Source organism: Rhodococcus cercidiphylli, from assembly GCF_033042225.1.
Classification (GTDB): domain Bacteria; phylum Actinomycetota; class Actinomycetes; order Mycobacteriales; family Mycobacteriaceae; genus Rhodococcoides.
The window spans coordinates 422,249-536,573 of the sequence record NZ_JAWLKE010000003.1; the positions used below are offsets into that span (position 1 = coordinate 422,249).

The 114,325-nt window shown below is 65.0% G+C and carries 107 protein-coding genes and 1 riboswitch (1 of these 108 only partly in view); of the genes, 58 read left to right on the forward strand and 49 right to left on the reverse strand.

The genetic code is table 11. The features are described 5' to 3' along the window. Positions 1-41 precede the first annotated feature (41 nt). Complete coding sequence (locus R3P95_RS09105) at positions 42-839, forward strand: DNA-formamidopyrimidine glycosylase family protein (protein WP_317548126.1); 798 nt, start codon at positions 42-44, stop codon at positions 837-839. Positions 840-956: 117 nt separating this feature from the next. Here R3P95_RS09105 and R3P95_RS09110 read toward each other — a convergent pair whose 3' ends face one another. Beyond that, positions 957-1,676: a GAF and ANTAR domain-containing protein gene (locus R3P95_RS09110; protein WP_149404926.1), complete on the reverse strand. Its 720-nt coding sequence runs from the start codon at positions 1,674-1,676 to the stop codon at positions 957-959. 194 nt (positions 1,677-1,870) lie between these two features. Next, positions 1,871-2,041 (reverse strand): CsbD family protein, encoded by a 171-nt coding sequence (locus tag R3P95_RS09115; RefSeq protein WP_027495724.1) that lies wholly within the window; start codon positions 2,039-2,041, stop codon positions 1,871-1,873. Between the two features lie 140 nt (positions 2,042-2,181). Here R3P95_RS09115 and R3P95_RS09120 point away from each other — a divergent pair, with 140 nt between their 5' ends. The 12 genes from R3P95_RS09120 to R3P95_RS09175 all read left to right on the forward strand — a co-directional run bounded on the left by R3P95_RS09120 (position 2,182) and on the right by R3P95_RS09175 (position 13,371). After that, positions 2,182-3,171 carry a YihY/virulence factor BrkB family protein gene (locus R3P95_RS09120; protein ID WP_394855398.1) on the forward strand — a complete coding sequence of 330 codons (990 nt, stop codon included), beginning with the start codon at positions 2,182-2,184 and terminating at the stop codon, positions 3,169-3,171. A gap of 702 nt (positions 3,172-3,873) precedes the next feature. Beyond that, the gene (locus R3P95_RS09125) at positions 3,874-4,872 is read left to right on the forward strand and encodes a substrate-binding domain-containing protein (protein WP_149404927.1); all 999 of its coding nucleotides are present in this window, start codon (positions 3,874-3,876) and stop codon (positions 4,870-4,872) included. Positions 4,873-4,914: 42 nt separating this feature from the next. Further along, a complete protein-coding gene (locus R3P95_RS09130; RefSeq protein WP_317548127.1) occupies positions 4,915-5,904 on the forward strand; it encodes an ABC transporter permease in 990 nt (329 codons plus the stop codon). Continuing rightward, complete coding sequence (locus R3P95_RS09135; protein WP_269595712.1) at positions 5,901-6,683, forward strand: ATP-binding cassette domain-containing protein; 783 nt, start codon at positions 5,901-5,903, stop codon at positions 6,681-6,683. Before R3P95_RS09130 ends, R3P95_RS09135 begins: the two co-directional genes overlap by 4 nt. Beyond that, positions 6,664-7,596, forward strand: a complete 933-nt coding sequence (locus R3P95_RS09140; protein WP_317548128.1) for a PfkB family carbohydrate kinase — start codon at positions 6,664-6,666, stop codon at positions 7,594-7,596. The genes R3P95_RS09135 and R3P95_RS09140 overlap by 20 nt, the downstream gene beginning before the upstream one ends. Then, entirely contained in the window at positions 7,593-8,243 is a 651-nt protein-coding gene (locus R3P95_RS09145) for a nucleoside/nucleotide kinase family protein (RefSeq protein ID WP_317548129.1), read from the forward strand. Before R3P95_RS09140 ends, R3P95_RS09145 begins: the two co-directional genes overlap by 4 nt. Before the next feature lie 54 nt (positions 8,244-8,297). Further along, positions 8,298-9,287, forward strand: a complete 990-nt coding sequence (locus tag R3P95_RS09150; RefSeq protein ID WP_256980733.1) for a LacI family DNA-binding transcriptional regulator — start codon at positions 8,298-8,300, stop codon at positions 9,285-9,287. Positions 9,288-9,319: 32 nt separating this feature from the next. Further along, complete coding sequence (gene fbaA / locus R3P95_RS09155) at positions 9,320-10,342, forward strand: class II fructose-bisphosphate aldolase (RefSeq protein ID WP_317548130.1); 1,023 nt, start codon at positions 9,320-9,322, stop codon at positions 10,340-10,342. 95 nt (positions 10,343-10,437) lie between these two features. Further along, complete coding sequence (locus tag R3P95_RS09160) at positions 10,438-10,845, forward strand: YciI family protein (protein WP_317548131.1); 408 nt, start codon at positions 10,438-10,440, stop codon at positions 10,843-10,845. Positions 10,846-10,853: 8 nt separating this feature from the next. Further along, the gene (locus R3P95_RS09165; RefSeq protein WP_317548132.1) at positions 10,854-11,990 is read left to right on the forward strand and encodes an RNA polymerase sigma factor; all 1,137 of its coding nucleotides are present in this window, start codon (positions 10,854-10,856) and stop codon (positions 11,988-11,990) included. 144 nt (positions 11,991-12,134) lie between these two features. Beyond that, positions 12,135-13,097 carry an alpha/beta hydrolase gene (locus tag R3P95_RS09170; protein ID WP_317548133.1) on the forward strand — a complete coding sequence of 321 codons (963 nt, stop codon included), beginning with the start codon at positions 12,135-12,137 and terminating at the stop codon, positions 13,095-13,097. A gap of 58 nt (positions 13,098-13,155) precedes the next feature. Then, a complete protein-coding gene (locus R3P95_RS09175; protein WP_068055681.1) occupies positions 13,156-13,371 on the forward strand; it encodes a hypervirulence associated TUDOR domain-containing protein in 216 nt (71 codons plus the stop codon). A gap of 56 nt (positions 13,372-13,427) precedes the next feature. Here the strand turns inward: R3P95_RS09175 and R3P95_RS09180 are convergent, their stop codons facing one another. Further along, complete coding sequence (locus R3P95_RS09180; protein WP_317548296.1) at positions 13,428-15,434, reverse strand: hypothetical protein; 2,007 nt, start codon at positions 15,432-15,434, stop codon at positions 13,428-13,430. Between the two features lie 41 nt (positions 15,435-15,475). Continuing rightward, entirely contained in the window at positions 15,476-16,717 is a 1,242-nt protein-coding gene (locus R3P95_RS09185) for an ATP-grasp domain-containing protein (protein WP_149404935.1), read from the reverse strand. A 182-nt stretch (positions 16,718-16,899) separates the two neighbouring features. Between R3P95_RS09185 and R3P95_RS09190 the strand changes: the two genes are divergently transcribed. From R3P95_RS09190 to R3P95_RS09200, 3 genes are all read left to right on the forward strand, one after another. Beyond that, the gene (locus tag R3P95_RS09190) at positions 16,900-17,241 is read left to right on the forward strand and encodes a GNAT family N-acetyltransferase (RefSeq protein ID WP_149404936.1); all 342 of its coding nucleotides are present in this window, start codon (positions 16,900-16,902) and stop codon (positions 17,239-17,241) included. An 81-nt stretch (positions 17,242-17,322) separates the two neighbouring features. Then, positions 17,323-18,258 (forward strand): pirin family protein, encoded by a 936-nt coding sequence (locus R3P95_RS09195; RefSeq protein ID WP_317548135.1) that lies wholly within the window; start codon positions 17,323-17,325, stop codon positions 18,256-18,258. A 28-nt stretch (positions 18,259-18,286) separates the two neighbouring features. Continuing rightward, entirely contained in the window at positions 18,287-18,862 is a 576-nt protein-coding gene (locus R3P95_RS09200; RefSeq protein ID WP_317548136.1) for a hypothetical protein, read from the forward strand. Here the strand turns inward: R3P95_RS09200 and R3P95_RS09205 are convergent. Next, positions 18,859-19,791, reverse strand: a complete 933-nt coding sequence (locus R3P95_RS09205; protein WP_317548137.1) for a DAPG hydrolase family protein — start codon at positions 19,789-19,791, stop codon at positions 18,859-18,861. The genes R3P95_RS09200 and R3P95_RS09205 overlap by 4 nt on opposite strands. Positions 19,792-19,871: 80 nt before the next feature. Between R3P95_RS09205 and R3P95_RS09210 the strand changes: the two genes are divergently transcribed. Then, positions 19,872-20,486 (forward strand): TetR/AcrR family transcriptional regulator, encoded by a 615-nt coding sequence (locus R3P95_RS09210; RefSeq protein ID WP_317548138.1) that lies wholly within the window; start codon positions 19,872-19,874, stop codon positions 20,484-20,486. A gap of 15 nt (positions 20,487-20,501) precedes the next feature. Here R3P95_RS09210 and R3P95_RS09215 read toward each other — a convergent pair whose 3' ends face one another. From R3P95_RS09215 to R3P95_RS09250, 8 genes are all read right to left on the reverse strand, one after another. Beyond that, positions 20,502-21,227, reverse strand: coding sequence for a YoaK family protein (locus R3P95_RS09215; protein ID WP_317548139.1), 726 nt, complete (start codon positions 21,225-21,227; stop codon positions 20,502-20,504). 50 nt (positions 21,228-21,277) lie between these two features. Next, complete coding sequence (locus R3P95_RS09220) at positions 21,278-22,030, reverse strand: TauD/TfdA dioxygenase family protein (RefSeq protein WP_317548140.1); 753 nt, start codon at positions 22,028-22,030, stop codon at positions 21,278-21,280. After that, a complete protein-coding gene (locus R3P95_RS09225) occupies positions 22,027-23,049 on the reverse strand; it encodes a D-alanine--D-alanine ligase family protein (protein WP_317548141.1) in 1,023 nt (340 codons plus the stop codon). The genes R3P95_RS09220 and R3P95_RS09225 overlap by 4 nt, the downstream gene beginning before the upstream one ends. Further along, entirely contained in the window at positions 23,049-24,335 is a 1,287-nt protein-coding gene (locus R3P95_RS09230; protein WP_317548142.1) for an ATP-grasp domain-containing protein, read from the reverse strand. Before R3P95_RS09230 ends, R3P95_RS09225 begins: the two co-directional genes overlap by 1 nt. Continuing rightward, complete coding sequence (locus tag R3P95_RS09235) at positions 24,332-25,132, reverse strand: O-methyltransferase (protein ID WP_317548143.1); 801 nt, start codon at positions 25,130-25,132, stop codon at positions 24,332-24,334. Before R3P95_RS09235 ends, R3P95_RS09230 begins: the two co-directional genes overlap by 4 nt. Next, on the reverse strand, positions 25,129-26,340 hold the full coding sequence (locus R3P95_RS09240) for a sedoheptulose 7-phosphate cyclase (RefSeq protein WP_094639246.1): 1,212 nt from the start codon (positions 26,338-26,340) through the stop codon (positions 25,129-25,131). Before R3P95_RS09240 ends, R3P95_RS09235 begins: the two co-directional genes overlap by 4 nt. A 25-nt stretch (positions 26,341-26,365) precedes the next feature. Further along, positions 26,366-27,031 (reverse strand): HAD-IA family hydrolase, encoded by a 666-nt coding sequence (locus tag R3P95_RS09245; RefSeq protein ID WP_317548145.1) that lies wholly within the window; start codon positions 27,029-27,031, stop codon positions 26,366-26,368. A 134-nt stretch (positions 27,032-27,165) separates the two neighbouring features. Further along, on the reverse strand, positions 27,166-28,671 hold the full coding sequence (locus R3P95_RS09250; protein ID WP_317548146.1) for an adenylate/guanylate cyclase domain-containing protein: 1,506 nt from the start codon (positions 28,669-28,671) through the stop codon (positions 27,166-27,168). 153 nt (positions 28,672-28,824) lie between these two features. Between R3P95_RS09250 and R3P95_RS09255 the strand changes: the two genes are divergently transcribed. The 4 genes from R3P95_RS09255 (at position 28,825) to R3P95_RS09270 (ending at position 33,929) form a co-directional block, all read left to right on the forward strand. Further along, positions 28,825-29,730 (forward strand): AurF N-oxygenase family protein, encoded by a 906-nt coding sequence (locus tag R3P95_RS09255; RefSeq protein ID WP_082898813.1) that lies wholly within the window; start codon positions 28,825-28,827, stop codon positions 29,728-29,730. Positions 29,731-29,768: 38 nt separating this feature from the next. Further along, entirely contained in the window at positions 29,769-31,265 is a 1,497-nt protein-coding gene (locus R3P95_RS09260) for an FAD-dependent oxidoreductase (RefSeq protein WP_317548147.1), read from the forward strand. Positions 31,266-31,364: 99 nt separating this feature from the next. Further along, complete coding sequence (locus tag R3P95_RS09265; RefSeq protein ID WP_317548148.1) at positions 31,365-32,462, forward strand: ferredoxin reductase; 1,098 nt, start codon at positions 31,365-31,367, stop codon at positions 32,460-32,462. A gap of 24 nt (positions 32,463-32,486) precedes the next feature. Continuing rightward, entirely contained in the window at positions 32,487-33,929 is a 1,443-nt protein-coding gene (locus tag R3P95_RS09270; protein ID WP_317548150.1) for a fatty acid desaturase family protein, read from the forward strand. A 74-nt stretch (positions 33,930-34,003) separates the two neighbouring features. On the opposite strand, the gene R3P95_RS09275 is transcribed toward R3P95_RS09270, so the two are convergent. Continuing rightward, positions 34,004-35,356 (reverse strand): MFS transporter, encoded by a 1,353-nt coding sequence (locus R3P95_RS09275; protein ID WP_317548151.1) that lies wholly within the window; start codon positions 35,354-35,356, stop codon positions 34,004-34,006. 203 nt (positions 35,357-35,559) lie between these two features. Between R3P95_RS09275 and R3P95_RS09280 the strand changes: the two genes are divergently transcribed. Further along, entirely contained in the window at positions 35,560-36,381 is an 822-nt protein-coding gene (locus R3P95_RS09280) for a class I SAM-dependent methyltransferase (RefSeq protein WP_317548152.1), read from the forward strand. Between the two features lie 4 nt (positions 36,382-36,385). Here R3P95_RS09280 and R3P95_RS09285 read toward each other — a convergent pair whose 3' ends face one another. Next, complete coding sequence (locus R3P95_RS09285) at positions 36,386-36,826, reverse strand: SRPBCC family protein (RefSeq protein WP_317548153.1); 441 nt, start codon at positions 36,824-36,826, stop codon at positions 36,386-36,388. Positions 36,827-36,851: 25 nt separating this feature from the next. Beyond that, positions 36,852-37,319, reverse strand: coding sequence for an SRPBCC family protein (locus R3P95_RS09290; protein WP_317548154.1), 468 nt, complete (start codon positions 37,317-37,319; stop codon positions 36,852-36,854). A gap of 190 nt (positions 37,320-37,509) precedes the next feature. Between R3P95_RS09290 and R3P95_RS09295 the strand changes: the two genes are divergently transcribed. Both R3P95_RS09295 and R3P95_RS09300 read left to right on the forward strand, forming a co-directional pair. Further along, on the forward strand, positions 37,510-39,690 hold the full coding sequence (locus R3P95_RS09295; RefSeq protein WP_317548155.1) for a glutamine synthetase III family protein: 2,181 nt from the start codon (positions 37,510-37,512) through the stop codon (positions 39,688-39,690). 198 nt (positions 39,691-39,888) lie between these two features. Next, positions 39,889-40,962, forward strand: a complete 1,074-nt coding sequence (locus R3P95_RS09300; RefSeq protein WP_317548156.1) for an alkene reductase — start codon at positions 39,889-39,891, stop codon at positions 40,960-40,962. Between the two features lie 104 nt (positions 40,963-41,066). Here R3P95_RS09300 and R3P95_RS09305 read toward each other — a convergent pair whose 3' ends face one another. Genes R3P95_RS09305 through R3P95_RS09315 form a run of 3 tightly spaced genes read right to left on the reverse strand, consistent with a single transcriptional unit; the run spans position 41,067 to position 44,111 of the window. Then, positions 41,067-42,572 carry a tripartite tricarboxylate transporter permease gene (locus R3P95_RS09305; RefSeq protein ID WP_068055749.1) on the reverse strand — a complete coding sequence of 502 codons (1,506 nt, stop codon included), beginning with the start codon at positions 42,570-42,572 and terminating at the stop codon, positions 41,067-41,069. A 16-nt stretch (positions 42,573-42,588) separates the two neighbouring features. After that, the gene (locus R3P95_RS09310; RefSeq protein ID WP_094639255.1) at positions 42,589-43,125 is read right to left on the reverse strand and encodes a tripartite tricarboxylate transporter TctB family protein; all 537 of its coding nucleotides are present in this window, start codon (positions 43,123-43,125) and stop codon (positions 42,589-42,591) included. Continuing rightward, positions 43,122-44,111 (reverse strand): Bug family tripartite tricarboxylate transporter substrate binding protein, encoded by a 990-nt coding sequence (locus tag R3P95_RS09315; RefSeq protein ID WP_317548157.1) that lies wholly within the window; start codon positions 44,109-44,111, stop codon positions 43,122-43,124. The genes R3P95_RS09310 and R3P95_RS09315 overlap by 4 nt, the downstream gene beginning before the upstream one ends. Positions 44,112-44,233: 122 nt before the next feature. On the opposite strand from R3P95_RS09315, the gene R3P95_RS09320 reads away from it, so the two are divergent. The 3 genes from R3P95_RS09320 (at position 44,234) to R3P95_RS09330 (ending at position 47,182) form a co-directional block, all read left to right on the forward strand. Then, a complete protein-coding gene (locus tag R3P95_RS09320) occupies positions 44,234-44,626 on the forward strand; it encodes a universal stress protein (RefSeq protein WP_317548158.1) in 393 nt (130 codons plus the stop codon). A gap of 136 nt (positions 44,627-44,762) precedes the next feature. After that, positions 44,763-46,166 (forward strand): hemolysin family protein, encoded by a 1,404-nt coding sequence (locus R3P95_RS09325; RefSeq protein ID WP_317548159.1) that lies wholly within the window; start codon positions 44,763-44,765, stop codon positions 46,164-46,166. Next, a complete protein-coding gene (locus R3P95_RS09330; protein ID WP_068055764.1) occupies positions 46,163-47,182 on the forward strand; it encodes a hemolysin family protein in 1,020 nt (339 codons plus the stop codon). The genes R3P95_RS09325 and R3P95_RS09330 overlap by 4 nt, the downstream gene beginning before the upstream one ends. 324 nt (positions 47,183-47,506) lie before the next feature. On the opposite strand, the gene R3P95_RS09335 is transcribed toward R3P95_RS09330, so the two are convergent. Beyond that, positions 47,507-47,986, reverse strand: coding sequence for a DUF6764 family protein (locus tag R3P95_RS09335; RefSeq protein ID WP_068055767.1), 480 nt, complete (start codon positions 47,984-47,986; stop codon positions 47,507-47,509). A 208-nt stretch (positions 47,987-48,194) separates the two neighbouring features. On the opposite strand from R3P95_RS09335, the gene R3P95_RS09340 reads away from it, so the two are divergent. Further along, positions 48,195-48,545 (forward strand): VOC family protein, encoded by a 351-nt coding sequence (locus R3P95_RS09340; protein ID WP_317548160.1) that lies wholly within the window; start codon positions 48,195-48,197, stop codon positions 48,543-48,545. A gap of 10 nt (positions 48,546-48,555) precedes the next feature. Here the strand turns inward: R3P95_RS09340 and R3P95_RS09345 are convergent, their stop codons facing one another. Further along, positions 48,556-48,930, reverse strand: coding sequence for a winged helix-turn-helix transcriptional regulator (locus R3P95_RS09345; protein WP_317548161.1), 375 nt, complete (start codon positions 48,928-48,930; stop codon positions 48,556-48,558). A gap of 113 nt (positions 48,931-49,043) precedes the next feature. Here R3P95_RS09345 and R3P95_RS09350 point away from each other — a divergent pair, with 113 nt between their 5' ends. Both R3P95_RS09350 and R3P95_RS09355 read left to right on the forward strand, forming a co-directional pair. Then, positions 49,044-49,898: an SDR family oxidoreductase gene (locus tag R3P95_RS09350; protein WP_317548162.1), complete on the forward strand. Its 855-nt coding sequence runs from the start codon at positions 49,044-49,046 to the stop codon at positions 49,896-49,898. A 59-nt stretch (positions 49,899-49,957) separates the two neighbouring features. Continuing rightward, the gene (locus R3P95_RS09355; RefSeq protein WP_317548297.1) at positions 49,958-50,542 is read left to right on the forward strand and encodes an FKBP-type peptidyl-prolyl cis-trans isomerase; all 585 of its coding nucleotides are present in this window, start codon (positions 49,958-49,960) and stop codon (positions 50,540-50,542) included. Positions 50,543-50,609: 67 nt separating this feature from the next. On the opposite strand, the gene R3P95_RS09360 is transcribed toward R3P95_RS09355, so the two are convergent. Both R3P95_RS09360 and R3P95_RS09365 read right to left on the reverse strand, forming a co-directional pair. Then, on the reverse strand, positions 50,610-51,239 hold the full coding sequence (locus R3P95_RS09360) for a lipocalin family protein (RefSeq protein WP_149404955.1): 630 nt from the start codon (positions 51,237-51,239) through the stop codon (positions 50,610-50,612). After that, positions 51,236-53,269: an MMPL family transporter gene (locus R3P95_RS09365; RefSeq protein ID WP_317548298.1), complete on the reverse strand. Its 2,034-nt coding sequence runs from the start codon at positions 53,267-53,269 to the stop codon at positions 51,236-51,238. The genes R3P95_RS09360 and R3P95_RS09365 overlap by 4 nt, the downstream gene beginning before the upstream one ends. Positions 53,270-53,476: 207 nt before the next feature. Here R3P95_RS09365 and R3P95_RS09370 point away from each other — a divergent pair, with 207 nt between their 5' ends. Beyond that, a complete protein-coding gene (locus R3P95_RS09370) occupies positions 53,477-53,956 on the forward strand; it encodes a MarR family winged helix-turn-helix transcriptional regulator (protein ID WP_317548163.1) in 480 nt (159 codons plus the stop codon). Between the two features lie 279 nt (positions 53,957-54,235). Continuing rightward, complete coding sequence (locus R3P95_RS09375; protein ID WP_231893846.1) at positions 54,236-54,574, forward strand: STAS domain-containing protein; 339 nt, start codon at positions 54,236-54,238, stop codon at positions 54,572-54,574. Between the two features lie 176 nt (positions 54,575-54,750). Here the strand turns inward: R3P95_RS09375 and R3P95_RS09380 are convergent, their stop codons facing one another. The 3 genes from R3P95_RS09380 to pruA form a co-directional block, all read right to left on the reverse strand. Further along, complete coding sequence (locus tag R3P95_RS09380; protein WP_094639319.1) at positions 54,751-54,939, reverse strand: hypothetical protein; 189 nt, start codon at positions 54,937-54,939, stop codon at positions 54,751-54,753. Positions 54,940-55,143: 204 nt separating this feature from the next. Beyond that, a complete protein-coding gene (locus R3P95_RS09385) occupies positions 55,144-56,088 on the reverse strand; it encodes a proline dehydrogenase family protein (RefSeq protein ID WP_317548164.1) in 945 nt (314 codons plus the stop codon). After that, positions 56,085-57,734 carry an L-glutamate gamma-semialdehyde dehydrogenase gene (gene pruA, locus R3P95_RS09390; protein ID WP_317548165.1) on the reverse strand — a complete coding sequence of 550 codons (1,650 nt, stop codon included), beginning with the start codon at positions 57,732-57,734 and terminating at the stop codon, positions 56,085-56,087. Before pruA ends, R3P95_RS09385 begins: the two co-directional genes overlap by 4 nt. A 99-nt stretch (positions 57,735-57,833) precedes the next feature. Between pruA and R3P95_RS09395 the strand changes: the two genes are divergently transcribed. Next, positions 57,834-59,405, forward strand: a complete 1,572-nt coding sequence (locus tag R3P95_RS09395; RefSeq protein WP_317548166.1) for a PucR family transcriptional regulator — start codon at positions 57,834-57,836, stop codon at positions 59,403-59,405. A gap of 113 nt (positions 59,406-59,518) precedes the next feature. Here R3P95_RS09395 and R3P95_RS09400 read toward each other — a convergent pair whose 3' ends face one another. From R3P95_RS09400 to R3P95_RS09435, 8 genes are all read right to left on the reverse strand, one after another. After that, the gene (locus R3P95_RS09400) at positions 59,519-60,529 is read right to left on the reverse strand and encodes a LacI family DNA-binding transcriptional regulator (protein WP_317548167.1); all 1,011 of its coding nucleotides are present in this window, start codon (positions 60,527-60,529) and stop codon (positions 59,519-59,521) included. A 72-nt stretch (positions 60,530-60,601) separates the two neighbouring features. Next, the gene (gene mmsB / locus R3P95_RS09405; RefSeq protein WP_068055806.1) at positions 60,602-61,933 is read right to left on the reverse strand and encodes a multiple monosaccharide ABC transporter permease; all 1,332 of its coding nucleotides are present in this window, start codon (positions 61,931-61,933) and stop codon (positions 60,602-60,604) included. Beyond that, entirely contained in the window at positions 61,930-63,468 is a 1,539-nt protein-coding gene (gene mmsA, locus R3P95_RS09410) for a multiple monosaccharide ABC transporter ATP-binding protein (RefSeq protein WP_149404961.1), read from the reverse strand. Before mmsA ends, mmsB begins: the two co-directional genes overlap by 4 nt. 8 nt (positions 63,469-63,476) lie before the next feature. Then, on the reverse strand, positions 63,477-64,613 hold the full coding sequence (chvE, locus tag R3P95_RS09415; RefSeq protein WP_317548168.1) for a multiple monosaccharide ABC transporter substrate-binding protein: 1,137 nt from the start codon (positions 64,611-64,613) through the stop codon (positions 63,477-63,479). A gap of 209 nt (positions 64,614-64,822) precedes the next feature. Next, positions 64,823-65,626, reverse strand: a complete 804-nt coding sequence (locus R3P95_RS09420) for a hypothetical protein (RefSeq protein ID WP_037194493.1) — start codon at positions 65,624-65,626, stop codon at positions 64,823-64,825. Positions 65,627-65,658: 32 nt separating this feature from the next. Then, positions 65,659-65,973, reverse strand: coding sequence for a DMT family transporter (locus R3P95_RS09425; protein WP_068055819.1), 315 nt, complete (start codon positions 65,971-65,973; stop codon positions 65,659-65,661). Between the two features lie 11 nt (positions 65,974-65,984). Next, positions 65,985-66,047, reverse strand: a riboswitch (guanidine-III (ykkC-III) riboswitch). 45 nt (positions 66,048-66,092) lie between these two features. Next, positions 66,093-66,830 (reverse strand): TIGR03943 family putative permease subunit, encoded by a 738-nt coding sequence (locus R3P95_RS09430; RefSeq protein ID WP_317548169.1) that lies wholly within the window; start codon positions 66,828-66,830, stop codon positions 66,093-66,095. Beyond that, positions 66,827-67,777 carry a permease gene (locus R3P95_RS09435; RefSeq protein WP_317548170.1) on the reverse strand — a complete coding sequence of 317 codons (951 nt, stop codon included), beginning with the start codon at positions 67,775-67,777 and terminating at the stop codon, positions 66,827-66,829. Before R3P95_RS09435 ends, R3P95_RS09430 begins: the two co-directional genes overlap by 4 nt. A gap of 151 nt (positions 67,778-67,928) precedes the next feature. On the opposite strand from R3P95_RS09435, the gene R3P95_RS09440 reads away from it, so the two are divergent. Then, positions 67,929-68,636 (forward strand): response regulator transcription factor, encoded by a 708-nt coding sequence (locus R3P95_RS09440; protein WP_068055814.1) that lies wholly within the window; start codon positions 67,929-67,931, stop codon positions 68,634-68,636. 26 nt (positions 68,637-68,662) lie between these two features. Continuing rightward, a complete protein-coding gene (locus tag R3P95_RS09445; protein ID WP_317548299.1) occupies positions 68,663-70,048 on the forward strand; it encodes a sensor histidine kinase in 1,386 nt (461 codons plus the stop codon). On the opposite strand, the gene R3P95_RS09450 is transcribed toward R3P95_RS09445, so the two are convergent. From R3P95_RS09450 to R3P95_RS09460, 3 genes are read right to left on the reverse strand one after another with little or no spacing between them, the layout of a single operon-like run. Continuing rightward, positions 70,028-71,131, reverse strand: coding sequence for an AbrB family transcriptional regulator (locus R3P95_RS09450; RefSeq protein WP_317548300.1), 1,104 nt, complete (start codon positions 71,129-71,131; stop codon positions 70,028-70,030). The two genes, R3P95_RS09445 and R3P95_RS09450, sit on opposite strands and share 21 nt — an antisense overlap. 14 nt (positions 71,132-71,145) lie before the next feature. Beyond that, positions 71,146-71,556 (reverse strand): universal stress protein, encoded by a 411-nt coding sequence (locus tag R3P95_RS09455; RefSeq protein ID WP_068055827.1) that lies wholly within the window; start codon positions 71,554-71,556, stop codon positions 71,146-71,148. 33 nt (positions 71,557-71,589) lie between these two features. Further along, positions 71,590-72,975, reverse strand: a complete 1,386-nt coding sequence (locus tag R3P95_RS09460) for a CitMHS family transporter (RefSeq protein WP_317548171.1) — start codon at positions 72,973-72,975, stop codon at positions 71,590-71,592. A 170-nt stretch (positions 72,976-73,145) separates the two neighbouring features. On the opposite strand from R3P95_RS09460, the gene R3P95_RS09465 reads away from it, so the two are divergent. Continuing rightward, entirely contained in the window at positions 73,146-74,810 is a 1,665-nt protein-coding gene (locus tag R3P95_RS09465) for a sensor histidine kinase (protein WP_149404966.1), read from the forward strand. Then, on the forward strand, positions 74,807-75,463 hold the full coding sequence (locus tag R3P95_RS09470; RefSeq protein WP_149404967.1) for a response regulator: 657 nt from the start codon (positions 74,807-74,809) through the stop codon (positions 75,461-75,463). Before R3P95_RS09465 ends, R3P95_RS09470 begins: the two co-directional genes overlap by 4 nt. On the opposite strand, the gene R3P95_RS09475 is transcribed toward R3P95_RS09470, so the two are convergent. Continuing rightward, positions 75,446-76,861 (reverse strand): MFS transporter, encoded by a 1,416-nt coding sequence (locus tag R3P95_RS09475; RefSeq protein WP_317548174.1) that lies wholly within the window; start codon positions 76,859-76,861, stop codon positions 75,446-75,448. The two genes, R3P95_RS09470 and R3P95_RS09475, sit on opposite strands and share 18 nt — an antisense overlap. A gap of 74 nt (positions 76,862-76,935) precedes the next feature. Here R3P95_RS09475 and R3P95_RS09480 point away from each other — a divergent pair, with 74 nt between their 5' ends. Next, entirely contained in the window at positions 76,936-77,460 is a 525-nt protein-coding gene (locus tag R3P95_RS09480) for a winged helix-turn-helix transcriptional regulator (protein ID WP_317548175.1), read from the forward strand. A 10-nt stretch (positions 77,461-77,470) separates the two neighbouring features. Here R3P95_RS09480 and R3P95_RS09485 read toward each other — a convergent pair whose 3' ends face one another. Beyond that, positions 77,471-77,896: an HIT family protein gene (locus R3P95_RS09485; RefSeq protein ID WP_149404970.1), complete on the reverse strand. Its 426-nt coding sequence runs from the start codon at positions 77,894-77,896 to the stop codon at positions 77,471-77,473. A 114-nt stretch (positions 77,897-78,010) separates the two neighbouring features. Here R3P95_RS09485 and R3P95_RS09490 point away from each other — a divergent pair, with 114 nt between their 5' ends. The 4 genes from R3P95_RS09490 to R3P95_RS09505 all read left to right on the forward strand — a co-directional run bounded on the left by R3P95_RS09490 (position 78,011) and on the right by R3P95_RS09505 (position 83,946). Then, positions 78,011-79,267, forward strand: coding sequence for a bifunctional glycosyltransferase family 2/GtrA family protein (locus R3P95_RS09490; RefSeq protein WP_317532510.1), 1,257 nt, complete (start codon positions 78,011-78,013; stop codon positions 79,265-79,267). Next, the gene (locus R3P95_RS09495; protein WP_317548176.1) at positions 79,264-81,294 is read left to right on the forward strand and encodes an ArnT family glycosyltransferase; all 2,031 of its coding nucleotides are present in this window, start codon (positions 79,264-79,266) and stop codon (positions 81,292-81,294) included. Before R3P95_RS09490 ends, R3P95_RS09495 begins: the two co-directional genes overlap by 4 nt. Before the next feature lie 78 nt (positions 81,295-81,372). Then, the gene (purD, locus tag R3P95_RS09500) at positions 81,373-82,623 is read left to right on the forward strand and encodes a phosphoribosylamine--glycine ligase (protein ID WP_317548177.1); all 1,251 of its coding nucleotides are present in this window, start codon (positions 81,373-81,375) and stop codon (positions 82,621-82,623) included. A 174-nt stretch (positions 82,624-82,797) separates the two neighbouring features. Beyond that, on the forward strand, positions 82,798-83,946 hold the full coding sequence (locus tag R3P95_RS09505; protein ID WP_317548178.1) for a pyridoxal phosphate-dependent aminotransferase: 1,149 nt from the start codon (positions 82,798-82,800) through the stop codon (positions 83,944-83,946). 32 nt (positions 83,947-83,978) lie between these two features. Here R3P95_RS09505 and R3P95_RS09510 read toward each other — a convergent pair whose 3' ends face one another. Further along, the gene (locus tag R3P95_RS09510; protein WP_449619234.1) at positions 83,979-84,992 is read right to left on the reverse strand and encodes a threonine aldolase family protein; all 1,014 of its coding nucleotides are present in this window, start codon (positions 84,990-84,992) and stop codon (positions 83,979-83,981) included. A 67-nt stretch (positions 84,993-85,059) separates the two neighbouring features. Here R3P95_RS09510 and R3P95_RS09515 point away from each other — a divergent pair, with 67 nt between their 5' ends. Next, positions 85,060-85,698 carry a TetR/AcrR family transcriptional regulator gene (locus R3P95_RS09515; protein ID WP_045196709.1) on the forward strand — a complete coding sequence of 213 codons (639 nt, stop codon included), beginning with the start codon at positions 85,060-85,062 and terminating at the stop codon, positions 85,696-85,698. 107 nt (positions 85,699-85,805) lie between these two features. Here the strand turns inward: R3P95_RS09515 and R3P95_RS09520 are convergent, their stop codons facing one another. Further along, a complete protein-coding gene (locus R3P95_RS09520) occupies positions 85,806-86,456 on the reverse strand; it encodes a DsbA family oxidoreductase (protein WP_317548181.1) in 651 nt (216 codons plus the stop codon). Positions 86,457-86,625: 169 nt separating this feature from the next. Here R3P95_RS09520 and purB point away from each other — a divergent pair, with 169 nt between their 5' ends. Further along, positions 86,626-88,044, forward strand: a complete 1,419-nt coding sequence (purB, locus tag R3P95_RS09525; protein ID WP_317548182.1) for an adenylosuccinate lyase — start codon at positions 86,626-86,628, stop codon at positions 88,042-88,044. On the opposite strand, the gene R3P95_RS09530 is transcribed toward purB, so the two are convergent. Next, positions 88,045-88,836: an HAD-IIA family hydrolase gene (locus R3P95_RS09530; protein ID WP_094639272.1), complete on the reverse strand. Its 792-nt coding sequence runs from the start codon at positions 88,834-88,836 to the stop codon at positions 88,045-88,047. Positions 88,837-88,904: 68 nt separating this feature from the next. On the opposite strand from R3P95_RS09530, the gene R3P95_RS09535 reads away from it, so the two are divergent. Continuing rightward, a complete protein-coding gene (locus R3P95_RS09535) occupies positions 88,905-89,321 on the forward strand; it encodes an HIT family protein (protein WP_094668663.1) in 417 nt (138 codons plus the stop codon). 72 nt (positions 89,322-89,393) lie between these two features. Here the strand turns inward: R3P95_RS09535 and R3P95_RS09540 are convergent, their stop codons facing one another. Beyond that, positions 89,394-90,500, reverse strand: coding sequence for an ABC transporter substrate-binding protein (locus R3P95_RS09540; protein ID WP_317548184.1), 1,107 nt, complete (start codon positions 90,498-90,500; stop codon positions 89,394-89,396). Between the two features lie 348 nt (positions 90,501-90,848). Between R3P95_RS09540 and R3P95_RS09545 the strand changes: the two genes are divergently transcribed. The 5 genes from R3P95_RS09545 (at position 90,849) to R3P95_RS09565 (ending at position 96,048) form a co-directional block, all read left to right on the forward strand. Further along, positions 90,849-92,135, forward strand: a complete 1,287-nt coding sequence (locus R3P95_RS09545) for a lysine N(6)-hydroxylase/L-ornithine N(5)-oxygenase family protein (protein ID WP_317548186.1) — start codon at positions 90,849-90,851, stop codon at positions 92,133-92,135. A gap of 17 nt (positions 92,136-92,152) precedes the next feature. Next, positions 92,153-93,205 carry a FecCD family ABC transporter permease gene (locus R3P95_RS09550; RefSeq protein ID WP_317548187.1) on the forward strand — a complete coding sequence of 351 codons (1,053 nt, stop codon included), beginning with the start codon at positions 92,153-92,155 and terminating at the stop codon, positions 93,203-93,205. Beyond that, on the forward strand, positions 93,202-94,269 hold the full coding sequence (locus R3P95_RS09555; protein WP_317548189.1) for a FecCD family ABC transporter permease: 1,068 nt from the start codon (positions 93,202-93,204) through the stop codon (positions 94,267-94,269). The genes R3P95_RS09550 and R3P95_RS09555 overlap by 4 nt, the downstream gene beginning before the upstream one ends. Then, positions 94,266-95,072 (forward strand): ABC transporter ATP-binding protein, encoded by an 807-nt coding sequence (locus tag R3P95_RS09560; protein ID WP_317548190.1) that lies wholly within the window; start codon positions 94,266-94,268, stop codon positions 95,070-95,072. Before R3P95_RS09555 ends, R3P95_RS09560 begins: the two co-directional genes overlap by 4 nt. An 82-nt stretch (positions 95,073-95,154) precedes the next feature. Then, positions 95,155-96,048, forward strand: a complete 894-nt coding sequence (locus R3P95_RS09565; protein WP_317548191.1) for a siderophore-interacting protein — start codon at positions 95,155-95,157, stop codon at positions 96,046-96,048. On the opposite strand, the gene R3P95_RS09570 is transcribed toward R3P95_RS09565, so the two are convergent. Further along, on the reverse strand, positions 96,045-97,238 hold the full coding sequence (locus tag R3P95_RS09570) for an FAD-dependent monooxygenase (RefSeq protein ID WP_317548192.1): 1,194 nt from the start codon (positions 97,236-97,238) through the stop codon (positions 96,045-96,047). The two genes, R3P95_RS09565 and R3P95_RS09570, sit on opposite strands and share 4 nt — an antisense overlap. Positions 97,239-97,355: 117 nt before the next feature. Here R3P95_RS09570 and R3P95_RS09575 point away from each other — a divergent pair, with 117 nt between their 5' ends. Genes R3P95_RS09575 through R3P95_RS09585 form a run of 3 tightly spaced genes read left to right on the forward strand, consistent with a single transcriptional unit; the run spans position 97,356 to position 101,024 of the window. Beyond that, positions 97,356-98,399 carry an iron ABC transporter substrate-binding protein gene (locus tag R3P95_RS09575; protein ID WP_094686803.1) on the forward strand — a complete coding sequence of 348 codons (1,044 nt, stop codon included), beginning with the start codon at positions 97,356-97,358 and terminating at the stop codon, positions 98,397-98,399. A gap of 4 nt (positions 98,400-98,403) precedes the next feature. Next, positions 98,404-99,972: an ABC transporter permease gene (locus tag R3P95_RS09580; RefSeq protein WP_317548193.1), complete on the forward strand. Its 1,569-nt coding sequence runs from the start codon at positions 98,404-98,406 to the stop codon at positions 99,970-99,972. Then, the gene (locus tag R3P95_RS09585) at positions 99,969-101,024 is read left to right on the forward strand and encodes an ABC transporter ATP-binding protein (protein WP_317548194.1); all 1,056 of its coding nucleotides are present in this window, start codon (positions 99,969-99,971) and stop codon (positions 101,022-101,024) included. Before R3P95_RS09580 ends, R3P95_RS09585 begins: the two co-directional genes overlap by 4 nt. 3 nt (positions 101,025-101,027) lie before the next feature. Here the strand turns inward: R3P95_RS09585 and R3P95_RS09590 are convergent, their stop codons facing one another. Then, complete coding sequence (locus R3P95_RS09590) at positions 101,028-102,440, reverse strand: MDR family MFS transporter (protein WP_149404986.1); 1,413 nt, start codon at positions 102,438-102,440, stop codon at positions 101,028-101,030. A 62-nt stretch (positions 102,441-102,502) separates the two neighbouring features. Between R3P95_RS09590 and R3P95_RS09595 the strand changes: the two genes are divergently transcribed. Both R3P95_RS09595 and R3P95_RS09600 read left to right on the forward strand, forming a co-directional pair. Continuing rightward, positions 102,503-103,387 carry a phosphoribosylaminoimidazolesuccinocarboxamide synthase gene (locus R3P95_RS09595; RefSeq protein ID WP_317548195.1) on the forward strand — a complete coding sequence of 295 codons (885 nt, stop codon included), beginning with the start codon at positions 102,503-102,505 and terminating at the stop codon, positions 103,385-103,387. After that, positions 103,384-105,510, forward strand: a complete 2,127-nt coding sequence (locus R3P95_RS09600; RefSeq protein WP_317548196.1) for a S9 family peptidase — start codon at positions 103,384-103,386, stop codon at positions 105,508-105,510. Before R3P95_RS09595 ends, R3P95_RS09600 begins: the two co-directional genes overlap by 4 nt. Before the next feature lie 49 nt (positions 105,511-105,559). On the opposite strand, the gene R3P95_RS09605 is transcribed toward R3P95_RS09600, so the two are convergent. Together R3P95_RS09605 and R3P95_RS09610 are read right to left on the reverse strand one after the other, a co-directional pair. Further along, entirely contained in the window at positions 105,560-106,234 is a 675-nt protein-coding gene (locus R3P95_RS09605) for a response regulator (RefSeq protein ID WP_068049855.1), read from the reverse strand. Beyond that, on the reverse strand, positions 106,231-107,784 hold the full coding sequence (locus R3P95_RS09610) for a sensor histidine kinase (protein WP_317548197.1): 1,554 nt from the start codon (positions 107,782-107,784) through the stop codon (positions 106,231-106,233). The genes R3P95_RS09605 and R3P95_RS09610 overlap by 4 nt, the downstream gene beginning before the upstream one ends. 174 nt (positions 107,785-107,958) lie before the next feature. Between R3P95_RS09610 and R3P95_RS09615 the strand changes: the two genes are divergently transcribed. From R3P95_RS09615 to R3P95_RS09625, 3 genes are all read left to right on the forward strand, one after another. Then, positions 107,959-109,356 (forward strand): cation:dicarboxylate symporter family transporter, encoded by a 1,398-nt coding sequence (locus tag R3P95_RS09615; RefSeq protein ID WP_317548198.1) that lies wholly within the window; start codon positions 107,959-107,961, stop codon positions 109,354-109,356. Positions 109,357-109,486: 130 nt separating this feature from the next. Then, positions 109,487-109,996, forward strand: a complete 510-nt coding sequence (locus tag R3P95_RS09620; protein ID WP_317548199.1) for a glutathione peroxidase — start codon at positions 109,487-109,489, stop codon at positions 109,994-109,996. 55 nt (positions 109,997-110,051) lie between these two features. Then, positions 110,052-110,753, forward strand: a complete 702-nt coding sequence (locus R3P95_RS09625; protein ID WP_317548200.1) for a DUF2334 domain-containing protein — start codon at positions 110,052-110,054, stop codon at positions 110,751-110,753. Positions 110,754-110,955: 202 nt separating this feature from the next. On the opposite strand, the gene R3P95_RS09630 is transcribed toward R3P95_RS09625, so the two are convergent. Beyond that, positions 110,956-112,638 (reverse strand): glycerol-3-phosphate dehydrogenase/oxidase, encoded by a 1,683-nt coding sequence (locus tag R3P95_RS09630; RefSeq protein ID WP_317548202.1) that lies wholly within the window; start codon positions 112,636-112,638, stop codon positions 110,956-110,958. A 50-nt stretch (positions 112,639-112,688) separates the two neighbouring features. Beyond that, positions 112,689-114,325, reverse strand: the 3' portion of a protein-coding gene (locus R3P95_RS09635) for a thiamine pyrophosphate-binding protein (RefSeq protein WP_094686797.1). Its footprint extends 124 nt past the window's final position; only the last 1,637 of its 1,761 coding nucleotides appear in the window; its start codon lies off the right edge, out of view — the gene reads right to left on this strand; the stop codon is at positions 112,689-112,691.

Sequence of the window (114,325 nt, forward strand, 5' to 3'; positions counted from 1 at the left end):
GCGGGCGATTACGGTTCTGCCGAGCGGGATACCCCAGAAGCATGCCCGAAGGCGACACCGTATTTGCACTGGCCGCGAGGTTGCGTCGAGCATTGGACGGCGCGACGCTGCGGGCCGGAAGGCTGCAGGTGCCCGCGCACGCAGTGGAGAATCTGGCCGGCCGAACCGTCGTCGGGCATCGGACACACGGCAAGCATCTGTTCACCGATTTCGAGAACGGCACGACGCTGCACACGCATCTGCGGATGAGCGGATCGTGGACGGTCGTGCGGGCCGGTCGCTCGATTCCGCAGCGCGTCCGACCCGACGTGCGCGTCCGGCTTGCCGTGGTCGACGGGCCCACCGCGTACGGAATTCTGCTGCCGGTCGTGGACTACGGATACACGAGGGACATGAACGCGCTGATCGCACATCTCGGGCCGGACCCGCTGCACCCGACGTTCGACGCCGAGCGCGGAGTTGCCAACATCACGGCTCAGGGGAGTCGGCCGATCGTTGCGACGTTGCTGGATCAGCGGGTGATCGCCGGTCCCGGAAATCTGTGGGCCAACGAGCTGTGTTTTCTGCGCGGCCTGTGGCCGTGGACGCCGTCGAGTGATGTCGACGCGCAGAGATTGGTCGCGTTGCTCGAGCGGGCGATGCGTCATTCGGCGACGGTTCCGGGTGCGATGCAGGTGACCACCGGGGACACTCGCCGGGGTCGATCGCACTGGGTTGCAGGGCGGGCAGGAAAGCCGTGTCTGCGGTGTGGGACGTCGATTCGGGTGGTCGCGGAGACACCAGGAGATCCGGACAAGCGTCGAACATGGTGGTGTCCGACCTGCCAACCGGAGCCCTAGCGACGAGCGGTCGATCGCTGTTGGCTCAACGACATAACCGCCCGCGGGTATCGCGTGTTGCCTGCCGATACCAACGACTGCTTTCCTCGTGACCGAAAGATCGAAACCTGGGGGTCGTCAGAAGGTCGAATTGGTCGGGTGATCGGTATCGACCAAGTCGTGAGCCACCTTGTGCAGAGGCTGATTCTGCTGCTGCGACAGCTTCGCCAGCAGCTCGAACGCCTGCACCGCGTCGAGATCGTAGCGTTCCATGATCATTCCCTTGGCTTGGCCGATGATGTCGCGACTGGCCAGGCCCGTGCGGAACTGCTCGTTGTCGCGGGCGCTGAGCAAGGCAATGGCGGCATGCGCTGCGAGGGCTTCCCCGATCTCGACCGCGTCGACGTCGAAGGCACGCGGCTCGTCACTGTAGAAGATCAAGGCACCGAGGTCGTCGGCGTTGCTGTAGAGCTGAAACGCCGCCAAGGATTTGAATCCCTCGTTCACGGCCAGAACCGCGAACTCCGGCCATCGTGGCTCCGACGTGAGGTCGTCCGAGACGACGACATCGAAGTGGCGAACCTCGGTGGGAATCGGGCCCTCGTCGAGCTCGTACTGCAGTCGACACAGCTTTTCGGCCAAAGGGTCGGTGGATGCCACCACGGTGCGGACGCCTTTGCTGACCGTGGTGACGCAGCCGACGGTTGCACCCGGTATGAGCCGGATGGAGGTGCGCAAGATCTCTGCCATCGTCTCGGGCATCGAACGGCGGGTATCACGCAACGACCGCGCGAATTCGGCGAGTGACGATGCAGGGGACGATCCGGGAAGCTGCACATCGGGCGATGATTGCGACATTCACACGGTCCTCTCGCATAGGACCCCTGCCGCGCTTCGCCGGAGAGATCCACGATCTTGCGCCTTCTGCTGGACGCCCGTGCCGGCTCGAGAGCCAGCGCTGTGCACTTTATACGCTTCCGCCGAAACGGTTGTTCGTCGAACAGAGCGAGGGCCGCCGATCACCTGATCGACGGCCCTCACCGAAGTACGACTTACTTGAAGGTGTCCTTGATGTTCTCGCCGACCTTCTTCACGCCTGCCGAACCCTGATCCTTCTTGCCCTCGGCCTCGAGGTCCTTGTTGTTCGTGGCGTCGCCGACAACTTCCTTCGCCTTGCCGATGGCGTCTTCTGCTGCGTTCTTGGCCTTGTCGATGAAGCTCATGTGAGTTCCTTTCCTCGTGCCGGGTTGGTACTGAAGACTTAGTCGGAGCCCGTCGACGAAAGCGCACGTTCGCGCGCTGAGATCTGGGTCACACGCGCCGTCGACGTTTCCGTGGTGCCTGCGGTGGTTACATTCGTCCGATGATGGTCGCCAAGGTGGACAGTTATCAGCGCAGGCATCCGTCGGCGGGTTTTCCGCTGGCAGTGCTGTACAAATTTCTCGACGACCGTGGCGGTTACCTCGCGGCCCTCATCGCGTACTACTCGTTCCTGTCGTTGTTCCCGTTGCTGCTGCTCTTCACCACCGTGCTGGGAATCGTGCTGGCCGGGGACCCGGAACTGCAGACCCGCATCATCGATTCGGCAATGAGCCAGATCCCGGTCATCGGTGATCAACTCGGACAGCCGGATCGGCTCAGCGGCGGAACGACCGCCATCGTCATCGGCGTGGTGGGGTCGCTGTACGGCGGACTGGGAGTGTCACTGGCCGCTCAGTACGCAATGAACACCGCGTGGTCGGTCCCGCGAAACGAACAACCGGATCCGATCAAGGGTCGGCTGCGCGGGCTGCTGCTGCTCAGTACCGTCGGCACCGCCATCATCGGCCTGACCGTTCTCAACGGCGTCGCGTCCTCGGGCGTGTTCGGATTCGCAGGCGGCGCACTGGCACTCGTCGGAGCGGTCGTGGTCAACGCCGTGGTCTTCACTGCCGCGTTCCGAATCGGGACCGCCCGCGCCCTGAGTGTGCGCGAAGTTCTGCCCGGTGCCGCGATCGCCGCGGTGATCTGGCAGGCACTGCAATCGTTCGGCGGCATCTACATTCGCTATGTCGTCGGCAACGCCAGCGCCAGCAACGGGATCTTCGCGATCGTCCTCGGCCTGCTCGGCTTTCTCTACGTCTCGTCGGTGCTGATCGTGCTGTGCATCGAAATCAACGCCGTTCGCGTCGACCACCTGCATCCCCGAGCGTTGTTGACGCCGTTCACCGATAACGTCGAGCTCACCGAGGGTGACAAGAACTCCTACACCGGCCAAGCAGAAGCGCAGCGCAACAAGGGATTTCAGGACATCACAGTTACTTACGACGAGCCGGAAGCAGTGACCGAGGAGGATTCGCAGCCGGACAAGTAATGGGTGGTGGTGCGTGGCATTTGCTGGGTGATCTGGGTGGGGCAAATGCGCGCGCATTCGCCAGGTGCTCACGGAATAGCGAGGTGATCGGGCGCGAAATCGCGCGCGGATGGCAAACGCGCGCGCATTTGCGGGGACTGGGGCGGCGGGAACTGGGGAGGCGGGTACCCGGGCGTCGGAGGCTGATCGCCGGAGGGGGCTGATCGGCGGCGATCGCAAATGCGCGCGCATTCGCCAGGTGCTCACGGAATAGCGAGGTGATCGGGCGCGAGTTCGCGCGCGGATGGCAAACGCGCGCGCATTTGCGGGGACCGGGGCGGCGGGGAGAACTGGGGGCGGCGAGAACTGGGGGAGGCGGGTACCCGGGCGTCGGAGGCTGATCGCCGGAGGGGGCTGATCGGCGGCGATCACAAATGCGCGCGCATCCGCCAGGTGCTCACTGAATAGCCGGGTGATCGGGCACGAATTCGCGCGCGGATGGCAAACGCGCGCGCATTTGCGGGAACTGGGGTGGCGCGAACCGGGGGCGACGCGAACCGGGCCGACTCAGACTACGTGACCCCCGTCACGAACCGTCTGCCCGGTCGGTGAAAAAGAATCCAGGTTTGTTTCGGCGAAAGCGCATGCGCAAGCGCTTGTATGCGTTCTACGCTCCTGCAATCGAGCGACGCGACCGCGTGGCTAGGGGACAAGGGAGTCCACATGTTCAATCACCGTCGGAAGTCCGCGCTGACGATCGGCACCGCGCTCATGGCCGGTTCGCTGGTGTTCGGTCTGACTGCGTGCAGCAGTTCGGATTCGGACAGCGTCAAGGTCGGGCTCATCACCAAGACGGACTCCAATCCGTACTTCGTGAAGCTGCGCGAGGCAGCGCAGGCGCAGGCGGATTCCAGCGGAGCCGAGCTGGTGGCTCTGGCCGGCGCTTTCGACGGTGACAACGAGGGACAGGTCGCGGCCATCGAGAACCTGGTCGGGCAGGGTGTGAAGGGGATTCTGATCACCCCGAACTCGTCCACCGGAGTCCTGGACGCGATCAAGAAAGCACGTGACGCCGGCGTCGTCGTCATCGCCCTCGACACCGCAACCGACCCCGAGGACGCGGTCGACGCCACGTTCGCCACCGACAACAAGGCCGCAGGCGTCAGCCAGGGCGAATGGGTCAAGGGCACTCTCGGAACCACTGCGCCCCAGGTCATCATGCTCGACGGCACCGCGGGCGGCACGGTCGACACGTTCCGCCACGACGGCTTCCTCGAGGGCATGGGTCTGACCGACAGCTCGCCGGAGATCGTCGGCCAGGAGAACACCAACGGCGATCAGACCAAGGCGCAGACCGCCATGGAGAACCTGCTGCAGCGCGCACCGGGCGTCAATGCGCTGTACACGATCAACGAGCCTGCAGCAGCGGGCGCGTACCAGGCGATTCAGTCTGCCGGCCGCGCCGATCAGATCACCATCGGCTCGATCGACGGCAGCTGCACCGGCATCGAGAACGTCAAGGCCGGCATCATCGGCGCGACGGTGTTGCAGTTCCCGGCGAAGATGGCAGAGCAGGGCGTCGACGCTGTGGTGAAGTTCGCCGAGGACGGCACCAAGCCCAGCGGCTTCAACGACACCGGCTCGCAGTTGGTCACCGATCAGCCCGTCGACGGAATCGATTCGCAGGACACCGCGTGGGGCGAAGAGAATTGCTGGGGCTGATCGCGGATTCCCGGACCACCGCCCCAACACGAGGACTGATCCGTGAGTACTGACACTGCCGCCGAGCCCAAGGCTCCGAGCCGGTTCAACGTGGGGACCATCCTGCGTGAACCGCTGCTCGGGCCGATGGCCGCGCTTCTCATCGCCGTCATCGTCTTCAGTTCGATCTCGAGCTCGTTTCTCAACCCGCAGAACGTTTCTCTGATCCTGCAGCAGTCGGTGGTCGTCGGCATTCTCGCTGTCGGCCAGACGCTGATCATCCTCACCTCCGGTATCGATCTGTCGATCGGTGCGGTGGCGGTGATGGGCACCATCGTGATGGCGCAGTCGGCAGGCGCGAACGGTCCGGTGGTCGCACTGGGTTCCACGCTTGCCGTCTGCCTGGCGTTCGGTGCGATCGACGGCGGATTGGTGACGATGCTGCGACTGCCACCGTTCATCGTCACGCTCGGCACGTTCACCGCGATTCAGGCAGCCACCAGGTTGCTGGCCGGCTCCGAGACCTACCAGGTACCGAGCGGACCGCTGACGCTGCTCGGTACCTCGTTCAAGATCGGCAGTTTCTCCACGACGTACGGCGTGGTGGTGATGCTGCTGGTCTACGCCGTGATGTGGTACGCGTTGTCCCAAACATCCTGGGGCCGGCACATTTACGCGGTCGGCGGTAGCCCGCAGGCCTCGGATCGCTCGGGCATCAAGTCCGGTCGCGTGCTGTTCTCGGTGTACATCGTCACGGGAGTCATCGCGGCGATCGCGGCGTGGGCAGCGCTCGGAAGGATCCCCAACGCGGATCCGAACGCCTATCAGAACGCCAACCTGGAAACGATCACCGCGGTCGTCATCGGTGGAACCAGCCTGTTCGGTGGCCGCGGCACCGTCATCGGGACTCTCATCGGAACCCTGATCGTCGGTGTGCTGCGCAACGGTCTCACTCAGGCAGGCGTCGACAGCCTGTACCAGAACGTCGCGACCGGCATTCTCGTCATCGTCGCGGTGGCCGTTGATCAATTCGCACGTAGGAGGTCACAGTGAATGCCCCCCTCGCTCTGGAAGCGCGCGGCCTGGTCAAGACCTACGGCAGTGTGACGGCCATCAACGGTGCCGATTTCGAGTTGCGGCCCGGTGAGGTGCTGGCGGTGATCGGCGACAACGGTGCCGGAAAGTCCAGTCTCATCAAGGCTTTGGCGGGTGCTGTCATTCCCGACTCGGGCGAGATCCTGATGAACGGCTCGCCGGTGTCGTTCAAGAACACGCGCGACGCACGAGCAGCTGGCATCGAGACGGTCTATCAGGACCTGGCTGTCATTCCCGCGCTCGACATCGCGTCGAACGTCTATCTGGGACGCGAGATCAAGCGGAAAGGCATCAGCGGCAGTCTGTTTCGTCGCCTCGACATGCCACGGATGCGCGAGGAATCGTCGAAGCACCTGCAGGACCTGAAGATCGGCATCAAGTCGGTCAATCAGGCGGTCGAGACGCTCTCCGGCGGTCAGCGTCAGGGCGTGGCAGTGGCGCGGGCGGCAGCGTTCGGACGCGGAGTGATCATCATGGACGAGCCGACGGCCGCACTCGGCGTGCGGGAGTCGGGCATGGTGATCGACCTGATTCGCACGATCCGCGACCGAGGCATACCGGTGGTGCTCATCAGCCACGACATGCCGCACGTGTTCGAGGTCGCCGATCGCATTCACATCCACCGCCTCGGTAAGCGTGCAGGCGTCGTGAATCCGAAGAACCGCACCATGTCCGAGGTCGTCGCGCTCATGACCGGCGCGGAGGAGCCGACCGACGATGAACGCGCAGGCCGCTGAATCGACCGGTCCGGTCGGTGTTTTCGTCGGGCTGGCGACACTCGACGTCGTTCATCGAGTGTCGGCAGCGCCGGCACCCAACCAGAAGATCACCTCGAGCGCACAGTTCGTCGCGGCGGGAGGACCTGCTGCCAACGCGGCGGTGACCTTCGCCGCGCTGGGCGGGACGGCGGTGCTCGTCACCGCGCTCGGAGACGACCCGGTGGCAGCCCTGATCAAGGCCGAACTGGCGGCTTTCGGAGTGCGGGTGATCGACGCCGCCGAGGGCTCCACCAGGGCTGTGCCCGTCTCTGCTGTGACGGTGATCGAGTCGACCGGTGATCGGTCGGTCGTCTCGGCCGACGCCGTGAACTCCGACGCCTCGCCGCCGGAGGATCTAGAGGCCGTCGTGGCCGGTGCCGACGTCGTTCTCGTCGACGGGCACCACCCCCTGATCGCCTGCGCCGCCGCGGAACATGCGGCGGCGCGGGTTACCACGTTGGTCGTGGACGCCGGGCGCTGGAAACCGGTGATGAGCGAGCTGATTCCGCACGCCACGGATATGGTGTGCTCGGCGGACTTTCGCGCCCCCGGCACCTCGGACACCGCTTCCACCGCGGCGGCGCTCGTCGGATCCGGCGTGCACACCGTCGTCACGACCCACGGCGGAGATCCCGTCGAATGGTGGTCCGAGGGATCATCGGGATCGGTCGATGTGGAGCCGGTCGCAGTGGTCGATACTCTGGGTGCCGGGGATGCGTTCCACGGCGCGTATGCCTATTACTCCACGCAGCCAGGCTCTCTTTCCGAGCGCATCGACAGGTCGGCTCACGTTGCCGCATTGCGCTGCTCGGTGATCGGCCCCAGAGCGTGGTTACACGAACTATCCGCCGACACACTTCACTACCCACGGACTCGAAAGCGACAACGGTGAGCACTGACCAGGACGTACAGGAAGCCACCCTCGAACAACTCGTGGAGCTGGCGCGAAAGTCGGCTGTATCCGGTCAGCGACGCATACTCGGCCTGACCGGTGCGCCGGGTGCCGGAAAGTCCACTGTGGCTCAGCAACTCGTCGACGCGCTCGGGCCGGAACTCGCGGTACTGGTTCCGATGGACGGATTCCACCTCGCCAACGAGGTGTTGATCGAGCTGGGCCGGCTCGATCGCAAGGGTGCCCACGACACGTTCGACGACGGCGGCTATGCGCGGCTGATCGCGGCGATTCACGACCAGCAGCCCGGCGACCCCATCGTGTACGCGCCGAGATTTCGGCGCGAGATCGAGGAGTCGATCGGGTCCTCGATTCCGGTCCCGTCGACTGTCCCGCTCGTCGTCACCGAGGGGAATTACCTGCTGATGGAGTCCGACGCGTGGCCTGCCGCGCGTGCGATGATCGACGAAGTCTGGTTTCTGGCCCCGCACACCGAGGTTCGGCACCAGCGGCTGGTGGCCAGGCACGAGGCCTACGGAAAGTCGCACGAGGACGCGAAGTTCTGGGCACTGGGCTCGGACGAGCGCAACGCGGAATTGATCGGGTCCACCGCACTCCGCGCCGATCGAATCCTGCGACTGGCATGACTGTTCCACCGAGCCACGAGAACCGACAGCGGCGGGCCGTCTGACATGCCCACGATGGACGACGTTGCTCGCCTTGCCGGGGTATCGGTATCGACTGTCTCCCATGTGCTCAACGGAACCCGCAACGTCAATCCCGCTACCCGGGAGCGCGTCGACGCAGCGATCGTCGAGATCGGCTATCGGCGCAACGTCGTCGCTCGATCGCTCGCGGCGGGTCGGACGCACACCGTGGGACTGTCCATCGCCGCATTGACCAACCCGTACTTCGGCAGCCTGGTCCATGCCGTCGAGGAGCGGTTGTCCGAGGCCGGTTACGTGTTGATCCTCGGTGACTCGCACGACGAGCCACGCTCCGAGCGCAGGGTGACGGACTCGTTGCTCGACCGTCAGGTCGACGGCATGATTCTCGCGCCCGCAGCCGGCTCGGAGTTCTCCACGATTCCCGAGATCGTCCGTAGCGGAACCCCTCTGGTGTTGATCGACCGGATGCTCGATGTCTCGTGTGACCAGGTGGGCCCGGAGAACGACGCGTCGGCGTACGAGCTGACGACCCACCTCCTCGACGCCGGACATCGACGCATCGCGATCGTCCGCGGCATCGAAGGAATCTCCTCCACGACAGAGCGATTCGACGGCTACTCCCGCGCACTGGCGGATCGAGGAATCGAACTCGATCCTCGACTCGTTCTCGACGGCCGGTCGAGTGTGGAGGTGGCCGAGTCCCGGGTGCGTGAGTTGATGTCGGGTCCGGATCGGCCGTCTGCTCTGGTGTCGATGAACAACTCGATGACCATCGGATCGCTGAAAGCGGTTCGCGGCCTGGGCTTGTCGATCCCCGCCGACCTCGCCTTCGTGTGCTACGACGACTTCGAGTGGTCGGATCTGTTCGAACCCCGGCTCACCGCGGCGGCTCAGGACGTGCAGACGATCGGCCGAACCGCAGCCGACCTGTTGCTGAATCGAATCGAGGGCAGCGAAGAGACACCTCGGTCCATTCGAGTGCCCACCACCTTCACCCATCGCAATTCCTGCGGCTGCACGTAGACCGCAGCCACACCCGAAAGATAGGACCCACCATGCCGATTGCCAGTCCGGAGCAGTATGCCGCCATGCTGGATCGCGCCAAGGAGGGTGGGTTCGCCTACCCGTCGATCAACGTCACCGGTTCGCAGACTCTCAACGCAGCTCTGCAGGGATTTGCCGAAGCCGAGAGTGACGGCATCATTCAGGTATCGGTCGGCACCGCGCTCTATCTGTCCGGCAACGCCGTGCAGAACCGCTTCGCCGGGTCCAAGGCGCTCGCGCAGTACGCCCACGAAGTGGCGCAGCACTATTCGATCTCGGTGGCGCTGCACACCGATCACTGCCCCGCCGAGAATCTGGACGACTGGGTCCGCCCCCTGCTGGCCGACGCGATCGAACGACGCGGCCGCGGACTATCGCCGCTGTACCAATCGCACATGTGGGACGGATCGGCCGTGCCGTTGGACGAGAATTTGCGGATTGCGCGCGAGTTGCTCGACCTGTCGGTGGAGGCCGACACCATTCTGGAGATCGAAGTGGGAGTGATCGGCGGGGAGGAGGACGGGGTGTCACACGAGATCAACGAACAGCTGTATTCGACGGTCGACGATGCGCGCGCCACGATCGCTGCGCTCGGTGCGGGGGAGCGCGGTCGTTATATGACGGCTCTGACCTTCGGCAACGTCCACGGCGTCTACAACCCCGACTCGGTACATCTACGACCCGAGATCCTCGACGAGATCCAGTCCGTCGTCGGAGCCGAGACGGGTAAGGACAAGCCCTTCGATCTGGTGTTCCACGGCGGATCGGGTTCCAGCGCAGAGGACATCGCCTCGGCCGTGGCCAGCGGGGTGATCAAGATGAACATCGACACCGATACCCAGTACGCGTTCACCAGATCCATCGCCGGTCACATGCTGAGCAAGTACGACCAGGTTCTCAAGGTCGACGGCGAGTACGGAAACAAGAAGGCCTACGACCCCCGATCCTGGGGCAAGCCGGCCGAGACGGCGATGGCGGCTCGCGTGGTCGAGGCGACACAGATGCTGGGTTCGGCAGGGCGCACTATGCGCTGAGAATCCTTTCCGTCGAGTGTGTCGAAATCTGCGGACCGGTTCCGTCCCAGGGTCGAATGCGGCAAGAATGGCCGCATCGAACGTCAGGAGACACCATGGCCAAGTACCTCATGCTCAAGCATTACCGCGGCGCTCCGGAGCCGATCAACAGCGTCCCGATGGACCGGTGGACGCCTGCGGAAGTGCACGCGCACATCCAGTTCATGCAGGATTTCGCCGCCGAACTCGAAGCCACCGGCGAGTTCGTCGATGCTCAGGCCCTGGCTCCCGAGGGGACCTGGGTCAGCTCCGGCGGTGAGGGCAAGCCGCCGGTCACCGACGGTCCGTTCGCCGAGACCAAGGATCTCATCGCAGGCTGGATGATCATCGACGTGGAGACCTACGAGCGGGCGCTCGAACTCGCCGGGCAGTTGTCGGCCGCGCCGGGAGCAGGCGGCGAACCGATTCACGAATGGCTCGAACTGCGTCCGTTCATGGAGGCTCCCCCCATCATCGCCGACTGACGACCGCCATGGACCCCCAGGTGCTGCGGGCACTGACACCCGCGGTGATCGGCGTCCTCGTCCACCGCGGAGCCGACTTCGCGTCGGCCGAGGACGCCGCGGCGGAGGCGATGCTCGAGGCGACCTCCAGGTGGGTCGCCGACGCGCCTGCCGATCCGAAGGGTTGGCTGGTGACCGTCGCGTGGCGCAAGTTTCTCGACGCAGAACGATCCGAGAAGGCGCGACGAGCACGAGAGGATCGAGTCGCGGCACAACCGGATCCTGGCACCGTGAGCGGCGTCGACGACACGCTGCAGTTGTTCTTTCTGTGCGCGCATCCCTCGCTCGGTCCGGCGGCAGCGGTGGCACTGACGCTGCGTGCCGTCGGGGGATTGACGACGCGGCAGATCGCGCAGGCGTACCTGGTGCCGGAGAAGACCATGGCGCAACGCATCAGTCGCGCCAAACGCACGGTGCGCGACGTGCGTTTCGACGCGCCCGGTGATGTGGGGACGGTGCGACGAGTGCTGTACCTCGTCTTCAACGAGGGGTACACCGGGGACGTCGATCTGGCGGCCGAGGCGATTCGGTTGACCCGGCAGTTGGCCGGGTTGTCCGAAGACGAGGAAACGGCCGGACTGTTGGCGCTGATGCTGTTGCACCACGCACGGCGTTCGGCCAGGACCGGGCCCGACGGTCACGTCATCGATCTCGCTGAGCAGGACCGATCTCGTTGGGACACAACGCTGATCGCAGAGGGAGTGCGAATCCTGCAGGCAGCGCTCGCCCGCGATCGGTTGGGTGAGTTCCAGGCGCAGGCGGCCATCGCCGCCCTGCACGCCGACGCCCGATGTGTGGATGAGACCGATTGGCCGCAGATCGTCGAGTGGTACGACGAGTTGCTCGCTCTCACGGACAGTTCCGTCGTACGACTCAATAGAGCGGTGGCGATCGGGGAGGCCGACGGTCCGGCGGCCGGGCTCAAGGCGCTGCGCGAGGTCGATCCCGCCGTCCCGCGGCGCACAGCGGCGGCCGCGTACCTGTACGAGAAGACCGGTGATCTGCTGCGTGCAGCCGAGTTGTACGCGGAGGCGGCGGAGAAGGCGTCGTCGATTCCCGAGCGGCACCATCTGACGCTGCAGGCCGCGCGGATCAGAGCCGGTTGAGCCCCGCGGGCGGCAAGCGAACGGACCGATCGGTTTCGTAATCTGATCGTTAGCGGTAGAAAGCGGAATCCGTGCGACCCTCGTATGGTGCTGAAGTTGCCAATGGGACAGAAGAGAAGGAAACTAACTCGATCCGCTGCGGTCGTGACGGCTGCGGCAGCGGCGTCGATGCTGATGACCGGGACACCGGCGCAGGCGTTGCCGGGTAACTCCGGATCGGCCGACGCGGCTGCGGGAGCCGTCGGCATCCATCAGGTGTCGGCAACCCGCGCGGTGCTGAACGTCTTCTCCCCGTCCATGAATCGGGTCATTTCCAACGAGGTGTTGCATTCGCCGGAGGGTGGCCCTGCGCCCACTCTCGTGCTGCTCAACGGCGCACTCGGCAACGAGGACGGAGTCGGGTGGCTCAACAACTCGGGCGTCGAGCAGTTCTTTCTCGACAAGAACGTCACCGTCGTCGCACCGATCGGCGGTCGATTCAGTTTCTACACCGATTGGCAGACAACCGATCCCGTGCTCGGCAGCAACAAGTGGCAGACCTACCTGAGCCGCGAATTGCCTGCCGCCGTCGACGCGGCCTACGGATCGACCGGCAGACGCGGTGTGGCAGGGCTGTCGATGAGTGGTGGTCCCGCACTGGATCTGGCGATCCAGGCTCCGGATGTGTTCGACGCGGCCGCGTCGTTCAGTGGATGCCCGGCACCCTCCAACCCGCTTGCCACTGCCGGTATTTCGGCGATGATCGCCGGCGGACTCAACAACCCCTTCAACATGTGGGGGCTGCCGGGAAGTCAGGGATGGCGCGACCACGACCCGTCACTGAACGTCGAGCGGCTGCGCGGAACCGCGGTCTACGTCAGCTCCTCCCGCGGACTACCAGGGCCGGTGGATCGCATTCCCGAGGGCGCGATCCCACCGTTCGGCGGAATGGCGGTGGAGGCCATGGTCAACCACTGCACATCGATCTTCGTCGACGCCCTGCGCCGAGCCGACGTGCCGGCAACGGTGTCCATGCGCGAGGAGGGCGCGCATACCTGGCCGCTGTTCGAGGATCAGCTGCGTGAGGCCTGGTTCACCACGCTGGCACCGGCTCTGGGAACCAGCTGATTGCATCGAGAGTCCGGCGGGTAAGCGTGGTTCACACCGGCGAAAGGACAACGCGAACATGTCGAAGGACGAATTGCACAAGGGCGACAAGGTCGAATGGCAGACCCACGGAAACACGACCGAGGGAACGGTGGTGGAGAAGATCACCTCCGAGACCGAAGCCGCAGGCCGCACCGTGAAGGCATCGAAAGACGAGCCGCAGTACCGGGTCGAGAGCGACAAATCCGGTAAGGACGCGGTGCACAAGCCGGAAGCGTTGGACAAGAAGGACTGACGCCACAAGATCACCTGTGCGCCCCGAGTTGTCGACTCGGGGCGCACAAGTGGATCTCAGGCCTCGGGCACCGATCGTTCTGCGCCCCAACTCCGTTCGATGTAGCCGCGGATGCGCTCGATGTCCTCGGCGGGGATTCTCTCCGGCTCGCCGTGCTCGAGGGGATCGGTGTGGAAGATGTAGAGCCGTGAGGCGAACTGGTCGAACGGCAGAGAACCCTCGCCTGCGCGTTCGCCGTTGCCCGCCGTGCCCACCACGACGCCGTCGCCCCAGTCCTGACCGCTGTCGTTGTTCGGGTTGAAGAAGTACACCCGCATGACGCCGTCGGGATCGGTGTTCACGCGCAGGATCGTGATGGCGTGCCATCCCACATACCGTGCGGCGCTGTCGGTTACGGCCACACCTGCCGGCTGTGGATGGATCAAGGGTTGGTGCCCGTTGTACTCCGGGTGGTACGCGGCGTAGAACTGCCGCAGAAAGGCGTCCAGGTCGACGAGATTGCCGGTCGCAACGTCGACGTCGATGTGGAATTCGCGTGCCGACCACCATCCGTGGAACTCGGGATTGACCCAGCGGTGCGGATCGCCTGGACGATCGGCGCAACGCCGGACCATCTCGGCATAGATGCGATCGAGGTGCGGAACCAGCAGCAGCGACGCGGGATCGAGGTCCACCGGATCGGTGGTGGCGACGCCGCTGACACTCTCGGTCGACGAGATCGACTGTCCCTCGAAGTGCATGACGATCTCCTCGTCACGCGCCGCCCACACCACCATCTGCAGCAGGTAGTCGGGATCGTTGTAGGCCCACATCGACAAGGCCCGCGCCGACTGACACGTCGGGTTGTCGCCCTGGCCCACACCGAGGGGCTGCCCCAGCATCGAGAGCAAACCGCCGAGCAAGCGTGACTCCGGCGCGGGGACCGGCCCGAACGTGGTGATCAGTCGTTCCCGCACCGCGGGAGCAAGTTTCAGCGAGATCTGCCGCCACAGGGACGGCACGATCGGCGGCTGATGCAGAATCCCGCGATCGAGAAGCAGTGCCAATCCGTACAGGCACTGTGCGGTCTCGGGATACACCGTCTCCTCGATGAGGCGATGCACCAGTTCCGGATACCGCGTCAGGCAGGTCCGGCCGGTATCGGACAGACCGAGGGCCTCGGGCAGCACGTACGAGTAGTGGTCGACGAGATACTGCGTCAGCGTCGCGTGATACGGGGAGACGAGTCCGGTGTCGTGCATGGCTCGCGCGAATCCGCGGGCCTCGAACTGCAACGCCTCGACGTCCATCGCCTCGAGTCGCGAGCGGTACACCTCGACGCCCGGATCCTCGCGGCAGGCATCGGTTGTGCCGAACAGTGCCGTGATCAACCGATCCAGGCCTTGACCGGACGTGCCGAGATCGACGGTGGGATCGTCACGATAGATCGCGATGCGGGTGACCATGTCCTTGATGGTGTCCACCTGAATCGGACGCTGCCGCAGAATCCGCCAGATTTCCTCGACCAACTCGTCGAGCACACTGTCGTAGCCGATCTGCCCGGCCACGTACCCGAACAGATCACGGATCAGATGAGCGGTGCGGCCCAGGCGAACTCGCTCCGACTCGGACGGTGGTGTGAACAGGACGTCGAGATTCACCGCGAGAACCTGAGAGAGGAACCGGCGGGCATCCTCGGCGGTCACCGCAGCATGCTCGTACTCGCCCGCAACGATCGCGACCATCCGCAGTTCGCTGGTCGCCTCGAGTACGAAGGTGTCGTCGTTGCCGCTGCGCAAGCTGGGCCCTACGAACCCTGGAACGAGAATGTCCGGCTGTGCCCAATCGGTGCCCGCGAACAGCCCCGCAGTCTCGAGCACCTCGGCGCGTTCGCGAATTGCACCGCAACCGCCGGGCTGCAACAGGACTCGATGCACACCATCCAGAACACGTCGCACCTTGGTGTTCTTGCTGAACTCAGGTGCATCGGCCAAGGCATGCACGGCATGGTCCAGTTGCGCCAACCGTGATGCCAATGCTTTGTCCACGGCGGTGGTCGCGTTCGTCGGTGCCGGCTCGTCCATGGTCTGTGACGATGGGTTGCGGTCGTCTCCGAGTTGCTGCTTCACACGTAGAAGTCCAGTTCTTCCTGATGCTTCAACAAGTCACGCATGACGTAGGTGTCATCACCGAAGAAGTACAGCAGGCCCCAGTGGGTGCCGAATGCCGTTCTCTTGGTGACGGTTTCCTCCACCGGTGCCGACAGATCGTTGGTCTCGTAGTAGTCGTGCCCGCTGGTCTCCTCGGGAATCTGCAGTTGACTGACGACGCGGCGTCGCGGGTACACCCCGAAACATCCGGCGACACCGGTGGCGTCGACGACCTCCTTCGGGAAGAAGGCGTCGATCTCCTCCTCGGTGGTTTTCGGATCGAACGCCAACGCCAGGCCCTGGTAGGCGTTGAAGCCGTAGGCCCGCTCGAGCAGCTCGAACACCTTGAAACCCGGTGGGCGGTAAGCAACTTCGCCGAAGTACATCTCGCCGTCACTGGTGACGAAGTACTCGGGATGGATGAAGCCGAACTCGATATCGAAGGTCTTGATCAACTTCTCGATCTGCACCGTGATCTGCTCACGATACTTCTCCAGTTCCGGTGTGGCCGGAACGAACACCGAATAGCCGAGCGTGACGTATTCGGAGATGTTGAGGAACTTGATCTTGCCGTTGTGGATCCACGCTTCGACGGCGAACTCCCAACCGTCGAGATGCGATTCCATCAGCGCCGGAAATTCCTCGTCGGGAATGGAGTCGACCTCGTCGGGGGTGCGAATGACGCGGTGTCCCAGGCAGCCTGCCTTGTCGAAAGCCTTGACATGGATGGGATCGTTCGGATCGCCGTCGAGCTTGAGCAAGGTCTGGTTGACTCGCTTGAGGAATCGGATGACGTCCTCGCGGTCGTGGGCCTCTTCGAAGATGCCGACGCGGATTCCACCGAGTTGGGCGCGACGCTTCATCAAGGACTTGTCGCGCAGCAGCATCGCCTGACCGAACAGTCGCGGGTTGCCCAGCAGTACCGAGTTGATGGCACCGGCCCACTCGACCGTCTCCTCGTAGAGCGGGATCGCGACGTCGACGCCCTTGTCCTGCAGGGTCTCGGCGATTTCCAGTGAGCGGTCATTGAGTCGCTCGAAGTTCCACGGGAGGTACGGAATGTCGTGCTCGGTGCAGTACGCCTCGGCCCACTCGGGGGCGACGACGACGTAGCGCCGATCGAACTTGTCCAGTGCTTCCACCGCGGCCAAACTCCACCCCAGCAGGGCCACGAAACCCTTGTTCGGGTCTTTCTCCAGCCTGTCTGGCTGAGCCATGAAGTTCCTTCCCCTAGATGATTCATCGGTCGAGGTCCTTCGCTCCACCGTACAGAGGCAGTATCGGTCACCGGGCACCCCTGTATGCGACTGTGGATCGGAAACGCGCCGGATCCAGGTGTTCGGTAGCGTTCACGATCGACGAGGTGCGGTGCGCGCCTTCCTGGAACGAGGAGTGCGACATGACGGTCGACAAAACGGGTGCGCAGGTCGAAATCACCCAGCAAGCAGATCGTTTCACGGTTTCGGCCGACGGCTCGCAGGTCGGGTTCACCGAGTTCGCCGACGACGAACACGGCAGACGTATCTTCTTCCACACCGAGGTCGACGCAGCGTACGGCGGACGTGGTCTTGCAACGATTCTCGTGCAGCAGGCGCTCGACGCCACCCGCAACGATGCCAAGCGGATCGTGCCGATCTGCGAGTTGGTAGCGGCCTTCGTCGGCAAGCACTCGGAATTCGACGACATCGTGGAGCAGCCGACCGACGAGATCCGGCAATGGCTGGCCGACCGGCAGGCCTGACCGCGGGAATACCGTCGGGCTTCGGCGGGTTGAGGCGATCAGAGTAGTTGCAGAGTCAACTACATTGCCGAAAGGGACGCCATGCCTGCAGTGACGGTCGACAACATCCTCGCCTTGCCCCGAATCCCCATGCCCGACGCCACCGCCGTCCCCCGGCCGGTCCGGTCCGTCACGACGGCACCGACGGGTTACGAGGGCGAGGGCTTTCCGGTTCGTCGCGCATTCGCGGGACTGGACATGGCGTCACTCGACCCGTTCATCCACATGGATCAGATGGGCGAGGTCGACTACGCGCCCGGCGAGCCGAAGGGGACGCCGTGGCATCCGCATCGCGGGTTCGAGACGGTCACCTACATGATCGACGGCATCATGGAGCACAAGGACTCTCACGGCGGCGGCGGAGTCATCAGCGGTGGCGACACCCAATGGATGACTGCGGGCGGGGGCATTCTGCACATCGAGGCCCCGCCGGAGCATCTGGTGCTCTCGGGTGGGCTGTTCCACGGTGTGCAGCTGTGGGTCAATCTGCCGCGTGAGAACAAGATGGCGCATCCGCGGTACCAGGACATCACCGGGAGCAAAGTTGCGTTGGCGTCGAGTCCCGACGGCGGTGCGTTGGTCCGCGTCATTGCCGGCGAGATCGCAGGCATGCAGGGGCCGGGATCGACCTACACTCCGATTGCGCTCTCGCACAGCACCATCGCGCCGGGTGCGGCATTGACGCTGCCGTGGAACAGGGAGTTCAACGCACTGGTCTACGTTCTAGCGGGCGAGGGCACCGTGGGCGCGGAGAAGCGTCCGATCAGGATGGGGCAGACGGCGCTGTTCGGCCGCGGTGACACCATCGAGATGTCCGCGTCTGCGGCGGGGGAGTCGTTGGAGGTGTTCGTTCTGGGCGGCAAGCCGATCAGGGAACCCGTCGCGATGGCAGGCCCGTTCGTCATGAACACCAAGTCCGAAGTGCTGCAGGCGTTCGAGGACTACCAGGCCGGTCGGCTCGGCGTTCCCGTCGAATGATCGTCTCGGCCGTGCAACGATCTCCTGCATGAGCGACGCCGAACGCCGTATTCGCAGAACCCGGCTGTATCGCCGTTTGGTCACCCGCGCGGACGGCCCGCTCGAGCCCGCGCGGGCGGCCAAGAGGCTGTCGGCCTACGTCTACGGAAACATCCTGGTTCTGGCGGCGGTCGCAGCATCGACGCCGAGCTCGATCGAGAACGGAACTGCTGCTGTTCTGGTTCTGGCCACTGCGGTGACGACGTTTCTGGCGCACGTGTTCGCCGATTTCGTCGCCAGCAGTCAGATTCCCGAAGCGCACGGCGACGCAACCGACGAGCAACGCACGTTCGAGGCCGTCGAGGAATTCCGTGACGCCGTGCCGATCCTGAGCTCCGGCACGGTCCCTGCGGTGATGCTGGCCCTCGGCTGGTTGTCGGTGCTCCCGGGGCAGTGGTCGGAACTGCTGGCCGGCGGCGTCATCGTCATACGCATCGCGACGATTCAGATGGTCACGGAACGAATTCGCGGCAACCCGTTGACCTTCCGCGCATTTCTGGGTGGTCTGGCCACCGCTGCGGTCGCCGCACTCATCGTCTTGGCCAAGGTGTTTCTGGGCCACTAGCTCCCGAACTCGGCGTACAACTCCGGCAGGAAGCCGGCCAGGTGGTTCATCTCCTGTCCGCAGTGCAGCAGTAGATCTCGGGCGAGATCGACCCCGAGATCCAAGTCCGTCGGATCGACCGACGCCCCGCGGCGGACGGCGCACACGGCCTGCCTGACGTCCGGTACGTACAGCCCGCGCAGGTTCAGGAAGAAGCGGCTCCGCATCTCGGCACCGCCGTCGACGGGACGCACCTGGTGGGCCAGCCAGCCCAGGTCCACCGGCGCTATGGAGCTGCCCACTCGGCCGAAGACGATCGTCTGATCCGCGGGAACGTCGAAGCCGTGCGCAAGAGGATCGCGAAAAGCGATACCCAGCTGTTGCAGCTTCGGTCCGACGTACTCGTCCACGAAAGTCGTGTTGCCGACGTACTTGGCCTTGTCGGGAATGTCGAGTGCCGTTCGATCCTCGGCGAGGGCTGCGTAGAGGTGGGCGTCGGGATGCCACAGCTTGTAGCGTGCGGCCTCGGTGGAATGCCAGCCGAACCACCAGTCCCACATCGCTGCCGTCACGCGCGGCATCACCGTGCGGACCGCCACGAACGTCACTCCATCGGCGCGTCGACCGTATCCGGTCTCGATCGTGGAGTAGCCGGTGGGCGCGAGATCGGTTGTGATGGAATCGAATCCAGGAATCGAATCGGGCGCGAGGGCCGGGCCCGCAGAGGCGTCCGCGACGGCGGTCGGTGCGGGCGTCGTTCGCTGTGCCATGTATCGGGCGTACGGCAGATCTCGATCGGCGTCGCGGTAGCCCTGGTAGCGCTCGCCGCACTCGTCGGCCGAACCGGTTGCCGGGGCCGCTACCGCCTTGGCTACCGGGCCGACGACGGCGACGGTGGCCGCAGCGGCCGCTCCGATCATGATCTGGCGTCGTGTCGGCCCCCGGCTCATGCGACCACCCCTCTCAACATTCGTTGAGGCTAGGTTGCGGAATCGACGTATGTCAACGGCCTGGCACTACACTGCGCGGTATGAGTCCGGCACACCCCAGGGACGATGAGTCGAGAGTGCGTCGGCGCGACGAGATCGCCACGGCAGCGATCCAGGTGCTCGCCACCCGAGGTCTTCGCGGTTTGACGCACCGGGCGGTGGACGCCGCGGCGGGACTGGGACCCGGGTCGGTGAACTACCACGCGCCCACCCGGAGTCGGCTGCTTCACCTGGCTCTCGGTCAACTGTTCGTCCGCGACTTCGAGGTGGCCGGAGCGACCTTCGGCAGTCTCGTCGACGTCAAGCCGCTCACCGCCGATATCGTGGTGTCCCGCATCATCGACTTCATCGACGCCATGACGACCGGGGATGCCGTCCAACGGGTCATCGCTCGCCACATCATGCTCGGCGAGGCGCAGCACGACGACGAAATTCGCGAGTTGTTCGACAGTCAACGAGCAGCATTCGTCACCTACACCCAGTGGATCGTCGCCTCGTTGGACTCCGAGGATCCGCCGTCCGACGCCGAGACCCTCGTGGTGATGATCGAGGGGCTGGTGCAGCGGCAAGTGCTGATCGGGTCACGCCTGTCCCCGGGCTTCATCGAGGAGATGTTGCGCAAGATCGTGGTGGCCTCGCCGCTCGTCGAGAACTGACCGGGGCCGGCGACCTCACCCGAGCAGCGTACGACGCTCGGTGTGGGTGAACGTGAAGATCGTCGCGCCGAAGCTGATCAGTGCGGTGAGAAGCAGTACCTGCGGGCCGGTGATGACGACGCCGATGAAGGCTCCGATCGCGCCTCCCAAGGCGAACGATCCGAGAAGGGCTGTGTAGCAGAGCCAGTCGTAGCGCGTCCCGCCGCCGAACATGTGCCGCTCGATACCCTGGCCGAGTTTGACCATGGTGCCGGTGACGTAACTCAGGGGGATGTAGGTCTCTTCCTTCTTCGTGAACGCGGTGTTGAGGGCACCTAGTGCAAAGGCCACCAACAGAATCGGGTAGAAGTTCACGTTGGCCGACGACCATCCGGAGATGGCGATGTCGATCGCGCCTGCTCCTGCGAGTGCGATCGTGGTCAGCACCGTTGCTCCGTGCGGGTGATTCGACCAGTAGCGACGACGGCAGATCGACGAGATCACGACGCCTGCCAGGAAAGAGCCCATGAGCGCCAGTGCCGCGATCGGTGAAGCCCCCGGGGTGACCTCCTTGCCCTCGGGATGCCCGAAGTGTCCGACGACTGCTCGCTCGGTGTTGCCGGTCATGAAGGTCACGAAGTAGCCGGCGGAATGGAGGAAGGCAACTGCACCCACCATCCCTGCCAGTCCCGACAATATCCAGGACAGACGAGCTTCGGCACCGACGGCTGTTTCGCGGCTGATCGTCAATGGGGAAGTCATGACTCGATTGTCCGGACTACGGGCGAACCGGCAAATCTTTGAGTTGTCGGTCACATAACCGACGGCGATTCACCATTGGCAACCATTCCCCGGTGCATGACCCTGTTTCCCACGACCCCGCTGTGATCGGCTTTGTGCATCACACATCGGTTGTCCCACATGACGACGTCCTCCGGTGCCCACGCGTGTCGCAGCACATTGGTCTCGCGAGTCGAATGCTCGAACAGGTATCGCACGGTCTCCTGTGCCTCCTCGGTGGACATGCCGCTGATCGCGACACACCGTGCGGGTGCCGACAACGCCAGAGCGGTACGCCCGGTCACGGGATGCACTGCGAACAAAGGATGTTCGGCGCAGGAATCGGTGTCCGACGCCACCCCGGTCACTCGGTGCGTCACCGTTCTTCCGGCCAGGTCCGCTTTGCGGTCGGCCGGCAAGGTGTCGTAGGCCGCGTACTGGTCGCTGAACAGCGTGCTGCCCCCGGACTCCGGTACCTCGACCGCACGTAATGCGGTGTAGGCAGGCGGATTCGGTACGTACGTGGTGTCCACGTGGAACGTCGATTTCGGCGGTGTGGTGCGGCCGACGTTGCTGATGACGTTCAGATCGGGAAAGCCCGGCACCGGCGTCTCGCCCTCGGTGAACATCATCTCGCCGAACCGCCGGAGAAATGCCAGGAAACCCGCGTCGTCCAAGGGCTGTCTGCGCAGAATCAGCACGCCGTGTTCGGCCAACAGCGTTCGCAGTTCTTCGGTCTCGGTGGAGCTCAGGTCCAGCTCGTCGATCTCGATTCCCAACGTCACGAGGACAACTCCTTCACCGACAGTTCGTCGAGCGTTCGTGCGAACAGTTCGTCGACGGCGATACCTGCCGCCGAGGCCATCACGGCGAGCACGCTCGACGGCGAGTATGAGCAGTACAGACCGGCTTCGAGAAACCACGGTTGGCCGTCGGGGTCGATCCGGAAGTCGAACAGACCGTAGTGCCGGCAGCCGAGAGATCGATAGCACGATCGTGCTGCCGCCCAGACCTTCTCGGTGATCGGATCGGAGACGTCCACCATCCACGCTCTGGTCTGTTCCTTCGCGACCAGGTACAGATCCCCGTCCGAGGTGCGATTCAACTTGTCGGCGCTGGTACGAATCGACTCGACGGCATACTCCTCGAGTGGAAGGCAGATCAGCTCGTCGCCCCGTGCGATGATGCCGCAACGGACCTCGCGGCCGAGGGGGATGTACGACTCCACCAGTGCCGCAGTCGAATACGTCAGAGCCTCGCTCACTGCGGTTGCCAACCGGTCGGATTCGCGAACCAGTGTGACGCCCATCGAGTTGTCCGAGTCCACGGGCTTGACGACCACCGGCAGTTCGACGTCGATGTCGTCGCCGCACCGCACCACGACACCGGTCGGAACGGCGACCCCGGCCGCCGCGACCACGGCTCGGGCGCGAGCCTTGTCGGCCGTCATCGCCATCACGTCCGGACCGTTGCCCACGTACGGCACGCCCAACAGATCGAACAGGCTGCGGTATGTCGTCATTCCGGGCAGGCAGAACATCTGCGGCACCATCACGTCGAAGTGCCACGACGAGATGACGTCCACCGCCTGCGCCAACGACATCTGGTGTGCCGACGCCACACTGGCGGCGTCGATGCCACCGGGGAAGCTCCAGAGCCCGCCGGGGGAGACGAACGCCACCTCGAACCGATAGTCGGGATTTCCACCGAGTGCGTCGAGGAATCCGCCCGCGTACACCCGAGACAGATCGCAGTGGAATTCGTCCACCGACGATCCGACCAGTACCAGGACCGACAGGGTCATCAGTCGCCTCCGTTCTCCACGAGCTTGCCGATGTTGAAGTCGATGCGTGACCATCCGCGTCGGGCCAGCAGATTTCGCACCAGCAGGGACGGAATCTGAAGGTGGTGCACCAGCAGATAGGGAAGTGGATCCCAGCCGGTGAGGATGGCGTCCTTTCCCTCGAAGATGCTGCGCAAGCGGGCCTTACGGTTGCCCTCGGTGAGCAGACGCCACACCTCGTGGTAGATCCAGTACGTCGGGCGAGCCGTCGTACGCGGCACGATCACGGGATGGCCGTCGTCGAGGTACGCGGCAGCCAGGTCGGGATGGTCGTAGAACATCGTGATGGCCGAATGGGTGCGAGGGTTGCACTCGATGGCGTAGATGCGGCCGTCGTCGGCGGACTCGATGAAGTCGAACGACAGCTGGCCGGTGACGTCCAGCGAAGAGACGAACGTTTCCACCCAGCGCAGGATGTCGGGCTTGTCGACCATCTCGTAGTTGACCTGGAACGCCGACGATTCGCAGCAGCCGTACACCTGCAACCGTCCACCGCGGACGGTGCCGTGGGTGCAGTACTCCTGCCCGGCGACGAACTGCTGCAGGATCCACGGATCGTCTTCGGAGATGCCGAGACTGCGTGCGAATCGCAGGTTCTCGGCAGGTGTGTCGCGGGTCAATCGCGTCAGATCCATGCGGCCGACCGGGTTGTACGAGATGCGTTTGAGGATGTACTCACGGCCCGGTGGGAAGTCGAACTCCGCGATCTGCTCGACGTCGGTGATGCGTCGCCAATCGGGAACGCGCAAGCCGAGCGCCGCAGCGTGTTCGGAGAACCTGGACTTGTCGTCGAGCATGCGAACAGTCGCGCCGTCGCCGTGCAGGACCTCGCAGTGCGAATCGAGCAGTGCCCGTGCGTCGGCATCATGGATGCTCGCAGCCGGACTCGCGACGGGGACGAAGACGTCGACGCCTTCGCGGAGCACCACATCCAGAAGTGCTCGGGCGTAGCCGGATTCAGTCGGGTCGGGTACACAGTGAAAGCGGTCGACCGCCCGCGAGAACCGATGGCCGGTGAAGCGATACTTGGCCGATTCCACCAGGACGACCCGGTGCCCGGCGAGATGGAAGGACCGCGCGAGCTGCAGGGCCTTGGTCATCTTCCCGCCGCTGATCATGACCGTCTTGGGGGAGTCGGTTGGGCGCGTGGCGGGCCGGCCGCCGCGGACGGCAGCCACCCCCGCCGCCACGAGGTCGGCGGGGAGGGTGGCAGTGAGTCCGACAAGCGCTGCGACAGTGCGGATCATGTGCGCCGGATCAAGGTGACGCCGTCGCGCAACGGCACCAGCACCTGCTCCACGCGGGGGTCGTTCGCCACGTACTCGTTGAATTCGGCGACGGCCCGGCCGTTCTCGGTGGGGCGTTCGCTGTACGGCTGACCCTGCAGGAGGGTGTTGTCGACGGCGATCACGGCGTTGTCGGCCAGCAGCTCGCTACCGAGCAGGTGCTCCACGTACGCGCGGTATCCGGTCTTGTCGGCGTCGACGAAGACCAGATCGAACGTGCCGTCCAACCGGCGGAGGGTGTCCAGTGCAGGCCCCACCTCCACCGTGATGGACGAGCCCGCAGGCGAATCCGCGAAACAGGACCGCGCGAACTCGGCCACGTACGGATCCACCTCGCAGGCGACCACCTCGCCGCCCGCGGGCAGAGCCTCGGCCATCGCCAGTGCCGAGTAGCCGGTGAACATACCGATCTCGAGCACCCGCTTCGCCCCGGTCATGTGCACGAGAAACGCAAGAAAGCGTCCCTCCACGTGGCCGGAGAGCATTTCCATCTCCAGTGGCCCCGAGCCGGAGACGACGTCACGTGATCTCCAGTCCTCGGTGCGGGTCCGCGATGCCAGTGTCGCCAGCGCTGCGGATTGGGGGGTGGTGCAGGTGTCGAGATACGGGTCGAGTCCCGCCGCGAGATCGCGGGCTCGATGAACACGAGTGATCAGCTCGTCGGTCGCCCCGTTACCGGCGTCGAGCAGATCGGCTATCTCGCTCAGCTCGCGCGCCAGAATGGTGGTCGGGGTGACCGGTCGCGGGGTCTGGGTCACGGCGTCGGTGCAGTGAACATGTCGAGACCCTCGCCTGCGCGCGGGAAGTCGAGGCAGATCTTCTTGTGCAGAGTCAGCACATCGGCCAACTCGGCTGCGTCGAGATCGTTGAGGAAGCGGCACGTGCCGATCGGGTCCGGCACCGCTGCGCGCAGAATGCCGTCGCGGGTCTTGAGGATCGATGCCGTTGCCTCCGAGAGCAACTCGGGTGTCAGGTACGGGCTGTCCAGGGCCAGCCCGATGCTGGACATGACACCGAGCACTCGATCGCGATCGGCGGTGGACAGGTGTCCACGCTGTTCGGCGACGGTCGTCGACAGCGCCATGTCGATGTTGATCGCGTGGCCGTGGAAGAACGGGGCAGGCGGAGTCAGCTCGAGCGTCGGGCTCCAGGTGTGGCCGAAGGCGATGACGCGATCGAGATCGATCTCGTGCAGATTGGGTGCCTCGAGTTCGAGCATCGTCGCGATCGCCGAGTAGGTCAGTCGATCTGCAACCGAACGCAATTCCGCTGTTCCGTCGAGATGACCGAATCGGGTTCGGAGCAGTTCGGGACCGTACTGTTCGAGCATCTCGAAGATCTCCAGATTGCCGACGACGGAGATCTTGATCAGCTCGGCCATGCCGTTGCGCACCTGATCCTCGGGCAATGTGCCGAGGAACGAGAAGTCCAGCAGCACCTTCTGCGACGCGTGGTACGCACCGAGGCGGTTCTTGTGCTTTCCGTAGTTGACGGCCACCTTGATGGACACGCTCGCGTCGATCAGGCCGATCAGGGTGGTGGGAATGCGAATGTACGGGGTGTTCCGTCGGTAGCTGGCGCACGCGAAACCCGCCACGTCCGTGGTCAATCCGCCGCCGACCACCAGCACCGGCTCGGTGCGGACCAGACCGAACGCATCGAACTCGCCCACGATGCGCTCGAACGTCTCCAGCGACTTCGCGGTCTCGGCGATGTGCACCGGAACCACCGTCAGTGCGATGTCGTAGTGATCGAAGTACGCGCTGATCCGGTCGCCGTAGATCTCGTGCACCGATTCGTCGACGACCATCAGCGCGCGACCGTACGGCCGGTAACTATCGGCCAATTCGGTGTTCTCGATTGCGAACACACCGTCGACGTAGATCAGGTCGTACTCGATGCGTTCGTAGCCTTCGACGCGAAACGACCTGTCCCCGGCAACGACCTGGGCCTGAAGATTGCTCACAATTACTCCTGGGGTGGATGAAGGGTCAGGCTGCGATCAGAGCGCGGACGCGCTCGGGATCGAGTGCATCGACGGTGTCGGTGGCCGAGCCGAACTCGGTGCCTGCAGTGTTCTCGTTGGGGAATGCGACGCAGGTGATGCCCGCGGCAACCGCCGCCTGGACACCGCCGGCATTGTCTTCGATGGCGACGCTGTCCGATGCGTTCTCGCCCAACGACTTCAAGGCGAATTCGTACGACGCGGGGTCGGGCTTGCCGGCATCGACCGAGGACGCGTCGACGATGATGTCGAACGAGTCGGCGGTGAGTTCGGGAGACAGAGCAGCGAGCAGGGCGTCGATGTTGTCCCGCGAGGTGGTCGTCACGAAGCCGACCTTCATGCCGTTCGCCTTGGCCGAGTCGATCGTGTCGGCCACGCCCGGTCGTGTCTTCACGTCCGATTCGCCGATCAGACGCTGGAAGATCTCGGACTTCGTCGCGTGCACGGCGGCGGCGTCCACCTCGGTACCCGTGTCGGACGCGTACTCGCTGATTCGGTCGGCACCACCGTTGGATCCGAGCATGGCCCGGTAATCCTCGCGAGACCAGTTCCAGTTCAGATCGTGTACTGCGAACGCCTCGTTGAACGAGCGACGTTGCAGTTCGGACGTGTCGACGAGAGTGCTGATCGAGCCGAACAGAATTGCGGACATGGATGCCTTTCGGAGCGAGAGACGTTGTACCAGTCAATGTCTCGCGCATGCGCGATGGGTGAGTTGGTTCGGGGGGTATGCCCCATCGGCACCGAACGGGAAACCTTCGAATTTTTCGGCAGAACGGTCGGACGTCAGCGGTGCCGGACGGGCGCGGCCAGAGTCGTCGGTGTCGACCGGCCGCGCAGGGTGACCGCCTCGCCAGTCGTCCAGTGCGAGCGTTCCTCGACGGAGGCGTGATCGAGCACGATCGACGACGTGAGCACGTCGGTCTTCGGGTCGTCCTTCGCGAGATCGGTGAGCCGAGCCGCCTGATTGACGGTGTCGCCGATGACGGTGTACTCGAATCGGGATTCGGCTCCGATGTTTCCCGCGATGACCGGGCCGTACGTGACGCCGATGCCGATCTCGAAGCCGCCGTCGGAGGCGAGGGCGACGGCCAGGGTGCGCGCGGTGCGCAGTGCCGCCGTCGCGGGATCGGGGTGGTCGACCGGGGCGCCGAAGATCAACAGTGCGGCATCGCCCTCGAACTTGTTGACGAAGCCGCCGTTGCGTTCGCCGTGCTCGACCACCACCGCGAAGAAGCGGTTGAGAAGATCGACCACTGCTTCCGCGGATTCTCGCTCGGCCATGGCCGTCGAACCCACCAGATCGATGAACAGCACGGCCACCGTTCGGTTCTCGCCGCCGAGGCGAGGAGCACTCGCCAACGCCCGCTGCGCCACGTCGTGGCCCACGTGGCGACCGAACAGAGAACGCAGGCGTTCGCGCTCGTCGAGACCGACGACCATCTTGTTGAACCCGTTCTGCAACCGGCCGATTTCGGAGGCGTCGTAGACGTCGACGCGGGTGTCGGTCGCTCCGGCTTCGACGCGTTGCATGGCCGTGCTGACCTGCTGTAGCGGATCCGATACGGACCGTCCGACCAGGAACATGCCGCCGAATCCGACGACCAGGGCGATCGCGGACAGCGACACCATCGCGGGAGACAGGTCGACGTCGGGTGGGATCACGGTGTCGATCAGTCTGCCGAGGCCGATGAGACCGAGGCCGAGAATGGGAATGGCCGTGCTCAGGACCCAGATGAGAACGACGCGCAGCTTCACGCCGAGTGCCGCGGAATCGGTGACCGCACTGACCTCCATCACCGCTGCGGTGATCGGCCGAAGGGTTCTCTCGGCAACCAGATAGCCCAGTGAGCAGGTCGCCAGGCCGCCGAAGCTGACGGCAATCGCGACGATGATCGACAGCGCCGCGCCTGCCGACGCATTGACCGCGACGAACACCGCGACGCCGAGTGCCCACAGCAGCACGTGGACGCCGAGCTGGCGAAGGGGCAGCCTCACGATGGCGATCGCGGTGGCGTCCGAGGGCGTACCGCCGGTGTGCAGCCACAGCACGAGGGGCTTCGCAACGCGGAGGCCGAGCGCGATCCCGATGCCGATCGCGACCGGTAGATACACGAAGAAGGCGACGTAGTTTCGGTCCGACAGGATCTCCTCCGAGCCGACCGGCAACGGCAGGATGAAGCGGGCCAACACGAAGACGATGACTGCTCCGATGGCGTTGGCCGACACCATGCCCGCCGCGTAGAGGCGCATCGGGGTGCGGGTGAGGGCGGACCGTAGAGCTGCGATCACCGATGAATCTCCGTTCTCTGTTGGCTCGAACTGTAGGGGTCCGGAAAAAGATTCGACGAGATTTCTCCTCGAGTGACTACCTGTGTCCCCAAGTACCTGGTAATCTCCGTAACAGTTACATACAGCGTTTCGACGATGGAAGGAACCACGGCGATGACCAGCACACTCTCCAGGAACGACGTTCTCGAGCCCGAGGATGTCTCCGCTCGTTTGCTCGATTCCGCCGCCCAGCTGTCGTACGACCCCTCCGAGGAGGTCGACTGGGAAGCCGATCTCGATCCCTCCCTCTACGGACTCAACCCGGAGTGGAGCACCCTCTACGGCACGAAGCTGTGGGACGAGATGAGCGAAGAGCAGCGCATCACGCTCACCCGCCACGAGGTCTGCTCGATCATGAGCACCGGCATCTGGTTCGAGATGATCCTGCAGCAGATGGTCCTGCGCGATCAGTACTGCAAGGACTCGTCGAACTCGGACTTCCAGTTCGCTCTCACCGAGATCGCCGACGAGTGCCGTCACTCGATCATGTTCGCCCGCGCCTGCCAGAAGATGGGCATCAAGGCCTACCTGCCGCGTCGATCGAGCATCGAACTCGGCCGTGGCTTCAAGGCCCTCGCGTCCGCCGAGGTCGCCTACGGTGGCATCCTCGTCGCCGAAGAGGTGCTCGACGTCATGCAGCGCGACTGGATGCGCGGCGAGAACGTGCTGCCACTCGTGCGCACCACCAGCAAGATCCACGTCGTGGAAGAGTCGCGGCACATGACCTTCGCGCGCGCACAGATGCGAGAAGACATCGCAGGCAAGAGCCCGGCTCGCCGCAAGGCCAGCGCGCTCGTCGTCGCGATCGCCGCCCGCCTCATCGTGTCCAACATGGTCAACAAGGAGGTCTACGCAGCAGCGGGCCTCGACGTCGACCGCGCGGTGAAGGAAGCGAAGAACAACGCCCACCACCACACGATGATGCGCACCTCGAGCGAGCACCTGATGGCATTTCTTCTCGATTGCGGTTTGATCACCAAGCCGGCCGAGATGATCTACCGTCGTTTGCACATGCTCTGACCACTCTTTTCGAGGCCGTGAAGGACATTCGATAAACCATGCCGTTCGCGATCACGCAGAACTGTTGCAACGACGCATCCTGCCTGTCGGTGTGCCCGGTCAACTGCATTCATCCGACGCCCGACGAGCCGGATTTCGGTAAGACCGAGCTGCTCTACATCGATCCGCGCTCGTGCATCGACTGCGGTGCCTGTGCGGACGCGTGCCCGGTGGACGCGATCACTCGCGTCTCGCGTCTGACACCGGACCAGCAGATCTACGCGGACATCAACGCCGACTACTACAAGGACAAGCCCGCCGTGGCGGAGTGGGGCGCGCCTCGATTCCCGGTGGCGACGGTCAACGACCTGCCGCCGATCGACATCGCCATCGTCGGGACCGGACCGGCCGCCTGCTACACCGCCCAGGCGCTGTTGCGCGTGCCCGGCACCAACGTCACCTTCTATGATCGGCTGCCCACTGCGGGCGGTCTCGCCCGCTACGGCGTCGCTCCCGATCACCTCGGAACCCGACGCATCAGTGAGCACTTCCGTGGGATTTTCGTCCATCCACGGGTGACGATGAAGCTCGGTGTCGAGGTCGGTAAGGATGTCGACCACGTCGAACTGGCTCGGAAGTTCGATTCGGTGGTCTATGCCGTCGGTGCCGACAAGGACCGAGCCCTCGAAATTCCCGGTATCGACCTCGACGGATCCGTCAGCGCACGCACCCTGGTCGGCTGGTACACCGGCCACCCCGACGTTGCCGCCGACGCGATCGATCTCACCGGCGTCGACCGCGTCACCATCATCGGAAACGGCAACGTCGCACTCGACGCTGCTCGTATCCTCACGGCCGATCCGGACCGACTCGACGGAACCGAGATCGCGCCTCATGCGCTGGCCGAGCTGCGTCGCCATCGCGTCCGCGAGGTTGTCGTCCTCGCCCGTCGCGGTCCTGAATTCGCGGCGTTCACCCGGTCCGAATGCAAGGCGCTCGTCGATCGCCCCGGCGTCGACGTCGTCGTGGCAGGACCGGACGGAATCGTCGACGCCATCGATCGCCTGCCGTTGTCCGCTCCTGCGTCGGCTCTCGCCGGTGCGACGCGAGTCGAACTGGGCTCGCAGGCACACGCGCGCCGCATCGTCTTCGCGTTCGGCCGAGCTCCGGCTGCTCTCCACGGCAGCGGCTCGGTGCAGTCCATCGAGGTCGGCGTCGGTGAGCATGCCGTCGAGCTGGCGACCGAGTTGGTTCTGCTCGCGATCGGCTATCGCGGAACCCCGTCACCGGGAATCCCGTTCGACGACATCAGCGGCACCATTCGTAACGTCGGCGGTCGCATCACCGCTGCCGACGGCACTCCGGTTCCGGGGTGTTACGTCGTCGGGTGGGCCAAGCGAGGTGCCACGGGTGGCATCGGCGACAACAAGATCGATGCGGAGGAAACGGTCGAGGCGTTGCTGGCCGATGTGCCCACGCGCGGGCTTGCCCGTCCGGTCGGTTGGTACGGAAAAGTGAGTGCCGCCCTGGGCGACCGCGTTTCCAGAGCGCGCTGACCGGTCGGAACAGCCCGGTTCTGTTCACCTTGTGTAGCAGTCTCATTCGAGTCTGAGCGATTCGGATGTGTAGCACGGCGTACAGGGTTACCGTTGAGTATGGCTGAACGGGGGGCCAAGCCCCAGGTTTCTTTTGTAAGACGGACGATGCTGCGCGCAGTCCGATCGTTGTTCAATCCGCTCCGGCCTGACGACTACCTGTCGATGATCAATCCGCTGTGGACCACCCGCGAGCTTCGGGGGAAGGTCGAGCGGGTGACACCGGAGGGATCCGAGGCCGTCTCGGTGTACATCCGTCCGGGTTTCGAGTGGCAGGGCCACACACCCGGGCAGTACGTCCGACTCGGAGTACTGATCGACGGTCGGTACCACTGGCGGGCGTATTCGCTCACCTCCGATCCGGACCCGGTGGACGGATTGGTCAGCGTCAGTCCCAAGCTGGTGCCGTCGGGGACGGTCTCGCCGTACTTGGTGGGAACCATCAGGACCGGCGACATCGTCCGGCTCAGTGAGGTCGAGGGCGAGTTCACTCTGCCGAATCCGATTCCGGACAAGATGGTGTTCATCAGTGCAGGAAGTGGCATTACGCCGATCATCAGCATGTTGCGCGCCCTCGATCACCACGATCAGGTACGCGACGTCGTGGTGGTGCATTCGGTGCACAATCGCGACCAGTTGATGTTCGCCGATACCCTCGACGAACTCGAAGCCAAGCACGACGGGCTGACGGTGAAGCTGCGGATCACCAGCGACGAGGGTCGGATGAAGGCGTCCGAATTGGACGAGCTGGTCCCGGATTGGCGTGAGCGCGAAGCATTCTGCTCCGGTCCGGGTGAACATCTCGACGATCTGCGCTCGTACTGGAAAGACCAGGGCGACTACGACCGGTTCCATCACGAGAGTTTTCAGCCGGTCATCGGTGGTGGCGACGATGCAGGCGAGGGCGGCACCGTCAAGTTTCTCAACAGCAAGAAGGACGTCGAATGCGACGGCGGCACAACGATTCTCGCCGCCGGTGAGGAAGCCGGCCTGGATCTGACGTACGGCTGCCGGATCGGCATCTGCCACACCTGCGTAGGTACCCTGAAGAAGGGGCGTTTACGTGACCTACGTAACGGGGATATCTCCGAACCTACGGGGCAAGCGGTTCGGATCTGTGTCAACACTGCTGAGGGCGACATCGAAATCGAACTCTGATCTTCAAATCGAACAGGGGAATGAATGTCTATCGACGAAACCACCAGGCGTGTCACGGGCTCCGACGAGCCGGTGAACCCGCTGGCGCATCTGAGTGACGACACGATCGCCGAACTCGCCAAGGAGTTCGACGCCATCCACGACGAGGTGTACGCCAGCCTCGGTGACAAGGATCGGAAGTACATCACCTCGGTGATCGCAGCCCAGCGACAGTTGCTGGTCGCGGGTCGGGTGTTGCTGCTCGGATCGACCAGCAAGCCGGCATGGCTGGCGGGTACCGCGTGCCTCGGAATCGCAAAGATTCTCGAGAACATGGAGATCGGCCACAACGTCATGCACGGCCAGTGGGACTGGATGAACGATCCGGAAATCCATTCCTCCGTGTGGGATTGGGACACCGCGTCGACCGCGAGCTCGTGGAAGCACTCGCACAACTACGTGCACCACACGTACACCAACATCCGCGGCAAGGACAAGGATCTCGGCTACGAGATCATGCGTATCGACCCGCGGCAGAAGTGGCACCCGGCCTACCTGGCGCAGCCGTTCTACAACGTGCTGCTGATGGCGTTCTTCGAGTGGGGTGTCGCGCTGCACGATCTCGACATCGAGGCCATTCGTCGCGGTGAGAAGCCGGTCAAGGATCTCGTCGAGGATCTCAAGGGCATCGGCGTCAAGGCACGCAAGCAGTTCGTCAAGGACTACGTGGGTTGGCCGCTGATCTCCGCCGGTGCGTTCGCGCTGGCGCAGGTCGCATCGGGTGGTCGTCTGCCCGAGAGCAAGCGCTCCAGGATCGCGTCCAAGCTGCGTGGGTCTGCCCGGTTCGGTAGGAACCGTCGGACCGCGGCTCTGCTGGACAGCCGGTTCAGTGGCATCGAGAGCACGTTCCTGTCGACGGTGGCCGCGAACTTCACCGCGAACATCATTCGAAACGTCTGGTCGAACGCGATCATCTTCTGCGGACACTTCCCGGACCAGGCCTACACCTTCAGCCAGGAAGAGGTGGAGAACGAGACCCGCGGTGGGTGGTACGTCCGTCAGCTCGTCGGAGCCGCCAACATCGACGGTGGCCCGTTGTTCCACTTGATGAGCGGCAACCTGAGCTACCAGGTGGAGCACCACCTGTACCCTGATATGCCCAGCACCCGGTACGCGGACGTTGCGCCGAAGATCAAGGACATCTGCGAGCGCTACGAACTGCCCTACAACACCGGACCGTTCTTTCAGCAGTGGGGCATGGTCCAGCGCACCATCGCACGGCTGGCGTTCCCGGGCGGCAAGGCTCGGCCGAAGCCGGGCCCCTACCGTCCCGAGGAGAGCTGGCGTCGTAAGTTCGCCGAAGGTGCCACCAAGGACAGCGAGGCCGCCAAGACGCGCGGCCGCGTGCCGGCAGGGCATCCGGCGGCCGGACCGGAGCACAACTCCGGCGGCGTCGATGTTCAGCCGCCGCCCCGTGGCGACGACTGAGTTCGTCCCGTGAAGAGCTGACGAAAACCGCGGCCACCCGATTACCGGGTGGCCGCGGTTCTGCGTTGCGGGTGTCAGGTCATGTCGACATCCTTGGTCTCGATCAACCGCTTGGTGCACACCAGACTGAGTACCGACAGCAGGGCCAGCATGACTCCGATCGAGATGCTGCCGAACGCGGCGGTGAGCGGTGCGGCCAGCATCGGCGGAATCGCGCCACCGAGAACGCCTGCGAGGTTGTAGCCCAAACCTGCTCCGGTGTAACGGAATCGGGTTTGGAACAGCTCAGGGAGCAAAGCTCCGGTCGGTCCGTAGGCAACACCGAAGATGGCCAGCGTGACGCACATGCCGATCACGAAGGCTGCGGGTGAACCGGTGTCGAGTATCGGGAACAGGGCGATCGACCACGGGATCGCGACCATGCACGCCGCCATGATCACTCGCCGTCGGCCGACACGATCGGAGTAGGTGGCCGAGACCGCGATCGCGACTCCGAAGATCACCGCAGCACCGATTCCGGTGACCAACACGAACGGGCGGTCGAATCCGAGGGTCTTGGTGCCGTAACTCGTCAGGTATGCGGTTCCCATGTAGAAGAAGGCGAAGAGTGACGCCAATGCGCCTGCAGCGGTGAGGATTTCCCGCTTCTGGATGCGCCAGGCGTCGAAGATCGGCAGTTTCGTCGGTGCTGCGTTCGCCGGTGCCTGCTCCTCGGCGAGCTTGTTGGCACGAAAGACCGGGGTCTCCTCGATGGCCAACCGCATGTACAGGCCGATGAGTACCAGAACGGCGCTGAGCAGGAACGGGATTCGCCAACCGTAGTTGAGGAACGTCTCGTTGGTGTCGCCGAGCAGCAGTCCGGTCGCGAGGAATGTCGCGCTGGAGAAGATGAACGCTGCCGACGGTCCCAGCTGAGGGAACATCGCGTAGAAGCCGCGTTTGCCAGGAGGCGCGTACTCGGCCGTCAGCAGTGTCGCGCCTGCCCATTCACCACCGACTGCGAACCCCTGGCCGAACCTGAGCAGCACCAGGATGATCGGAGCAGCCACGCCGATCGTCTCCGCACCGGGCAGCAGGCCGATGGCGAACGTGGACACCCCCATCAGCAGCAGCGTCGAGATCAGGGTCTTCTTGCGGCCGATGCGGTCACCGAAGTGCCCGAACAGCACTGCGCCGACGGGCCTGGCGATGAACGCGACCGCGAACGTCGCGAACGAGGCCACCGTGCCTGCGGTGGAGCCGAGGGCCGGGAAGAAGATCGTCGGAAAGACCAGGGCGGCCGCGGTGCCGTAGATGAAGAAGTCGTAGAACTCGATCGTCGTGCCGATGCCACTGGCGACAGCGACCCGGCGGACACTGGTCTTGGTCTGCACCGTAGGTGGCGTCGATGCGGACACACCCGGGTCGTCGGGTGAGACAGTGGTCATGGTTCCTCCGTTTTGTCGGGTATCGGGTGAATGCGCGATACCGAGTGCGACGAACGGTAGTGATCCGAGTCACGCGATGAATACCCCCAGATGGGGGTGTGGTGAACGCACGAGACCTCAGGCGCACCTCAGGGTTCGCCGGTACCGTCTGACACCAGGGGAGCGACGCTTGTGTCCGCAGGGTGGGAAGCGAAGGTGATCTGGTGTCCACAGACCACAATCGGGATGTGTTCGACAGTGAGCGGGTGGCTGCGGCGTACGTGGAGTATGCGGGTCCGACCGACGGCTTTCTCGACCGCGGGGAGGCGGCGGCGCTGGTCGCTGCGGCCTCGGTTGCGCGCGGAACGCCGATACTGGACGTGGGAGTCGGCAGCGGACGAACCACGGCGCTGCTTCGGCTGATCAGCGACCGCTACGTTGCGATCGACTACGCACCCACCATGGTCGACGCCTTTCGGCGAAACTTTCCCGACCTGCAGGCGCACGTGGCCGACGCGCGCAACCTGGCGGACTTCGCGGACGGCGAGTTCGGCCTGATCGTGTTCAGCAACAACGGAATCGACACCGTGACCCATGACGAACGAGTTCGAGTACTCGCAGAATTTCACCGAGTTCTCGGCGAGTCCGGAATTCTGGTGTTCTCCACTCTCAACCGCAACGGACCGTCGTTCGGGGAGAAGCCGTTTCAGTTGAGCAGACCGACCCAGCGGTTCACGTTCTCACTCGCGCGCATCGTGACGGCTGTCGGACGACGACTGCTCGATCCCGCCGGAGTCGTTCGTAGCGTTGCCAATTGGTGGTCTGCGCGCTCTCGGGTCGTCGATCGCGGAACGTGGGCCGTAGCGCCGCTCGCTGCGCACGATTTCGCTCCGTTCATGCACTTCACCACCGTGGCAGACGTGCGACGACTGGTGACCGACGCCGGGTTCACCATCTCCGAGATCTTCGCCGACGACGGTTCGATCGTGGCACCCGACGTTCTGGCGAGCTCAGCGGACAACTTCACCGTTTTCGCACGCAAGTAGGGCCTCAGCCCAGTCGCTCGAGCGCCTCGGTCATCTTCTCCACGGTGTCCGGCGCGACTTTCGCCTCGAATCCCGCCTTCAGGAACGGGCCGGCTACCTTGGCGGCACCGTTGAATTCGACCTTCGCGTGGTAGTCGATTCGGGTGGCGTGCGGTCCTTCGGCGGTCAACGTGATGTCGTCGACGCTGGTGGCCGTCTTGTTCTCGCCCTCGAGCACGATGTGATCAGGCTCGTCGGTGACCAAGGTGTAGGTCAGCTCCGTCGTGATACCGAACAGCTTGGACACGTTGTGCCACTGCGTTCCGACGGCGACCGGACCGTCGGAAATCTGTGTGCAGCTCTGGGTTCCGGGATCCCACGACGGCGCATGGGAAAAGTCGCGTAGAAAGGCGGCAGCCTTTTCGATCGGAACAGCGGCGGTGAAGGTGCGGGTGACGTCGACCATGAGAGTTCTTTCCTGTCGTCGGGGATCAGTCTTCGAGCGGGACGCCGAGGTGCTCGGCGAGCCGGCGCATGGTGCCGACTATCTGCTCCTCGGTCACCCGGGGAAAGCCGGCCATCTTGCGGAACTCCGGGTCGGTGACGCGGGACCAGTCGTAGACCTGTGTGAGAGCTGTCCGATTCTCGGCAATTTCTTCGAGTTCCCAGGACCACCGCGTGCCACGCGGTCCCATTCCCTGGCGGTTGGGAATCCAGCCGACGCGTCGATCCTGCTCGAACACGAACACGGTGTTCTCCATGACGTACTCGCCCAGCTCCGGCTGATACATGTCCATCGCAAAGGTGTCGCCCACCGCGCGCAGCGGTGTCGGTTCGATCGCACCACGCAACATCTCCGAGCCGTCGACCGCGGCCTGAACCTCGGGGTTGGCCAGTGCGGTGAACACCGAGGCCGGGGGAGCGTCGATCACGCGGCGGACGGTCAGCTGGTCGCTCATGGGGCTCGCTTTCGGTTGTTTACGCTGGCTACGGACTTACCCCCGTCGGTGTGGAAGGAAACTCCGGGCGCCGTTTTTGCCTCGCAGTGGACACAGCGACGAAACACGACCGCCACGTCGCATTCGTACAGTCGCCGGGTCGGACTCCACAAAATCCAGCTGTGGAGCAGCACCTTGTCAAGGGGTAGCCATGAGTGGAAATACCGTACGCCTGCAGGCGATCAAAGACGTCGAGGCGTATGTGCCGCCTGCGGTCAGCTTCGTCGGAGACGAGAAGCCGGGCGAGATCTTCGGAGAGAACGTCTTCAGCAAGGTCGTCATGCAGAAGCGACTGCCCAAATCCGTGTTCAAGTCGGTGATGGCGACCATCGACAAAGGCAAGAAGCTCGACCCCCTGGTCGCCGACGCGGTGGCGTCGGCGATGAAGGACTGGGCACTGGAGAAGGGCGCGACGCACTACGCGCACGTCTTCTATCCCCTCACCGGGTTGACGGCCGAGAAGCACGACAGCTTCTTCGACCCGGTCGGAGACGGCAGCGCGCTCGCGGAATTCGCGGGTAAGACGCTGATCCAGGGCGAGCCCGACGCGTCGAGCTTCCCCAACGGCGGCCTGCGCAACACGTTCGAGGCTCGTGGGTACACCGGTTGGGACGTCACCAGCCCGGCGTACGTACTGGAGAATCCGAACGGCAACACCCTGTGCATCCCGACGGTGTTCGTCTCGATGACCGGTGAGGCCCTCGACCACAAGACGCCGTTGCTGCGTTCGCAGCAGGCCATGGGTGGGCACGCCGAGCGGATCCTGAAGCTGTTCGGGCACGAGAACATCGAGAACATCGTCTCGTTCTGTGGTCCGGAGCAGGAGTACTTCCTGGTCGACCGACACTTCTTCCTCGCCCGGCCCGACCTGCTCAATGCCGGCCGCACCCTGTTCGGCTCGAAGCCGCCCAAGGGCCAGGAGTTCGACGATCACTACTTCGGAGCCATTCCCGAGCGTGTGCTCGGCTTCATGATGGACACCGAGCGCGAGCTGTTCAAGCTCGGCATCCCGGCCAAGACCCGGCACAACGAGGTCGCACCAGGGCAGTTCGAGATCGCGCCGATGTTCGAGCGCGGCAACATCGCAGCCGATCACCAGCAACTGTTGATGACGACGTTCAAGACCATCGCCAAGAAGCACGGCATGGAATGCCTGTTCCACGAGAAGCCCTTCGAAGGCGTCAACGGCTCCGGCAAGCACGTCAACTTCTCGCTCGGTAACTCCGATCTGGGATCGCTGCTGGTTCCCGGCGACAACCCGCACGACAACGCGCAGTTCCTCGTCTTCTGTGCTGCCGTCATCCGCGCGGTGCACAAGTACGGCGGTCTGCTGCGCGCCTCGGTGGCGTCGGCGACCAACGATCATCGCCTCGGCGCGAACGAGGCTCCGCCCGCGATCATCTCGATCTTCCTCGGCGATCAGCTCGCCGACGTGTTCGACCAGATCGCCAAGGGCGCGGCTACGTCCTCGAAGGGCAAGGGCACCATGATGATCGGTGCCGACACCCTGCCCGTGCTGCCGACCGACCCCGGCGACCGCAACCGAACCAGCCCGTTCGCGTTCACCGGCAACAGGTTCGAGTTCCGTGCACCCGGTTCGATGCAGACCGTCAACGGGCCCATGGTCACGATCAACACGATCATGGCCGAGGCTCTCGACTACATGGCGACCAACCTCGAGCTGGCCGTCGCCGAGGGCACCGATTTCGACACCGCGGTGCAGAACTTGTTGACCGAGATCATCACCGAGCACGGTGCGGTGGTGTTCAACGGCGACGGCTACTCCGACAACTGGCAGATCGAGGCCGAGTCACGCGGCCTGCCGAACCTGCGTACGACGCTCGACGCGTTGCCCGAACTCATCTCGGACTCGGCTATGGAACTGTTCGAGAAGTACAAGGTGTTCAACCACCGAGAGATGCACTCGCGCTACGAGATCGGGCTCGAACAGTACGCATTGACGGTGTTCGTCGAGGCGCGTCTGACACTGGAGATGGGCCAGACGTCCATTCTGCCCGCAGCCGTGCGCTATCAGACCGAGCTGGCGCAGAACGTCAGTGCACTCAAGGGTGCAGGCGTCGAAGACGTCGACATGACTGCGCTGCAGGCGGTGTCGGCACCGCTCGCCGAGCTGCGCGCGGCGTTGGCGACGTTGAAGGCCGCGCTCGAAGCCGACCCCGGCGGCGAGGCCCTCGCCGAGGCGACGCACGCCAAGGACGAACTGTTGCCCGCGATGGCCGCCGTTCGATCTGCGGCGGACACTCTGGAAGCCATGGTGGCCGACGATCTGTGGCCGCTGCCGACGTATCAGGAGATGCTCTACATCCTGTAGTGCGCTGCGCGCAGAAGTGGAGCCTGCGGAACGACCAGATAGAACAGTGGTGTGGATAAGTGCCTCAGGCGGCACCTATCCGCACCACTGCTGCGTTCGGCGTGAGCAATGTCTCGAGGCGGAATAGCTCGGTGGATCTTTCGAGTTCGGAGTGGACAGTGGCAAAGATTGTGCACGCACTCGTGAGGAGAGAGATCCATGAAGTTGTTTACCCCGTTGGCGCTCGGTGACCTGAAGCTCGACAACCGGCTGGTGATGGCCCCGCTCACGCGGACGCGCTCCGGCCAGGACGGTGTACCGGGCCCGCTGGTGGTCGAGCACTACAGGCAGCGTGCATCCCTCGGTCTGATCGTCAGTGAAGGTACGTACCCCAGCCATGCGGGCCAGGGCTTTCCCGGTCAGCCCGGTCTGGTCACCGACGAGCAGATCGAGGGCTGGCGCAACGTCGCCGATGCAGTGCACGCCGACGGCGGACGGATCTTCGCGCAGGTGATGCACGCCGGTCGCGTGACCCACGAGGCGACGACGGGTGGCCGCGAGGTCGTCGGGCCCAGTGCCATTGCCATCGAGGGCGAGACCCACACCTACGAGGGCAAGAAGGCGTACCCCACCCCGCGTGCGCTGCGCGAGGACGAGCTGCCCTCGGTGATCGCCGAGTTCGTGCAGGCGTCGAAGAACGCGATCGCCGCCGGAATGGACGGCGTCGAGATCCACGGTGCCAACGGATATCTGTTGCACGAATTCCTCTCTCCGGCATCGAACCGGAGGGACGACAACTACGGCGGTTCGCCCGAGAACCGAGCGCGGTTCGTGGCCGAGGTCGTGGAAGCAGTGGTCGCCGCTCTCGGAGCGGGCAAGGTCGGAATTCGCATTTCACCCGAGCACAACATCCAGGACGCGCTCGAGACCGACGCCGACGACGTGCGCGCAACCTACCGCGCACTGGTCGATCGAATCGCACCCCTGGGACTGGCGTACCTCAGTGTGCTGCACAAGGATCCGTCGGGCGAGCTGGTCCAGGATCTGCGACAGGCCTTCGGCGGCCCGGTGCTCGTCAACAGTGGCTTCGGTGAGATCACCACCCGCGACGAGGCGCTCTCACTCCTCGACAACGGAATCGGCGACGCAGTTGTCGTCGGCCGTCCGGCGATCGCCAACCCCGACCTCGCCTACCGCTGGCGCGAGGATCTGCCGTTGAACGAGCCCGACCCGAGCACCTTCTACACCGATGGTGCCGAGGGCTACACGGATTACCCGGCCTTGCAGCACTGACGAGTGCCTAGCGGCAGGAGTGGAGCCTGCGGAACGACCCGATGCGCAGTGGTGTGCTCGAGTGCCCCCTGGGGCGCTTAAACACACCACTGCGCGGAGCGCACTCAGAAGTCCGCGGTCTTACGGGCGCGGATCTTGCTGACGATCGAGAACACCACAGCGATGACCATCAGTGCGTAGAGCACGATGGTGATGCCGCTGCTGATCAGAATCGACGGATCTCCTTCGCTGACGGCCAGTGCGCGTCGCAGTGATTCCTCGGCGAGCGGGCCGAGGATCACCGCGATCAGCACCGGTGCGAGCGGAATCTCGTAGCGCCGCATCATGAATCCGACGATGCCGAGTCCGAGCATGAAGATCAGGTCCACGATCGACGCACTCGACGCGTAGACGCCGAGGGCCGCGAACACCGAAATACCGGCGTAGAGGTAGTTCTTCGGGATCTTCAGCAGCTGCGCCCACAGCGGTGCGAACGGCAGGTTGAGGATCAGCAGCACGATCATGGCCACGAACAGGCTGGCCAGCAGGGCCCAGACGATGTCGCCGCTGCGCTCGAAGAGCAGGGGTCCGGGTTGCATGCCGTATTGCTGGAAGGCCGCCAGCATGATCGCGGCCGTCGCCGACGTGGGCAGACCCAGAGCCAGCAACGCGCCCATCGCTGTTCCGGCCGTGGAGTTTCCGGCGGCCTCGGGACCCGCGACGCCTCGAATGGCACCCTTGCCGAACATCGGCTTCTCGCGCTTGCGATCGAGCCTGCGCTCGGTGCCGTAGGCCAGGAAGCTCGGCACTTCGGCACCACCTGCGGGGATGACACCGAACGGTACGCCGAATGCCGTACCGCGCATCCAGGCCGGCAACGCATCGCGGAACTCTGCCTTGCTCAGCCACGGTCGTCCCTGCGACTTGATCAGCGAACGGTCCTCGGGTCTACCGATCTTCGACGCGATGTGGATGACCTCACCGAGGGCGAGCATCGCGACGGTGATGACGACGATGTGGATGCCGTCGAACAGGGCAGGAACCTCGAACGTGAATCGTGAAGCGCCCGAGGGGCCGTCGATACCGATGACGGCGAGGGTGAGGCCGATCAGCAGTGCGGTCAGGCCCTTGAGTGCGGAGTCCGAGACCACCGCCGAGGTGGCGATGAACGCGAACACCGCGAGGGCGAGGTATTCGGCGGGACCGAAGTTGGTCGCCAAGGCGGCGAGCGTCGGGGCGAAGAACACCACCAGGGTGGTCGCGACGATACCGCCGATGAATGCGCCGATCGCCGAGGTGGCCAAAGCCTGTGGGGCGCGGCCGTTCTTGGCCATTCGATGGCCCTCGAACGTGCCTGCGATCGCAGTGCTGTTGCCGGGGGTGTTCATCAGAATGCCCGAGATGGAATCGCCGAAGAGGCCGCCGAAATACACTCCGGCGAACATGATCAGCGCCGCGGTGGGGTCGAGGGTGAAGGTGACGGGCAGCAGCAGGGCCACGGCCATGGCGGAGCCGAGACCGGGCAGGACGCCCACGGCGGTTCCGAGCAGCGCGCCGACGAACACCCAGACGAGGTTCATCGGAGTCAGCGCGGTGCCGAATCCGTCGATGAGATTGCTCAATGAATCCATCAGAAGTTCAGCTCCGTCAGAAGATTTGGGCGAGGACGCCGCCGGGCAGGGTCAGCCCGAGGCCAGCGGAGAATGCGATCTGAATCGTGCTCGAGACGAGCAGTGCGACTGCCGCGTCGAACACGTAACGGCGACCGCCCAATCCGACCGACACGCCCCAGAACAGCAGCGCGCCGGCCAGGACCCAGCCGAGCGGGTCGAGCAGGGCGATGAACAATGCCACCGATCCGACGGTGATCGACAGGGTTCGCCAGTTGCTGACGGTGCCGGTGTGCGGCTTTCCGTCGGCGTCGACCCCGCGGTCGATCACGTCGGGCTTGACCATCAACTGAATGGTGACCAACAGGGCGACGACGAAGCAACCGCCGGCGACGATGGCCGGAAAGACCTGTGGGCCAGGCGAGGTGGCGGTGGACGGAACATCCATCGTGACGGTTCCGTAGACCAGGAACACTCCCAGTGCGACGAGCAGGGCCGGAACGATCAGGCCGCTGCGGCCGGTCCAGAACGACCGGGACGTACCCGTGTCGGTGTCTGTGGTCGTCGTTGTCATACCAGCCCCAATTCCTCGAGAATTCCGGTGATGCGTGTCTGCTCGACCTCGAGGAATTCGCCGAATTCGTCTCCGGTCAGGACGGACTCCTTCCAACGGTTGCGTTCGACGGCCGTCGCCCATTGCTCGGTCTCGACCATCTCCGTGACGATGTCGACGAGAGTCTGCCGGTCCTCGTCCGAGATTCCCGGCGGCGCAACGATTCCGCGCCAGTTCACCAGGTCGACGTTGTAGCCCTGCTCGATGAAGGTGTCCACGTCGAATCCTTCGAGCGGCTCGGGCGCGGCCACGGCGAGTGCGCGTACGTTGCCTGCCTCGATCTGGTCACGGAAGTCGTTGAAGCCACTGACCGCCACGCCGACGGTGTTCGACAGCAGCGATGTCAGGACCTCGCCGCCTCCGGAGTAGGCGATGTAATTGATTGCGGCCGGGTCGATGTCGGCTTCCTGCGCCAACTGACCCGCGACGATGTGGTCGATTCCGCCGAGGGAGCCGCCGCCGATCGGTAGTCCACCGGGATTGGCCCGCCATGCCTCGATCATGTCCTCGAGATTCTGGATGGGTGAATCCTTGGGCACCACGAAGACCTCGAAGTCCTCGGCGAGCTTGGCGATCGGGACGGTGTCGGCCAGTGTGGTCTCGGAGTTGTTGATCGCGATGCCGCCGAGCATGACGGTTCCGGTGATCATGACGGTGGTGGGCTGACCGCTGAGGTTGTCGAGTTGGCTCAGGCCGATAGTGCCGCCGGCACCGGGGACATTGACGACCTGAGCGTTGTTGACGATGCCGTCGCTACGTAGCGCCTGTTGCGATTCGCGGGCGACCAGATCCCAGCCTCCGCCCGCGGCGGCCGGTGCGATCAGTGTCAATTTGGCTCGGGCGTCGGAGCCGCTGGCACTGCGAGCGGCGTCGATTCCGGCAACGGTGACTGCTCCCACCACCACCAAGGCTCCGGCCGTTCGTAGCAGTGTGGGCGATATCGCCATCAGAGACCTTTCGTGTGGGGTGTCACAGCGTCAGGTTAGATACAGTTTGTCTGATTAGTCCAGTTCACAAATCCCCGAGGGTGATCCTCGGTGAAGACGAGCAACGAGCAACGGGAGAGAACGTGTCGGTAGCGAGCGCAGTGGCAGTAGCGATGAGCAACACACCGGAGGGGCAGGAAGCGTTGCGCCGCGGATCCGCCGAGGCCGAGCTGCGTCAGGCCGAGCTGATCGTGTTGTCCGTGGTGGACCGCGATTCCGTATCGGCAGAGGACCGCGCGGCAGCGCAGGCCGAGGTGGAGAAAACCCTTCCCGGAACTGCCACCACCGTGCGCGTCGAGCCCGACGGCGGCGACCCGGCCGGCGCGCTGGTCGACCTCGTCGCAGACGTCGGTGCGGGCCTGGTCGTCATCGGCTCCAAGCGTCGCTCCGCGGTGGGCAAGTTCCTGATGGGCAGCACCGTGCAGCGAGTGCTCTTGGACTGCCCGGTTCCCGTCCTGGTCGTGAAGGCTCCGTGACCCGACACTGACTTCGACCCGGTAGTATCGGACAAACTTCACCCTTACAACCTCGAGGAATCATGGACAGCGATAAACCCGGGCCGGACACGGCCCCCCGCACCACAGCTACTACGTGCGAGGCGGTGTCCGGCGAATGAGCGTTCTGCTCACTCTTCTGCTCGGCCTGCTCGTCGTTTTCCTCATCACCGTCGCGACCGGCTACTTCGTAGCCCAGGAATTCGCGTACATGACCGTCGACCGGTCCCGGCTCAAGGCACGTGCCGAGGCCGGTGACGCCGTCGCCGCTCGTACCCTGACCGTCACCAAGCGCACGTCCTTCATGCTGTCCGGCGCGCAGCTGGGCATCACGGTCACCGGCCTGCTGGTCGGCTACGTCGCCGAACCGCTGATCGGTCAGTCCTTCGGCGCGATACTGGGCGGCGTCGGAGTTCCGACGGCCGTCGGTGTCGGCCTCGGTGCCGTTCTGGCCATCACGTTCGCGACGTTCGTGCAGATGCTCTTCGGTGAACTGTTCCCGAAGAACTTCGCCATCGCCCGCCCCGAGCCGGTGGCTCGATGGCTCTCGCTGTCGACGACCATCTACCTCAAGCTCTTCGGGTGGTTGATCACCATCTTCGACCAGTCGTCGAACCTGTTGCTCAAGGCTCTCAAGATCGAGCCGGTCCACGACGTGGAGCACTCGGCGAGCCTGCGCGACCTCGAGCACATCGTCTCGGATTCCCGCGACACCGGCGATCTGCCCGACGAATTGTCGACGCTGCTCGATCGAATCCTCGATTTCCCCACTCGCACAGTCGAACACGCGATGATCCCGCGCTCACGATCGGCGACGGTCCGAGACACCGACACTCTCAGCGAGGTCGCTGCCCTGATGGGGCAGGAGCACTCGAGGTATCCGGTGCTCGACGAGGACGACGGTATCGTCGGCGTCGTCCATCTCGCGGACGTCCTGTCCGCGACGGTGCCGGGTTCCACACCGATCTCCGAGCTCACGCGTGACGCGCTGATCCTCCCGGAGATCCAGACCCTGCCCGACGCGATGCGCGAGTTGCGCTCGACCAAGAACCAATTGGCTTGTGTGATCGACGAATACGGCGGTCTGACCGGCGTCATCACGATCGAGGACCTGGCCGAGGAGCTGGTCGGCGAGATCACCGACGAGCACGACGACGACCTGTCCGATCCGAGCCCGGTCAGTGCCGACGACGGCAGCTGGACCATGGCCGGCGAGGTGCACGTCGACGAGGTCGAACGTGCCATCGGCATCGATCTGCCCGAGGGTGACTACGAGACCATTGCCGGTTTCGCCATCGCGCACAACGGATCTCTCCCCGATGTAGGGGAACGGATCGAAGTGGACCTACCACCGGACAACGCCGATCTGGCGAACGACGAGGAGAGTCCCGTTCGTTTCGTCATCCTCGAGATCGAGGAGATCGACAGCCACGTCCCGTCCCTGCTGACTCTGACGCTCGGCGAGCGTGACCCCGAACACGACGACGAGTCGGCCGAGTCGAAGGAAAGTGTGCACCGATGAGCAACATCTGGATTTTCCTGGCCGTCACGATCGGCCTCATCGCTGCCAGTGCCTTCTTCGTGGCCGTCGAGTTCGCGCTGTTGGCCGCCAAGCGGCATCGGCTCGAAGACGCGGCACCCAATTCACGCTCCGCTCGTGCGGCGCTGCGCAGCTCGTCCGAGCTGACGGTTCTGCTCGCCGGCTCCCAGCTCGGCATCACCGTCTGCACCCTCGGTCTCGGTGCGACGACGAAGCCGGCCGTGCACTACTGGCTCACGCCCCTGTTCGAGAGCGGCGGCCTGCCGTACTGGTTCGCCGACGTCCTCGGTTTCGTGCTCGCGCTGATCATCGTCACCTTCCTGCACCTGGTGGTCGGTGAGATGGCTCCGAAGTCCTGGGCCATCGCCCATCCGGAGAAGTCCGCGACGATGCTCGCAATCCCTATGCGCGCCTTCATGTTTCTCACCCGTCCGGTGCTGACGGCACTGAACAACATGGCGAACTGGTGCCTGCGACGGGTCGGCGTCGAGCCGGCCGACACCGTGGGTACGGGCCAGAACGCGGACGACCTCCGGCAGCTGGTGGAGCATTCGGTGAACGTCGGTGCCCTCGATGCCAGCTATCAGGCGCAGATTTCCAGTGCGCTCGAACTGCAGGAATTGACCGTCGGCGACCTGGTGCGTCAGTTCGGCAAGCCCACGTCGGTACCGTCGACGGCGACCATCGACGACGTGCGCGAGGCTTCACGTCGCTCGGGGCATCTGCGGATCCTGGTCAGCGACGCGGACGTGGTCAAGGGCGTGGTGCACGTGCGCGACACGTTGACCGCTCCGCAGACCCTCGCCGAGATCACGCGTCCGGCATACACGCTGGAGGCGACGACGCCGGTGTACGTTGCCCTGCAGTCGATGCGCGAGACCCGGCATCACCTGGCACTGGTGGTCGACGGTTCGGCGGCGGCGGACGATCCGGCTCGCAGCGTCGGCGTCGTGACCCTGTCGGATGTGTTGACCCGACTGTTGCCCCAGCCGGTCTGATTCGATTCCGGTTTCGAACGAGACATCCCCGCCCGGCCGAGAAGGCCGAGCGGGGATGTCTTCGTCGTGACGGGTCGAAAGAACTCAGATCGGGGCGACAACCAGCAGGTGTGCCCAGTACGACGCGACGTCGTGGCCGAGTTGGGGGAGCAGAACGTCGTAGAGCAGGTAGGACATCATTGCCGTCGAACTCCTTGTTCAGCGTGCCGTTTCCGACTCGCGTTCCGAGATTGTGGGTGACCGAGACTGCCGGTCACTGAGACTGTAGATCACACAGCCTTCGGTGACATCCATATCGCCCACTCGCACCCCCCGTGGCGCACGTCAGCCGATGCAGCCCTGCAGGGTGGTGAAGCTGCCCGCGATTCCGGCGCCGTTGCACACCGCGCCGTTCGGGGTGAGGGTGATGGTGGAGCCCGGTGCTGCCACCGCGATGGAGAGCCCGAGACCGGCTGCGGTGTTCTGTGCGACGGCACCGGGGCCGAAGGCGATCGCTGCAGGCGCGCCACCGAAACTGCCGTTGCTCACTGCAGTTCCACCGTTCAGTCCCAGTGCAAGGGCGGCTGCGTTGTTCATCGCCTCGGCCGAACCCCAGCCCTCGAGGCCGAGGCCGGCCGCCGCACTCGCGACGTCGGCGGAGCTGTCGCACTGCGATCCTCCGACGAGCGCAGCGACATCGGCCCCTCCGGGCGCGGTGGTGCAGGCGACCGGTGCTGCGGATGCAGTCCCGGGTACCAGTGCTGCGAACGCACACGCGAATCCGAATGCTGCCGCCCCGCCGACAATCCTCTTGGTGTGGAACATGGTGAATGCCTCCCCAGATCAATGCGTCGGCACCGGTGTGCCGAGCGTGTCGGTCGTCGGGCCGATGGTGCACAGGACCCGCACGCCCTGGAGTCGAGTCTCGACGGGTCCGAACGCGGCACGGGTTCGGCATCATCACGGAAACGTCTCGGTAGTATCACGCTGAAATAACGCGCTGGTGGGTGTTCGTGGCCTCTAGGATCGGACCGTGATCGGACGCATCAACGAGGTCGTTTTCGACTGCACGGACCCGGCATCGCTGGCGCAATTCTGGGCCGCGATACTCGGCGGAGAGCCGATGGTGCGTGATGCCGCATGGCACTTCGTCGATGTCCCCGGGTTCACTCGGGTGGCGTTTCAGCGAGTCCCGGAGGGCAAAGCGGGTAAGAACCGGCTCCACCTCGACGTCGCCGTATCGGATATCGACCGTGCCGTCGGGCCGGCCGTCGCCCTGGGTGCGAGGGTGCTCGGCGACCGACACTCCGACGCGGCGGGAACCTTTCAGGTGCTGCTCGACCCCGAGGGCAACGAGTGGTGCCTGGTGACGCCTCCCGCCTGAACCCGGCCGATCAGCGGACGTCGTGTTCGGCGCGTGACTCGAGGACGGCAGGCATGTTGCCTTCGATCAGTTCGATGAGATCGCTCAATCGGGTACCGACGTCGCGTCCCAGCGGGGTGAGGCTGTACTCCACCTTGGGTGGAATGGTCTCGAGGACGGTGCGAACCACGAGTCCGTCCCGCTCGAGGGTCTGGAGGGTCTGCGAGAGCATGCGTTCGCTGACACCGTCGACGCGTCGGCGCAACGCGTTGAATCGATAGTCGCCCTCGGTGAGGGCGGCGAGGGCGAGCACGCCCCACCTGCTGGTGGCGTTCTGCAATGTCTGCCTCGACGCACAGTCACGCGCGAAGACGGACGCTTCGAGAGATTCTGCGGGCTCGGACATATCGCCATGCTAGCGCATATCAAAGAGTCAGTAATAACTAGAAAGGTTGCACTGCACAAAAAGTAAGTGCATAGTGAGGGAGTATTCGACACCTCGACTTCAGGAGTTCGATCATGACCACAGCGGTAACAGGAGCAACGGGCAATCTCGGCGGACTCGTCGTCGACGCGCTGATCGAGCGTGGTGTCGCACCCGCCGACATCGTGGCGGTCGTCCGAAACGCGGACAAGGCCTCTCCGCTGGCCGAACGCGGCGTCGTGGTTCGGGTCGCCGACTACTCCGATTCCACCGCGATGACGGCGGCTCTCGCCGGCGTCGACAAGCTTCTGCTCGTCTCGGGCTCGGAGGTGGGTCAGCGAATTGCGCAGCACACCAACGTGATCGAGGCAGCGGAGGCCGCCGGCGTGGGCCTGATCGCCTACACGAGCCTGCTCGCCGCCGACACCTCCGGTATCAGCCTCGCGCCCGAGCACAAGGCGACCGAGGAACGCCTCGCCGCGTCCGGCATCCCCGCGGTATTCCTGCGTAACGGCTGGTACTGGGAGAACTACCTCGGTTCGCTCGCCCAGACCGTCGAGAGCGGAGTGCTCCTCGGCGCGGCAGGCAACGGCAAGCTCGCCGCCGCGTCTCGCGTCGACTTCGCCGCCGCGGCCGCTGCCGTGCTGACACTCGACGATCAGGGCGGAAAGATCTACGAGCTCGGCGGCGACGAACGCCTCACCTACGCCGAGCTTGCGGCCGTCATCGGCGAACTCTCCGGCAAGCCGATCGCCTACAAGGACGTCTCCGAGTCCGAGTACGCCGCGATTCTCCAGGGCGCAGGACTGCCCGACTTCGTGGCAACCATGCTGGCCAGCGCGGATGCCGGGATTGCCCGCGGCGAGCTCGACACCGATTCCGGAGACCTGCAGGCCCTGATCGGTCGAGCATCCACCCCGGTCGCAGAAGTACTCCGCGCCGCAGTGTGACGGACATCGGGGGCGGTACTTGTAGCGTGGGCGCGGTGAAAAACTCCTACACCCGCACCATGTTCCTGGCCGCCTCCGTCTCGCTCGTCCTGCTGACGGGCGCATGCAGCTCGGACGAGGACACCTCGTCCCCGGCACCCTCCACGTCCTCCGCGTCGTCGGACGCCGGTGCCCCGGCCACCTCGAGCACCTGCCCCACGGAAGCACCCGACGCGGCAGCCATTCCGGAATGGACGCTGGACGGGGACTCCGGCAGCATGGCCGTCGTCGGATCCACCGACACGGCCGCGCCCGCGGTCACCGTCGACACACCGTTCGCCGTCGGCGAGACACAGGTCGAAACGCTGATGGCGGGAGATGGAGCGGTCGTCGCAGCCGACGCAGAGGTGTCCGTCTGCTACATGGGCGTCAACGGACGCACCGGTGAAACGTTCGACAGCAGCTTCGAGCGGGGCGCGCCGGTCGAATTCCCGCTCGACGGAGTTGTCGCAGGCTTCCAGAAGGCCATCGCCGGACAGACCGTCGGCTCGACCGTCGCCGTTGCGGTCACCTCGGCCGACGGATACGCCAGCGGCAATCCGGCGGCCGGAATCGAGCCGGGCGACAGCTTGATCTTCGCGATCTCGATCCTCAGCGCGAGCTGAGTGCGCTCCGCGCAGTGGTGCGGTTGAGTCCCCCAGGGGGCGCTCAACCACGCCACTGCCGCAGGCATTACACCGTCGAGAGCTGCTGAATCGTCGTCGCGCCGCCCGGGGTGGGTGTCGTGGTGATGAAGTTCGAGTCGTAACCCAGCGATTCGACGACGCCGCGGATCTCGCGGAACTGCTCGACGCTGACGTCGGGCGTGCGCTTGAGCACGAATCCGGACGTGCGGGTGGGGCTTCCGACGAACGCCCACGAGTAGTCGTCGGCGATGTAGGCGACGATGTAGTTGGTCGGCCCCTCCTGGCTCTCCTGCGTGGGAACGCCCGGGAAGCTCACGTGCAGTTGGGCATTGGTGACGGTGTCGTTGACTCGTGCGTTGCCGACGATGCGGTTCTCCTGGCCCGTCCAGGTGGTGCAGGTGTTCTCGACGCGGATGTTGGCGTCGTCGATCATCTGGTAGTTCGCCTGGGTGTCGCGGGCGCAGATCAGGTTGAAGGGCTGCGGCACCGCGGCGACCTGGTTCCAGGTGCCCAGGTAGCGCTCGACATCGAGTGACGGGATCGGAGCCAGCGGCTCGAGTCCGACCGATCCCAGCGGTCCGACCGGCTGCGCCTGAGCGGGGGCCGCGGTCAGCAGTGCGCCTGCGGCCAGGGCACCGACGAGTGCGGTGCGGCCGAATGCGTTGCGGATCTTCATGTGTTCGCTCCTTGGGTTGCGGATGTGTTCTTGTTCGAGTCGATCCTGTTCGGCCACCAGATCCCCGGGCCGATGAGGGTGAACAGGGCGGGAATCACGACGGTGCGTACCACGAAGGTATCGAGCAGAATACCCAGTCCGACGATGATTCCGAGTTGGGTCAGGGTGATCAGCGGCAGGACGCCGAGCACGCAGAACACGGCTGCCAGAACGATTCCCGCGCTCGTGATGACACCTCCGGTGGCCGAAACCGCCCGCACGATGGCAGATCTGGTGCCGTGCCGGGGCGTCTCCTCCCGGGTACGAGTGACGAGGAAGATGGTGTAGTCCACGCCGAGCGCGACCAGGAACAGGAACGCGAACAGCGGAGTGTTGTCGTCGAGGGCGGGGAATCCGAAGACGTGCAGGCTCACCCAGCTGCCGATTCCGATGGCGGCCACTGCGCTCAATACCGTTGTTGCGACCAGGATCAGGGGCGCGACCAGGGCGCGCAACAGAACCAGGAGCACGGCGAGCACGACCGCGAGAATCGCGGGAATGACCACGAGGCGATCGCGGGCCGCTGCGTCGGTGGTGTCGAGTGCCTTGGCGTCGCTGCCGCCTACCACAGGAGTGGAGCCTGCGGAACGACCCTCGGGCGCTGCTCCGTCCACGCCGGTGAGTGCGGCGCGGAGGTCCTCGACGACGGCGAACGACTCGTCGGATGCGGGAGCCGCATCGGTGACGACCGAGAGGCGGGTGAGTCCGGTGTCGGAATCTGCGACGCGGTCGACCGAGACGACTCCGTCGATGCCCTCGGCGGTGCTGATGACTGCATCGATGTCGGCGGTGGGAGCGAGGACCGTCATCGGATCGGCCGATCCGGCCGGGAAGTGCTGGGAGAGAGTGTCGAAGCCTTCGACGGACTCGGCGGTGACACGGAACTGCTCGGTTTGCGAGAGTCCGATCTGAGTCCCGAACAGTGCGGCGCAGCAGGCCAACAGTGCGACGATCGTGATCGAGGCGGTGGCCACGGGGCGTCGGGCGACACCCGCGGCGATCGAGTGCCAGACGCCCTCCGTGGTGGTGTCACGGTCCGATTCCTTGGGAACGAAGGGCCAGAACAGCTTCGGGCCGCACAGTTTCAGTAGAGGCGGCAGTACGAACAGAACGAACACTGCTGCGACGACGAGACCGGCCGCGGCCAGCGCCCCGAGGCTGCGGGTGCTCGGCAGCATCGCGAGGAGCAAGGTCAGCAGGGCCAGTACGACGGTTGCGTTGCTGGCGAGGATGGCGGGCCCGGCCTGGCGAACGGCGCGGTGCAGGGCGAGGCGATGATCGGACTCGCGACGCAGTTCCTCGCGGTATCGAGAGATGAGCAGCAGTGCGTAGTTCGTGCCTGCGCCGAACACCAGCACGCTGGTGATTCCCGAGGTCGAACCGTCGAAGGAGAGCCCGGTGGCCTGGGCCAGCACGGTGCCGACGGTGGTGGCGAATCGGTCGGCGAAACCGATGACGGCCAACGGCACCAACCACAGGATGGGTGATCGGTAGGTGACGATGAGGAGGACGGCCACCACGAGGGCGGTGACGGCCAGAAGCGTGAAGTTGGCACCGGAGAACGAGTTCGCGATGTCGGCACCGAAAGCGGGTCCGCCGGTGACCTGGGCGATCAGATCGGGTGAGAGGCCGTCGCTCGCAGCGGATCGCAGTTCGGTGATCAGTTCGTTGAGCGTGAAGCCCGACAACTCGGAATCGACCTGGACCAGCGCGATCGCAGCTTTGCCGTCGGGAGCGACGATCGGGGGCGGGCCGGGCTCGTCCGGCACCGAGCGATCGACGGCGAGCAGCCTGCTCTGTGCGGCAGCTGCGCCCTCGATGTCGGCGGCTGTCAGGTCGCCGCCGTCGGCCCGGCTCAGAACCAGGATCACCGGTGCGGAGTCGGAATCCGGGAATTCGGAGAGAAGCTCGTCGACCTGGAAGGACTCGGCCGACGTCGGCAACGAGTTCGGCGATTGGTCGGCGGAATCGTTGCTGCCGACCAACCCCATCACGGCCACGGCGAGGATGAAGATCGCTGCCGCCAGCGCCCCGGATCTACGCCCGGTGGCCGCGACCGCGACGCGGTCCCAGACGGTCTTGTTCTCGGTACGAGTGCTGTCCACGAAGAAACAATCTCATTTACTTAGATATTAAGCAACTGAATCTCTTGCGGGCAGTAGTCTGACGGTGACCGCAGCGAAGGAGTCACCACCGACATGGCCGACCGAAACCACCTCGAATCCGCGATTTCCGCGGATCTACGAGCGCTGTCGTCGGTCTCCGAACAGATCGGCCAAGTGTTCGGCGCTCAACACAGCCTGCGGCCCAACGACTTTCGGGCTCTGTTGCACGTCATGGTCGCCGATGTCGAGGGTGCGCCGCTGACGGCGGGGGAACTGGGCACGATGCTGGGGCTGTCCTCGGCGGCGATGACCTACCTCGTCGAGCGCATGATCACCTCCGGGCACATTCGCCGCGAATCCGACGCATCCGATCGACGCAAGGTCATTCTGCGGTACGACGAGCACGGGATGGAGGTCGCTCGCGGATTCTTCGGCCCCCTCGGTAAGCGGACGAGCGCCGCATTGGCGGACCTCCCCGATGGCGATCTCGCCGCCGCCCATCGGGTGTTCGAAGCGCTGATCGGCGCTATGCGAGAACATCACGCGGACCTGGGAAACAGCCGTCGCGCGTAGGGGCCGCGCCCGGCGCGATGTTCGAACCGCTGGTGGGTGGCCTGTTCTGGCCAATGCTGGACTCCGAGCGTGCGAGTGCCGTAGGGTTGGCCACGGTTGAGCTAACAGCCGGTCACGGGGAAACGCAGCGAAGTCGGCGTCCGGGTCAGGCTAAAATTCTGCTCCCGCTGCGTCAATCGGTTTCCCCCTCAGTTCGACCGATCGATGGGATCTGCCATGAGTGTTGAATCTTCAGGCAACAAAGTTCGAACCACCCCGGTGACTGTCGCGGAGAAGTCCGTGTCCGTCGCAGCAACCGGAGCAATCTTCACCGCGCACGACGGCCCCGACGGCTCACTCGTCGTCGCCGTCCACGGCGACATCGACATGCGCAGCGCGCCGATGTTCTCCGATTTCGTCTGCAGCCGCGTGTCCAGCAAGAGGCATGTCACCCTCGATCTGTCCAATGTCGAATTCTTCGGCATCGCAGGTCTCACAGTTTTCGATGCAGTCCGTGACTACACGGCCGGCATCGGCGCATCATGGTCGATCGTCGCAGGACGCTCGGTCTCACGTCTGATCCAGGTCGCCGACCTCGAGTCCACGATTCCGACGGCTCGTCCTTCGAACGACCGGTAATACTCCGGCGATCATCGCCGCGACAAGAGGTGGGCAGCTCCAGTACGGGGCTGCCCACTGTTCGTCGTTCTCGAGTCGTCTGCCCCCGAGTTGCCTGTCCCCGAACGAACGAACGACCCTGCAGAACGGCGTAGCCGGTGTACAGGGTCGTTCGAAGTTGTTGCAGCCCAGGAGAACTAGTCCTCGGTTCCCTCCGAGGCGCTGAAGAAGGCCCACTCGCCGTCGTGCTCGACCTCGAGTCGCCATCCCAATTCCTCGTTGTCCGACTTGCTGTCCTTGAACCAGGCGTGTGCGTCCTCCGAACTGGAGATGTCCTTGGTCTCGACGACGGTTCCGTGCGGATCGATAACTCTGTAATTTGCCATGACGTCGGGATGCCCCGATGTCGCACGACCTAATCCACGCTGGAACGCCGAGGCGAGAGGGTGGCCGACTCCGGTGGTTTGCACACGCGCGCGCATTCGTCGAATGCTCGCGAAATCGCCTCGGAAACCACGCGATTCTGCGCGCAGCCGGCAAACGCGCGCGCTTGTGCGGTGAGCGAGCGAGCGAGTTGTCGAGTGCACCCGCTATGTACGCGAGAGCACCGATCGCGCGAAGAACATCAGGTTCGCCGGACGCTCGGCCAGTCTGCGCATGAAGTAGCCGTACCACTGCGACCCGTAGGGCACGTACACGCGAACGTGCCGCCCGGCATCGACGAGTCGGCGCTGCTCGGGATCGCGGATGCCGTAGAGCATCTGGAACTCGAACTCCTCCGACGACCTGCCCGCGGACGCCGCGAACTGCTCCGCAGCGTCGATCATCTCCGGATCGTGTGAGGCCACCATCGGGTAGCCGCGACCGTTCATCAGGACCTGCAGGCACCTCAGGTACGAGTCCGAGACCTCGCGTGCACTCTGAAACGCCACCGACGACGGTTCGTTGTACGCACCCTTGCACAGGCGGATCCGAGATCTCGGCCCGGACAGGTCCCGGCAGTCGGCCTCGGTGCGTCGCAGATATGCCTGCAGCACCGTACCCAGATCCGGAAAGTCCACGCGCAGTTCGCGCACGATCGACAGGGTCGAATCGGTGGTCGTGTGGTCCTCGGCATCCACCGTCACCCACACTCCGGCCGCAGTGGCAGCAGTGCAGATGGTCCGTGCGTTCTCCAGTGCCAGGGTTCGATCGATTCCCTGGCCGAGCGCGGACAGCTTGAGTGAGATCTCCAGCGCTGTCGCATCGGCCTGTCGCGTCGAAAAGCGTTGTATCAGTGAAAGGTACGCGTCCACGGTTGCTCTCGCCTGGCCGCGGTCGGTGGTGTCCTCACCGAGGTAGTCCACCGAGACGAACCGGCCCGACGCCAGCAGGGTATCGACTGCGCTGACGGCCGCAGGCTCGGATTCACCCGCGACAAAGCGGTCGACGAGGGATCGGGTGGCGCGCAGCCGCGTCACCGTCGCCTGCAGTTTCGGTGAACGCGCCGCCGCCAGCAGCGCCGGCCGCAGCGGATTGCTCAGCAGAGTGGTCATCGCGTGCCCTCTCCTTCCTGGTGCGGGTAGCCGTGGGTGGTCGGCGGAACGAACGTTTCCTTCACGGTGCGGGCCGAGGTCCAACGCAGCAGGTTCTGCGGTGAGCCGGCTTTGTCGTTGGTGCCCGATGCACGTGCACCGCCGAACGGTTGCTGTCCCACCACTGCGCCGGTCGGCTTGTCGTTGACGTAGAAGTTTCCGGCGGCGAATCTCAATGCCGCATGGGCCTGTTCGACGGCGGTGCGGTCGGTGGCGATGACCGCTCCGGTCAACGCATACTTCGAGCCACTGTCCACGGCGCGCAGGGTCTCGGCGTAGGCGTCGGGCCTGGCGTCGTCGTAGACGTGGACGGCGAGGATGGGGCCGAAGTACTCGGTGGTGAAGGCCTCGTCGGTGGGATCGTCGCCGAGAAGAACGGTGGGGGAGACGAAGTAGCCCTCCGAGTCGTCGCAGGTACCGCCTGCAGCAATGGTCAAGCCGGGGACGGACTTCGCTCGATCGAGAGCAGCTGCGTTGCGGTCGAACGCCTTTCGGTCGATGACGGCGCCGCCGTAGTTGGACAGATCGGTCACGTCACCGTACTTCAGCGCCGAGACCTGCTCGACGAACGAATCGCCCATCGACGCCCACAGCGATTTCGGTACGAAGGCCCGGGACGCCGCCGAGCACTTCTGTCCCTGGAAGTCGAACGCACCGCGAATCATGGCGGTGGTCAACACATCCGGATCGGCGGAGCTGTGCGCGACGATGAAGTCCTTGCCGCCGGTCTCGCCGACGAGCCGGGGGTACGAGTGGTAGTTCGAGATGTTGTTGCCCACCTGACGCCACAGCGTCTGGAATGTCGCGGTGGATCCGGTGAAGTGGATGCCGGCCAGCCGTGGATCGGCAAGGGCGACTTCGGACACCATCGGCCCGTCGCCGAGAACGAGGTTGATCACCCCTGGTGGCAACCCTGCGGCTTCGAGCAACTGCAGCGTCAGATATGCGGCCACGGCCTGGGTGGGCGAGGGCTTCCAGAGCACGGTGTTGCCCATCAGTGCGGGCGCGGTGGGGAGGTTACCTGCGATGGCGGTGAAGTTGAACGGAGTGATGGCGTAGACGAAGCCCTCGAGCGGACGGTATTCGACGCGATTCCACACTCCCGGTGCCGATATCGGCTGCTCGGCCAGAATCTGCCGGGCGAAGGTGACGTTGAACCGCCAGAAGTCGATGAGCTCGCAGGGTGCGTCGATTTCTGCCTGGTAGGCCGACTTGGACTGACCGAGCATCGTTGCAGCAGCGATTCTTTCGCGCCACGGACCGGACAGCAGATCGGCGGCCCGCAGGAACACCGCGGCGCGCTCGTCGAAGGGAAGATTGCGCCACATCGGCGCGGCTGCCGTCGCGGCGTCGATGGCGTCGCGCACATCCTGGTGGCCGGCACCGGCGAAACTGCCGATGACCGACGAGTGCTTGTGCGGTTCGACGACGTTCTCGCGTGGGCCGTCGGCCTGTCGATGAACTCCGCCGATGACCTGATGGATTTCGACGGGGGAGGAACGCAGTTCGGTCAGGCGGCTGCGCAAGCGGGTGCGTTCCGGACTACCCGGGGCGTAGGTGTTGACCGGCTCGTTGGTGGGGGTGGGGACGGATGTGACGGCGTCCATGGCTGCTCCTCGGCTTCGGTGTGTGCTGCTCATTGAAGTCCGATCCACACCGCGTTCAATCAGCTCATCGGCCAAAGAATTCATGATCTACTTGTCCTCATGGCCAATACGGTGTCGCTGCGTTCGATGCTGACCTCGCTGCACAGCGCCGTCGTCGAACTCGTCCTCGCGCCCGCCGGAACGGACATGGCCGTCGAGTCCGTCGCGCTGCTCGATGCCGACGACCTGCGGCTACCTCCGGGAACATCCTCCGATCTGACGCTGCTGGTGGGCGTGACCGAGGCCGATGTGATCCGGTGGTTCGACGATCTCGCGTTGCGTCCGGTCGCAGACCGACCACTCGCGGTGCTGACCAAAGTCGCCGCCTCGACCGCGCTGTCCCACGGTGCCAGGGAGACCGGCATCGCCTTGGTCGCGGTGCACCAGCAGACACGGTGGGAGCTGTTGCTGTCGATGATGCGCGGAGTTCTCGATCAGGCCCGAGCCCAGAGCCCCGACGACGGACTGTTCGGAGCCGACACCGACCTCTACGAACTCGCGCAGACGGTGGCGTCGCTGACGAAGGGCATGGTGAGCATCGAGGACGAGCGCTCACACGTGTTGGCCTACTCGGCATCCGACGACGCGGCCGACGAGCTGCGCACCCTGTCGATTCTCGGACGCGAAGGACCGGCCGACTATCTGCGCAGACTGCACGAGCGTGGCGTGTTCGATCGACTCCGCCGCACCGACGACGTGATCGACGTGCCGGCCGATACCGAACTGGAGATTCGTCGACGCCTCGCAGTCGGGATTCGTCGCATGACCGGCAGCCCGACGACTCTCGGGACGATCTGGGTGCAGCAGGGTTCCCTCCCGCTCGCCGCCGACGCCGACGCGGTACTGCGCGGTGCCTCCGCTGTCGCGGCCCGACTGATCACCCGCATCGCGAACGCCCCGACCAACGAGGCCCTGCAGATTCAGCGCCTGCTCGGGGCCAGGGGCGGCGGAGTCGACGTCCCGTCGCTGGCGTCTGCGCTGTCGATACCCACCTCGGGTTCCGCGGCTGTCGTCGGATTCGCGGCCTGCGGAGACTTCGAGATCAGCGCCCTGGCACCGTCTGTTCGACTGCATGCCAGCGCTTTTCGACGAGACTCGTTGGTCACCACCATCGGCGAGAGAATCTACGCACTGTTTCCCGGGGTGGCGTCGGGCACGGGGATTTCGGCGTGGACCGCCGACGCCGTCGGACGGATCGAGACGCGCACTTCGCTGGCGTTGCGCGCTGCGGTCGCGGCACCGATCGCCGACCTCGAGGGCGTGGCCGTGGCCAGATTCGAGGTCGACCGAGTACTCGACGGCACCACCGGTGAGGTGCGGGTCACGACGCTGGAGGAGTCGAGAACCTCGGTGTTGCTGGGCGAAATCCTGGAATTGATCACCAATCACGAACAGCTGCGAGACCCGCGCATCGCCGCCCTCGACGGATACGACGCCACCAACGACTCCAGAATGCGCGAGAGTCTCGAAACGTACCTGGCGTGCTTCGGCGACGTTCGGGCTGCCGCCGAGCGATTGCACATTCACCCGAACACCCTGCGCTACCGCATTCGCCGCGTCGAGCAGATCCTGGACCTCGATCTCACCGATTCCGACGCACGTCTACTCGTCGAGATCCAACTGCGTCTGTGAGCGGCTTCGCCGCACGTGAGCAGGAGTGGAGCCCGCGGAACGACCCAAGTGAGCAGGAGTGGAGCCCGCGGAACGACCCAAGTGAGCGAAAACTCGTAGCAGGCTACGAGGTTCTATGCACGTGGGGTGCCGGTGCTGGATCGGATCACCAGGGTCGGTTCGATGCTCGAACGCCTGGTGCTTCGGTTTCCGGTGTCGATCTGGTCGAGCAGAATTTCGACGCTTCGTACGCCGACGTCGGTGAATTCCTGGCGGATGGTGGTCAGGGGCGGTGAGAAGAATTCCGCGTCGGGAACATCGTCGAAGCCGACCACGCTGACGTCCTGCGGTACTCGCTTTCCGTGGACGTTCAGTGCGCGGAGCACCCCGAGTGCCATCGAGTCGTTGCCTGCGAACACTGCGGTGACGTCGGCGTCGACGGCCAGTTCGCTGCCGGCCCGGAACCCTGATTTCGCGGTCCAGTCGCCGCCGAGGGTGGGCGGCGGTTCGATGCCTGCTTCCTCGTGGGCCATCCGCCATCCGGTGACACGGTCGCCGGCCTCGTACCACCCCAGCGGTCCGGCAACGTGCCACACGGCGCTGTGTCCGAGCGAGAGCAGGTGACTGGTTGCGGCCCTGGCTCCGGCGATCTGGTCCACCGAGACGACGGCCAGATCACCGGCAGGCGAACCCTCCACGGCGACGAGTGGTAGTTCCCCGGCCAGATCGGCGATGTCGCCGCCGTCGGTGCGCAGAGGCGCGATGACGACGACGCCGTCGACACCCTGCTTCTGCAACCGGCGCACACAGGTGATGATGGCTGCCTCGTCGAACGAGGTGGGGACGCCGACCACCACGGAGTAGCCGGCGTGACGGGCTGCGTACTCGACGCTGTACAGCGTCGACACCGGACCGTAGAGAGCGTTTCCGGTCCCCACGATTCCGATGGTCTTGCTGCGGCCGGTCACCAGAGCGCGAGCAGCAGTGTTCGGTCGATAGCCGAGTTCCGAGATCGCCTGATGCACTTTGGTTCTCGTCGCTTCGGTCACGTTGGGATGACCGTTGATGACGCGGGAGACGGTCTGATGGGACACGCCGGCGAGACGGGCGACATCGGTCATGGCGGGTCCGCGAGTGGGTGTCATCTTCCGAGCCTCCCTTCGTGATCGAAGACAATCACAGCATGCCCGGGCCGGTGGTGCCCGCGACTGTGTGGTTTACGTGGGTGTTGTCACCGCGGAACCGGTCGTGGTGGGCGCAGGCTTGCCTGGCTCGGCACCGGAGAACATCTCGGCCGGCACAGGCACTCCTAGATAGCTGCTCGGAGGCGCAGCTTTGTCGCCCTTGTTGCCCTTACCGCTCGCTGCTCGGCGCTTGGTCCAGATGTCGAATGCCACTGCGGCGAGGAGTACCAGGCCCTTGACCAGCTGAACGCGTTCGCTGGGCGAACCGATGAGGGACATTCCGCTGTTGATCACGGCGATGATGAGTCCGCCGGTGAGCGCACCGACGATGCGGCCGACACCGCCCTGCACCGCTGCGCCACCGATGAAGGCCGCGGCGATAGCGTCGAGCTCGAAGCCGTTGCCTGCAGTGGGACCGGCCTGGTTGAGGCGGCCGGCGAAGATGATTCCGGCGAGGGCGGACAGGACTCCCATGTTGACGAAGATCCAGAAGGTCACCGGCTTGACCTTGATACCGGACAGCGATGCAGCGTGGATGTTTCCGCCGATGGCGTACACGTGCCGACCGAACACCGTCCTGCCTGCCAGCGTGGAATAACCCATCACCAGTACGGCGAGAAGGATCAGCACGTACGGCAGGTTCTTGAAGCGCGCCAGCTGGACGGCGACGGCGAGAACCAGACCGCCGGCCAGAACCATCTTGAGCAGGAACAGGGGCATCGCGTCGACGGCCTGGCCGTACTTCTGCCGACCAGTCCGAGAACGCCACTGCGTGAACACGATTCCGGCAACGGCGAGGATCGCGACGAGCAGGGTGAAGATGTCCGCACCCCCGAGCGGCCCGAGTCCCACGTTGCCCAGGAAGCCGGGGAGGAAGCCGTTGGAGAGAGTACGTACGGGTCCGGGGAACGGTCCGATGCCCTGGTTACCGAGAACGATGAGGGTGACCGCGCGAAAGATGAGCATGCCGGCCAGGGTCACGATGAATGCCGGAATGCCGAAGTACGCAACCCAATAGCCCTGCCAGGCTCCGATCAGACCGCCGATGATCAGCGTGATGAGCACCGCAAGAGGCCACGGCACGTTCTGCTGAACCATCAGCACACCCGAGATCGCTCCGGTCGCCGCGACAACCGATCCGACGGACAGGTCGATGTGGCCCGCGATGATGATCACGACCATGCCGATGGCCAGGATGAGGATGTACGAGTTCTGGACCACCATGTTGCTGATGTTCTGCGGGACCAGCAATTGGCCGCCGGTGAGAACGGTGAACAGCAGGATGATCAACGCGAACGCGATGAAGATCCCGCTCTGGCGGAGGTTTCGCGTGAGCAGCCCCCGTACGGTCGACAGCTGGTTCATCGAAGTACTCCTGTTCCACGGGTCATGAGGTGCATGAGGGATTCCTGTGTCGCGTCCTCGCGAGTCACCTCACCGGTGATCCGGCCTGCGGACAGCGCGTAGATCCGGTCGCACAGCCCGAGCAGTTCCGGTAGCTCGGAGGAGATCACCAGAATTGCCTTGCCAGCGTCGGCGAGATCGTTGATGATCGAATAGATTTCGAACTTCGCGCCGACGTCGATTCCTCGCGTCGGTTCGTCGAGGATGAGCACGTCGGGATCGCTGAAGATCCACTTGCTCAGCACGACTTTCTGCTGATTGCCGCCGGAGAGCTTGCCGACGACGGCAGAGACGTTCGGTGCCTTGATGTTCATGCTCTTCCGGAAGCCTTCGGCCACCTTGTATTCCTGGTTGTCGTCGACGAAGCCACCGGTCACCAGTTTGTCGAGTGCCGCAGTGGAGATGTTGCGTTTGATGTCGTCGATCAGGTTGAGGCCGTAGCGCTTTCGGTCCTCGGTGGCGTACGCGATTCCGTGATGGATGGCGTCGCTGACGGATTTGACGTGTATTTCCTTGCCGTACTTGTACAGTCGCCCCGAGATGTCGATGCCGTAACTGCGTCCGAAGACACTCATGGCCAATTCGGTGCGTCCGGCACCCATCAGCCCGGCCAGGCCGACGATCTCACCACGGCGCAGCGTCAGATTCGCTCCGTCGACGACGGTTCGGCCGTGCTGGGTCGGGCTGTGCACGGTCCAGTCCTCGATACGCAGAACTTCCTCTCCCACAGTGGATTCGTGTGGTGGGAAACGGTGCTCGAGATCGCGGCCGACCATCAGCGAGATGATGCGATCCTCGGTGACCTCGGGGCTGCGCATGTCCAACGTCTCGATGGTGCGGCCGTCGCGAATGATCGTGGTGCGGTCGGCGACGGCCGCGATCTCGTTGAGCTTGTGCGAGATGATCACGCACGTGATTCCCTCGTCTCGCAGACCGCGCAGCAGGTCAAGCAGATGAGCCGAGTCCGAATCGTTCAGTGCTGCAGTCGGTTCGTCGAGAATCAGCAGCGTGACGTCCTTGGACAACGCCTTGGCGATCTCGACGAGTTGCTGTTTGCCGACACCGAGATCGTTGACCACGGTGACCGGGTTCTCCCGCAGCCCTACCCGATTCAGTAGGGCTGCGGCCTCGGAATTGGTTCGGTTCCAGTCGATGAACCCGCGCCTGGACCGCTCGTTGCCGAGAAAGATGTTCTCGGCAATGGACAGGTACGGACTCAGCGCGAGTTCCTGATGGATGATGACGATGCCCTCGGCCTCGCTGCTCCGGATGTCGGAGAACTCGCAGGCGCGACCGTCGAACACGATCTCGCCGTCGAATGTGTCGTGTGGATACACACCCGACAGCACCTTCATGAGCGTCGACTTTCCGGCGCCGTTCTCACCGCAGATCGCGTGGATTTCGCCGCGATCGACCGAGAGAGTGACATCCTGCAGCGCCTTCACGCCGGGAAACGTCTTGGTGATGCCGCGCATCTCCAAGATCGGGCTCGTCATCTCCGAACTCACTTCAACTGATCCTCGGTGTAGTAGCCGCCTTCGACCAGCAGCTGCTCGTAGTTGCCCTTGTTGACGATCTCGGGCTGCAGCAGGTACGCGGGGACGACCTTCTCGCCGTTGTCGTAGTCCGTCGTGTTGTTCGTCTCCGGCGTCTGCCCGTCGAGCATGGACTGAGCCATCGCGATCGTGACCTCGGCCAGTTGCCGGGTGTCCTTGTAGATCGTGGAGTACTGCTCGTCGGCGATGATCGACTTCACCGACGGCACCTCGGCGTCCTGACCGGTGACGATGGGGTAGGGCTGCCCTGCTGTGCCGTAGCCGTTGCTCTTGAGCGCGGAGAGGATTCCGATCGACAGGCCGTCGTACGGCGAGAGCACGCCCTGAACCTTCTGGCCCGAGGAGTACGTCTTGGTGAGCAGGTCCTCCATGCGCTTCTGCGCGGTGGCGGGATCCCAGCGCAGCGTGGCGGCCGTCTCGAAGTCGGATTCGCCGCTGCCGATCTTCAGTCTTCCGTCGTCCAGGTACGGCTGCAGAGTCTCCATCGCGCCGTCGAAGAAGAACGTGGCGTTGTTGTCGTCGGGAGAACCGGCGAAGACCTCGATGTTCAATGGACCGGCTGGGGCGTCGGCCTTGTCGGTGCCGTCCTCGTTCTTCAATCCGAGGCCGACGAGCAGAGACGTGGCCTGGTCGACGCCGACCTTGTAGTTGTCGAACGTCGCGTAGTAGTCGACGTTGGGGGAGTTGCGGATGAGGCGGTCGTACGCGATGACGCCGATGCCGTTGTCCTTGGCTTCCTGCAACTGGGTGGTGATCGCGGTGCCGTCCACCGAAGCCACGATGAGAAGCTTTGCGCCCTGGGTGATCTGGTTCTCGATCTGATTCACCTGGGTGGGAATGTCGTTCTCCGCGTACTGCAGATCGACCTTGTAGCCCTGTCCTTCGAGCGCGCTCTTGAGATTGTCGCCGTCGGCGATCCATCGAGCCGAGGACTTGGTCGGCATCGTCACGCCGATCAGCGCGCCCGCCGTACTTCCGCCGTCGGCCGGCTGGACGTCCGCCGTCTTGGTGCTCGATCCGCATGCGGTGACCGTGATGGCCAGTGCCACCGCGGCCGCGGCCATGGGTAGATGTCGAAACTTCATCGTTTCTCCCTGCTCGGTGAAATCAGATCTCGAAGTTGGTGGAGAGTGGCCTCGTCTGTGCCGCACATCACATCAAGACGAAAGTGTGAGCGATAACATCGGCATTGTCAAAGTTTATTTTCCGCACCCCCGCTCACCAGTGTGAGCGCTAACAACAAGTCGACGCCGCAGCCCCGAGAGTCGAGAATTTCGCCGGAGGGGCCGGGGCGTCAGTGCAACTCGTGAACCGACTGTTTCCCGCTCTTGAGCCAGCGACTCGGGAGTCGGCCGACCAGCTCGCCCAGTGGGTGGACCGCAGCCGAGAGGATCTCCACGGAATCCTGCAGGATGTCGATCGAGATGCTCATCCGCTCGATGTTCGGGGCCACCGACGTCAGTGTCTCCGACAGCTTGACCAGCTGATCGAGCGGTCCGCCCTTGGCCGTCAATCGCTCGATGGCACCGTCCTCGGCGAGCAGCGTCTCGAGGATGCCCTCCTCGGCGATGGCGCGTTCGATCAGGCCGTCCTGACGCGTGAGCACCTCGAGCGGGCCGTCCTTGGCCGTCAGTCGTTCGAGCGGTCCGTTGGTGGCGGTGATGCGGTCGAGCAGACCGCCTTCGGCGAGCAGTCGTTCGAGCGGTCCGTCCTCGGCGAGCAGCCGGTCCAAGGGTCCGCCCGGAGCCAGAATTCGCTCGACCGGGCCACCCGGGGAGAGCAACCGCTCGAGGGTGCCGTCCTCGGAAGTGAGGCGGTCGACGACGCCGCCCTGGGCGAGAAGGCGGTCCAAGGGTCCGCCTTCCTTGAGTGCGTTGCCCAGGGCGCGGTCGTCGGAGGTGAGTTGGCCGAGCTGGGCGAGCAGTTGCATGGTGCCGCCGCGTGGATTGGCGAGCGAGGCGACACCTGCGGTGCCGGATGCACCGGTGGCCAAGGCCATCCTGGTGGTGGCCAACGCGACCTCCGCGACGCCGATCGCCTGCTCGGCGATGGCAATTCCGGCGCGCGCGGGCAGTGTGATCGCTGACACCCAATTCATCGTTTTACTGTAACTGCTCGTAGCTCGGAAAATCAGTGAAGAACCTTCAGTCCCACGACGCATCCGACGATGCCGACCAGAAGCGCCACCTTGAGCAGTGACGCAGCTTCTTCGCCGGTGATCATGGCGTACGCGACGGTGAGGGTGGCACCGATTCCCACCCAGACGGCGTAGGCGGTACCGGTGGGCAACGACCGCATCGCGACCGCGAGACCGATCATGCTGAGCACCACTGCGACTCCGAAGACGACGGACGGTCCGAGTTTGGTGAAGCCCTCGGACTTACCGAGCGCGGTCGCCCAGATCGCTTCGAGAACGCCGGAGACGACGAGAATGAGCCAAGCCACGAAAATCACTCCTTGCACCGTCTTGTCGCTGTTCGGGTACGGTGCGCTCGTCCGATTGTCGGAAGTGACTTGTACGATCGTACCAATTCGGGTCGGTAGTGGCCATGGGTTTCGGGTTGTCAGTACGCGTACGTGTTCGCGGGCGCGTCGATTCGCTCGACCGTCGAGACGGTCATCGTGGGTGTGAACGCGGTGTCCTCCGTCGCTGTGGCCGCGTCGACGGTCCCCGATATCTGCAGCCAGGTGCCGTCCGAAATGTCGTCGAGAGACGCGCTACCTGCGTCGAGATGGATGCGAACGGACCTGGCGTCGGCCGCGCAGCAGATGATGAGAATGCGAGCGAGATCGATGCCGTCCGTCGTGCCGTCGGCGCGCGGCGAGCCTCCGTTCGCGGTGGCGACGGCGAATCCGGTGACGCGAATCTCCCGTCCGTCGAGGCTGCCTTCGGTGTCTCTGACCGCGCGTTGTACGACATCGAGCAACGGAACCTCGGGCGCAAGCTCGTTCGGGAGAGGTGGAAACGCTGTCCGCTGACGATCGGCCGCCGAGGTGACGGATCGATCGCCGACCGCGGAGACACCAAGCGCGGGCGGTGCGACGAACAGGATGACCGCGAGCGGGACCAACAGCAGCCAGTACGGACGCGAATCATGATCGTGCCCGTCGTCGGCCGGCCCGCCGCGGCGGATGTCGGCCACGATCGACGCGGCCGCCAGGAGCACGATCAACACGCCGGCAGTCAGCAGATACGGATGCAGCGACGGTTTGACGTATCGCACAAAGCTGCCGTCCCACGAGATCTTGACCATGGCTCCGCCGAGGAGAAACAGCAGAAGGTTCTGCACCTCGCGCTTCATCGCGCTCCCAGAACGAGGTAGCCGCACACCGAGGCGCACACGACCGCGACGACGAACGTCAGCGGGGCGAAACGTGCGACGAACCCGCGTCCGAAACTGCCCGCCTGCATCGCCATCAGCTTCACGTCGACGGCAGGTCCGACCACCAGGAAGACCAACCGCGGCAGCAGCGGCAGCATCGACATGCTGGCGGCGACGAACGCATCGGCCTCCGAACACAGAGCCAGAATCACCGCGAGTACGGCCATCACCAGGATCGACAGCAGCAACTGCCCGGCGAGATGGGCGAACACCCAGTCCGGAATCACCAGATGCAGCAGGGCGGCGGCCGCCGCACCGAACACGAGAAATGCCCCGGCCTGAAGCAGGTCCGCACGCGCCGACTCGCGGAACGTCTCCCACTTCGAGCGGTCGTGATCGTGTCCGCGATCGGCCAGCCGCGCGGTGATCCACTCCGCCTTGCCGATCCGGGTCCACAGCCAACCCATCACCAATGCGGTGGCGAGCGAGCCGAGGAACCGCGCGAGAACCATGCCGGGTTCGCCGGGAAAAGCCACCGCGGTCGAGACCAGGACGACCGGGTTGATCGCCGGTGCCGACAGCAGGAACGCGAGGGCGGCCGATGCCGGAACACCCTGATCCATCAGCCGACGCGAGACGGGAACGGCACCGCACTCACAACCGGGCAGCGCCATTCCGGCCAGTCCCGTCACTCCGACGGCAGCCGTTTCGTTCTTCGGGACCACTCGTCGCAGCACCGACGGAGAGACGAACGCGGCGATACTTCCGCTGACGAGTACTCCGAGCACCAGGAACGGCGTCGCCTGCACGAAGATCCCGGTGAACACCGTCGCACCGGTCTTCAGCGCGGGGGACGAGTCCACCCACCGCGCGATATCGGCACCGAAGACGATGCCCAATACGAGCAGAGTTGCGAATACGTGCATGGATGACACGGGAGGCCGAGTCCTGATTCGGCCGTCGGTCTTCGCGTCGAGCATCGCTGCCATCATGCCCCTTGTGGCTGGGCTGTGTTGTCGGTGGCTCACAGGAACCTCACAGCGAGAGTCCAGCGAACGAGCAGCATCTCGCGCGAAGATGGACACCGTGAGCGAGACACCCGAGGCCAGAGTCCTGATCGTCGACGACGAACCGACCATCGTCGAACTGCTGTCGGTCAGCCTGAGGTATCAGGGATTCGAGGTGGCGACGGCGTCGTCCGGTCCCGAGGCTCTCGACAAGGCGCGCAACTTCAGGCCCGAGGCTCTCATTCTCGACGTGATGATGCCCGGCATGGACGGGTTCGGTCTGCTGCGTCGCCTGCGGGCCGACGGAATCGATGCGCCTGCCCTGTTCCTGACCGCGCGTGACTCGGTGGAAGACAAGGTGACCGGGCTGACCCTCGGTGCGGACGACTACGTCACCAAGCCGTTCTCGCTCGAGGAAGTGGTGGCCCGACTCCGAGTGATCCTGCGCCGGTCGGGCAAGAGCGAGGACGCGCAGCCGTCGCGAGTTGCGTTCGCGGACATCGAACTCGACGACGACACCCACGAGGTGTGGAAGGCAGGCGAGCCGATCTCGCTCTCGCCCACCGAGTTCACGCTGCTGCGGTACTTCATGGTGAACGCGGGAACCGTGCTGAGCAAGCCGAGAATCCTCGATCACGTGTGGCATTACGACTTCGGCGGTGAAGTGGGAGTGGTGGAGTCGTATGTGTCGTATCTACGTCGCAAGGTCGATACCGGAGACACTCGCTTGATTCACACGCTGCGAGGCGTTGGCTACGTCATGCGCCAGCCACGGTGACGGCCGTTCGAGGTCGGATTCGGAGCCTGCCGCTGCGTTTCACCTTGGTCGCGGCGTTGCTGCTCCTGGTCGGGTTGGGTCTGCTGGCGTCCGGTGTGGCGGTGACGTCGTCGCTCGAGTCCTCCCTGATGCGTCGCCTGGACAGTCAACTGGTCGAAGCGTCCCAGGGATGGGCGAAACCGGGTGGCGAACGCCCGCCCTTTCCGATCGACGAACCCAACCCGAACCGCCCGCCGACGAACTTCTTCGTTCGGTCCGTGGCCAACGACGGTACCGTCCGGGGCCCGATCAACGATGTGGCCGAGAGTGTTCCGGACCTCTCCGGTGCGCCGTCGGCAACTCCGAAGACCGTCGGTTCCGAGGGCGACCCATCGAAGGAGTGGCGGGTCATCACAGTGACCAACAGCGAGGGGTCCACCACCGTTGGCATGTCGCTCAGCGCCAACCAACAGACCGTCAGCCGGCTCGTGGTGCTGCAGTTCTACATCGGTGCCGCCGTGTTGCTGGCACTGGCCGTGATCGCCTACTTCGTGGTGCGCCGCAGTCTGCGACCGTTGCGTGAAGTGGAGACGACGGCCGCGGCCATCGCTGCCGGAGATCTGCATCGCCGGGTTCCCGAGTGGAGTGAGAAGACCGAGGTGGGCCGATTGTCGTTGGCCCTCAACGGAATGCTCTCGCAGATTCAGCGGGCATTCGCGGCAACTGCGGCCTCGGAGGAGGCGGCTCGTGCGTCCGAGGATCGGATGCGCCGCTTCGTCGCCGACGCCAGCCACGAACTGCGTACCCCGCTGACGACGATCCGCGGGTTCGCCGAGCTCTATCGGCAGGGCGCGATGAGCGACATCTCGTTGCTGATGACGCGTATCGAGGGCGAATCGGCGCGGATGGGCCTGCTCGTCGAAGACCTGCTGATGCTCGCGCGACTCGACGCGCAACGCCCGCTCGACATGCGTCGCGTCGACCTGCTGACCATCGCCGCCGATGCCGTGCACGACGCCAAGGCGGTCTCACCCGCGCGGGACATCTCGCTGAAAGTGTTGGCAGGGCCGGGAATACCCGAGGTCAGCGGCGACGACGCTCGCCTGCGGCAGGTACTGGCGAACCTCGTCGGAAACGCGGTGCGGCACACACCGGAATCGGCGTCGATCACCGTCTGCGTCGGGACCACCCAGTCCTCGGTGCTGCTCGAAGTCCAGGACACCGGCCCCGGTCTGGGCGAGGAAGAGGCGGCGCACGTGTTCGAGCGCTTCTATCGAGCCGACTCCTCCCGGACGCGCGAGAGCGGCGGCAGCGGGCTCGGGCTCTCGATCGTCGCGGCCTTGGTCGCGGCGCACAACGGCACCGTTCGGGTGCAGAGTACCCCCGGTCAGGGTGCGACCTTCCGGGTCGAATTACCCCGCGCCGACGGTTGATTCGCTTGCCGTCCTGGCTTTCTTGCGCTCGGCCAGTTTCGTGTACGCGGCTGCGGCGAGTGGCGCGGCCACGAGCATCGACACCAGTCGGATCACCTGCACACATGCGACGAAGGTGACATCCGACCCCGTGGTCGCCGACACGGCGAGCACAGCCGCCAGGCCGCCGGGTGTGGTCGCGAGGTACCCGGTGAGCATGCTGACCCCGGTGATCGCAGACAGCGCCCAGCCGAACAGCGCGCACACCAACCCGATCGAGAGCACCAGCAGTGCGGCCCACGGGAAGATGCGACCGATGGCCCGCAGGCTCGACACGGTGAAGGCGAGCCCCGCTTGCCATCCGATGACGATGAACGCCACCGGCAGCAGCACCGTGGGTACCGAGATGTCCACGGGCCATCCGAGCAGTTCGCAGGCGCCGGCGACGATCAGCGGTCCGAGCGTCGCCGGCGCGGGCAGTCGGATGAGCCGCGCCACAACGATTCCGGCGATGACGGCGGCGATCAGAAAGGCCGTGCCGATGTACCAGGGCGTTGTCGCCGTATCGTCCGCGCCTGCTCCGCCGCCGGTGTCGGTGTGGAACGCGAACGTGACGATCAGCGGCATCGTGACCACCACGAGCGCGACGCGCAGGTACTGCACCACGGCCACGATCCGCTCGTCCCCGCCGAGTTCTCGGGCGATGGACACCAGACCCGTTGCGCCACCGGCGATCAGGGACAGTGCTCCGGTGACGGGGTCGACATCGCGGTGCAGGGCGAGCAGTGCGCCGCAACCGGCGCTGACGATCAGCGTGCCCGCACCCACGAGAACGGCGGGAATCCAGTTCTCGCCCAACGCGCCGAGAGTGTCGGTGTCGAGCATCAGGCCGATGGTGACGGCCAGCGTGCCCTGTGCTGCCATCGACGCCGGGCGCGGTACCGCAGCCGGGCCGAGGCCGGTCAGAGCGAACACCACGGCGACGACGAGGGCCGCGAACAACGACGGTGCCGTCAGGCCCAGGGCCGCGAAAAGGGCCCAGCCCCCGACGGATACGGCCGCGAGGCCGATCCATCGGAGGCTGTTCCCCAGTATTCGTCTCATCCGTTTCGGAGCACTCACGCTCCGGACTTGACCAGAAGAACCGGGACCGGAATCTCGAGGAGCAGACGCTGAATGGTCTGTCCCATCAAGAACTTTCCGACCGCCGAGCGGTGTCGGGAGCCGACCACCAGGATCTCGGACTTCTGCTCTTCGACCAAGGTCAGCAGGGTGTTGACGGCATCGGGATCGGGCCGGCCCACCGCCACGGTCCAGGAGACGGCGTCGGCGTGATCGATATCGGCCAGTGCGGTCTCCACCGACGTGGACACTGCCTGCGTCTCGGCTGCCTCGGCGGAGGGCTCGGCCGATCCGGAGAGTGCGTGCAGGACGACGAGGTCCGTCTCTCGAATGCGGGCTTCTCGCACTGCGGCCGCCAACGCTGCGCGGCCCTCGGGTGAATTGTTGTGCAGTACGCCAACGGTCATGACAGTTTCTCCTACGACGAGTGGGGTGGGGGATCAGCCGAACGGGATCTGGCCGAGGAGGATGCCGACGGCCAGCATCGCGAGGGAGACGACCACCGCTCGCCACAGCACCTTCTTGTGGTGATCGGCCAGCGACACTCCGGCGAGGGTGACCAGCAGCAGGATGGCCGGAACCAGCGGACTCTGCAGGTGGACGGGCTGACCGGTGATCGACGCACGGGCCATCTCGACGGGGTCGATGCCGTACTTGCTCGCGGTCTCGGTCAACACCGGGAGGATGCCGAAGTAGAAGGCGTCGTTGGTCATGAAGAACGTCAGTGGGATGCTCAGGACGCCGGTGATGACGGCCAGGTACGGGCCCATGCCCGCCGGGATGACGTTGAGCAGCCACTCGGCCATGGCCTCGACCATGCCGGTGCCCTGGAAGACGCCGGTGAGAATTGCTGCGGCGAGCACCATGGCGACCACGGAGACGATGGAGGACGAGTGCCGTGCGATCGCGTCGCCCTGTTCCTTGACCTTGGGGAAGTTGACCGTCAGAGCGATCGAGGCAGCGATCATGAACAGCACAGGGATGGGCAGGATGTCCATGACGAGGATGACGAGCAGGATGACCGTCAGAGCAGCGTTGAACCACAGCAACTTCGGGCGCAGCGTGTCGCGATTGGGGTCCAGGCCGTCGAAGAACTGACCCGATTCGCCGGAGTCGTCCGATCCGCCGGTGCCTGATCCGCCGGTTCCCTTGCCGCCCTTGCGGATACTGCCGCCGCCACCGGAGGCCACCAGTTCGGGTTCGTAGATCAGCTTGCCGATGCGACGACGCTCCATGATGCCCAGGTGCACGGCGAACAGCAGCACGATGATCAGGCCGACGATCATCGAGGGAACCATCGGAACGAAGACGTCGGACGGGGAGATACCGAGAGCGGATGCGGCGCGCACCGTCGGGCCGCCCCACGGGATGATGTTCATCGTGCCATTGGCGAGACCGGCGACGACGGTCAGAATGACCGGGCTGACACCGAGTTTGAGGTACAACGGCAGCAGCGCGGACGTGACGATGATGAACGTGGTGGAGCCGTCACCGTCGAGCGAGACGACCATGGCCAGAATGGCTGTTCCGACAACGAGTTTCATCGGGTCGTTTCGCACGAGGCGCAGGATGCCGCGCACCAGCGGGTCGAACAGTCCGACGTCGATCATGATTCCGAAGAAGATGATGGCGAAGAACAGCAGGGCTGCAGTGGGGGCCAGAGACTTGATGCCGTCGGTGATCATGTCACCGATGCCGAGCCCGGCGCCGGCCAGCAGACCGAAGATGACGGGTACGAGGGTGAGTGCGACGACGGGCGTGGCTCTCTTGGTCAGGATCAAGAACATGAAGGCGGCTACCATGAGGAAGCCGAGTATCACCAACATCGTGCACTCCTTCTCGAAATGTGTGAGGTGGGTCCGGTTGGACTACGTGTTGTGACTGAAGTTACGTAACCGGCATCACATGTTCGCTGTTGTGCGCACTACCCGCGCAAGCAACGAAAAGAGCCTTTTGCGCATTGTGCTCGAGCCCGCTCGGCGCATAGCCTGGGTGGGTGCGATTGAGGACTCAGGTGCTGTTGTTGCAGGCAGCGCTGGTGGCAGTGGCTCTGGCGGTGGCGTTCGGGGTCTTCGCCATCAGTAGTGGCAGCCAGGCGAGCGAGGAATACGGCGAACGTGCACTGGCCGTTGCGCGGACGGTGGCGTCGGACCCGGAGGTGCGTTCGCTCGTCGAGCAGTTCTCTGCCGTGGACACCGCAGGCACCGACGCCGCGCCTGCGGGAGTGTTGGCAGGCGGAGCACTGCAGCGTGCAGCCGAGGGTGCCCGAATGCGCACCGACGCACTGTTCGTCGTCATCACCGACGATCGGGGTCTGCGGTTGGCGCATCCCGATCCGACAGTTCTGGGTCAGCGGGTGAGTACGGATCCGTCGGGGGCGCTGGCGGGCAACGAGGTGGTCGAGCAGGAGCGCGGCACCCTCGGCGACTCCGTGCGCGCGAAAGTGCCTGTACTGGCTCTCGGTTCGACCGACGTGGTGATCGGTGAAGTGAGCGTGGGGATCTCCACGACGGCCGTGCGCACCGAGTTGGTGAAAGATCTGATCAACGGCGCGTTGGTGACCGGTGCCGTACTGCTGCTCGGGCTGATCGGCTCGACTCTGTTGGCGCGCAGATGGAAACGGCTGACTCTGGGGCTCGAGCCGGAGGAGCTCGCCGAACTGGTCCGGGAACAAGAGGCGGTGTTGCACGGGATCGGTGAGGGTGTCGTCGCCATCGACCCCGATGGAGTCGTCACGGTCGTCAACGACGAGGCGCGCACCCTGCTCTCGATCGACGGTAAGCCGGGGATGCGCATCGAGGACATCGGTCTGACCCCGAGGCTGCTCGAGGTCATCGAATCGCCGACGTCCGAGCCGGTTCTCGCGGCCGTGAACGAGGTCGTGGTCATTGCGGCCGCCCGAAAAGTACTGCGCGACAATCGTGATCTGGGTACGGTGCTGACCGTGCGCGACCGAACCGATGTGGAGACGCTGACACGTCAGCTCGATGCGGTGCAGTCGATGTCCGCTGTGCTGCGCGCGCAGCGTCACGAGTTCGCGAATCGGATGCATCTGGTCAGTGGACTGCTGCACGAGGGTCACCCGGATCGGGCGTCGCAGTACATCGACGAGATTCTCGGTGTCGGACCGAGATCGGAATCCATCGAGGGCATCGACGCCGTGTCCGACGCCTATCTGCGGTCGTTTCTGACGGCGAAGGCCGCGCATGCGAGGGAGAGCGGAGTGCGGTTGGTGTTGGGGGAGAACACCTGGGTCGGCGGCGAAGTGGCCGTCCCCGTCGACGTGACCACGGTGCTGGGCAATCTCGTCGACAATGCGATCGATGCTGCCAGGCTGGGAGTGAGGCGGCCGGCCGAGGTGGAAGTGGAACTGGTGCAGGACGGTTCGACGTTGCACATCGTGGTTCTCGATTCCGGCGACGGGGTGGACCTGGCACCCGAGCAGGTGTTCGTCGAGGGAGTCTCGACCAAGTCGACGGAAGAATCGCCGGGCGGTCGGGGAGTGGGCCTGGCGCTGAGTCGGCAGATCGCGCGGACCCGCGGCGGCGACGTGACGCTGGCCGATGCCGGTGGGCAGATCACCGAGGAGAACGAACGAGGAGGCGCGGTGTTCATCGCGTCGATACCGGATGCGCTACAGGCAGATGAGGTCTCGCAATGAGAGTGCTGGTCGTGGACGACGATTTCCGGGTTGCGGATCTACATGCGGCACTGGTGAATTCACTCGACAACTACGAGGTCGCCGCAGTCGCGACGAGTGTCGCTCAGGCTCGGGAGTTGGCGTCGTCGCAGTCGTTCGATCTGGCGCTGGTCGACGTCTATCTGCCCGACGGATCGGGAATCGACCTGGTGCGCGAACTCGCCTGCGACGCAGTGGTGCTCTCGGCGGCGGCCGATCAACAGACGGTGCGCGCGGCAATGACCGCGGGTGCCTGGACGTATCTGATCAAGCCGTTTCCGCGATCGGCGTTGATCGACCGCCTCACCGGGTATCTGACGTACCGGACTGCTCTGGACCGTTCGGAGGAGCTGACCCAGGCCGACATCGACGGCGGACTCGACGCGCTGCGCCCGCGCGCGGCCGCGCCGCTGCCGTCCTCGCAGTCCGTGACCCGTGACCTGGTGCTCGACGCGGTGCGCACGACGGCCGACCCGATGTCCGCGGGCGAAGTTGCTGCAGCCATCGGCATTTCACGCGCGACAGCGCAGCGTTATCTGGCGACCCTGGTGTCCAAGGGCCGGTTGCGCATGCAGCTGCGTTACGGATCGACCGGGAGGCCGGAGCAGGAATACTCGCTAGCGCCCGGTGCGTGAGAACGACACCACCACGGCCCCGAGAACCGATATCGCAGCGGTGACCAAAGCTGCGGTGTTCCAGCCCTGCACCAGTCCGCCGGCTTCGTTCTGGCTGATCGCTTGGGTCATTCCGCCGGCTCCACTCCCGGCCGGAACGGCAACCACCGCAACGACGGTGACCCCGATAGCGGACCCGACGTAACGCGCAGTGTTGTTGGCACCGCTGCCCATGCCGCCTCGTCCGGCGGGAACGCTGGCCACCGCCTCGCGGCCGAGCGCAGCGTTGAGCACCCCGCTGGCGACTCCGGCCACGAGCAGGCCGGGAAGCAATCGTGGCCAGGAGGCGTTCTCGGACAACCCCGTCAGCATCAGCATGCCGATCGCGACGCCCACCAGCCCGACGGCGAGTTGCGTTCGACCGCTCAGCGACGCGGGCAGCCTGCGGGCCAGCAAGGCGGTGACCACGGACGTGGCCGACCAACCGAACAGCAGCAGGGCGGCACCGAGCGCGTCGATCCCCAGCACGGTTCCGAGGAATCCGGGCATGTACGACATCAGGGCGATGATGCCGCCGCCGGTGGCCAGCGCGGCGACGGTGGCGGCCAGAAACGGTGGGTGTCGGAAGAGGGTGAGATCGAGCATCGCAGCGGCACTGCGCAATTCGAGGACCACGAACGCGCCCAGTAACAGGGCGGCCAGCACGAACAAGATGATCGGGGCCATGGCTGTCCAGCCCTGCCTGCCCTCGACCAAGGCCGCCAGCAACGCGGCGATGCCCGTCGCCAACAGCAGCGCGCCGACCGGATCGAGGCCGCGGGGGGCGTCGGACCTGGATTCTTCGACGAGCACATGCGCGGCGGCGGCCAACGCGAGCGTGGCGATCGCGAGCACCACATAGGCCGTACGCCAACTCGCCGAGCGATCCAGTACGGCGGCGAGCAGAGGGCCGAGAGCGATGCCTGCACCCACGCTCGCACCCCAGACCCCGCTGGCCTTCGCGCGCACCGGACCGGCCGGGTGGGTGTGGGCGATGATGCCCAGGCTCGACGCGACGACGGCCGCGCCGCCGAGGCCCTGCAGGATGCGGGCGAGGACGAAGATCAGCGTGTTGGGGGCGAGTGCGCAGACGATTGCGCCGACGGCCAGGACCACCGCGCCGAGAGCGAACGTGCGGCGACGTCCGAAGTCGTCGGCGACGGTACCTGTGGTGAGCAACGCCGCGGCGAGGCCGATGCTCATGGAGCTGAGAATCCAGGTGCGTCCTGCGGCGTCGGACATCAGATCGACTGCGGTGCTGTTGATGGTCGCGAGCGGTGCGGTGAACGCCATCAGGGTCAGCAGGGTGCCGAGCGCTGCGATGGCGAGCGCGCGGGCGCTGTTCGCGGTGCCGGTGGGCGAGGGTGCAGTATCGGTCATCGTCGTCCTTGTGGTCTGGTGATCGAACTGTAAACGCCCAACTTGGTTCGGTCAACAGACTGTACTATCGCCCCATGGCACTCGGAATCGACTACGCCCGCCAGGACTGCTCCCTGGCCCGTGCCCTCGAACTCGTCGGTGAGCGATGGACCTTGCTCATCGTGCGCGACTGCTTCTTCGGCGTCCGACGCTTCGGTGATTTCCAGGTCCACCTCGACATCTCCAAAGCAGTCCTCGCACAACGACTCGGCGCGCTGGTCGACGCCGGGCTGCTCGAACGACGAGCACGCTCATCGGAGGGCGGGCGCGAGAACTACGTTCCGACCACCGCCCTCGAAGGACTGTGGCCCGCGGTGTTCGCCCTGAGCTACTGGGGTGAGGAACAGACCGCGAAACCCGCAGGGAAGCGTCGACGATTCCTGCACGCGGACTGCGGAACCGACCTCGGGCCACTGGGGTTGTGCCCCGAATGCGGCGTCGCGCCGGGGCCGCACGACATCGACACCGACATCGGCCCCGGCTACGACCCCGACACCCGATCCGACGAGGTCTCGATGCAGCTTCGGACGCGTCGGCGGCTGTTGACGCCGCTGCGTTGAGCGAGATGCGTCAGTTCGGGACGTGAGCCTCGTGGCCGAGCCGGCGTAGCGCTGCTCGGAGCTTGGCTGCGGCCTCGTCCTGCGACTCCGCCGACGGATTCGGATCGGCACCGGAGATGTCGAAGTTGCCCATGTCGTACGCCGGAAACACGTGCAGGTGCAGGTGCGGGACCTCGAGCCCGGCGATCAGCAGACCGGCGCGGGGAGCATCGAACGCGGTCTTGACGGCCTGACCGATTATCTGCGCGACGGCAGTGATCTTGGCGAACGCGGCACCGTCGACGTCCTGCCACTGGTCGATCTCCTCACGCGGAACCACCAACGTGTGGCCCGGAGTGAGCGGCGCGATCGTCAGAAACGCAACCACGTCGTCGTCCTGCCACACGAAACGCCCCGGAATCTCACCGGCGATGATCTTGCTGAAAATGGAAGCCATGGGAACAGGATGCCCTACCCGACTCGACCGGGGCCGTACCAGTGGGCGTGGCTCCCAGGTAATTGCCAGGTCGGTCGCAGGGCGATTCAAGGTCCGGGCCCGATCGTTGTCGTCATGACAACGAATTCCCTCGCACGAGCAGCAGGCCAGCGGCCCGGCTCGAACGCCACGGCCACTCTCGAGGTGGTCATTCCGGTATACAACGAAGAGGCCGATCTCGAACAGTGCATTCGTCGTCTCCACGAGCATCTGGAGGACCGAATCCCGTTCCGGTCCTCGATCACGATCGCCGACAATGCCAGTACCGACGGAACACTCGCTGTCGCACGTCGACTCGCCGACGAGATCGATGGAGTCCAGGTTCATCATCTGGACGAGAAAGGGCGGGGCCGGGCACTCAAAGCAGTGTGGCTGGCGTCGGACGCCGATGTGGTGGCGTACATGGACGTCGATCTGTCCACCGATCTCAATGCGCTGATGCCGCTGATCGCACCGTTGATGTCCGGTCATTCGGACCTCGCCATCGGCTCGCGGCTCAACCGATCGTCCCGAGTGGTTCGCGGTGCGAAACGTGAATTCATCTCGCGCAGTTACAATCTCATTCTGCGTACTTCGCTGCGCGCCCGCTTCTCCGATGCGCAGTGTGGTTTCAAGGCCATGCGCACCGACGTCGCCCGACAGCTGTTGCCGCTCGTCGAAGACACCGGGTGGTTCTTCGACACCGAATTGCTCGTCATCGCAGAGAAAGTCGGCCTGCGCATCCACGAGGTGCCCGTGGACTGGGTCGACGACCCGAACAGCAGCGTCAACATCGTCGACACCGCCGTCAAGGACCTGCAGGGCTGCTGGCGCGTCGGGCGTGCCCTCGCCACCGGTGTACTGCCGGTCGCCGAACTTCGCCGAAGCCTGGGACGGGAGCCGCTCGTGCCCGGAGTACCGCACGGAATGATCAGCCAGATGGTGCGATTCGGCATCATCGGCATCGCCAGCACCCTCGCCTACGCACTGCTGTACCTGATGCTCCATTCCCTGATCGGCGCGCAGGCCGCGAACTTCTTCGGGCTGCTGATCACCGCTGTGCTCAACACCGCGGCGAACCGTGCCTTCACCTTCGGCGTCCGGGGGCCCGACGGTGCGGGCAAACACCAACTGCAGGGGCTGGCGATCTTCGGCTTCGCACTTCTCGTCACCAGTGGATCGCTCGCCGTGCTGCACGCCTGGGTTCCCGATGTGTCCCGGCACGTCGAACTCGCCGTGCTCATCGTCGCCAATCTCGTTGCCACCGTGTGTCGATTCGTCGCCCTGCGGTGGGTCTTCCGTAGTTCACTGGACGCAGGCTCGGAGTCCGCGAGTTCGGAGAAGAGCCTGTGACGACGACGATGGAGCGGCCCTCCGCGGCTGCCGATTCTGCACCGGTGACCTCCCCGCGCTGGGAATTGATCGGGCTGGTGGCCCTGCTCTTCGGAACCGGCATTGCCTACATCTGGGGACTCGGCGCGTCGGGCTGGGCCAACTCCTTCTATTCCGCTGCGATACAGGCGGGTTCGGTGTCGTGGAAGGCCTTCTTCTTCGGATCCTCCGACGCCGCCAACTCGATCACCGTGGACAAGCCCCCGATGTCGCTGTGGCTGATGTCGTTGTCGGTACGCATCTTCGGGCTCAACACCTGGGCGATGCTCGTACCCCAGGCTCTTCTCGGCGTCGCCTCCGTGGCACTGCTGCGCGCTACCGTCAAGCGTCGATTCGGCGGCTCGGCCGGTCTGCTCGCAGGCCTGGTACTTGCCGTGACTCCTGTTGCCGCACTGATGTTCCGGTTCAACAATCCCGACGCGTTGTTGGTGCTGCTGATGATCGCCTCGGTGTGGGCGTTGCTGCGAGGCGTCGAGACCGGAAAGACCAAGTGGCTGTTGATCACCGGCACGTTCGTCGGATTCGGCTTCCTCACCAAGCAACTCCAGGTCATGCTCGTCGTACCGCCGCTGGCTCTGACCTATCTGATCGCCGGGCCGCCGAAGTTCCTCACCCGGCTGTGGCAGCTGTTCGGCGCGCTGGGCGCGATGATCGTCTCGGCCGGATGGTGGATTCTGATCGTGGAATTCTGGCCGGCGTCCTCACGGCCGTGGGTCGGTGGCTCGCAGAACAACTCGATCCTCGAACTCACGCTCGGATACAACGGATTCGGTCGCCTCAGTGGCGACGAGACCGGAAGTGTCACCCCCGGCCGCGGCGGTATGGGCGGCGACACGGCCGGGGGCATGGCGGGTGGGATGCCCGGTGGCATCTGGGGCGAGACCGGCATCCTCCGCATGTTCGACGCCTCCCAGGGCGGCCAGATTGCCTGGTTGATCCCGGCTGCGTTGATCCTGCTCGTCGTCGGACTCGTGTTGCGCGGCAGAGCCCCTCGGACAGACGTGCAACGCGCGTCGCTGATCGTCTGGGGATCGTGGTTGCTGGTCACCGGTCTGACGTTCAGCTTCATGGCCGGAATCTTCCACGCGTACTACACCGTTGCGCTCTCGCCCGCCGTCGCTGCTCTCGTCGGCATCGGCAGTGTGGTGCTGTGGCGTCGACGCGACACCTACTGGGTGCGCATCGCGATGGCCGTCGCAGTGGCGTCGACCGTCGCGATGGCGTGGGTGTTGCTCGGTCGCAGTGAGAGTTTCGTGCCGTGGCTGAAGTGGGCGATTCTCGTCGTCGGAATCGGGGCGGCCGTCGCGCTGCTGATCCCGGCACTGACTCGCGGCAGGCTGGCTGCGGCGTCGATCCTGGCGGTGATGTTCGCCGGACTCGCCGGACCGACTGCCTACGCGGTCGACACGATCGGCACACCGCATACCGGAGCCATCGTCTCGGCCGGTCCGAACACCGGCATGCGCGGATTCGGCGGTATGGGCGAAGGCCGGGGCGGACAGCGCGGGATGCAGTTGCCGGCCGGGGTTCAGATACCTGCTGGAATGCAACCGCCTGCGGGTTTCCCGGGTCAGGCCGGGGCTGCCGGCGGGGCCGACATGGGCGGGACGGGTCGGGGTATGGGCGGCGGTATGGGTGGTCTGCTCGAAGGCAGTGCACCGACTGCGGCCATCACCGAGATGCTCGAACAGGACGCCGACTCGTACACCTGGGTGGCAGCGGCCATCGGAGCCAACACCGCTGCGGGTTACCAACTGGCCACCGAGGACCCCGTCATGCCGGTCGGTGGATTCAACGGCACCGACCCCTCGCCGACCCTCGCCGAATTCCAGCAGTACGTCGCCGACGGCGAGATCCACTACTTCATCGGGAGCGGCGGCATGCCGGGCATGGAATCGGGGACCTCGGCAGAAATCTCCGCCTGGGTCACCGAGAACTTCACCGCGACCACGGTCGACAACGTGACGTTCTACGACCTCACGCAGTAACACCGAACCACCACGAAAGAGCCCCGCGCCGTGACAGGTGCGGGGCGCTTTCGCGTCGAGCAGATAGTCTGATGCACTGTGCGCGTACTAGTCATAGGTTCCGGTGCTCGTGAGCACGCCCTCCTCCTTGCGTTGAAGGCCGATCCGTCGGTCGAGAAGCTCTTCGTGGCTCCCGGCAACGCAGGCACCGCGAAGCTCGCCGAGCAGCACGCGGTCGATGTCGCCTCCGGTGAGGCGGTGACCGCGTTGGCGAAGAAGATCGAAGCCGATCTCGTCGTCATCGGACCGGAGGTTCCGCTGGTCCTCGGCGTTGCCGACGCCCTCCGTCAGGCCGGCATCGCCGCGTTCGGCCCCTCCGCCGACGCCGCCCGCATCGAAGGGTCCAAGGCCTTCGCCAAGGACGTCATGGCAGCGGCCGGTGTGCGGACCGCGCACAGCGAAATCGTCGACTCACCCGCCCTGCTCGACGCAGCCCTCGACCGTTTCGGACCCCACTGGGTGGTCAAGGACGACGGCTTGGCCGCAGGCAAGGGTGTCGTCGTCACCACCGATCGCCTCATCGCTCGCGATCACGCGGCCGAGCTCCTCGAGAACGGTCACCCGGTTCTGCTCGAATCCTTCCTCGACGGACCCGAGGTCTCCCTCTTCTGTCTCGTCGACGGCGAGTCCGTGGTGCCGCTGCTGCCCGCTCAGGACCACAAACGCGTCGGCGACGGAGACACAGGACCCAACACCGGCGGCATGGGTGCGTACACCCCGTTGCCGTGGTTGCCCGAGGGCGCGGTCGAGGAGATCGTCCGTGATGTGGTGAAACCCGTTGCCGCCGAGATGGTCGAGCGCGGTGTGCCGTTCTCCGGTCTGCTGTACGCGGGTCTTGCCATGGGTGCCGACGGTCCGGCGGTCGTCGAATTCAACTGCCGCTTCGGCGATCCCGAGACTCAGGCGGTGCTCGCGCTGCTCCACTCACCTCTCGGTGAAGTGTTGAACGCGACGGCAACCGGCACACTTGCGTCGCTTCCTCCGCTGCGCTGGAAGGACGGCGCGGCCGTCACCGTCGTCATCGCCGCCGAGAACTACCCCGGTCGACCACGCACCGGTGACGAAATCCTTGGCTCCGAGGGCGAAGGCGTGCTGCATGCCGGCACCGCGGTGAAGGACGGCGCGGTCGTCTCCGCGGGCGGACGCGTGCTCAGCGTGGTCGGAACCGGATTCGACCTCACCGCCGCCCGAGACGACGCCTACTCACGCATTGCGGGAATCCGATTGCCGGGCAGCCACTTCCGTACGGACATCGGGCTGGCTGCGGTGGAGGGTCGCATCTCGCTGTAGGTGCGGTGAGTGGGCGGGCGTCGGCCGGCGTGTTCCAGCAAACGCGCGCGCGTTCGTGAGACGCGCGCGGAATTGCCGGACGTTGCCAGTCGATCTTGCGCGCACTTGGCGAACGCGCGCGCGTTTGCAAAGGTCAGAGGTACCGAGCGAACCGGGATCAGTAGTGTCGATCGAATGCACAGTGAATCGCAGCGATCGAAGGTCGAGCCGTTCCATGTGATGGATGTGTTCGCCGCCGCGGCCGAGCGGGCCCGTACTCATGGCGACGTGCTCTCACTTGCTGCAGGTCAGCCCTCCACCCGAGCGCCTGAGCCGGTACTGCGCGCTACTCGCGAGGCACTGGACTCGCATCTGCTGGGGTACACCGAGACGCTGGGGATTCTGCCGCTGCGTCGCGCTATCGCCGAGCACCACAGCGCGCGGTACGGCATCACCGTCGACGCCGCGGACGTGGTGATCACCACCGGCTCGTCGGGCGCGTTCACGTTGCTGTTCCTCGCAGCGTTCGACGCGGGAGATACCGTCGTCATGGCGAGGCCGGGCTATCCGGCGTACCGAAACACGTTGGCCGCGTTGGGCTGCCGCGTCGTCGAGCTCGACTGCGTGGAAGAGACACGGTTCCAACCGACCGTCGCGATGCTCGAGGAACTGCCCGAGCCGCCCGCGGGTCTGATCATCGCGAGCCCCGCCAACCCCACCGGCACGATCATCGACCCCGACGAGCTGGCTGCGATCGCGCGCTGGTGTGACGAGCACGGAACTCTGTTGATCTCGGACGAGATCTACCACGGCATCGCCTACGGGGACGCGCGCACGTCGAGCGCCTGGGAAACCTCCACGGAATCCGTCGCCATCGGATCGGTGTCGAAGTACTTCTCGATGACCGGATGGCGGCTGGGGTGGATGCTGCTGCCGACCCGATTGCGCAGGGCCGTCGAACGATTGGCGTCGAACATGACGGTGTGCCCACCGGCGATCTCCCAGGTTGCCGCCATCGCGGCGTTCACCGAGGAGTCCCGCATCGAGCTTGATTCACATGTCGAGCGCTACGCCGTCAACCGCCGAATTCTGCTCGACGGTCTGCCGGCCATGGGCATCACCGATCTCGCACCGGCCGACGGTGCCTTCTACGTCTACGCCGACATTGCGCATCTGACCGAGAATTCGCGGAGTTGGTGCGAGCGAGTGCTGTCCGAGACCGGCGTCGCACTGGCACCGGGCGTCGACTTCGACACCGTGCGTGGCAATCACACGGTGCGATTCTCGTTCGCCGGGACGACCGCCGATGTCGAAGAGGCGTTGGAGCGACTTCGTCGCATGTGAGCGAAACTTCGACCCCCACTACGAAGTTCTGCTCACACGCGGCGCAGCCGCTCCAGTACCTCGGAGATATCGGCGGCGTCGACGTCGCGGTGGGTCACGAAGCGCACCTTGCCCGCGACGGTCACCGCGGCGATCCCCAACTCGGCCAGCTCGGTGACCGTCGTCGCCGGGTCGGGAACAGTCGCGAGGACGATGTTCGTCTCCGGCTCCGCCACCTCCCAGCCTCGCTCGCGCAGCCCGGAAGCGAGGGTCGACGCGTTGGCGTGATCGTCGGCGAGATCACCGATGCGGCCCAATGCGACGAGACCGGCAGCGGCGAGCACGCCACCCTGACGGACGCCGCCGCCCAACATCTTTCGGACGCGTCGCGCCTCGTGGATACGTGCGGAATCCGAGACGAGCATCGAGCCGACCGGAGCGCCGAGGCCTTTGCTCAGGCACACCTGCACCGTGTCGGCACCGGCAGCGAGCGACGCGATCGGAACATCCAGGGCGACAGCGGCATTCCACAGTCTCGCGCCGTCCAGGTGGACCTTCAGCCCGCAATCACGGCCGGCGGCAACGAGTTCCGCCCATTCGTCTGGGCCGATCACGGTCCCGCCAGCGAAGTTGTGGGTGTTCTCGAGCGACAGCAGCGTCGTCCGTAGCGAGAAGTACGGTCCTGCACCGCCCGCTTTCGCACGCACCGTCGACGCGAGAGGGCGGCCGGGGCCACCGTCGTGGGGGAGGGCGTCGGGCATCCCGCCTGCCAGCCATGCGGCAGTACCGAGCTCGGACCCCAGCACGTGCGCATGCTCGGGGGCCAGAAAGCGATCGCCGCGTTGTAGATGCAGCATCAGCGCGATGATGTTGCCCATCGAACCCGACGGCACCCACAGTGCCGACTCGAACCCGAGCAGACCTGCCACCGCTTCTTCCAGCGCTGCCATCGTCGGATCGTGATCGAGGACGTCGTCGCCCACTTCGGCGTCGGCCATGGCTTTTCGCATGACCGAATCGGGTCGGGTGATGGTGTCGGAGCGAAGGTCGATCGTTCGATGTGCCACGAGCAACGACAATTCCATAGCGCGAAAGCAGTCCGACGAACGGCCTCGAGCTGGCACGATAACTTGAATGTCCGCAGGTCCGACCGAGTCGCAGCACAAGGTGTCGGGTGCGACTCCGAAGGGAGTGCGCCGCCGGCAGGCACTGGCGTCTGCGGCCGCGGACCTTCTCGTCGAGGGCGGCTTCGACGCGGTGCGACACCGATCGGTGGCCGCGCGAGCCGGGCTTCCTCTTGCGTCGACCACCTACTATTTCGAGTCTCTCGGGGACCTGGTGGCCGCGGCGGTCGACGTCGTCGGAACCCGTGAGATCGACGTCATGCGCGGCCGCATCGAGGACGAGGGCAAGTGCTCGAACGAGATGGAGTCGACGGTCGACCTCATCGTCGACCTGCTGATCGGGCCGCAGGACGGCCACGAGCAGCTGATCGCGCGATACGAACGCTTCATCGCCTCGGCCCGGCATCCCGAACTACGAGAAGTGCAGCTGCGGCTGCGCGCCCAGATCGACGACCTGCTCACCGACGTGCTGCGCAGATCCGGCCGAACCGTGCAGGAAGAGCAGCTACGACGACTCGTGGCAGTGGTAGACGGGGCCGTCGTGGGTGCGCTCAGCGAAGTGGACCCCGACCCGCGCCACATGGCCCGAAGCATGCTCTTGGCCGTCATCGACATAGTGGCACCGGCGGAACAGGTGCCGGCCGACTGACTGCTAGTAGTTCTCGCCGGACTCTGCGTCTCGGATCGGCGGCGCCTCGCACACACCGTCCTCGCAGACGGGGCCGTGGTCGTCGCCGACCATCTCCAATGGACCGCTCATGAGCCGGCAGCAGCCTTCTGCAGCACGTCGGCGAACACCGACGGTTCCTGCGCGCCGGACACACCGAGCCGTCCGTCGATCACGAAGAACGGCACACCGCTGATCCCGTAGGCGATGGCCTGTTCCTTGTCCGCGCGCACTGCCGGCAGGAACTCCTCGGACTTCAGTGCCTCGACCACCTCGTCACGGTCGAGGCCGACCTCCGCGGCCAGTTCGGCGAGGTCCTCGGTGCGGCCGACGTGGCGGCCCTCCTCGAAATAGGCCGCCAGGAGTCGTTCCTTCATCTCCACCTGCTTGCCCTTCGACTTGGCGAAGTGCAGGAGCTCGTGCGCCTTGACGGTGTTGGTGTGCTGCACGGCGTCGAAGTCGTACGTGAGCCCCTCGCCTGCGGCCAACTCGGTCATCTGCGCCAACATCTGCGTGACCTGGGCGGCCGGCATACCTTTGTGAGAGACGAGAAAGTCGACCTCGCTGCCGTCGAAGTCGACCGGTGTGTCGGGTGCCAGCTCGAACGAGTGGAACTCCACCTCGAGCGTTCCGCCCCCGGCGGTGAACTCCGCAGCGCCTGCCTCGAAACGGCGCTTGCCGACGAAGCACCACGGGCACGCGATGTCGGACCAGATGTCGACCTTCACTGTTCGGCTCACGACGGCTCCAACATCGGAGCGCGCGTCGGTTATTCCACGCGGCGCGCAGCCGCTGGCACCAGGAAAAGGGCGGCGTACGCGATCCCGGGATGCCGGTACTGCAGTCCTTTTCCGAAACAGTGCAGTCGTCTTCCGAGACCGACAACTGCGCCACGTAAGCTGGACGCTCGTGAGCATCCCGAATGTCCTGGCCACCCGTTACGCGAGTCCCGAACTGGTGGAGCTGTGGTCGCCGGAGCACAAGATCGCCCTCGAACGCCAACTGTGGATCGCTGTGTTGCGCGCGCAGTCCTCCCTCGGAGTCGACGTCCCCAACGCTGCCATCGCGGACTACGAAGCCGTCGTCGACCAGGTGGATCTCGCGTCGATCGCCGAGCGCGAGCGCGTCACCCGGCACGACGTCAAGGCCCGCATCGAGGAGTTCAACGCCCTCGCCGGCCACGAGCACATCCACAAGGGGCTCACCAGTCGCGACCTCACCGAGAACGTCGAGCAGCTGCAGATTCTGCGCTCACTCGAGCACGTCCACGCGCACGGCGTCGCCGTCGCGAAGAGGCTGGCCGAGCGTGCTGCCGAGTACTCCTCGCTGGTCATGGCCGGTCGCAGTCACAATGTCGCAGCTCAGGCGACCACTCTGGGCAAGCGTTTCGCGTCGGCCGCCGACGAGCTGCTGTTGGCCCTGTCCCGGGTGCAGGAGCTGATCGCGCGCTACCCGCTACGCGGCATCAAGGGTCCGATGGGTACCTCGCAGGACATGCTCGACCTGTTCGGCGGCGACTCCGCCAAGCTCGTCGCGCTCGAGCGCATCGTCGCCGATCACCTCGGTTTCCGGCACACGATGACGAGCGTCGGCCAGGTCTATCCCCGTTCGCTCGACCACGAGGTCGTCTCCGCGCTGGTCCAGATCGGTGCCGGACCGTCCTCGTTCGCCCACACCGTGCGCCTGATGGCAGGCCACGAACTCGTCACCGAAGGCTTCCAGGCAGGCCAGGTGGGCTCGTCGGCAATGCCGCACAAGATGAACACTCGCTCGTGCGAGCGCGTCAACGGCCTGCAGGTGGTGCTGCGCGGCTACGGCTCGATGGCCGCCGAGCTCGCCGGTGCACAGTGGAACGAGGGCGACGTCTTCTGTTCCGTGGTGCGCCGCGTCGCGCTGCCCGACGCCTTCTTCGCCATCGACGGTCTCATCGAGACCTTCCTGACGGTGCTCGACGAATTCGGTGCGTACCCGGCCGTCATCGCCAAGGAACTCGACCGCTACCTGCCGTTCCTCGCGACGACCAAGGTGCTCATGGCCGCCGTGCGCGCAGGCGTCGGACGCGAGACGGCGCACGAGGCGATCAAGGAGCACGCCGTCGCGGTTGCGCTGGCGATGCGTGAGCAGGGACTGGAACCGGACCTGCTCGACCGGTTGGCCGCCGACGATCGGCTGCCACTCGACCGCGTTGCCCTCGATGCGGCACTGGCCGACAAGACGGCATTCGTCGGTGCCGCCGACGCGCAGGTCAGTGCGGTCGTCTCGGCAGTGGAGCGTCTGATCGCGAAGTTCCCCGCCGGGGCGTCGTACAGCCCGTCGCCGATTCTGTAGTCAGGAGAGGACACCGGGGAGGTCGGCCACGGAGTCGATCACGTGGTCGGGTTCCATCGCGAATTCGTCGGTGATGCGTCGGTCGAGCACGTCCTGACGGAACTTTCCGGTGCGAACGAGCACGCCGGTCATCCCGACGACCTGGGCGGCGAGGACGTCGTTGTCGAGGTCGTCGCCGACCATGACGACGTCTTCGGGGTCGACCCCCATCCGCTCGGACGCCGTCCGGAATCCCAGCGGAGCGGGCTTGCCGATGGCCTTCGCGGTGTGTCCCGACGCCTGTTCCATACCGCCGAGGTACATGCCGGTGTCGATGCGCAGTCCGGCTCCGGTGCTCCACATCAACGAACGGTGCATCGCGACGACGGGAATGCCCCGGCACAGCCAGTCGTAGACGCGGCTGAGCCGCTCGTGGGTGAACTCCGGGCCTGCCCCGCCGACGACGACGACATCGGGATCCTCGGACGTCTCGTCGACGAATTCGATTCCCGGCATGTCGCCTGCGATCTCACCGTTGTTGATCAGCACCACCCGCGCGTCCGGATAGTTCTCACGCAGATGATCCGCGGTGAGCGACGCGGCCGTGACGATCTCGTCCGAATGCACGTCGAGTCCCACCTCGCGCAGCGCCGTAGCGATCTGTCCACGGGTTTTGGACGTCGTATTCGTCAGGAAGGCGCGAGCAATGTCCTTGCTGTCCAGGTACTTCAGAGTCTCTGCTGCCCCTGGCACCGCCTGCCACGACGTGACGAGAACGCCGTCGATGTCGAAGAGAACCCCGCCGATGCTCATCGGCAAACAGTAGTCTCCGGGCCGGGGCCGCGCAGCTTCAGAGCCCCGAGCGCCTACGCTCGGAAGGTGTGAACCCCTACACGATTTTCGCCGAGATCATTGCCGGGACGGCCGAGGCTTCTCGCGTCCACGAGGACGAGACAGCGATTGCGTTCATGGACATCAGGCCGCTCACCAGCGGACATGTGTTGGTGGTGCCCAAGGAGCAGTATCGGACGCTGGCGGAGTTGCCGCCGGAGATCGGCGCGCACCTGTTCGTGGTGGGGCAGAAGGTGGCCGCCGCTGTGCGTGCCAGCAATTCGCGTGTCGCCGGCGTCAACTTCTTTCTCGCCGACGGCACGGTCGCCGGTCAGGAAATCTTCCACGTGCATCTGCACGTCATCCCACGCATGATCGGGGACGGCTTCGGCCTGCGGGCTCGGCCGTCGTCGCCGCAACGATCGGAACTGGACCGGCAGGCCGGAGAGATCGCAGCCGCGCTGTGATGGCCGCCTCGACGAAGTTCGGGGCCACCGGCAGATGCCTTCCGGTGACCCCGTGGCTCATGGTCCGCCGAATTACTCGGGCGTGACCTTCTTCGCCTTGGACAGCGCGTCGGCATAGATGTCGATTGTGTTCGTGTAGCGGCTGTAGCTCTTGTTGGCACCGTAGTCCCACAACACCATCTGCTGCTTGTCGACGGCAGCGATGGTGTCGAAGGCCGGGTAGCGGCTCGGAATATCGGCGAGCTTCACGTCGGCGGCGTTGGCGACGTCGTGATACACGAACGCGACGTCGGCGTCGATGGTCGACACGTTCTCCCACGACACCTTCTTCCAGTACCCGTCATCGGTGCCGTCGGGGGTGTACATCTTCAGGCCCCACCGTTGGTAGTCGCTGAAGTCCGGGTCTGCCGACGGATCGAGGACGTAAGCGACGTCGAGTGGCCAGACGCCGACGCTGGTGAGGTCCTGACTCTCGGAGGCAACTTTCTCGAAGTTCGCGACAGCGGCGTCGAATTCGGCCTTGATGTCGGCCAGTTGTGGCGTGTCTAGGTCGACGCCGAGCGAGGATGCGAGTCCGGCGTAGTTCTCGATGGTCTGTGCCGTCGAGGTCGTATCCAAGGTGACACCCAAAGTGGGGGCGAGCTGATCGATCGTGTCGGCCTTGGACGAGTCGGCTGTGGTGGTCAGTTTGCCGAACTGGCCGAATCGAGGGTTGTACTCGCCGATGACGAGATCCGGTTCGAGGCTGGCGGCTTTCTCGACATCGAATGTCCCCCAGCTCTCGCCGACCGATTCGATGCCCGTGAGATCGGAGCAGCTCAGAATCGGGCTGGTGGACATCGGAGTGGTCGACCAGATGGCGATGGGTCTGATGCCGTAAGACATCAGCGCTGCTGCCGATTCCTCGTCGGCGATGATTCTCGTCGGCTGAGCATCGAGCGAAATCGTGCGTCCGCGACCGTCGGTGTACGTGAACGGTCCCGATGCTCGGTCGACTGCATCGACGAGGTCGTTCTCGCCGCACGCGGCGGGGTTCGCGTTCAGGTCGACGACCTCGGTGTCGGTGGTGCCGCTGCTGCACGCTGCAGCGGCGAGAAGCACGAGCACCGCGATACCTCCGGTGAGGGCGCGAGGGCCGGTTCCGTATCGCCCCATGGTGCGGATTCTTGTCGAAGACATGCGCTCACTTTCGCGTTCGATGATGGACGGTGAACCGACGAGATCGAAGGGCCACACACGTGTCCGGGCGCACTCGGCGCACGACGGAGCCGTTGTAGCCCAGTAGATGTTAGGTTAGCCTACGGTAGGCAAGTAGCGCTGCTCATGACATCGAGCCAGGACGCTGGGCACTGCCGAGACGGCCATCGACGGACCCTCGCCGGCGTCACCCCGAATCTCGTCCGCAAGTAGAAGGAGACGCCCTATGCACCGCACCGAGCTCGGTGGAGCGATCCACCGTGTAGGCCTCGTTCATGCCGATCTGCACCTCGCCGGCCCCGCCGATCGAACCGCGGGGGCGAGCCGTCGATGACCTCGCACAACGATCTTTCCGACGGCACCTACGACATCGTCGGGGTCGGCTTCGGGCCCTCGAATCTGGGCCTGGCCATCGCGATCGAAGAGCACAATCGAATGTGCTCGCCGACAGAGCGATTGACGGCCTGCTTCGTCGAATCCAAGGACGAGTTCGCCTGGCACCCCGGCATGCTGTTGCCAGGGACGTCCATGCAGATCTCGTTCCTCAAAGACCTGGCGACCCAACGCAATGCCAGCAGTGAGTACAGCTTCCTGGCGTATCTGTCGGAACAGGGTCGGCTCAATCACTTCATCAATCTGCAGACGTTCTTCCCGAGCCGGCTCGAGTTTCACGACTACCTGGCTTGGGCCGCAGGCAAAGTCGACGCGACCGTGCACTACGGCACCCGGGCGCTGGACGTCGTCGACACCGGCGACGGCTACGGCGTCCGCACCGAGGGGCGGCGCACCGGGACCGTGCGAGGACGCAACATCGTGCTCGCCGGAGGACTGACCGCCACCCTGCCCGACGGGGTCACGGCGTCGGCGCGACAGTTCCACAACCACGATCTTCTCGGCGAGCTCGATCGGTTGCCGTCGCGGACGCAGCGCACCTTCGTCGTGGTCGGTGCCGGGCAGAGTGCCGCCGAGGTGGTGGACTACCTGCACTCGACGTACAGCGACGCGTCGGTGCACGCAGTGTTGCGCAAGTACGGATACAGCCCGGCCGACGACAGCCCCTACGCCAATCGCATCTTCGATCCGACGGCCGTCGACGACTTCTATTCGTCGTCGCACACACTGCGCGAGCAACTGCTGCACTATCACCGCGGCACCAACTACTCCGCTGTCGACCTGCCGTTGATCGAGGAGTTGTACGCACGCGAGTACTCCGAGCGAGTCAGCGGGAAGCGTCGGTTGTTCGTGCACGGAGCGTCCCGGTTGATCGGAGCCACCGAGGAGCCGTCGGGCGTTCGTGTCTCGGTCGAGCACGGCCCGACGGGGCTGGCCGAGGACATACTGTGCGACGCTGTCGTCTATGCCACCGGCTTCACGTCCCTCGACCTACCCGAGATCCTCGGTCCGCTGTTCGACGACGTCGAATACGACTCCCGCGGGCCTCGCGTGACGCGTGACTACCGACTCGTGACGCGTGAACCGAGTGCGGGTTCGATCTACCTGCAGGGCGGCACCGAGCACACGCATGGTCTGACCTCGTCGTTGCTGTCCAACATCGCTGTCCGCAGCGGTGAGATCGTGAAGTCCGCTGTGGGCGCGAGGGTGCGATCGGTGGTGTGAATCGGGTGAGGACGAGCGTGGGCGACGAGCCGGAACAGCGAGGCGTTCCGGCCGAAGTCGGTGGTCTCGCTCGCACCGATGCCCGTCGGGCCGCGGGGTTGTTTTTCGTCACCGGTGTGCTGGCGGCGCTGTGCCTGGTGAGCATCTCGGTGGGAACCGAGTACATCCCGATCGGCGAGGTGTGGCACGGTCTGTTCTTCGCCGACGGATCCACCGAATCGGTGATCGTTCGTGAACTGCGGCTTCCGCGTACCGTTCTGGGGTTGCTCGTGGGAATCGCCCTCGGGGTGGCCGGTGCGCTGATTCAGGCGATGACGCGAAATCCGCTGGCCGACCCGGGAATTCTCGGCGTCAACGCCGGGGCGGCCTTCTTCGTTGCGATCGCCGTCGGCGTGCTCGGTGTCACCGGCATCGGGTCCTACATCTGGTTCGCGTTCGCCGGCGCGGTGGTCGCCACGATTGCGGTGTACGCGCTGGGGGCGATGGGGCGAGCGGGAGCCACTCCGATTCGGTTGACGCTGTCCGGAATTGCGCTCGGAGCTGTACTGGGCGGCATCACCTCGGGCATGCTGCTGCTCGATCCGGATGCGTTCGACAGGATGAGGTTCTGGGGAGCCGGGTCGTTGGCCGGTCGAGGTATGGACATCGCGTCCGAAATCGCCCCGTTCATCGCGCTCGGAGTTTTCCTGTCTGCCCTGATCGCTCGTCCTCTCAATGCGATCGCGCTCGGCGACGATCTGGCCCAGTCGTTGGGGGCGAACGTGATTCGTACGCGAATCATCGGCGTCGTCGCAGTGACCCTGCTCGCCGGCGCTGCGACGGCCGCGGCCGGGCCCATCGGATTCGTCGGACTGATGATTCCGCACATGGTGCGGTGGTTCGTCGGACCGGACCAACGATGGATTCTGGTTTACACGGTGGTCGCGGCACCGGGTTTGCTGTTGCTCTCGGATGTGGTCGGACGCGTCGTGCTCAGGCCGGGGGAATTGCAGGTCGGCATCGTGACCGCGTTCGTCGGCGCACCGGTGCTGATCCTGCTGGTTCGCCGGAAGAAGGCGAGCGGGCTGTGACCCGTGAACAACGCGGCGGCGACATCGATTTCGGCCGAACGCTGTGGGTCGTGCGAGTGCGGGATCGAGTGGACGGCCGCATCGACATGCGAACGGTCGGCGTCTGCGCGGCCTTGCTGCTCGTGACGGTAGTGGTCTCCGTCGTCGCGGTCGGTACCGGCGACTTCTACATTCCGCCGAACGAGGTGCTCGCCGCGGTGTTCGGCGACGCGCCACGCCTCACCGAGATCGTGGTGATGGAGTGGCGGTTTCCCCGAGTGGCGCTGGCTTTCCTGTTCGGAGCCGCCCTCGGCGTATCGGGTGCGGTCTTTCAATCCTTGACGCGAAATCCGTTGGGCAGCCCGGACATCATCGGATTCGCCACCGGTTCCTACACCGGCGCGCTCGTCGTCATCCTCGCTCTCGGTGGTGGCTACTACCGGACCGGAGCGGGCGCGCTCGTCGGCGGACTCGCGACGGCGGCGGTGGTCTACCTGCTCGCGTACCGGCGCGGGGTGCAGGGCTTTCGGCTGATCATCGTCGGGATCGCCGTCAGTGCCGTCCTGGCCTCGGTCAACACCTGGCTCGTGATCAGGGCCGACCTCGACGACGCGATCGCGGCCGCAGTCTGGGGTGCGGGCACCCTCAACGGGCTGGGGTGGTCTCAGGTGGGACCCGTACTGGCGGTGTCGATCGTCATCGCGTCGTGCTTGGCGGTGCTCTCGCGTCGGCTGCCGATGTTGGAGATGGGGGACGATGCGGCGAGGGCGCTCGGTGTGCGCGCCGAGCCGACCCGTCTGATGCTGGTGTTCCTCGGAGTCGCGCTGATCGCGATGGTCACCGCGGCCGCGGGGCCCATCTCGTTCATCGCGCTCGCTGCTCCGCAGTTGGCTCGCCGCCTCACCGGCACCTCGTCAGTGGCGATGGTGCCTGCCGCGTGCATGGGAGCGCTGCTGCTGGTCGTCAGCGACGTTGTCGCACAGCGCGTCTTCGCTCCCACGCAGCTCCCGGTGGGTGTGGTGACCGTATCGGTCGGCGGCGCATACTTCGTGTGGTTGCTGGCGCGGGAAGGCAGGAAGCAGTGACGAAGCCTCGGTTGCACGCCGACGACATCACGGTCGGATACGACAAGAGCGTGGTCAGCGAGAACCTGACCGTCGAGATTCCCGACGGCAAGTTCACCGTCATCGTCGGACCGAACGCCTGCGGTAAATCGACTCTGCTGCGGGCACTCTCGCGGCTGCTGAAGCCCTCTCGTGGAACCGTTCTGCTGGACGGGAAGGCGATTTCGTCGTATCCGGCGAAAGAAGTTGCCCGACGCCTCGGCCTGCTTCCGCAGACCTCCATCGCACCCGACGGTATTTCGGTGGCCGATCTGGTTGCGCGGGGCCGCTATCCGCATCAGAAGCTGATCCGGCAGTGGTCGACGACCGACGAGGCCGCGGTGATCGAGGCCATGAACTCGACCGGAGTGACGTCACTGTCCGCTCGTCCGGTGGACGAACTGTCCGGCGGTCAGCAGCAACGCGTCTGGGTGGCAATGGTTCTCGCGCAGCAGACGCCGCTGCTGCTGTTGGACGAGCCGACGACCTTCCTCGACATCGCCCACCAGATCGAGCTTCTCGACCTGTTGGCCACTCTGAACCGCGAGAACGGTCGCACTCTGGTCGCAGTGCTGCACGACCTCAATCACGCCTGCCGGTACGCCGACCACATCATCGCGATGAAGGACGGCGCAGTGGTCACCGAGGGTGCGCCCGCCGACGTCGTCACCGCCGAGCTGGTGGAGGCGGTCTTCGGGCTGCCGTGCCGCATCATCGACGACCCGGAATCGCACACACCGTTGGTGATTCCCAAGGCGGGCGGTCGCAGGCTAGGCAAGGCTTAGTTTAGAATCGAGTAGGAATGGCTGCCGAGTCGGCCTGCGGGTTCTCTCGAGAGCCACGTCGAGATATGTATCGAGGGCGAAGATGAACGAACAACCGCGTGGTTACTACTACGCCGACGTCGTTGCAGTGGAACGTCTCACGGTGCACATGGTGCGCGTGACGTTCGGCGGCGAGCACGTTGCCGGCTACCGCACGCTCGGTGTGCCCGACGAATGCGTCGGAGTCTATTTCCCCAGGGCAGGCGAGGCGATCCCGCCGCCGATGACCGAGGTCGACGGGTTCTGGTGGTTCCACGGTCTCGACGACGCTCCCGAAGGGCGCAACTACACCATCCGCCGTCTCGACGAGGCGCGCGGTGAGCTGACCATCGACTTCTTCGCCCACGAGGGCGGTGTCGCATCCACCTGGGCTCAGCAGGCCGTCCCGGGGCAGACGGTGCTGTTCACCCGGCCGCGATCCTGGTATTCACCGCCTGCCGACGTCGAATGGCTGCTGCTGGTCGCGGACATGACCGGGCTGCCCGCACTCGGCCGACTCGTCGAGCAGTTGCCCGCCGGAATGCGTGCGCACGCGATCGTCGAGGTTCTCGAACGCGGCGACATCCAATCCGTCGAAACCCAGGCCGACGTCACGTTCGACTGGCGCATCGGATCCGGAAACGGCGACAGCGCAAGCGTTCTCGACGACGCAGCATTGGCGTACCCCCTGCTCGACGGACGCGGCTACGTGTGGTTCGCCGGCGAGGCGTCGTCCTCGCGTCGGGTGCGCAAGTACTTCCGCAAGGACTTGGGCTACGACATCGCGTACTTCGACATCATCGGGTACTGGCGCGCCGACTCCGAGAAGTGGCTCGAGAAATACAAGCAGTACCAGGAGGAGGCGCTCGCGGTGTACAACGGCGTCATCGAGTCCGGCCGCTCCGAGCAGGAAGCCAGCGAGGCATTCGATGCGCTGCTCGAGCGGGTGGGGCTCTAACTCTGGAATACGTAGTCCGGCAACTCCAGTGTCGCCGCGTCGGGACCGAGGAACTTGCTGCTCACGGCCTGTACCGGCTTCGATCCGGCCAGCCGCAGTGCGGTGCGGAATGCGGCGACTCCCACCGACGTCTTCGGATGAGCGACGCGAGGCACGCCGGGCGGTAGCTTCTGCGCCTGATCGACGAACGGACGCATACGCGTCTCGAAGGCCTCGAACCCGGCGCGATGATCACTCGCCCGCGCGAGCTCGCCGGCGAGAACGTACGCGCCGGTGACCGACAACGTGGTGCCCATGCCGCTCAACGGCGTTGCGCACCAAGCGGCATCGCCGAGCATGCCGATTCTGCCGTCGGACCAGCGCGGGGCCTTCACCTGCGCCAGATAGTCGACGTACAGCTCCGAGTCCGGTCCCAGCGAGTCCAGGATTCGGGGCACTTCCCAACCGGCGTCGGCGAACGTCGAACGCAGAGCGGTGATCACGCGTTCGGTGGACGCGCCCTCGTAGCCGCTGTCTTCGGACACCCAGGACAGGCTGAATCGTGTCGTGCCGAGGTTGTCCGGTCGTAGATTGGCCACTCGGGATCCGGGAGCGTTGTACCAGCGCCACCAGCCGTCGTCGCTCGGTCCCTTCGGCAGTACGCCGTATGCGGTGTACAAGCCGACCGGGGTGGTCTCGGCCTCGCCGGCGAACACCAGTTCTCTGCTGCTGGAACGTATTCCATCGGCGAAGAGAACGAGGTCGAACCTCTCCGCTGTGCCCGTTGCGAAGGTGACATCGACGCCGGCGGCATCCTGAGTCACCCCGACGACGCGATCGCCGTAGCGATACTCGGTCCGTGGGCCGGCGGATTCGACCAGAATCCGCGCGAACTCCCCGCGCAGAATTTCCAACTCCGCCGTCGGGCCGTCGTGGGATCCGTCGCCGGCCGGGAATGCCGCGATGGTGGCGTCGGCGTCGTCGACGAATCGGGTGCCCTTCTCGGTGGTGCCGTTCGCGAGGAGGGTCGCGTCCAGACCCATGCGCCGCAGCACCTCGCGGCCGGAGCCGCGGACGTCGATGTTCTGGCCGCCCAGTCGCAGGTGCGGTGAGCGTTCGAGGACGGTGACCTCGAAGCCGGCTCGGTCCAGCCAGAACGCCACGGTGGGACCGGCGATGCTGGCACCGGTGACGAGTACACGAGAGGTCATGGAGTGGGAGTGCCCGGGCCTGTGGCCGTTCAATCCCGGAGGGAAAGTAGCTGAGCCTCACCTTTGTGGTGTACTTTCATCGAATTGTCCGAATGACCCGTTTTCGTCAGGAGAACCGTGTTCACCGTTCGCCGTCTGGCGCTGCTCTCGTTCAGCGCAACCCTCGCCCTCGGTCTCGTCGCATGCAGCTCGGAAGGCTCCTCCGACGAAGGCACGTCCACCTCCGAGTCCGCCACCGCAGAGTCCTCACTCGTGGTGTACTCCGGCCGCGGCGAAGAGCTCGTCGACCCACTGATCGAGCGCATCGGTGGCGGTATCGAGGTCGACTACTCGGGCAACACCAACGCCCAGGCCGCCAAGATCCTCGAGGAAGGCGACGCCACCCCGGCCGACGTCTTCTACGGTCAGGACGCAGGCGCACTCGGTGCCCTCGACGAGGCCGGTGCTCTCGCGCCGCTGCCCGAGGACATCCTCTCCCTCGTTCCCGAGCAGTACCGCGGTGCCGACGGCACCTGGGTCGCCACCTCGGCGCGAGCCCGCGTGCTGGCCTACAACTCCGATTCGGTGCAGGCCGCAGACCTGCCCACCGGTATCGACGGACTGCTCGACCCGCGCTGGCGCGGACAGATCGGCTACGCACCGACCAACGCGTCGTTCCAGGCCTTCGTCACCGCCCTGCGCGTGCAGCGCGGCGAGGACGGTGCTCGCACCTGGCTCGAAGGATTCGTCGCCAACGAGCCCGTCGCCTTCGAGGGCAACGGCCCGCTGCTGACCGCCGTCAACGACGGACAGGTGGCCACCGGCCTGCTCAACCATTACTACTGGTACCCCTTCAAGGAAGAGAACGGCGACGACGCCCCGGTCGAACTGCACTACTTCGAGCCCGGTGACCCCGGTGCGCTGATCAACGTCGCCGGTGCCGGTGTGCTGGCTGCCTCGGACAACCAGGAAGCGGCATTCGATTTCGTGCGCGAGTTGCTGTCGACCGAATCGCAGACGTACTTCGCGAACGAGACCGCCGAATACCCCGTCATCGACGGAGTCACCTCCGACTACGACCTGCCGCCGCTGTCCGAGCTGGGCTCCACCGATCTCGACCTCGGTCAGCTCTCGTCCCTCGAGGCCACGCAGACCCTCCTCACCGACGTCGGAATCATCTAGTCGGGTGCTCGCGTCTGCACTTCAGCCGCTTCGGCGGCGCCACTTCGGCGGTCGTCCCGTTCTCGGGACGACCGCGTTGTGCGTGGGAGCGCTGACGCTGACACCCCTGCTGTACCTGTTCGTTCGAGCGTTCGACGGCGGAACCGAGAAGGTGCTGCGACTGCTCCTGCGGCAGCGCACACTCGACCTCGCCATCCGGACGGCAACACTGACGATCACCGTGCTCCTCGCGTCGGTCGTGGTCGGGACGCTGCTGGCATGGCTGACCGTCCGTACCGATCTACCGGGGCGACGCTTCTTCGCGATGGTCCTCGCAGCTCCACTCGCCATCCCGTCCTACGTCTCGGGGTACCTGTGGATCGCCGAATTCCCCTCGTTGGCAGGCTTTTCCGGTGCAGCTCTCGTGCTCACGTTGTCCTGCTTCCCGCTGGTGATGCTGCCGGTGTCCGCGGCGTTCGCCACCGCGGACCCCTCGTTGGCCGAGGTCTCGCGAACCCTCGGTCGAGGCGCAGTGCGCACGGCGCTGACCGTCGAGTGCCGTCGCGTCGTTCCGGCCGCGGCAGCGGGCGCACTGCTGGTCGCGCTCTACACCATCAGTGACTTCGGGGCGGTGGCTCTGATGCGATACGACGCCTTCACACTCGGTATCTACAGTGCGTACCGCGGGGGACTCGATCGCACCGCAGCCGCGGTGCTCGGATTGGTGCTCGTGGTGGGCGCGTTGGTGCTCACCCTCCTCGAACGGCGTGCCCGACGCGGTGCCACGGCGAGGGTGGGATCGGGAACCGACCGGATGACCGAGCCTGTCGTTCTGGGCCGGTGGCGCGTGCCCGCTCTGGCCGTAGTCGTTGCTGCCCTCGGTGTTTCGGTGCTGGTACCGATTCTTGCCTTGGCACGGTGGCTGAGTCGATCGCTGCGCTTCACCGTCGACTGGGTGGACGTGTTGGCCGTGACAGCCAAGACCGTCCAGTACTCCGCGACCGCCGCCGTGGTGGTGGCCGTGCTCGCGTTGCCGGTCGCACTGTTCGCGGCCCGATCCACCTCGAGGGCCGCCCGCGGTGCCGAGTTGTCCACCTACATCGCGCACGGACTACCGGGAATCACCGTCGGACTCGCCACGGTCTTTCTCGGAATCCGGTTCCTGCCGTCGTTCTACCAGACGGCCGTTCTGCTGGTACTGGCGTACGTGGTGCTGTTCCTGCCGTTGGCCGTCGGCAGTACAAGAGCAGTCGTCGACGCCACTCCCGTTGTCCTCGAGGATGTTTCACGAACCCTGGGCGCGGGCCGGCTGCGTACCGATCTTCGCGTGACGATTCCTATCGCCGCGCCCGGCATCGCCGCCGGGGCCGCTCTGGTCTTTCTGACCGTCGCCAAGGAACTGCCTGCGACGTTGATGCTGCGCCCGCGGGGAGTCGACACGCTCGCGACCACGCTGTGGTCCACCACCGAGGCGTTCCGATACGGCGAGGCGGCTCCCTACGCCCTGGCTCTGATCCTGATCTCGGTGGTCCCGACGGTCGTTCTGACACGAGCGTTGGGACGCACGACGCGGAAGCGAGTAGCACTGCCATGAGCATGGTGATTTCCGGTCTCGTCGCCTCGTACGGCAGCACGGAGGTGCTGCACGGTATCGATCTCGACCTCGGCGACGGCGAAATGCTTGCCGTCCTCGGCCCTTCCGGCTGCGGCAAGACGACCCTGTTGCGATCGATCGCGGGACTGCACCGCATCGACGCGGGCCGGATCACCTCCGACGGACGGGACATCTCGGTGGCGGGGCAGATTCAGGTGCCACCGGAGAAGCGGGGCATAGGCCTGATGCCACAGGAAGGTGGACTGTTTCCACACCTGACGGTACGAAGGAACATCGAATTCGGTTTGCGTGCAGGCTTTCTGCGACCCTACCTGTCCGGTCGCGACGAGCGCGCCCGACGCGTCGACGAGATGCTCGAGCTCGTCGGACTGCCAGATTCAGGTGGGGTGAAGCCCAGCGAACTCTCGGGCGGTCAGCAGCAGCGCATCGCATTGGCGCGTGCGCTGGCACCGGCTCCGTCGGTGGTGTTGATGGACGAGCCGTTCGCCGCGCTCGACGCTGGGCTGCGTACCTCCATTCGACAGGACGTACGAGAGTTGTTGCAGTCCAGCAAGACCGCGTCGATTCTGGTCACCCACGACCGGGCCGAGGCACTCGGAACAGCCGATCGGGTGGCCGTGCTGCTGGGTGGTCGCTGCGCCCAGATCGACACACCGCGGGAGGTGTACGAGCGGCCCGCCACACCCGCCGTCGCGCGGTTCGTCGGCGACGCCTACTTCGTCGACGCCGAAGCGCGGGGTGGCCACGTCGACACCGTCCTCGGCCGTCTCGAGTCCACCACCCGAGCAACGGGAAACGGGCAGGCGTTGCTCAGGCCCGAGCAATTGGTGGTCTCGGAACGCAAGGACGGCGCATTCGTCGTCGAACACGAGTTCTTCACCGGCCCCGAATCCTCGGTCACTCTGCGGCACTACGACACCGGGCTGCGGCTTCGCGCCATCGCCCGAACCGCCGACCGATTCGCCCCCGGTACCGCCGTCGAGGTTTCCGTGACGTCTCCGGTGCACTGGTTTCCGCGTCAGGTGAGTTGAGAGCTATCGCGTCGGTTCCTTCGCACGTTTGGGCATGAACAGTGCCGCGACGGCCATCACCGCTGCCGCCGCCAGGACACCCAGAAAGACCGGATGGATGGCGTCGGACAATTGTTCGGGGCTCGGGTCGTCGGAGATGCGTGAGTTGACGATGGCACCGAAGATTGCGACCCCGACTGCGCTGCCGATGGAGCGGGCGAACATGTTGGTCGAGGTGGCGACGCCGCGCTCGGACCATTCGACGCTCGACTGGGCTGCGATGAGGGTGGGGCTGGCGATCAGGCCCATACCGAGGCCGATCACGAAGCACACCGCACCCACCTGCCACACCTGTGAACCGGCACCGAGGCCGGTGGCGAATGCCGCTCCGACGACCGCGATGGAGGCACCGATCAGCGCTGTGGTGCGGAAACCGAACCGGAGGTACACCCGCCCGGAGAGGGATGCCGCGATGGGCCAGCCGAGAGTGAGGGTCGACAGTGCGAAGCCGGCGACGATCGCGCCGGTGCCGAGCACGCCCTGCACGAACGTCGGAACGTAGGACGTCAGGCCGAGGATCAACGCACCGACGAGCAGCGAGATGAAACTGCTGACCACCAGGACACGACGGGTGAACACCCACAGCGGCAGGATCGGCTCCTCGACTCTGGTCTGAACCACTGCGAAAGCGGCGAGCAAGGAGACTCCGGCGGCGAAGATGGCGATGCTGACGGGGGAGTTCCACGCCCAGGACTGGCCGCCCTCGAGCAGTCCCAGTAGCACCAGGGCTGCGCCCACCGTCAGCAGCACGGCACCGAGGTAGTCGATCTTGGGCTTGGTGCGTTCCACGGCTCCCTCGTCGAACTTGCGCCACAGCATTCCCGCGGCCAGCGCGCACAACGGAATGTTGACGAAGAAGATCCAGCGCCACGACAGATATTCGGAGAAAATTCCGCCGAGCGCGGGCCCGAGCACCGAGGACATGGCCCATACGCTGGCCAGGTAGCCCTGCACCTTGGCGCGCTCGGCCAGGGTGTAGATATCGCCGGCGATGGTGATGCCCATGGGCTGCACGGCGCCCGCGCCGAGACCCTGAACTGCTCGGAAGGCGATCAGGGCGGGCATGCTCCAGGCCAGGCCGCAGAGTATCGAGCCGAGCAGAAACACCGCGATGCCGAACAGCATGATCTTCTTGCGGCCGAACAGGTCGGCCAGTTTTCCGTACAGCGGCACCGATACTGCCTGTGCCAGAAGATAGATGGAGAACAGCCACGGAAACTGCGTGAAGCCGCCCAGGTCGTCGACGATGGACAGCACCGCCGTGGCGATGATGGTCGCGTCCAGGGCTACCAGCGACGTGCTGAGCATCAACGCAATCAGTATCGGCCCGCGTTCGGAGCGGAATCCGACTTCCGACGTCGTGTTGTTCGTTGCCACGGCTACCAGTCTGATGCCTGCCGACACCCCCGCCGCCACCGGCCCAGATAGTGTTGAACACCGTGCGACCATCACTGAGTAGCTACGAGCATCTGGCCGGCGGCAAGGTCCGCGATCTGTACACGATCGACGACGCGCATCTGTTGCTCGTCGCGAGCGACCGAATCTCGGCCTACGACCACATCCTCGACACCCCGATCCCGGACAAGGGACGCGTGTTGACGGCGATGAGCGTGTTCTTCTTCGAGGAGCTCGGCGGCGTCAACCATCTGGCAGGCGATCCGCTCGACGAACGCATCCCCGCTGAACTGGTCGGCCGCGCCCTGGTGGTGAAGAAGCTGAACATGGTTCCGATCGAATGCGTCGCGCGCGGGTACCTCACCGGTTCCGGGCTGGCGGACTACAACGCGACCGGAGCAGTGTGCGGCGTGCAACTTCCGCCGGGGCTCGTGGAATCCAGCAAGCTCAACGAGGCGATCTTCACCCCCGCGTCCAAAGCGGAACTGGGCGACCACGACGAGAACATCACCTTCGACCAGGCCGTCGAGCAGGTCGGTGCCGAACTTGCGTTCAAGTTGCGTGAAGACACCATCGAGATCTACACGCGGGCAGCCAACTTCGCTCTGGAACGCGGAATCATTCTCGCGGACACGAAGTTCGAGTTCGGTACCGACGCCGACGGCAACCTCGTCCTCGCCGACGAGGTGCTCACGCCCGATTCCTCGCGCTACTGGCCGGCCGATTCGTACGAGGAAGGTCGCGTTCAGCCCAGTTTCGACAAGCAGTTCGTTCGAGACTGGTTGACCGGCAAGTCCGGTTGGGATCGCAACTCCGACACTCCACCGCCACCGTTGCCGGACGACATCGTCGCCGCAACCCGCAGCCGCTACATCGAGGCCTACGAGCGCATCTCGGGCCTGAACTTCGACGATTGGGTCACGCCATGACGATCACCCCACCCGTTGCCAAGAAGGTGCCACTCGAGCGCACCCATCACGGCGACACCTTCATCGACAACTACGAATGGTTGCGCGCCAAGGAAGATCCCGAGGTGATCGCCTACCTCGAAGCCGAGAACGCCTACACCGAGCAGCAGACCGCCGGCCTGGAATCGTTGCGGGGCAAGATCTTCGACGAGATCAAGTCGCGGACCCAGGAAACCGACCTGTCCGTGCCGACGCGTATGGGGCAGTGGTGGTACTACTCACGCACTGTCGAGGGGAAGTCGTACGGTCTCCAATGCCGTTGCCCCGTCGACTCTCCCGACGACTGGACCCCGCCCACGCTGTCGTCCGACGTGGACGTTCCCGGTGAGCAGGTTCTGCTCGACGCGAATGTCGAAGCGGAGGGTCATGACTTCTTCTCCCTCGGCGCGTTCTCGATCAGCCTCGACGGCACGCTGCTGGCGTACTCGACCGATACCGAGGGCGACGAGCGCTACACGCTGCGCTTCAAGAACCTGGAGACCGGCGAGCTGCTCGCCGACACCATCGAGAACGTCGCGCCCGGGGCCACCTGGACTGCCGACGCCACGCACGTGTTCTACCTGACGGTCGACGAATCCTGGCGTCCCGACACCGTCTGGCGACACACCCTCGGCAAGTCCGGGGACGTCAAGGTCTTCCACGAACCCGACGAAAGCTACTGGGTGGGCTTCGGTTCCACCCGCAGCGAGAAGTACCTGATGATCTGGGTCGGCTCGAAGATCACCTCCGAATGCCTCGTGCTGGAGTCCACCGATCCCGAGGGCGAGTTCCGCGTCGTACTGCCCCGCACGGACGGCGTCGAGTACAGCATCGAACATGCCGTCGTGGCCGGTGAGGATCGATTCCTCATCACCCACAACGGCTCGGTCAACGGTTGGGGCACCGAGGGGGAGAAGGCCGAGAACTTCCTGCTCGCCGAAGCTCCGGTGAGCGATCCTTTGGATCAGCGCACCCTGGTGCCGCATCGCGACGACGTCCGAGTCGAGGACATCGACGCCTTCGCCGGACATCTGATCTTCACCTACCGGCGAGAAGCATTGACCCGCATGGCGATCTGGCCGCTGACCGACGAGGGATACGGCGAATACCGCGAGCTCGAGTTCGACGAGGAGCTCTACTCCGTCGGAGCCGGCTCCAACCCGGAATGGGATCAGCCGCTGCTGCGAATGGTCTACACCTCGTTCATCACCCCAGGCCAGGTCTACGACCTCGACATCGCCAGTGGCGAACTGCTGCTCCGCAAATCACAGCCGGTTCTGGGCAAGTTCGACGCCGGTGACTACGTTCAGCATCGCGAGTGGGCGACCGCGCCGGACGGCACGCAGATTCCGCTGTCGGTCATCGCACGCAAGGACGTGCCCGACGGCCCCGCACCGACGCTGCTCTACGGCTACGGATCGTACGAGGCCTCGATGGACCCGTCGTTCTCGGTGGCGCGGCTCTCGCTGCTCGACCGCGGCATCGTCTTCGTCGTCGCCCACGTACGCGGCGGCGGCGAGATGGGTCGGCACTGGTACGACAACGGCAAGACGCTGAAGAAGAAGAACACCTTCACCGACTTCATCGCTGCCGCACAGCATCTCATCGACACCGGACGCACCTCGCCGAAGCATCTCGTCGCCGACGGCGGCAGCGCGGGCGGATTGCTGATGGGGGCGGTGGCCAACCTCGCGCCGGAGCTGTTCAACGGCATTCTCGCCAACGTGCCGTTCGTCGATCCGCTCACCTCCATCCTGGATCCGTCGTTGCCGCTGACGGTCATCGAATGGGACGAATGGGGAAACCCGTTGGCCAGCAAGGAGGTGTACGACTACATGAAGTCGTACAGCCCCTACGAGAACGTCGAGGCCAAGGACTACCCGTCGATCCTGGCGATCACGTCCATCAACGACACCCGCGTTCTGTACGTCGAGCCCGCGAAATGGGTTGCCGCCCTGCGAGCAACGAAGACGGGTGACTCGGATCTGCTCCTCAAGACCGAAATGAGCGCCGGACACGGCGGAGTGAGCGGACGCTACGAGAAGTGGAAAGAAGCGGCCTTCGAGTACGCGTGGATCGTGAGCGCCTCCGGCGCACGTGCATAGAAACTCGTAGCCTGCTACGAGTTTCCGCTCACATGCGGCGCCAGCCGCTCTAACGCCACACGTAGCGGACCTGCGGTCGCCCGGCTCTGCCGTATTCGGTGTGCCGGGTGACCAGGCCGTCGTCGGCGAGGCGCTCGAGGTACCGCCAAGCGGTCACGCGGGAGACTCCGACGACCTTGGCGGCCTCGGATGCGTTGAGTCCGTCAGCGGCTTCTCTGACGCTGGCGGTGATGCCGTCCATGGTTTGTGGGGCAATGCCTTTGGGTGTCGAGACGCGTTCGTCGGCTGTTCGTAGATGTGCCATGGCGCGGTCGATGTCGCGTTGACTCGACGCGTTCTCCCCGGCCGGCAACGCAGCATGGAATTCGCGGTAGCGCTCGAGCTTGTCGCGGAACGCGGCAAACGTGAACGGTTTGAGCAGATACAGCACGATGCCGTGTGCCACCGCCGAACGCACCACCGACAGATCCCGCTCGGAGGTGATGGCGATGACGTCGGGACTCGGCCGCAGACCACCGAGTGCGGCCGCTACGTCGATACCGCTCGCATCGGGCAGCCCGATGTCGAGCAACACCAGATCGACGGCCTCGGTACTGGCGAATCGCATGGCCGAAGCGCCGGTGTGCACCACCCCGGCCACCTCGAAGCCCGGGGTGCGCTCGACGTACGTCTTGTGGGCCTCGGCGATCAAGGGTTCGTCGTCGACGATCAGCACCCGGATCACGACGTCGAGCCCGGGATGGTGGCAACCACGACAGATCCGTACGTCACTTCCGACGTCAGAGTGCCCCGATGGCGGTTGATCACCTGGGCCACCAGCGCCAGCCCCAGACCGCGTGAACCGGACTTGGTCGAGTAGCCGCGCCGCAGAGCAGCTTTCAGCGTCTCGGGCGGCATTCCGGGACCACTGTCGGCAACGCGTACGACGAGTTCGGCGTCGGCGTCACGGACGGTCACTTCGACCCACGGCTGATCGGATTCTTTCGAGGCATCGATGGCATTGTCTATCAGATTGCCTACCAGCGTGACCAATTCGCGGGCCGTCAGCACTCCTTCGTCCTCCATCGCCGTGTCGTCGGTGATGGTGAGCTCCACACCCTGCTCGGCAGCTTGACTGACCTTGCCCAGCAGCAGCGCCGCGAGTGCAGGCTCGCCGACGGAGTTCATCAGGCGGTCGATCAGCGTCTGCGAGAGTTCGAGATCGGCGGTGGCGAACTCGACGGCCTCCTGCGGCCGGCCGAGCTCGACCATGGTGATGACGGTGTGCAGCCTGTTCGCCGACTCGTGCGCCTGCGAACGCAGCGACTCCGCAAAACTGCGCACCGAGTCCAATTCACCCATCAAAGAACGCAATTCGGTTTGATCGCGAATCGTCAGCACATTGCCCAGGCGTCGGCCCTCCCACATCACCGGATCCTGATTGACGACGAGCACCCGATCCTTCGTCAGATGCAACTCACCGCGCACGATGCCGGTGTCCATCTGCTGCATCGACTCCGGCAACGACGCGAGCGAGACCGGGCCCTCCGGCAGATCGAGCAGGCGTCGGGCCTCGTCGTTGACCAACTCCGCCTCGTCGCTGCGGCCGAACACCAACAAGCCTTCACCGATCGAGTGCAGGACGGCATCGTGATGCTCGTACATCGTGCGCAGTTCCGCCGGTGCCATTCCCAGTGTCTGACGCCGAAGCCGGCGGCTGAGCAGCGTCGATCCCGCTGCGGCGACGACGAACGCAGCGAGCACGACTCCGATGATCAGCGGGAGGCCCTGGAAGAACTGATCACTGATCTTCTGACGGGTGACGCCGGCGGAAACGAGGCCGACGATCTCACCTTCTGTATCTGTGACCGGGGTGACCGAACGGATCGACGGCCCGAGAGAACCGACGTAGGTCTCGGTGAACGTCTCACCTTGTAGCGCGCGATCGATGTTGCCGCTGAACGGTTTACCGATCAGGTCGACGGTGGTGTGCGTGAACCGCGTGCGATCCGGGGCCATCACGACGATGAAGTCGACCCCGGTGACCTGACGGATCTTCTCCGTTTCCGGCTGCAGACGTGACGTCGGGTCGTCGGATTCGATCGCAATGGGCGTCGACGGTTCGTTGGCGATGCTGACCGCGATCGCCGTGACTTCGCGTCGGGTCGCGTCGTCGCTGTTGGACCGTTCGTTGAGCACCGTCAGGATGCCGCCGGCGAAGACGACGACCCCGATGACGACGAGCTGCAACACCAACACCTGGCCGGCGACGCTCAGCGGACGTTTGGAGGACAACGGATTCCTTTCGCGCAAGAACAGTCGGTGTGAACGAAATGAACGTATAGGTGACTCCTGTCACCTCGTGCAGCAACATCATCTCTCAGCAGGGGTGATGCACCTCACTCCACTCCCCGTAGTCACGAAGTCCGCAGTTCGACTCGCGCTTCATTTGAACCAGAAGGAAAACTCATGACAACCATCGATGCCGAGCGGTTCGACAATCCGCCAGCCGAGCCCAAGAAGAAGCGCGACAAGACTCACTGGCTCTACATTGCCGTGATCATTGCCGTGATCGCAGGTGTGATCGTCGGATTGACCGCTCCGGGTGTCGGCACGGAACTCGCGGTGCTCGGCACGCTGTTCATCAGTCTGATCAAGATGATGATCAGCCCGGTCATCTTCTGCACCATCGTCCTCGGTATCGGTGCCGTGCGCGCCGCAGCCAGTGTCGGTCGGGTCGGCGGCATGGCCCTCGGCTACTTCATCGCCATGTCGACGATCGCGCTCGGCATCGGCATGGTCGTCGGCAACCTCATCCAGCCGGGAACGGGCCTGAACATCCCCAGCTCCGGCGCGGTCGACAAGTACGTCGATCAAGCTGAGGGTGCCGGCGGCACCATGGACTTCATCGCCGGCATCATCCCGGAGACGCTGGTTTCCGCGCTGACTGCTGGAAGTGTGTTGCAGACGCTGTTCGTCGCTGTTCTCGTAGGCTTCGCACTTCAGGCCATGGGCAAGAGCGGCGAAGGCATCCTCAAGGGCATCGGCGCGGTACAGAAGCTTGTCTTCCGCGTCCTGACCATGATTTTGTGGGTCGCCCCGATCGGTGCGTTCGGTGCCATCGCCGGTGTCGTCGGAGCGACGGGATGGAACGCAGTGGTCCAACTCGGCACTCTGATGCTCGCGTTCTACATCACCTGCTTCATCTTCGTCTTCTTCTTCCTCGGCCTGATTCTCAAGTTCGTCACCGGCTTCTCGATCTTCAAGCTGGTCAAGTACCTGGCCCGTGAGTACCTGCTCATCGTCGCCACCAGCTCGTCCGAGTCGGCCCTGCCGCGTCTGATCGCCAAGATGGAGCACGTCGGAGTGCAGCGCACCACCGTCGGAATCGTCGTCCCCACCGGCTACTCGTTCAACCTCGACGGCACCGCGATCTACCTGACGATGGCTTCGATCTTCATTGCCGACGCCATGAACATGCCGCTCTCTCTCGGAGAGCAGTTCTCGCTGCTGCTGTTCATGATTATCGCCTCCAAGGGTGCGGCCGGAGTCTCCGGAGCCGGCCTGGCAACCCTCGCCGGTGGCCTGCAGAGCCACCGCCCCGAGCTGCTCGACGGAGTCGGCCTCATCATCGGCATCGACCGGTTCATGTCCGAGGCCCGCGCGGTGACGAACTTCTCCGGTAATGCCGTCGCCACCCTGCTGGTCGGCACCTGGACCAAGACGATCGACAAGGATCGGGTCAACACCGTTCTCGACGGCGGCCTGCCGTTCGACGAGGAGACCATGGTCGACGACCACCTCCCCGAGGACGACCGACCTGCCGACAAGCAGGTCATCATCGAAAAGCACGCCGCCAAGGCGTGATACCTGCCGGGCGCCGCGCATCCCCCCGTCGCCCGGTTCGGAAGAACCAAGAACGACCCCGCCACCAGCGGGGTCGTTCTTGTTTTTCGTACGTCGGTTCCATTCTGTCGGTACTCACAGGTAAGTTCGGATGATGACTGAAGTTCAGAACATCGGCATCAACACGCTGGGTGGTGCGCCCACCTCGCTCGACGAGTACGCCGGAAGAGCCGTCCTCGTGGTCAATGTCGCCTCCAAGTGCGGACTGACCCCGCAGTACGAAAAGCTCGAGAAGCTCGCCAACGAATACTCGGCGCGAGGCCTGTCTGTCGTCGGAGTGCCCTGCAATCAGTTCGGTGGCCAGGAACCCGGCACCGCAGAAGAGATCGAGACCTTTTGCTCCACCACGTACGGCATCACGTTCGCGATGACCGAGAAGGTCGACGTCAACGGTGACAACCAGCACCCGTTGTACGCCGAACTGACCAAGACCGAAGACGCCGACGGCAAGGCCGGAGACGTCCAGTGGAACTTCGAGAAGTTCCTGATCTCGCCCGACGGCGTCGTGACCGATCGTTTCCGTCCGCGCACCGAGCCGGACGCACCCGAGGTGCTCGCAGCGATCGACAAGATCCTGCCGAAGGACACGATGGTCGTTTAGCTTCTGTCTGCATCGACGTCGAGCCTCGTTCACGCTGGTGTGCGAGGCTCGAGTCATGTCTGGACGCCTGATCGTGTCGGTGAGCGGAATCAAGAACGACACCTACGAGCACGCCGCCGAGTTCGCGCGGATCCTCGACGGTCGCGGCGTTCCGCTGTCGCTGCTCGTCGCACCTCGGTTGAAGGACAAATACCGCCTCGCAGCCGACGTGCCCACCCAGGACTGGCTGAGGGCGCGACGCGACGGTGGCGACGCGATCGTTCTGCACGGCTACGACCAGGCCGCGACGAAGCGTCGACGATCCGAGTTCTCCTCGCTGCCGCGTCACGAAGCACGACTGCGTCTGATGGCCGCCGACCGCGTCATGGAACAGACGGGCCTGCGCACCCGAATCTTCGCCGCTCCGCGCTGGATCGCCTCACCCGGAGCCGTCGAAGCCCTCCCCGACGCGGGCTTCCGAATGTTGGCTGCGCTGAATAGTATTCACAACCTCGACCGGGACGGCGTGGTACGCGCCAGAGTGTGGGGAATCGGCGAAGGCTTCAAAGCCGAACCCTGGTGGTTCAAGGCACTGGTACTCGGCGCAGGCCGCACCGCCCGACGTGACGGAGTGGTGCGCCTGGCCATCAGTGCCAAGCAACTCGGACGCCCAGGACCGCGACAGGCAATCCTCGACGCCATCGACCTCTCCCTGCACCACGGAGCCGACGCCGGCGTGTACGAATGGCTGCCGTGCAGCAACACTCGCGTGGCCTAGCAAGCCGTTCGCTGCCCCCACCCCGCCCGACCGGCTCCACCCCGCCCCGCGTCAATGGACCCTTGCACGCCTCAGACGTATGCAATGTGCCCATTCACGCACATCCTGTAGGTGCGTGAATGTGACACTGCACCGCTCAGACGTCTGCAGTGGTCCATTGACGCGAACGGGGTGGGGGGGTGGGGCCCCGGGGGAGCGTCGGTCAGCTGCTGGTCGTCGAGTACGACGCCACATTCTCGAGTTCCGGCGCAACGGTGTGGCGCGTGCAGGAAGTCAAGCGTTTGACGTACTCCTGATTTTCTCGAAGATCCCGCGCGACATGGTCGGAGGACCACCCAGCATGCTGCTCCAGAATCCGTCCCACCGCCTCGGCGGCACCGTCCTGCGCGCCGGGTTCGATGCCGATCATGATGCGCCGATGCAGGATGTCGGCCAGGGTGACCGCGTATTCCTCTCGGATTGCCAGCATCACTTCGGCGGCCAGGAACGCACCGCGACCGTGTCCGACCACCTCTGCCAGTTCCGGCTCGGTGCGCGTCAACTCGAGCAGTTCGTCCACGCGGCTGCCGTACACGGCCACCAATCGGTCCACAAGATGTTCGGATAGACCCAGATCGTCTGCAGCCGCACGTAATCCGCGAGCAGGATCAGGACCTGCGCCGGGCAGTGGCGTGGTGCGTGCACAGAACGTCGGCTTCGGGCGCTTCATCTTTCGGTAGACCATCGTCAGCGTCTCCTCGGCCAGCGACAGGTGCGGCGTCAGTTTGCCGCCCACCACGGAGATCAGACCTTCCAGCTCGTCGTGGTCGACGATGTCGTGGCTGCGGGAGATGGCCCGAGTGTCCCCATCGGCTTGGAAGGGGAGTGGCCGAACACCCGCGTACGTCATCACCACCGACTCGCGCGTCAATCCCGCACCGGGGATCAACTCGTTGGTTTCGGCCAGGATGTAGTCGATCTCGTCCTGTGTTGCCGCGACGGTGTCCAGGTCGCCGTCGAAGCGGTCGTCGGTGGTTCCGATGAGAAAGTGCCCACGCCACGGAATGACGAGCACGGCGCGGTTGTCCGATCGAGCCTCGTAGTACACCGCGCACGTCGGAGCGCCGGGGAACGGCCCGACGACGGCGTGAGTTCCTTTGGTACCGCCGATCAATCGCGGCATCGAGGGTGCGGAACCGACCAGGACGTCATCGACCCACGGCCCGGCCGCGTTGACGACGACCGTGGCCCGAACCACGGCGGATCGTCCGGTCGTGACGTCGAGGAGTTCGACTCCGGTGACCGTGGATCCCCTCGTGGTCAACGCAATTGCCTGGGTGTGGTTGCGCACTGTCGCACCGTGACGCGCCGCGTCGAGCACATTCTCGACGACCAATCGCTCGGCGAACTCGACCTGGCCGTCGTAGTAGTGCAGACCACCCGCGAGTGACGAGGTGTCCAGACCGCCGAGTTCGACGGCCATCGCCTTCTTGTTCAATCTGCGGTGTCGAGGCACCGACTTGTTCCAGGACAAGGCGTCGTACATAGCCATGCCCACCCGCATCATCCAACCCGGTTTGTGGTTGTGGCCGTAGAGCGGAACGACGAACGGCAACGGCTTGACCAGATGAGAAGCAATGTCGAACAGTGCTTCCCGGTCGCGCAGAGACTCGTGCACCAGTGCGAACTCCATGAATTCGAGGTAGCGAAGTCCGCCGTGCATCAACCTGCTCGACCAACTGGACGTGCCGCCCCCGAAATCTCCCTTGTCGATCAGGAGAGTTCGGGTGCCCTGCAGTGCGGCCTCGCGGGCGATCGCCGCCCCGTTGATGCCCGCACCGATCACGACGAGGTCGTACTCGTGCGCGGCCACCTCGTCGAGATCCAGTCGTGTGGTGTTACTCATGTCTGTCCTTCTCGTCGTTCCGCTCGGTCTGTGGACCTGTTGCTGTGCAGTTACTTTCGGCCCGCAGACTGCTGCCATGGGCGAGCCTGGTAGACGGTTCCCGGGCGTGGATAGAATTTGCCCGACGCCAATCGGCGGGTGTAGCTGTCGATCGGCGTCGCGTCGGGATCAATTCTGATCTCGACGACGGTGGGTCCTTCGGTGCTGAAGGCCTTGTCGAATGCGTTGGCCAGCTCGTCGGCCGAGGTGACCAGAATTCCCTGCATTCCCAGACCTGCCGCCGCCGCGGCATACGAGGTGCTGGCCTTCTCGCTCTCCAGGTCCACGGAGTAGCGCAGGCCTTCGTAGTGGAGGTGCTCCCACATGCGGAGCCATCCCCAGGTTCCGTTGTTGAGGACGACGTGCACGATGTTCATGCCGTGGGCGGCCTGGGTGGCCAATTCGCCTACCGAGTAACTGAATCCGCCGTCGCCCGAGACGGTGACGATGCGCGCTTCGGGGCGGGCTTTCGCGGCACCCATCGACGCCGGGGTCGAGTAGCCGAGCCCGCCCTGTCCGCGTGCGAACAGGAAGTTGCGTCCCGGCACCGGGTTCTTCAGGTAGTTCGATATCCAGCCCGCGCTGAAGCTGGCGTCGGAGACGACGATGTCGTGGGGCCGCAGATGCTTGGCCAGTTCGGTCATGGCCCTCGGCGGCATGACCGGGCTCGCCTCACTCAGTCTCAGTGGTTCGGTCGATGCCCATGCGGCGATCTTCGACTCCGCAATTCGCTTCTGCCACTCCGGAACCGACTTGGGTTCCACGAGCGGGACGAGCGCTTCGAGGGTGGCCTTGACATCGCCCAGCAGTCCGGACGAAGGCCCGAAGGTTCGGCCGAGCTGACTGCCGTCGACGTCGACCTGGATGGTCATCTGCTCCGGACGGGGCAGGGCCCAGTTCAGCGACGTGTTCTGTCCCACTTTGGATCCCAACCAGATGATGAGATCGGCCTCGCCGGCCAGCTCACGCGCGGCCTGTGATCCGAGTGGGTTCAGTACGCCCACCGAGTAGCTTTCGGTCTCGGTGACCGAGCCCTTGCCGGTGAAGCTGGTGCCCACTGCGGCGCCGACGCGAGTGGCGAACTCGGCGAGCTCCGCGGTTGCTCCCGAACCCAGAACGCCGCCGCCGGCGATGATGTACGGACGCTCGGCCTTCGCGATCAGCGCTGCGGCGGTGCGCAGTTCGTCGTCGGAGGGCCTGCTTCGGTAGGCAGGTGCGGAGTTGAATCTTTCCTCTACCTGGAGATCTGTTTCTTCCCACTCCTCGTCCAGCACATCGTGGGGAATCACCACGGCCGTCGGGCCGGGCTTGCCGGTGGTGGCAGTGCGAAACGCCGCTCGCACCAGATCGGGGACCGTCTCCAGGTCCGGTGCCAGCCAGGACTGCTTGGTCATGGTCTGCAGGAACGGCATCTGATCGAATCCCTGGGAACCGACTCCACCGTCGCGCAGCGGAACCCAGGACCGTGGGAGTTCGCCGACGATGGCAACGATGGGCACCGAGGCGTTCATGCTCTCGATGAGTCCGTCGGGAAGCTTCGTCGTGCCGGGGCCGACGGTCACGTCGACGATTCCCGGCTTACCGCTCACTCGTGCGTAGGCGTCGGCGGCGTAGGCCGCGGAACGCTCGTCACGGCAGCCGAGATGGG

Coding starts and splice junctions, on each gene's coding strand:
- R3P95_RS09180 (WP_317548296.1), bottom strand. CDS start 15,434: ATGGACGAGCCGGCACCGACGAACGCGACCACCGCCGTGGACAAAGCA.
- R3P95_RS09480 (WP_317548175.1), top strand. CDS start 76,936: ATGGCACTCGGAATCGACTACGCCCGCCAGGACTGCTCCCTGGCCCGT.
- R3P95_RS09125 (WP_149404927.1), top strand. CDS start 3,874: ATGTTCAATCACCGTCGGAAGTCCGCGCTGACGATCGGCACCGCGCTC.
- R3P95_RS09435 (WP_317548170.1), bottom strand. CDS start 67,777: ATGCACGTATTCGCAACTCTGCTCGTATTGGGCATCGTCTTCGGTGCC.
- R3P95_RS09475 (WP_317548174.1), bottom strand. CDS start 76,861: ATGACCGATACTGCACCCTCGCCCACCGGCACCGCGAACAGCGCCCGC.
- R3P95_RS09455 (WP_068055827.1), bottom strand. CDS start 71,556: ATGACCGTTGGCGTACTGCACAACAATTCACCCGAGGGCCGCGCAGCG.
- R3P95_RS09190 (WP_149404936.1), top strand. CDS start 16,900: ATGACGGTCGACAAAACGGGTGCGCAGGTCGAAATCACCCAGCAAGCA.
- R3P95_RS09420 (WP_037194493.1), bottom strand. CDS start 65,626: ATGAATTGGGTGTCAGCGATCACACTGCCCGCGCGCGCCGGAATTGCC.
- R3P95_RS09385 (WP_317548164.1), bottom strand. CDS start 56,088: ATGACCACTCTGCTGAGCAATCCGCTGCGGCCGGCGCTGCTGGCGGCG.
- R3P95_RS09200 (WP_317548136.1), top strand. CDS start 18,287: ATGAGCGACGCCGAACGCCGTATTCGCAGAACCCGGCTGTATCGCCGT.
- R3P95_RS09290 (WP_317548154.1), bottom strand. CDS start 37,319: ATGAGCGACCAGCTGACCGTCCGCCGCGTGATCGACGCTCCCCCGGCC.
- R3P95_RS09330 (WP_068055764.1), top strand. CDS start 46,163: ATGAGCAACATCTGGATTTTCCTGGCCGTCACGATCGGCCTCATCGCT.
- R3P95_RS09615 (WP_317548198.1), top strand. CDS start 107,959: ATGACAACCATCGATGCCGAGCGGTTCGACAATCCGCCAGCCGAGCCC.
- R3P95_RS09210 (WP_317548138.1), top strand. CDS start 19,872: ATGAGTCCGGCACACCCCAGGGACGATGAGTCGAGAGTGCGTCGGCGC.
- R3P95_RS09115 (WP_027495724.1), bottom strand. CDS start 2,041: ATGAGCTTCATCGACAAGGCCAAGAACGCAGCAGAAGACGCCATCGGC.
- R3P95_RS09505 (WP_317548178.1), top strand. CDS start 82,798: ATGCACAGTGAATCGCAGCGATCGAAGGTCGAGCCGTTCCATGTGATG.
- R3P95_RS09600 (WP_317548196.1), top strand. CDS start 103,384: ATGACGATCACCCCACCCGTTGCCAAGAAGGTGCCACTCGAGCGCACC.
- R3P95_RS09540 (WP_317548184.1), bottom strand. CDS start 90,500: ATGTCTTCGACAAGAATCCGCACCATGGGGCGATACGGAACCGGCCCT.
- R3P95_RS09515 (WP_045196709.1), top strand. CDS start 85,060: ATGTCCGCAGGTCCGACCGAGTCGCAGCACAAGGTGTCGGGTGCGACT.
- R3P95_RS09255 (WP_082898813.1), top strand. CDS start 28,825: ATGACCAGCACACTCTCCAGGAACGACGTTCTCGAGCCCGAGGATGTC.
- R3P95_RS09620 (WP_317548199.1), top strand. CDS start 109,487: ATGATGACTGAAGTTCAGAACATCGGCATCAACACGCTGGGTGGTGCG.
- R3P95_RS09545 (WP_317548186.1), top strand. CDS start 90,849: ATGACCTCGCACAACGATCTTTCCGACGGCACCTACGACATCGTCGGG.
- R3P95_RS09160 (WP_317548131.1), top strand. CDS start 10,438: ATGGCCAAGTACCTCATGCTCAAGCATTACCGCGGCGCTCCGGAGCCG.
- R3P95_RS09395 (WP_317548166.1), top strand. CDS start 57,834: ATGGCCAATACGGTGTCGCTGCGTTCGATGCTGACCTCGCTGCACAGC.
- R3P95_RS09285 (WP_317548153.1), bottom strand. CDS start 36,826: ATGGTCGACGTCACCCGCACCTTCACCGCCGCTGTTCCGATCGAAAAG.
- R3P95_RS09345 (WP_317548161.1), bottom strand. CDS start 48,930: ATGTCCGAGCCCGCAGAATCTCTCGAAGCGTCCGTCTTCGCGCGTGAC.
- R3P95_RS09215 (WP_317548139.1), bottom strand. CDS start 21,227: ATGACTTCCCCATTGACGATCAGCCGCGAAACAGCCGTCGGTGCCGAA.
- R3P95_RS09625 (WP_317548200.1), top strand. CDS start 110,052: ATGTCTGGACGCCTGATCGTGTCGGTGAGCGGAATCAAGAACGACACC.
- R3P95_RS09360 (WP_149404955.1), bottom strand. CDS start 51,239: ATGAAGATCCGCAACGCATTCGGCCGCACCGCACTCGTCGGTGCCCTG.
- R3P95_RS09370 (WP_317548163.1), top strand. CDS start 53,477: ATGGCCGACCGAAACCACCTCGAATCCGCGATTTCCGCGGATCTACGA.
- R3P95_RS09260 (WP_317548147.1), top strand. CDS start 29,769: ATGCCGTTCGCGATCACGCAGAACTGTTGCAACGACGCATCCTGCCTG.
- R3P95_RS09530 (WP_094639272.1), bottom strand. CDS start 88,836: ATGAGCATCGGCGGGGTTCTCTTCGACATCGACGGCGTTCTCGTCACG.
- pruA (WP_317548165.1), bottom strand. CDS start 57,734: ATGGACGCCGTCACATCCGTCCCCACCCCCACCAACGAGCCGGTCAAC.
- R3P95_RS09175 (WP_068055681.1), top strand. CDS start 13,156: ATGTCGAAGGACGAATTGCACAAGGGCGACAAGGTCGAATGGCAGACC.
- R3P95_RS09120 (WP_394855398.1), top strand. CDS start 2,182: ATGATGGTCGCCAAGGTGGACAGTTATCAGCGCAGGCATCCGTCGGCG.
- R3P95_RS09195 (WP_317548135.1), top strand. CDS start 17,323: ATGCCTGCAGTGACGGTCGACAACATCCTCGCCTTGCCCCGAATCCCC.
- R3P95_RS09315 (WP_317548157.1), bottom strand. CDS start 44,111: ATGGCGATATCGCCCACACTGCTACGAACGGCCGGAGCCTTGGTGGTG.
- R3P95_RS09485 (WP_149404970.1), bottom strand. CDS start 77,896: ATGGCTTCCATTTTCAGCAAGATCATCGCCGGTGAGATTCCGGGGCGT.
- R3P95_RS09295 (WP_317548155.1), top strand. CDS start 37,510: ATGAGTGGAAATACCGTACGCCTGCAGGCGATCAAAGACGTCGAGGCG.
- R3P95_RS09150 (WP_256980733.1), top strand. CDS start 8,298: ATGGACGACGTTGCTCGCCTTGCCGGGGTATCGGTATCGACTGTCTCC.
- R3P95_RS09105 (WP_317548126.1), top strand. CDS start 42: ATGCCCGAAGGCGACACCGTATTTGCACTGGCCGCGAGGTTGCGTCGA.
- R3P95_RS09565 (WP_317548191.1), top strand. CDS start 95,155: ATGAACGAACAACCGCGTGGTTACTACTACGCCGACGTCGTTGCAGTG.
- R3P95_RS09300 (WP_317548156.1), top strand. CDS start 39,889: ATGAAGTTGTTTACCCCGTTGGCGCTCGGTGACCTGAAGCTCGACAAC.
- R3P95_RS09570 (WP_317548192.1), bottom strand. CDS start 97,238: ATGACCTCTCGTGTACTCGTCACCGGTGCCAGCATCGCCGGTCCCACC.
- R3P95_RS09355 (WP_317548297.1), top strand. CDS start 49,958: ATGTTCCTGGCCGCCTCCGTCTCGCTCGTCCTGCTGACGGGCGCATGC.
- R3P95_RS09350 (WP_317548162.1), top strand. CDS start 49,044: ATGACCACAGCGGTAACAGGAGCAACGGGCAATCTCGGCGGACTCGTC.
- R3P95_RS09365 (WP_317548298.1), bottom strand. CDS start 53,269: ATGGGGTTGGTCGGCAGCAACGATTCCGCCGACCAATCGCCGAACTCG.
- R3P95_RS09310 (WP_094639255.1), bottom strand. CDS start 43,125: ATGACAACGACGACCACAGACACCGACACGGGTACGTCCCGGTCGTTC.
- R3P95_RS09325 (WP_317548159.1), top strand. CDS start 44,763: ATGAGCGTTCTGCTCACTCTTCTGCTCGGCCTGCTCGTCGTTTTCCTC.
- R3P95_RS09230 (WP_317548142.1), bottom strand. CDS start 24,335: ATGATCCGCACTGTCGCAGCGCTTGTCGGACTCACTGCCACCCTCCCC.
- R3P95_RS09430 (WP_317548169.1), bottom strand. CDS start 66,830: ATGAAGCGCGAGGTGCAGAACCTTCTGCTGTTTCTCCTCGGCGGAGCC.
- R3P95_RS09630 (WP_317548202.1), bottom strand. CDS start 112,638: ATGAGTAACACCACACGACTGGATCTCGACGAGGTGGCCGCGCACGAG.
- fbaA (WP_317548130.1), top strand. CDS start 9,320: ATGCCGATTGCCAGTCCGGAGCAGTATGCCGCCATGCTGGATCGCGCC.
- R3P95_RS09245 (WP_317548145.1), bottom strand. CDS start 27,031: ATGTCCGCAATTCTGTTCGGCTCGATCAGCACTCTCGTCGACACGTCC.
- mmsA (WP_149404961.1), bottom strand. CDS start 63,468: ATGACGAGCCCGATCTTGGAGATGCGCGGCATCACCAAGACGTTTCCC.
- chvE (WP_317548168.1), bottom strand. CDS start 64,613: ATGAAGTTTCGACATCTACCCATGGCCGCGGCCGCGGTGGCACTGGCC.
- R3P95_RS09380 (WP_094639319.1), bottom strand. CDS start 54,939: ATGGCAAATTACAGAGTTATCGATCCGCACGGAACCGTCGTCGAGACC.
- R3P95_RS09275 (WP_317548151.1), bottom strand. CDS start 35,356: ATGACCACTGTCTCACCCGACGACCCGGGTGTGTCCGCATCGACGCCA.
- R3P95_RS09400 (WP_317548167.1), bottom strand. CDS start 60,529: ATGACACCCACTCGCGGACCCGCCATGACCGATGTCGCCCGTCTCGCC.
- R3P95_RS09225 (WP_317548141.1), bottom strand. CDS start 23,049: ATGACCCTGTCGGTCCTGGTACTGGTCGGATCGTCGGTGGACGAATTC.
- R3P95_RS09470 (WP_149404967.1), top strand. CDS start 74,807: ATGAGAGTGCTGGTCGTGGACGACGATTTCCGGGTTGCGGATCTACAT.
- mmsB (WP_068055806.1), bottom strand. CDS start 61,933: ATGAACCAGCTGTCGACCGTACGGGGGCTGCTCACGCGAAACCTCCGC.
- R3P95_RS09440 (WP_068055814.1), top strand. CDS start 67,929: ATGGACACCGTGAGCGAGACACCCGAGGCCAGAGTCCTGATCGTCGAC.
- R3P95_RS09110 (WP_149404926.1), bottom strand. CDS start 1,676: ATGTCGCAATCATCGCCCGATGTGCAGCTTCCCGGATCGTCCCCTGCA.
- R3P95_RS09140 (WP_317548128.1), top strand. CDS start 6,664: ATGAACGCGCAGGCCGCTGAATCGACCGGTCCGGTCGGTGTTTTCGTC.
- R3P95_RS09265 (WP_317548148.1), top strand. CDS start 31,365: ATGGCTGAACGGGGGGCCAAGCCCCAGGTTTCTTTTGTAAGACGGACG.
- R3P95_RS09460 (WP_317548171.1), bottom strand. CDS start 72,975: ATGTTGGTGATACTCGGCTTCCTCATGGTAGCCGCCTTCATGTTCTTG.
- R3P95_RS09165 (WP_317548132.1), top strand. CDS start 10,854: ATGGACCCCCAGGTGCTGCGGGCACTGACACCCGCGGTGATCGGCGTC.
- R3P95_RS09585 (WP_317548194.1), top strand. CDS start 99,969: ATGAGCATGGTGATTTCCGGTCTCGTCGCCTCGTACGGCAGCACGGAG.
- R3P95_RS09270 (WP_317548150.1), top strand. CDS start 32,487: ATGTCTATCGACGAAACCACCAGGCGTGTCACGGGCTCCGACGAGCCG.
- R3P95_RS09305 (WP_068055749.1), bottom strand. CDS start 42,572: ATGGATTCATTGAGCAATCTCATCGACGGATTCGGCACCGCGCTGACT.
- R3P95_RS09205 (WP_317548137.1), bottom strand. CDS start 19,791: ATGAGCCGGGGGCCGACACGACGCCAGATCATGATCGGAGCGGCCGCT.
- R3P95_RS09490 (WP_317532510.1), top strand. CDS start 78,011: ATGACAACGAATTCCCTCGCACGAGCAGCAGGCCAGCGGCCCGGCTCG.
- R3P95_RS09185 (WP_149404935.1), bottom strand. CDS start 16,717: ATGGCTCAGCCAGACAGGCTGGAGAAAGACCCGAACAAGGGTTTCGTG.
- R3P95_RS09335 (WP_068055767.1), bottom strand. CDS start 47,986: ATGTTCCACACCAAGAGGATTGTCGGCGGGGCGGCAGCATTCGGATTC.
- R3P95_RS09450 (WP_317548300.1), bottom strand. CDS start 71,131: ATGAGACGAATACTGGGGAACAGCCTCCGATGGATCGGCCTCGCGGCC.